This window comes from Comamonas humi (assembly GCF_054782535.1).
Genome location: NZ_BAAGSH010000024.1, coordinates 112,034 through 225,602, shown reverse-complemented (window position 1 = coordinate 225,602; position 113,569 = coordinate 112,034). Strand labels below are relative to the sequence as shown.

The following is a 113,569-nucleotide window of genomic DNA, read 5'->3' as shown; positions in this document are numbered from 1 at the left end:
CAATTGGACCAAGCCATCGCGGCGCACGCCTCGCTGTCTACTTCGACCGATGGGCTGTGGAGCGGGCACACCACCCAAGTGGACCATCTGCATGCCGCGCTTGATTTTTTGAGCGACTGGCGAAGGCATCCTCAACAGGGACCGCTGGATATGCCCCACGCTTTGGTCGAGGAAGGTGCTTGCGGCCCCACCCTGGCGCGCGATCACCAGACGCTTCGCCAGCGAGCCGAAACTGAACAAGCGCTGGCTGCCCTGGACGATTTGCGTGAATCTACTGCCGGACTGTGGAAAGGACTGGCTACCTCTCTGGATAATCTTGCACAGGCTTGCAAACTTCGGGAGGATCTGGCTGCCGTGCTGGCACGTTTGGCCACCACGCCTGAACAGATTTCAGCCTGCAAGGCCCCGCTGCATGCTCTGCTGGGCGATGCCAATGCATTGTTGGAGCCAGGCAGTCGTATCACACTGGCCGGCGCTCGATATGTGCAGACATGGGAGCAACTGCTTCCCCGGCGGGAGGCATTCGCGACAATGGGATGCTTCGCCGAGGATGCCCATGCACAATGGCAGTCCGTGTCACTCGATAGGTTGATCGAGCAAAGCCAATCCATCGTACGCGCCGAGCACAGCCTGCGCAGTTGGTGCGCCTGGCGCCAGGCACGCGGCGAGGCGCTCGCACTCGGTTTGGCCACACTGGTGCAAGGCATCGAACAAAGCCATGTCGGACCAGGCCAGGCCCGCCGGACTTTCGAAGCTAACTACGCACGCTGGTGGCTCAACGCCGTGGTGGATCATGAGCCAGTCATCCGCGGTTTCGTCAGCGTCGAGCACGAACAGCGCATCCGCGACTTCCGGGAGCTTGACGAACGCTTCACCGCACTGACCCGCGACTGGCTGCGCGCGCGCCTGTGCGCCGACCTGCCCTCTCAAGACAATGTCAGCCGAAACTCCGAATGGGGAGTGTTGCGACACGAGATTGGCAAAAAGCGCGCGCACCTGCCCTTGCGGGAGCTCATGGCGCAAATTCCTGAGGCACTGACCAAGCTCACGCCCTGCTTGCTGATGAGCCCACTATCCATCGCTCAGTATCTCCAGGCTGGAGCCAATGCCTTCGACCTGGTGATCTTTGACGAAGCCTCGCAGATCCCGGTCTGGGATGCGATTGGCGCCATCGCCCGCGGACGCCAAGTCGTCATGGTCGGGGACCCCAAGCAGCTGCCCCCCACATCGTTCTTCGACCGCGCAGAATCTGATCTTGACGACGAGGACGTCGAGGCGGACCTGGAGAGCATTCTTGACGAGTGCATCGGTGCCAACCTGCCGACACGAAATCTGAACTGGCATTACCGTAGCCGCCATGAAAGCCTGATCGCCTTTTCCAATCACGCGTACTATGACGGCGAACTGGTCACCTTTCCCTCACCCGTCACCAATGACCGGGCGGTCAGCCTGCAGTTAGTTTCGGGCACCTATCAAAAGGGAGGAGCCCGAACCAATCCCGCCGAAGCCAAGGCCCTGGTCGCCGATGTCGTGGAACGCCTGACAGCACCCGGTTTCCGCGAAGGCGGACTCACGATTGGCATCGTCACCTTCAATACTGAACAGCAAAAATTGATCGAGGACTTGCTTGACGAAGCCCGGAGGGAGGATCCTCGATTGGAGCCTCACTTCGCTGAAAGCGAGTTGGAGCCTCTGTTCGTTAAGAACCTAGAGAGCGTGCAAGGCGACGAACGCGACCTTATCTATTTCTCCACCACCTATGGACCCGACCCTGCGGGCCAGTTGTCCATGAACTTTGGTCCGCTCAACCGCCAGGGCGGCGAGCGCCGACTCAATGTAGCCATCACCCGTGCACGTCACGAACTGCGCGTGTTCGCAAGTTTCCGGGCGGAGCAGATGGACTTGGCGCGCACTCAGGCCATCGGTGTGCGCGATCTCAAGCACTTCCTGGAATTTGCTGAACGCGGCGCTAGCGCGCTAGCGGAAGCCAGCCGAGGTACCCTCGGCGGCTTCGACAGCCCCTTTGAACAGGCCGTAGCCACCGCCCTTGCCCAGCGCGGCTGGCAAGTCCAGCCGCAGATTGGAGCCTCTTCGTTCCGCATTGACCTTGGCATCGTCGATCCCGACGCACCTGGACGCTACCTGGCCGGCGTGGAATGTGACGGTGCCACTTACCATCGCAGCGCTACTGCACGCGACCGCGACAAGCTGCGCGAACAAGTCCTGCGCGGCTTGGGATGGGAAATCGTGCGGGTGTGGTCCACCGATTGGTGGATCGACCCCACTGGCACGCTCGACAGGTTGGATGCCCGGCTGCAAGTCGTGCTCACAACTCAACGCGAGCGGCGCGCTGCGCAAGCTGAGCGCGAAGCCGAGGCCGAACGTCTGGCGCAAGCAGCCATCGCGCAAGCCATGGCGTCCGCGACGAAGCCGGACGAAGAAACGGCGGCGCCCATCCAGGATGCGGACCTGATTGCACCTGAAACCGCAGCAACAGCCCCACTACAGCAAGCCGAAGAAGTCTTTGCTCGCCAAGTCTCTGTAGCGCCTGGCCATACCGATACTGCCGACAAGGCGCAACCGGAGGCTTTGCTCTATCGGGTCACCGACCCGGCCGAAGCTGTCGCTGGCGCCGATCCCGATCGCTTTTTAGACAGTGATTACAACGACATCCTGTCGGCCATGATTGCCCACGTCATCGCCCATGAGGGCCCTGTGCTCGACGCCCTGCTGGCCCGCCGCATTGCGCGAGCCCATGGTTGGCTGCGCACAGGCACACGCATCCGTGAGCGCGTGTTTCAACTTGCTCGAGCGCACTATCGGACGACGGATGAAGAAATCGGCACGTTCTACTGGCCCGAGCATCTCGATCCTGCGGCAGAGCCTCTCTTCCGCGGGCCCGCCGACGAGGACAGCGTGCGCGCGACTGACGAGATCTGCCTCGCAGAACTGGCTTCGCTGGCTCGTGCCGTCATCGCGCAAGGTATCCAAGGCGAAGGTGTGTATCAAGCAATGGCGCGAAAACTAGGGCTTCAACAGCTACGAACAGCCAGCCGGGCACGTCTTGAAAATGTTGTGCGCTCTTTGCAGGCAGAGCCATGAAGCTTTCATCTTCATTCAAGCTACATCGCATTGAGCCCGCGCCACAGCTTCGGCTTGCTGTACGACAGCGCCTTCCACTAAAGCCGGCCCTGAGGCTAGACGGTGCTCTAACCCGTGTACTGCGAGTTGCTACTGAGCTTTACCTCGGCGAGGGAAGAATCGGCTGCCAGCGCGCGTCAAATAGTCACTGCAGGCCGCGGGTCAGCTCAACCAAAGCTGGAACTGCGACTTCACGGGAGATGCACTGTGGTCGGGACGGCACTTCAGGACCTTCAACGTCATCGACGAGTGTCCTCCCGCGAAGGCCTGCGCATCGCAGTCGATACCAGCCCGCCTACCGATACGGCAGGGGCCGCTGAAGACTGCTTGATGCCTGTGTGGGCGGGCCCACATTCGGCAGCTACTGCTGCTATATGGGCTTCCAACTATAGATCGAGGCCATCCTCACCGCTTGTAGCCATCAGGCTCTTCAGGACCGGCTGCATCCGAACGTGTGGAATCCCTGCTGGTACTCCTTCGTGCCCAGTTTGGAGAAATAGCTGACCCGATAGAAGGCTGTGTTGAACGAGGCTTCGTCATCCCGCACGACCTGGTAGGTTGGTGTAGCGGGGACGTGCACATAGCCCAGCATGTCCTCGACGTGCATATGCAAGGCGGTTGCCCATGCCTCATGGATGCGCGCATACATGTTGCAGCGCTCCAGATCGAACTGACCGATGAAGGCGTAGGCCGCATGGTTCAAAAGCAGGGCCACGTGGTAGTGCACGCGGCCATTGCCACTGATCTCACGGCACCACATGTGGCGAACATCCGCGTCATGAACGCGGTGGCCAGCAGCTTTGCTTAGGTTCTGTGCATGCGCGATCTTGGCGCGCAGAGAAGCAAAGAACTTCGAGATGACGGCATTGCTGCATAGCGCAGCAGCAGATGCATGATCAGGAACATACAAATCAAACCGCATCAGGCAGATGCGACTATGGTGATCCAGAGATCTTTCCAAGCAACCATGCATCCGCTGCAAGTGGTTGCTGATCAAAGGCCCATGGTGAGCAATCACCGGAGCCCCCTGAAAGGTGGGCTCGCTATGCAGATGCTGGTTGGTGTTGAGAGGGTTGCGCTTCATGCTGTGTGTTCTGGTTGTTTCAGACACACGGTTGAAGGTGATGCTCAGGAATGCACTTTTGTGAACAAAAAGTGCTCTGGAATAGATGGCTCTCATTTCTGCATTGATGGGATCAATGCAGGAGAAATATCAGCTATGCATTTCTTGAAGCTGAGCTCATGGCTCATGCTTCATTTCCTGTTCTGCGTTCTTTCTTTTTTTCTTATTAATAAAACTAATACCTACCAAGAAGTTGGAGGAGCAGATGACTTGCACTAACGATTGCCGAGAAGGAATCCTCGGTGAGATGCCATCGTTTCTTTTGTATTCAGCTCTTCAAAACGATCAAGCAGCCTGCTGATCGCGGGCGCGAATTTTTTCCAAGATCCAGGCGTCGATGTCACTTTCGAGCCAACCGACAGCTCGCAAGCCCAGGTTGATGGGCTTGGGAAATTGTGACTGCTTGAGCAGGGCGTAGAGGGTGGTCTTACCGAGGCTGGTCTTGACCAGGACTTCCTTGAGCTTGAGAACGCGCATGATGCACTCCGATGGTTTTTGGCATCGGATTGCCTGCGTCACCGCTTCTTAGATTGAAGCCGTCAAATTAGGCCGTGGCTGAGAAGACGTTTCGTAGCGAATAAAAAAATTGCGAGAAAAGTACAAATCTTTCTAGGCCCTGAGCATTCTGCTTGCGGAGACGCTTTAACACGATCCATTGCTACCCCATGAAGGGCAAGGGGGCATCTTCAACGCCCCCTTGCCCGTTGCCCGTTGCCCGTTGCCCGTTGCCCGTTGCCCGTTGCGTACGCTCATAGGGTACCTTACAATGCAGAACACAACGCTTGATCCTATCTTGATTTTTTAAAGTACTAATATCATGATAAAAATGCATTCCGCAGATATTGAAGAAGAGATGGGCATACTCTTCTACAATGTAGATATCAATGAGAGAGCGTTACGATCAATGGTTATACATCTTGGCCTACCATATGACATTTCCAGGGCAAAGATGCGGGGACTAAAAGCTGCTGTTGCCAGCCAAGTACGTCAAATGAGAGCCAACGATCATCCTGCTGAAAATCTCATCATAAATCAACTAGAAGTGATAGCTCGTAAAGCTCAAGTTCCTGAAAATGCATTTGAACCACTTTGTAAATATGGCACCAAATTGCTTGCTCGGAAGCTGCTGGAAATAAGCCTATTTAATAACAATTATATTAGAAAAGCTTTCGCACTGCCATATCCTGTACGACACTTGTTGTGTTATGCCTGTGACGTAACAGAGGGCTTCATTACGGGACTTGAGAAAAAGTTCAATCAATTACACCTTGATCTTATCAGGTCAGATAACTGGAATGAGAAGGCCAGATGGTTTGATGGCGATGATTGGCGGGGCAAGATAAAGGCTGCCAATGATTGTTTCTTCAAAAATGGCTACCGCTCAAACATCTGGAGTCCCCTTGAGTACTTGATTAAATCTTCTGGGGGATACATAAAATCATGGGAAGACATAGAGGTTTTTCTTTATTATGATTTTCGCAACGACAAAGAGAAAAATTCCATTCTGGAGAATATCAAGTCCCTGTACCAGAACAGGCTTTCAAGAGAGAAAAGCCGAAAGGAGCAGCGAAATTTCTCCATATACCCTCAAACATATCAATATATGCTAAAGATTGCCAAAAAAAATGACTTGAGCAGATCAGGGTTACTGGATGTAATATTCAAACAGGAAAATGAAGAGTTTCTGCAAGAATTGCTGAAATTAAGGCTATAGGTAGCGTCTTTGGCGGTGCACTCCTTTTATTGCCGGCGCTGACGGATGTGCTCTGCTTTGGGATAGCCCAGTGTTGTGGATGGCGCACCGCAACTATGCAAGAGGCGGGATCAGCACTTCAGCGGTGCGGAGGGGCTCGATAAATCTAGCCCACTCCTGCATCATCTCCCTGCGCTTCTCCAGCGCATCGCCGCGCCGGTAGGCCGCCTCCACCTTGCTTTCCAAGGTGTGCGCCAGGGCCTGCTCGGCCAGTTCCCGGGGGAAGTTGGTCTTTTCTCCCGCCCAATCCCGGAAGGTGGAGCGAAAGCCATGGGGAACGGCGGTGACCTTCATGCGACGCATGACGGCCGTCATGGTCATGTCGGACAGGGGCTGTCCTTTGGTGCCCGGGAAGATCAGCTCGCTGCCGGCAATGCGGGGGGCGTTCTTGAGTAGCTTGAGGGCTTGCTCTGACAGCGGTACCCGGTGCTCGGTGCCAGCCTTCATGCGTTCGGCCGGTATGGTCCAGATGGCTTTGTCGAGATCTACTTCGGACCAGAGGGCGCCTCGCACTTCTCCGGAGCGGGTAGCGGTGAGGATCAGGAATTCCAGGGCTCTTGCCGCAATGCCTGCTCGGGTGTGCAGGTCCTGCATGAATGCGGGCATGCCGTCGATTGGTATGGCGGGGTGGTGTTCCACTTTCTGGATCTTGGCAGGGGCTGCCAGGACTTTGTCGAGGTGGCCTTTCCAGCGGGCCGGGTTCTCGCCCTTGCGGTACTTGCGCACGGTGGCCCAGTCCAGGACGGATTCAATGCGGCCCCGCAGGCGGCTGGCGGTTTCGTTCTTGCTGCTCCAGATGGGCTCGAGGCAGGCCAGGATATGGGGCAGGTCGATGAGGGAGACCGTCAGGTGCCCGAGGTGGGGCATGGCGTAGGTCTCGAGGGTGTTCTCCCACTGCTGGCGGTGCTTGGCATTCTTCCACTCGGAGGATTTGGCCTTGAGGAATTCCTCGGTGCACCAGCGGAAGGTCTTGTCGGTGGCAGCCTGGGCCAGCAGGACCTGGCGCTGCTGCTTGCGCGGGGCGACCGGGTCATGGCCTTCGCGGATGCTTTCGTGGAGCTTCCAGGCCCGCTCCCGTGCTTCAGCCAGGCTGATGGTGGGATAGGGCCCCAGGCCGATGTCCTTGCGTTTGTCGCCCACCTGGACGCGAAGGACCCAGCCGCGGTGGCCGGCAGAGATGCGAAGATGCAGTCCGGCGACACCACCCACGGCATACCGTCCCTCAGCCTTGAGGGCGGCTACGGCACGGTCTGAAAGCTGCTTCGCGATCTTGGGCATAGGGAGGTCTCCGCCATGTTTTCCTGTCCCACATTATGCCCACATAAAGCATCGGAAGTGGGCGATCTTGGGCGAACCATCCCGAACAAACGCAAGATAAATTACCATTTAAAATCAATGATATATTGAATTAAAAAGAACATCATTGAACCACTTTATGGCGGACGCCCTCTCCGCCAAATGTAAAAGGCCTGTTGATCTTCAACAGGCTTTTTCTCTTTGTGCCACGCGATAGGTGACGCAGACACCTTCGAGCCTCAAACCTGAGACCGAATAGGACCACGGCGACGCAATCTGAAGCCATGGCTGATTGCCCGCCCGGCAACGCCGCCGTGATCCGTTGCAGAGATACGCTGATCACTACTTGCCGTCCGAGTCGTGAATGCTTGCGGGCGCAGCATGCGGCAGCAATGCCAGGATGGCCAAGGCAAGCAAAGTGCCCAATATTGCAATAGCCGCATGCCCCAGCCCACATGCGACACCCAAGGCGGCCGTCATCCATATTCCCGCAGCCGTAGTGAGCCCCTGCACCTCTTCCTCCGAGCGCCGCTTGATGATCGCGCCGGCCCCTAAGAAGCCAACGCCGGTCACCACGCCCTGAACGACCCTGCTCATGTCGGCAGCTGAAACGCCGGCCCGCTCCGGCACCAGTACGAAAAGTGCCGCCCCCATGGCCACCAGCATATGGGTGCGCAGCCCAGCTGCCTTGCCCTGCTGCTCCCGCTCGTAGCCCAGTACACCGCCCAGCAACGCCGCCAGCAGCAGCCGGATCAGCAAACGGACGATCTCCGCTGCATCGGGCAGATCGGCAAACTCCGAAGACAGGACTTCCATCACTTCACGTGACATAGCATGCGCCTCCAGGTCAAGGGGAAAAGCCATCCGAGCGGGCCAGATTGCAGCGGTCGTCAACGCCAGTGATCTTCAGATTTGCCGCCAGCGTTGGTCTGCGGCATCGCATGCCACCTACGGACCCGTGCCATCAAGATCGCTGACGACGATCCCACCTTGCCTGCTTCGGCCAGGCCGCTTTCACCAGGGGACCAGGCTCACGAGCAGGAACAGGACAAGCGCCGCCATGAACACCATCAGTATGCGCCGCCACCACATAAGACTCCTCCGTATGTTTTGCCCATCCCGACTGCCGGCCCCTAACGATGCGCATGATGTGCAAATGGCTTGCGTGACCAATGGTGCTCCCATCAGAAGGCCGTTGGCGCGAGCGCCATGCCTCGCCGCGCTTCCATCAGCGCGGGCTCTTCCCCTGCAGCGGGAGATTGCATTCAGCGCTTGCTAAACATGAGGCCAAGCACAACACCAACGGCAAGCGCTCCGCCAACGACCGGCCAAGGCGATGTGTGCACGTAGTCGTCGGCGTCCTGGGCCAGCGCCCTGGATTGTTCCGCGGCCTTGGAAGAGCTTGTTCGGATCCTGTCCACGCTCTGCTCAAGCCGGTGACCCAATTGGCTCAGTGCGGGATCGACTTCTTTCACCTTGGAGGACAGCAGGGCTCGCACGTCCCCCAGCAATTGGTCCAGATCACTCAGCACGTCGGTAGTAGTCGTTTTGCGGAATCTCATCGTTGAACCCTTTGGAAATCTTGCATGGGTTCAGCGTACGCAGCCAGGGCCGTGCGTGGTGTAGGCCAACCCCAGCAGCGCAGCGCTGAGATGTGACTACAAGCTTCCACGCGGAGGCTTCCATCTGGTCGGCGGAACGTCCAGGCCTGGATAGGCCATCATTTCGCGGTGGCAGGGTATACACGACCGGCAAGCCACCAGGTGTCCAGGTATCTGGACGGCATCGGCAGCGAGGCGCAGGCAAGCCAGGTCACCAAATGACTCGCTATCTGACACAAGCAAACAGGGCACCTGGGATGGCCTACACCGCATTCTTTGGATGCACCCCAGACTGGATGGGCACCACGAAAGGAGAACCCATGCCATATCTTGCTATTCCATCGCCAGACACGAGTTCCGTACAACTGCACTACCAGGACTTTGGCAACGGCCACCCTGTTGTTCTCATCCATGGATGGCCATTGAGCGGGCGAACCTGGGAGCCGCAAGTTTCGCATCTGGTCGATGCCGGCTTTCGTGTCATCACCTATGACCGCCGGGGTTTCGGCTCATCATCCCAGCCATGGTCAGGCTATGACTACGATACGTTTGCACAGGACCTCCATGCGCTGCTCACCGAACTGGCGCTCAAGGATACCTCCCTGGTCGGCTTCTCCATGGGCGGCGGGGAGGTTGCCCGGTATATCGGGCTGCATGGCTCCGAACGGATCCGGTCGGCAGTCTTTGCTGCGGCGGTCCCACCCTACTTGTTCAAGTCCGCATCGAATCCGGAAGGCGCGGTGACCGACAAGGACATTCGGGCCAAGGAAGCTGCGGTGCTGTCCGACCGGCTGGCCTTTCTGGATGAGTTCACGCAGAAATTCTTCTCGGATGCATCAGGCAAGCTCTTGGTCAGCGAAGCGCAGCGCGGATATGCAAGGATGATTGCGGCGTTTGCGTCTGCCAAGGGCACGCACGACTGCATTGGGGCATTTTCAAGAACGGACTTCCGCGCGGATCTCGAGAAAATCGACGTCCCCACGCTCGTGCTCCATGGCGACAGCGACCAGATTGTTCCGCTGGAGGTCAGCGGCGCCAGAACGCATCAGGCCATCAAGGGCAGCAAGCTCCATGTCATCAAGAACGGCCCGCATGGCTGCAACCTGTCCCATGCCGATGAATTCAACCAGGCGCTGACGGCATTCCTGAAGACCCATTGACCAGGAGGCCAAGGCTGGCGGGCAGGAAGCGCAAGGCCAGGTATCGCATCAACACCTTCTGGTTTCGGATCAGGGAGACGCGGCAAATCCACCGGCCATCCAACTCTTGAGCACAGCCAAGGCGGCTGATCGATACTTTTCCTTTCCATGAGTGCCCGGATAATCTTCAGCGAAGGAGAAGACCATGACCACGGCATCCGAGCCGCCTGTTCTCCTCTCAGGCGACAATCCTCAGATCGCCAAGGGCGACGGCGATGCGCCGGTGCAGGCCTATATTGCGGCCATGCCGGGCTGGAAGCGTGAGGTCGGCCGCCATCTCGACACCCTGATCGAGCAAACCGTGCCCGGTGTATGCAAGGCCGTGCGCTGGAATTCCCCTTTCTATGGCGTCGAAGGCCGGGGCTGGTTCCTGAGCTACCACTGTTTTGCGAAATATGTGAAGGTCACGCTCCTGCTCGGCGCGTCCTTGCGCCCACTTCCTCCCGTCGCATCCAAGCACGCAAGCGTGCGGTACTTCCATATCCACGAGCATGAGCGGCTCGACGGGCAGCTGCTCACCGGCTGGATCAAGCAGTCGTCGGAATTGCCAGGAGAGCCCTTGTTCTGACCGCAGCGGTCAGCGAGGCCGGGCCGGGGAAGGTGGAGCGCCTGAGCCTTGCCAAGGCGCTGCGGCAAACCCCACCGTCACCCATTGCCTGAACGCCGCCATCGCCGCGGTGCTGTACTGCCCCGAGGGCCGGACCAGGTAGATGCCGCCGCCCTCTCCCAGCGTCCATTGCGAAAGCACCCGCACCAACTCCCCAGTGGCCACGAAAGGCATCAGGTGCCAGTCACTTCCGCAGACGATGCCGACACCCTTCAGCGCGGCATGGAGCAGGGCCTCGTTGTCATTGCTGATCATCGAGCCACTGACCCGCACGGACTGCCGGGCCTCCGCACTGGCTTGTCCTGCCTGCCGCACCAGCGTCCACTCAGGAAAGGAAAGCAGGCCCGTATAGCCCAGGCAATTGTGATGCGCCAGTTCTGCAGGCTCCTGCGGGCTTCCGCACCGCGCCAGATAGCTCTCGGCGGCGCAGAGAATGCGGCGCTGGTCGCAGAGCCGGCTCGCCACCAGCCTGCTGTCCGGGAGGTTGCCGATGCGGATGGCGGCATCGAAGCGCTCGCCCACCACATCCACGATGCGCTCGCTGTACTCCACCTCCAGCGAGACCTGGGGGTAAGCCAGGGCGAATTCGGCCAGCATGGGGCTGATCCAGCGCCGCCCCATCGTCGCCGGCATGGACAGGCGCAAGCGGCCGCGCACCTCGCTCGCCCCCTGACCAGCTTCTTTTTCCGCATCCCGTATCAGGCTGGTGGCCTGCCTGACCTTGTCGGCCAGCAACTGCCCCTCCTGGGTCAGGTGCAGCTGGCGGGTGGTGCGCTCGACCAGCCGGACGCCCAGCCGCCGTTCCAATGCCTGGAGCCGTTTGGACAGCACCGTGGGATGGCGCTCCATCGCCCGGGCGGCGGCGGCAAACGAACCTTTGTCGGCCAGGGCCAGCAGGGTTGCCAGTTCATCCGCATGCTGGCTGTCGAGCATCTCCATCGTGGGTTTCCAGGTTCAGGGCTTGAGGATGATGGCCCCCTGCGAACGCCCTTGCTCCAGGTCCGCATGGGCCGCTGCCACATCGGCCAGAGCATAGCTTCTCCAGATGCGGGGCGTGAGTACCCCGCTAGACACGGCATCCAGCACATCGGCCGCACGGCCCTGGTATTCCTCCGCCGTGGCCGTGTGCGCGGCCAGCGAAGGACGGGTCAGGAACAGCGAGCCCTTGGCATTGAGCGTTCCCACCTCCACCGGCGCAGGCAGCCCGGACGTGGCACCAAAGGACACCAGCAGCCCCCGGGGCCTGAGGCAGTCCAGCGACGCGGCGAAGGTGTCGCGGCCTATGGGGTCGTACACCACGTCTACCTTGAGGCCTGCCGTCGCCTCAGCCACCTGTGCGGCCAGCGTCCCGGCATCGAAGACAAACACCTCGTCGCAGCCCGCGGCCCTCGCACGCTCCACGCTGGCCTGTCTGGATACGACGCCCAGCACCTGGGCGCCCAGATGCGAGGCCCAGGCGCACATGAGCTGGCCCAGCGCGCCTGCTGCGCCATAGATCAGCACGCGCGCACCAGGCTGGATCTGCCCCGTGGTCTTGAGCAGATATTGGGCCGTGATGCCCTTGAACAAAACGGCTGCGGCATGGTCATCGCTCAACCCATCCGGCAGCTTGACCAGCCGCTCGGCAGGGAACCGCCGCGCGCTGGCATAGGCGCCCAGAGGCCCAGTGGCATAGCCGACGCAGTCCCCGACTCTCACGTTCTGCACCCCTTCGCCGACGGCTGCCACCACGCCCGCCCCCTCCAGGCCCAGGCTAGACGGCAGCGCCATGGGCACGGCACCTTTGCGCTGGTTGATGTCGAGCGGATTGACGCCTATCGCCGTCTGCTCCAGCCAGACCTCGCTTGGCCCCGGCGATTGCGCCATCGACTCCTCGATGCGCAGTACCTCGGGACCACCTGTTGCGTGAATCCGAACGGCGACGACCATGTCCAACTCCTTCAAAAAATGAAGAATGGATCGTAGACAGCCGCACCAAAGGCATCAATCAATCCACATGCAGAACATAAAAGCATGGCATGCATCAATCAACCCGTACGCACCAGGAAAGACGGAGGCCTGGCGAGATTCTTCTTACACTTGAAATGATAATGATTCTCATTTAATATTCACCCATGGACCTGCCCCCTTTCGGGTGCCCGCCCATCGCCATGACCCATGCGGCACTGCCGCGCACCAGACCTTCAAGGGGCAGACCACCGTGCCACAGACCCAGGACGATATCGACCAGTTGACGCAGGAGCACCTGGCACTGCTGCATCTCTATGGCGCGGTCCAGTCGCGCTGCAGCGAGCAGGTGCGGCAGCAGGTATTGGAGATCGAGCGCCTGCAGGCGCAGGTGATCCAGTTGCGCGCGCAGGTCATCATGCGCGACAGTGCCTGGGCCTGGGGGCGCGAAGCCCTCTGGCCCGCCCTCCTGCCCGTCGGCGCCACTGCCGATGCCACCGCCATCGCCGGCCACGAAGAGCCCCCTGCGGACCTGGAGCTGCTGGAGAGCAGCCTGCGCACCGCCGACCTCGTGATCTGCCAGACCGGCTGCATAGCCCATGGCGCCTACTGGCGCGTGGAAGACCACTGCAAGCGCACCGGCAAGCCCTGCGTCCTCGTCGAACAGCCTGAGGCCCTGCGCATCGTGCGCGTCCACCCGTCCGGCCGCGCCGAGCAGCTCGTGCCTTCCGCGCCGGGCGCGGCCCGCAGCCCCGCCCCTTGCCGCCCCGCCCTCGTCAGCCCAGGCTGGGACCACCAGGAATGAAGGAGTGCCCATGCATGAATCCCCTGCATTGACATCGACCCCGCATCCGCTGCGGCTCCAGACCCGTATCGGGTTGGGCATCTCCGCCCTCGGCGTTCTGGCCCTGTGCGCGCTGGTCTGGGACGGACTCCAAAACAACCCCGCCGCCAGGAATGCGCTGCTGGGCGGCTCGGCGGCGGCGCTCGCCACCGCGCTGGGCACCCTGCCGGTGCTGCTGGCCCAGCGCCCCTCCGAGCGGGTGCAGGACACGCTGTTCGGCTTTGGCGCCGGCGTCATGCTCGCCGCCAGCGCCTTCTCGCTGGTGATCCCGGGCCTGGCCGCGGCACGCTCGGCGAACCTGTGGGGCGGCAGCGCCTGGGCGGCGGGCGGCGTGGTCGGCTCGGCGATCCTGGTGGGCAGCCTGGCCCTGCTCGCCATGGACCGGTTGCTGCCGCACGAGCACTTCATCAAGGGGCGCGAAGGCGCCGCGGCGCAGCAGTTGCGCCGCGCGTGGCTGTTCGTCATCGCCATCACCCTGCACAACCTGCCCGAAGGCCTGGCGATCGGCGTGGGCTATGCCGGCAACGAAGGCGTGCGCGCCAGCGCGCTGGCCATCGGCATTGCCATCCAGGACGTGCCCGAAGGGTTCATCGTCGCCGCAGCGCTGCTCGCCGCCGGCTATGGGCGGGTCTTCTCGGTCGCGCTGGGCATGGCCTCGGGCCTGGTCGAGCCCCTGGGCGCGGTGATCGGCGCCTCGGTCGTGGGGCACTCGGCCGTGCTGCTGCCCTGGGGCCTGGGCTTTGCCGCCGGGGCCATGCTGTTCGTGATCAGCCACGAGATCATCCCCGAGTCGCACCGCAAGGGGCACGAAGCCTTTGCCACCGCCGGATTGATGCTCGGCTTCGTGCTGATGATGGTGCTCGACACGGCACTGGGTTGAGCATTTTCCGTGAGGGGCCGATATGCGTGCTACAATGCGCAGCTTAGCGGCTGTAGCTCAGCTGGATAGAGTACTTGGCTACGAACCAAGGGGTCGTGGGTTCGATTCCTGCCAGCCGCACCAAACGTGAAGCCTCAGAGTAGGAATACTCTGAGGCTTTTTCGTTTTCTCCGATCCTTCTGTTTTGCAGCGCCGACCAGGCAGGAGGTGATCTCCAGCCTCACGCCTGCACAAAATGCGCGGCCACTTCGCGCATGCGGGCCACCGTGGCGGGCGCATGCTGGGCCAGGAACGCCATGGCCACTCCCATCTCCGGGCCAGCGGGGAAATCCGCCACGGGGCGCAAGACCACGTGCCGGGGCGCCTGCTTGCCCACGATCGACGGCACCAGTGCCACTCCCATATTGCTTTGCACCAGACTGATGACCGTCTGCACCTGGATGGCCTTCTGCACCACCAGGGGGCTCAGACCCGCCTGCTGGAAGGCAAAGGCCACGAGCGCGTGCAGGCCGGGAACCTGGTTCGCCGCGTAGTCGATGAAAGGGTGCGCCGCCAGCTGCGCCAGGGTGACCTGACGCTTTCGGGCCAGCACATGGCCTGCCGGAATGGCCGCGACAAACCGATCCCGCTCGAACATCTCGTAGGCCAGCGTGCTCAGGTGCGTGGTGGGATAGCGCACCAAGGCCATGTCGATCTCGCGCGCATCCAGCAATTTGAGGGCCTGCAGATTCGTGGCCTCGCTCAGCGTCAGCTGGATGGCGGGGTAGCGTTTGCGGAATGCAGGCAGCAGCGTGGGGAGCGCCGAATAGGTTGCAGACCCCACAAAGGCCAATCGCAAGTGCCCGCGCTCCCCAGCCTCCACCGTGTTGACGGCGGCAAACACGTCCTGCGCGCTGAACAAACAATGCTTCGCCGCCGCGTAGGCCGCATGCCCGGCCTCGGTCAACTCGATGCCCCTGCCGCGGCGGGCGAACAGCACCGCACCCAGCTCGGCCTCCAGATTGCGGATGGCCACGGACAGCGGGGGCTGCGCCATGTGCAGGACTTCCGCCGCCCGGCGAAAGTTCAGGTGCTCGGCCACCGCCACGAACTGGCGCAGTTGTCGCAACTCCATCAATACATCCCAAGTATCAATTTCAATACCAACAGTATTAGACGTGACGGCATGGCCTCCCTAGGATCGCGGCTATTGCAACTGCCAGGGACCGAAACACATGCCAGCCACCACCTCCGACAGCGCCGTCCAGCAGCGTGTCTCCGCCGCAGAATGGCAAGTTCGTGTCGACCTGGCCGCCTGCTACCGCCTGGTAGCACGCCTGGGCATGAGCGACCTGATCTACAACCACATCACCGCCAAGGTGCCGGGGCAGGACGGGCACTTCCTCATCAACCCATTCGGCATGCTGTATTCGGAAATGACCGCGTCGTGCTTCTACACGCTGGACTACGACGGCAACGTCGTCGACAAGCCCGACACGCCGTTCGCGGTGAACCAGGCGGGCTTCGTCATCCACAGCGCGGTCCACCAGGCCCGGCCCGACCTGCACTGCGTGATGCATACGCATACCCGGGCGGGCATGGCCGTCTCCACGATGAAGGACGGCCTGCTGCCCCTCACGCAGACCGCCATGCGCTTCTATGGCGCCATCGGCTACCACGACTACGAAGTGCCCACGGCCGACATCACCGAACGCGAGCGGCTGGCCCGCGACCTGGGCACGCACAACGCCATCATCCTGCGCAACCACGGCCTGGTGGCCTGCGGCCCGAGCATCGCCGAAGCCTTCAATCTCATGTACTGGCTGGAGACGGCCTGCAAGGTGCAGGTGGACGCCCTGGCCATGGGGCGCGAACTCACGCTGCCCAGCGATGGGCTGGCCAGCCGCATGGCGCAAAGGTACGCGCCCAGCGGGCCCAACAGCCAGAAGTTTGCCGCGCTGGAGTGGCAGGCCCTGAGGCGCCTGCTCGACCGGGAAGACCCCGGCTACCAGCACTGACAGCCCACGAACAACACACCAACTTCCAGGAGACAGGCATGATTGCACGCCGCCATTTACTGACCACCCTCGCACAGGCCGCCGCGCTGTGCCTGCCCCTGGGCGCCCTTGCGGCGGGCTACCCTGCGCAGCCCATCAAGCTCATCGTGCCCTACGCGCCCGGCGGTCCCACCGACATCGTGGCGCGCGTCGTCGGCGAGAAGCTGGGGCAGTTGGAAAAGGTTGCCGTGATCGTCGAGAACCGGCCGGGGGGCGGCGCCAACATCGGGGCGGAAGCGGCGGCGCGTGCGCCCGCAGACGGCTATACCCTGCTGCTGGCCACCGCCGGCCATGCCATCAACGCCAGCCTGTTCCCCAAGCTGGGCTACGACCTGATGCGCGACTTCACGCCGGTGACGACGCTGACCAGCGGCCCCATGCTCCTGGTCACCCAGGCAGATTCGCCGATCAAAAGCCTGCGGGATCTCGTCGCTCGCGCCAAGGAAAAGCCCGGCGCGCTGTCCTTTGCTTCTTCCGGCAACGGTGCCTCCACGCACCTGGCCGGAGAGATGCTCAACCAGCGCGCGGGCATCCAGTCGGTGCATGTGCCCTACCGCGGCAGCGGCCCTGGCCTGACGGACACCATGAGCGGCCAGACCGCCTACATGTTCGACACCATGCTCTCCGCCATGCCCTTTGTGACCGGCGGCAAGCTGAAGGCGCTGGCCATCACCAGCCTGCAGCGCTCGCCCCTGCTGCCCCAGATTCCTACCGTGGCGGAACAAGGCTACCCGGGCTTCGAGGCCATCGCCTGGAACAGCATCGTGGTGCCGGCAAAGACGCCCGCCGCCATCGTGGACCAGCTGAACCATGCGCTGCAGCAGATCCTGGCCTCGCAGGAGGTGAAGGACAAGTTCGCGGCGCAAGGCTTCACCGCCGACTGGCGCTCGCCCGGCGACTCGCGCCAGTACATGCAGTCGGAAATCACCAAGTGGGGGCAGATCGTCAAGACGGCCCAGGTGCGGATCGACTGAGCGGCCACCGCACCAGGCTTTTCGCGATCCGGCGCCGGTTTTCAGGAGCAAGTTTTTTTGAGGTAGAATGCGAGCTTCGCGGCTGTAGCTCAGCTGGATAGAGTACTTGGCTACGAACCAAGGGGTCGTGGGTTCGATTCCTGCCAGCCGCACCAAACCGAAAAGCCCCGATGCATCGCATCGGGGCTTTTTCTTTGTCCGCTTGCTGGCTCTATAGCAACTGCAAGCCCGGCGGCAGGGCGTCGCCGAAGTTGCGGCGCGCGTCAGCCTCGCCCAGCACGGCCACTTCCTGCACCATCTGCAGCCAGCGCGCCGGCGCCTGGGCCTGCCGCAGCTGCTGCACCACGCGCTCGCGCACCTCGTCGGCAAGGTCACGCGCGCGGTCGCCCGTCATGCGGGCCATCTGCACGGCGGCGAACATGGCGGTCTCGTTCTTGCGCCAGTCCTGGGCCAGCGTGGCGTCCAGAAACTCCTGCGCGGCCTCGGGCGGCATGACCAGGTGTGCATTCGCGGCCAGCGGCTGGCGCGCGGCCAGGCGGCCTATCGCCCACCAGGTCTGCACGCTTTCGCCCTCGCGCTTCAGGCGCTGCAGCATCCACCGGCCCATCTCCTGCCGGTACTGCCACGGCACGGCCTCCATGGCCGCGAACAAGCGCAGCATGTCGTCGTAGCTCCCATGGCCTTTGCTGTTTTTCTGCACCGCCTTCTGCATATGGCCGGCGACGTCCTCGAGCAGTTCCATCTGCTGCTCTTCGTTGAGCCCCGCCGCCACGCGGCGCCAGAACACCCACCATTCGGTCCAGTTGCCGGCCTCTTTGCCGTGGCCCAGCCCCTGGGCGTACAGCGCCCAAACCTGCTCCATGCGCCAGGCATCGAGCTCCGCGCCCACGCCGGGGCGCAGGCACCAGCCCGCAAGATTGAGCCAGACGCGCTCGTGCTCCACCGTGCGGCGGCGACGTTTGGCGCGGGCCAGCAAGGCGTCGAACAGCACACGCAGCATGCTGACGCCCCAGGCTTCGCGCGGGCCCAGCACTTTTTCCAACGACTGGCGCAGCTGGCGCACTTCCTTCACGTCCACCGCCTGGGCCTGCTGGCCAAAGATGCGCTCTATCAAATCAATAGCTGCTTGCGCTTTACCATCCTGCATTTCAGATGGTTTTTCATCTGAAGTCTTTTCTGATTGAGCGCCAGCAGCTATCGAATCAGAAGCAGCCACGGCACCGCGCACGGCAAACGGCAGCAGCCAGGATGGAGCGGCATCCCCGGGCTTTTCGGTGGCCACGCAGCGCACTTCCAACGTGCCCACCTCGGTCATGCTGGCCTGCAGCTGCACCTCGACCTGGGCTTTGTCACGGCCTTCGGGCGCGGGCAGCACGGCGGACAGCGGCGGCAACTCCACCCAGCCTTCGCCGCCGACGTGGGCGATCTGCCCGGCCTGCGCAGGCTGGTTGCCGCGGCTGCTGGCCAGCAGGTTGAAGCGCACGGCCTGGCCCAGCTTCAGCGCAAAGCGCCGGCCCGAGAGCACGATGCGCACGCCCTCTTCCGTGCCGCGCGGCAGCAGGCAGATACCCTGCGGCCGGCCACCGGCCTTGGCAGGCAGCAGCAGCCAGTAGCTGCGCGCCGAGCCGCCGCCGATCTGCGGCAGGCCCACAGGCTTATCGGTTTTGATAGCTGTCTGCGATTTCCCCGCCTGGCCTGGAGCCGTTTTTTCCTCGGAAACCGGCTGGAAGCGCGCCAGCCCATAGGCCACCGCGCCGCGCGCCACGGCCCAGTCGGGGTGCGGGTTGTGCAGCACGCGCACGGGGCTGCCGCGCCAGGCCGAGAGCTGCTCGGTCAGCCGCTGCACCACCGCATGCGCATGGAATACGCCGCCGTTGAGCAGCACGCTGTCGGGCAGATCACCTTCCGCGTGCTGCGACAGGAACTGCGCCAGATGCCGCGAAATGGCCGCGTCGGCCGGGTACGGCAGGCCAAAACCGCGCAGCGCGCCCTGGCGCCGGGCCGGCACATCGCCGATCTGCGCGGGCGGCAGAAAGCCTTCCACCACCCATTGCCGCACCTGCTCGCGCGTCAGCGTGGCGCTGCGGGTTTGGGCCAGCAGGCGGCTGCCTCCGCCCAACAGGGTGACGGCCACGCTGTCGGGCGCATCCGCGGCCAGCAATTGCTCCTTGGCGATGCGGCAGCGCTGCACCAGTTGGGCAAACCGTGGCGCCGGCAGGCGTTGGCCCTGGCCTGCAAACTGCGCCTCTAATTGGTGCGCCAGCGCCAGGTCCATGTTGTCGCCGCCCAGCATCAGGTGCTCGCCGACGGCCGTGCGCGTGAGCACGGGCAGACCGCCATCGAGCGGGGCCTGCACGCGGATCAGCGTCAGGTCGGTGGTGCCGCCGCCCACGTCCACGACCAGCACCAGCCGGCTGTCGGCCAGCTGCTGCGCGAGCTGCTCGCCCTGCAGCACCAGCCAGTCGTGGAAGGCGGCCTTGGGCTCTTCGAGCAGATGCACGCCGGGCAGGCCGGCGAGCCTGGCGGCCTCCAGCGTCAGCGCGCGCGCGCCTTCGTCGAACGAGGCGGGCACGGTCAGCACCACGGTCTGGGCATGCAGCGGGGCCTCGGGATGGGCCCGGTCCCACGCGGCGCGGACATGGGCGAGGTACGAGCTCGACGCCGCCAGCGGCGACACCTTGGCCACGTCCTCACCAGCCCCCCAGGGCAGTATGGGCGCCGTGCGGTCCACGCCGGTGTGCGACAGCCAGCTCTTGGCGCTGGCCACCAGCCGCCCCGGCACGGCCGTGCCCAGGTCGCGCGCCCAGCGGCCTATGACGGCGGGCGCCTGCTCATCTGCATCCTGCGCCGGCCAGGGCTGGCGCCAGGCATCGCCCAGCTCGCCGGGCGCGGCCTGGTAGCGCACCGAAGGCAGCAGCGGCTGGGCCACGACTTCGCCGGCCGTGCTGCGCTGGGGAATATCGAGCAGCACAATATCCGCCGCCGCGGCCCCCAGGGGCACGCTGGCCACCACGGTGTGGCTGGTGCCTAAATCGATGCCTACGAAATACGACATCATTTCTCCGGACGCTCAGCCGATGTGATTGAAAGCGTCTTTGCTCTCACCCTCAAGCACTAAGAACGGCACAGCAATCCAGTTACCCTTGTGATCGTTCGCGGGGAGCAGTCGAACATACGCCACCACAGGAATAGCAAACCTATCCAATAGCGTGTCATACAGCTTCAGCAATGAGTCAAAGCCAGAGGAGAAGTACTCTAGCGTCGTAATGAAATCTAGATGCTGCCCGTCACCCATACGTAAAACGAAATGATCCGACGAGGCAGTCTTAGTGTGGCCGACCGTTCGATCTACATGCAGTGTAGAGAGGGATCCAGAAATCCATCCATATTTCGATAACTGATTTCGAGAGTAGCCAGCAGTCTGCAGCAGCTCTTCGCAACTCAGCTTAGGAAGAGACTTGAACAACATCTCCAAAGTTGATATGGAAAAGCTTCGTGTCTCTTGTGCACTGACCTCTGCCGAGAAATTGAAAATTCCCGCGCCAGCTTTTTTCCCTTGATTGGTAGTAATTGTTGTTGAAGGAGAAACGTCGAATGAAGCTTCATAGAAGTTAGCGATGAATCCTTTGTCCAAATAGACCAGTCGCTTCAACACATCATTCGTCTTCATGCCGCTCCTTTGTTCTAGCTTCTCATCAACCACATTCACACGGCTTCGGCCATCGTCTCGGCGCGCACGTCGAACTCCACCTTCCAGCGCTCGCTGCCGCCCACGGGCACCGCATTGAGTTCCAGCGTGCCGATGTCGGTCACGCGCGCATGCAGGGTGACGGGCACGACCTCGCCGCTGGCGCGGCCCTCGGCGGGCAGATGGGCTTCGATCTCCTGCAGCTCCACCAGCTCCTCGGGGCCCCAGAAGTCCAGCATGGTGCCCACGGCGTCGCTGCGGCGCACGCTGGAGCCGAAGAAGCGCAGGCGCACGGGTTCGCCCACGACCAGGCCGAATTCCTGTGCGTCCAGCGCCACTTCCGTGCCCTCTTCCATGCCGAAGGGCGCCAGGCACAGGGCCGAGATCGGCGGCTCCATGCCGGGAATGGCGGGCATGTTGGATTCCACGCCCACGTAATAGCTTTGCGCCGTGCCGCCGCGGATGCGCACGCCGCGGCCCTGGCGTACATGGCCGTAGTAGGCGGCGCCGCGCGCCACGGCCAGGTCGAGGTTGGCGCCATCCAGCAGGCGCGCGGCCTGCGCGCCCTCGGCGGCCAGCCAGCCGTTGACGACGTCGAGGATGCGCTGCTCGATCTGCGCGGCCTTGAGCACGCCGCCGTTGAACAAAATGGCCGTGGGGTGCAGGAAAGAGGCATCCGCGGGCTGCGTGCCCTGCAGGCCGTCAATCTGCTCGGTGGCGCCGGCCTGGCGCGACAAAAAGGCCGCCAGGTGGCGCGTGACGGCCGCGTCCTGCGCATAGGGCAGGCCCAGCTGCGTGAGCGCGCCGCGCGCGCGGGTCTGGGGCTTGTCGCTGACGGCGGCCTGGGGGAAGAAACCTTCGACCAGCATGGCCAGCACTTCGGCGCGCGTGACTTCGGTGCGGATGCTGCCGCCGATGAGCTTGCTGCCGCGGCTGGGCACCACCACGGGCACGGCCTGCAGGCTGTCGTCGGACAGCAGCTGCTCCTTGGCCGCGCGGCAGCCGTGGGCCAGCGCGCGGGTCTGCCAGGCGTCGAGCTGCCGGCCTTCCTGCGCGAGCTTGCGCGCCACGCCATAGGCCAGGGCCAGGTCCATGTTGTCGCCGCCGAGCAGGATGTGCTCGCCCACGGCCACGCGCTGCAGCTCAAGGTTGCCGTCGCGCTCAAGCACGGCGATCAGCGACAGGTCGGTGGTGCCGCCGCCCACGTCCACGACGAGGATGATGTCGCCGTTCTTGACCTGCTTGCGCCAGTCGCCGCCGCCGGCCTGGATCCAGCTGTACAGCGCGGCCTGGGGTTCCTCCAGCAGCGTGAGGTTGTGGAAGCCCGCGGCCTTGCAGGCCTCGGCCGTGAGCTCGCGCGCAGCGGGGTCGAACGAGGCGGGAATGGTGACGGTGATGTCCTGGGCGTCGAACGGCGCCTCGGGATGGGCCTGCTCCCAAGCCCAGCGCAGGTGCGAGAGGTAGCGGATGGAAGCCGTCAGCGGCGAGACACGTTGCACCTCGGGCGGGGCGTCGGCCGGCAGCAGCGGCGAGCGGCGGTCCACGCCGGGGTGGCACAGCCAGCTCTTGGCGCTGGACACCAGGCGTATCGGCGTGGCCGCGCCGCGCGTGCGCGCCATCTCGCCGACGACGAAGTCCTGCTGTCCCAATTGCTGAGAACTCCAGGGCAAAGCCATGTCGGCGGCCGTGAGTTCGCTCTCGTGTGGCAGGTACAGGAAGGACGGCAGCAGAGGTTTAGCCTCCACACTGGCCGGGCCGGTGAGCTGGGGAATGTCCAGCACGCCCTGCACCACCTTCTCGCCGTCGCTGGCGCTCCGGTCCACCCAGGACAGCGCGCAGTGCGTGGTGCCCAGGTCTATCCCTATGCTGTACTTTGCGTTGTGGTCCATGTTCACAGCTCCACCTCGGCTTGCGCGATGACCTTTGCTGCCTGGGTGTCGGTGAGCTGCGGCAGCTTCACTTCCGTCACCTGCCAGCCGCGATGGCCCAGGGTGCCGGTGAACGGCGCCTGGCCCACCACGTTGCCGGTCAGGCGCACGGCGGCGGCGTCAAAGCCGGCCTGCAGCGTGACGCGCGAGCCCTCGGCTTCGCTGCGCACGGGCTGGATGGCGAAATGCTCGCGCAGCACCTTGCGGCAGCCCTCGTGCACCACGCGGGCGGCGGCGCCGATCTCGGCATCGGTATAGGGCGCGACCTCTTCCTGGATGAAGTCGACGAAGCGCGCCTCGCGCTGCAGCAGGCCCAGCAGTTGCAGGGCGGCGGTGTCGGTGGGGACTTCAATGGTCTTCTCGACCAGTTTCTCGACCGGCACCTCGACGCGCTTTTCCACGGTCTTCTCGACGATCTTTTCCACGGGCACTTCCACGCGGACTTCGACGATCTTCTCGACGGGGACTTCGACGCGCACTTCGCGGGGCTCGACATCGGCGGCCAGGGCTTCGCCGCCGCGCAGGCGGCTCACGTCACCGGCCAGGCGGCTGTTGCCAAGGATGGCGAAGAAGCTGCCGATCGCAATGGCGATGCGGCTGAGAAAGGATGGGGGTTGGGATGGCATGGCTGGGGTATTCAGAGGCGGGCGCCGCATCCCTGGACATGGCAGGGCACGGGCGCGGAAGGGCCGGCGTGGGGCCGCCGGCTACAGGGCCGAAATTTTAACGATTTGCCGGATTCCCCAGGCTTCGTTCAGCGTCTACTGATTTGATAGCTGCTCGCGCTTATCCAGCAAGCGCTGCAGCCGTTTTTGGCATTTATCTGGCCAGCGCCACCCCGCCCGCCAGCCGCTCTGCCACCACGCGCTGCACGGTGGGCGGCGCGTCCTGCAGCAGCGCGGGCCAGTCGGCCTGGGCCTGCTGCACCAGCTTCTTCGCCATGCGCAGGTGGTTGGGGATGCGCGGCAGCCCGGCGCGGGCCAGCAGCGCCTCGAGATCGGCCCAGCCGAAGGCGCGCAGCTTCTGGTCGATGGCGCGGTTGATGCCGTAGTCGGTGGGCGGCACCTCATCGAGCAGCGCGCTCACGCACACCGGGTCGTACAGCGGGGCCAGCACGGGCTGGTGCGCGTCGGGATAGGAGAGCGCCCAGTTCTTCAGGTGCGCATCGGTATTGCCCATCAGGATGAAGGCCACCAGCCGGTGGATGAATTCGCGCACGTCGGCCACGCGCCTGGCCGACAGCGCGTTGAGCACGCGCAGCATGTTGCCGTAGTCGGCCGTCAGGTCGGTGCCGTACTTGCGGCCCGGCGGGTAGCCCAGCACCTGGATGAATTCCTCCATGTGCACGCGCAGGCCGTCCGGGCCGCGGTCGAAGCGCCGCACCGCGAGGATCTGCTCGAAGGGCACGGCCTCGGGCAGCTCGGCCTCGGCACGGCCGATGATGCGGGCCTGCGCGCAGTCGAGGCCCAGCGCCTGCGCCAGGCGGTAGCCCGTCATCTCGTTGGCCACCAGGTCGGGGTGCCGGCTGGTGGGCAGCTTGAGGATGTACGAGCCCGCCTGCCCGTGCTTCTTGACGGCGTAGCGCCGCCCGTCGTACACGGCCGAGAACTTAGTGACCACGCCGGGCAGCGAGGCGGCGTCTTCCACCGGCGACTCGACGAAGCCCGGCTCCAGCACGTCGAGCCCCATGGCCGTGTGCCAGTGGCGCACCACGTCGGGGATGCCCTCATCGCGCGGCACGGGCTCGACCTCGAGCGCGCCCATCAGGTCGTGGCCGGCCGCGGCCAGCAGCTCGAATTCGTCGTCGGGCGCGCAGTGGCGCTCGCGCGCCAGCCTATCGCGGTTGTGGCCCTCGGGCAGCAGGTTGCTGAAGTAGGCGGGCCAGTGCCCGTCGGTGCGCACCAGCCGGTGGTCGCGCGCGGCCGTCAGGATGGCGCGGGTCGCGGCATCGTCGCCGCCGCGCAGCGACAGCGACAGCGCCGGCCGTGCCGGGTCTTGCACATAACCGTCGTCGAACGAGGCGCGCAGGATGTCGCCGTACTGCGACAGGTAGCCGATCGCCCGCCGGCTGCGGTCGGGCAAGTGCAGGTACATGCGCAGGTAACGGATGGCGGTGCTCATGGCGTTATTTCAAAAAACATAGCTGCTCGCGCTTGCTGCATAAGCGCTAGAGGCCATTTTTATCATAATTCTTGCGCAGCAGCTCCTCCACCACCGACGGCGGTGCGCCGGCACCGGTGGGCTGGGCCAGCACCCGGCCGCCGGACTGCAGGAAGGCCTCGACCTCGCTGCGCACCGCGCTGGGCACCAGCATCAGCGTCAGGCCCAGCGCCTGCGCCATCTCCTGCACGGTGGACAGGCGCGGATCGACCACGCCCGACTCGGTGCGCTGCACCGTCAGCCGCGTCAGGCCCGCGGCCTGCGCCAGCGCTTCCTGGCTGAGCCCGGCGGCCTTGCGCGTCGTGGTCAGCACATCAACAATGTTCATCATGATATGCATTTTCCTTTAAATGCATAGTTTAATGATCTTTTCAAAAATGGCAAGCGGCCGATTTCAGCCCGCCATGCAGGCATCGACCAGCGCCTGCAGCGTGGCCGAGCGCTGCTTGCCCTTGCGCTGCAGCATCGAGAACTGCCGGCTGGGGCCCGGCAGGCTGGTCGGCAGGATGGCCAGCTCGCCGCGCGCCACCATGGGCTCGGCGATCACCTGCGACACGCAGGCCAGCCCAGCGCCCTGGGCCACGGCGGCGCAGATGGCCTCGGAGCTGCCCAGCACCGCCGCTATCTGCCACGAGCCCAGCTTGGCGAGCACGGCCGCCTCCACCGTCTCGCGCGTGCCCGAGCCCTCCTCGCGCAGCAGCCAGCGGCAGGCCCGCAGCTGGGCCACGGACAGCGGCCTGGCGCGCGCCTGCGCCGCCAGCGGGTCGTGGGCCGAGCTGACGATGCACAGCTCGTCGCGCCGCCATGGCAGCAGCTCCAGGTCGGGCCAGTGGCTCAGCCCCTCGATGAAGCCCAGGTCCACCCGGCCCTGGTGCATGGCCTCGGCCACCTCGCGGGTGTTGCCGATGTCGAGCGTGACATGCACATGGGCCTGGCTGCGCATGAAGGCCGCCAGGATGGGCGCCAGCACATGGTTGGCGATCGTCGTGCTGGCCGCCAGCCGCAGCGCCACCGGCGCGGCGCCGCCGCCGGGCTGGCCCAGCCGCTCCAGCGCGCCGGCCTGCTCCAGCAGCGCCTGCGCCTGCGGCAGCAGCGAGCGCCCCAGGTCGTTGAGCGCTAGGCGCTTGCCGACGCGGTCGAACACCTGCGCGCCCATGCCCTGCTCCAGCTGCTGCAGCGAGGCACTGATGGCCGACTGCGACAGCCCCACGCGCCCGGCCGCCGCCGTGGTGCTGCCCGCATCGGCGATGGCGCAGAAGACTTCCCATTGCTTCAAGGTCTGGTGCAGCATGGCTGGCTCAATCTACCCAAAAAATCGATATATATAACTATATCAATTTGTTTTACAGGTAGTTTGCGCAAGCCTACAGTCCGGGGCCATGGGCAATACATCCACTCCAAACCTGGCGGCCTCGCGGCAAGCCTCCCGCCCCCAGGGCAACGCACTGTCCGGCCTCGTTCCGGGCCTGCTGCTGGTCAGCGCCATCGCCGTGGCCGCGACCTGGCTGGCGCAGGCGCCCTGGCTCGCGCAGCACGGCCTGAGCGCGCTCACCGTCGGCATCGTGCTGGGCATGGTCGCCGGCAACCTGGTGCCCGCCATCACGCAGGGGCCCTGGGCCGGCGGCATCCAGCTGTCCAAGCAGAAGCTGCTGCGCCTGGGCATCATCCTGTACGGGCTGCGCCTGACCTTCCAGGACATCGCGCAGCTGGGCTGGAGCGGCCTGGCCGTGGACGCGGCCATGCTGGGCTCGACCTTCGTGCTGGCGCAGTGGCTGGGCCGGCGCTGGCTGGGCATCGATTCGCGCACCTGCCTGCTGATCGGCGCCGGCAGCTCCATCTGCGGCGCCGCCGCGGTGCTGGCCACGGCCCCGGTCGCCAAGGGCCGCGCCGAAGACGTTTCCATCGCCATCGCCACCGTCGTCGTGTTCGGCACGCTGGGCACCTTCCTCTACCCGGCGCTGCAGCTGGTGCTGGAACTGCCGGCGCATGCCTACGGCCTGTGGGTGGGCTCGTCGGTGCACGAGGTGGCCCAGGTCGTGGCCGCCGCGCAGATGGTGGGGCCCGAGGCGGCCAACTCGGCCGTCATCGCCAAGATGCTGCGCGTGATGATGCTGGCGCCATTCCTGGTGATGCTCTCGGTCTGGCTGGCACGCAAGGATGCGCCTGCGGACAGCCACCGTGGCGCCAGCAAGAAGCAGTCGAGCCTGGCCTCGGTGACCATTCCCTGGTTCGCACTGGGCTTTGTCGCGGTGGCCGGCATCCACTCGCTGCAGGTGATTTCCGAGCCTGCCGTGCACTGGGGCACCGCGCTGGACAACTTCGTGCTGACCATGGCCATGATCGCCCTGGGCATGACCACGCAGATGCGCGCCATCAAGGACGCGGGCCTCAAGCCGCTGCTCCTGGCCGCCCTGCTGTTCGTCTGGCTGGTGGGCGCCGGCCTGCTGCTCAACACCTGGCTGGCCTGAGCCGTCAGAAAACCAGGATCATCGCCACGCGGCGCTGCGGATTCATCCCCCGCAGCGCTTCCTGCTCCAGCAGCATCGCCAGATGGGCCGGACCTGCGCCAGCCGGCACCCGCTGGAAACCCAGCGAGGCATAGAAGCGTGCATTGAACGGCGCCAGCCGGTCCGTGGTCAGCGAAGCACCCGCCAGCCGCCGCGCCCGTCCCCGCGCCAAAAGCGCCTCCAGCAGGCGCCGGCCCAGGCCCTGGCGCTGCCAGCGGGGGTGCACATCCATCTCGCCAATATGCAGCCAGCCGTCCAGCACCGTGGCGCCGGCAAAGCCTGCCGGCTCCCTGTCTTCGGTGAACGCCGCCAGCAGCAGCCCATCCTGGTGATAACGCCGCAGATCCTCGTCACTGCTGGCCACCGCGGCGCCAGAGACGGCGCCGGCCGCGCGCAGGGTCTCGAACGAGGCCAGCTCGATGGCCTGCAGCGCCGCGAAATGGCGGGGATCGGCGGGTTGGATGGAGAAGGAAGTGGGCATGAAAAAACCGCCAGTGCCTGCCGGCACCGGCGGTTTCGATGAATGCATGTGGTAGGGCCTCGCGGAGTCGAACCGCGCACCAATGGATTATGAGTCCACTGCTCTAACCAAGCATGAGCTAAGGCCCCGGCACCATCACTTTGCAGTGAAGCTTTCTATTGTAGGGCCTATTTCGTATGGCTCAGTGCATTGCTCACGAGCCGCGAGGTGATGCCGACGATCTGGATCATCTTCTCGTAGGGCATGCGGGTCGGGCCGATCACGCCCAGGGTGCCGACGATCTTGCCGTCCACCCGGTAGGGCGCGCTGACCAGCGACAGCTCTTCGAAAGGCAGCACCTGGCTTTCGCCGCCGATGTAGATCTGCACGCCCTCGGCGCGGTTGGAGCTGTCGAGCAGGTGCAGGATCTGCGTCTTCTGCTCGAACAGGTCGAAGGCGCGGCGCAGGTTGTGCATGTCGTGCGAGAAGTCGCTCACCGCCAGCAGGTTCTTCTCGCCGGCGATGACCAGCTCGTCCTGGGCGGTGGTGGTGCCTTCGTCGTCCACATTGACGGCCTGCAGCATCAGCGCGGCGATCTCGCTGCGCAGTTTCTCCACCTCGCGCTTGAGCTGCTCGCGCACCTTGTCCATCGCCATGCCGGCGAAATGCGCATTGAGGTAGTTGGCCGTCTCGACCAGTTGGTTCTGCGCATAGTCGGACTCGGTGAAGATCACGCGGTTCTGCACGTCGCCCTCGGGCGACACCAGGATCACCAGGATGCGCTTTTCCGACAGGCGCAGGAACTCGATCTGCCGGAACACGCTGTTGCGCCGTGGCGCCAGCACCACGCCGACGAACTGCGACAGGTCGGACAGCACGCCGGCCGCGTTGGCGATCACCTTCTGCGGCTGCTCGGGCGCGATTTCGGCCGCCACGCCCTGCTCAGGCTCCACCGTCAGCATGGTGTCGACGAACAACCGGTAACCCTTGGCGGTGGGAATGCGCCCGGCGGAGGTATGGGGGCTGACGATCAGCCCCAGCTCCTCCAGATCGGCCATCACGTTGCGGATGGTGGCCGGCGACAGCGCCAGCCCCGGCGCGCGCGACAGAGTGCGGGAACCTATGGGTTGGCCGTCCGCTATATAGCGTTCGACCAGCGTTTTGAGCAACAACCGGGCGCGATCATCGAGCATTGCCACATTTTAATGATCTAATTTGTGCATGCAGCCTCACTTCCATCATGTCGCCCTGGTTGGCAAGTACCATGCACCGCCCTCCGCCGAGGTGCGCCAGCAGTCGATCACCTCGCTCACCGAGGTGGCCGCCTACCTGGAGTCGCTGGGCGCCAGCGCCTACGTGGAAAGCGAGACCGCGAACTTCACCGGGCTGGACCACTACCCGGTGCTGCATGTCGACGAGATCGGCACCCGCTGCGACCTGGCGCTGGTGCTGGGTGGCGACGGCACCATGCTGGGCGTGGCCCGGCAGCTGGCGCGCTACGGCATTCCGCTGGTGGGCGTGAACCAGGGCCGGCTGGGCTTCGTGACCGATATCCCGCTGCAGGGCTACCACGAGCCGCTGAAGGCCATCATGGCTGGCCAGTACGAGGAAGAGGCACGCTCGATGATGCAAGCGCGGGTGATGCGCGACGGCGACTGCGTGTTCCGCGCCCTGGCCTTCAACGACGTGGTGGTCAACCGCGGCGGCACCTCGGGCATGGCGGAGCTGCGCGTCGAGGTGGGCGGGCAGTTCGTCGCGCACCAGCGCGCCGACGGTCTGATCATCGCCACCCCGACCGGCTCCACCGCCTACGCCATGTCGGTGGGCGGCCCCATCGTGCACCCCACCGTGCCGTGCTGGATCCTGGCGCCGATCGCGCCGCACACCCTGTCCAACCGGCCGATCATCATCCCCGACACCGAGGAAATCTCCATCGAGGTGGTGGGCGGCCGCGACGTGGCGGCCAACTTCGACATGCAGTCGCTCGCGTCCATCCTGCGCGGCGACCGCATCCTGGTGCGCAGCGCGCCGCACAAGGCGCGCTTCCTGCACCCGCGCGGCTGGAACTACTACGCCACGCTGCGCAAGAAACTCGGCTGGAACGAAGGAGGATTCCCGTCATGAGCCTCAGGCGCATCGCGCTGCGCGAGTTCGTTATCGTTGCGCAGATGGAGGTGGAGTTCGCCGGCGGATTCACGGCGCTGACCGGGGAGACCGGCGCCGGCAAGTCGATCCTGATCGATGCGCTGCAACTGGTGCTGGGCGCCCGGGCCGACTCCGGTGTGGTGCGCCAGGGCGCCGAGCGCGCCGAGATCGTGGCCGAGTTCGACATCCCCGACAGCTTGCGCCCCTGGCTGGCCGAGGCCGGCCTCGACGAAGGCGAGACCCTGCTGCTGCGCCGCGTGCTCGACGCCCAGGGCAAAAGCCGCTTCTGGATCAACGGCGTGCCCGCCACCGCCACCCAGTTGCGGCAGGTGGCGCCCGACCTGATGGACATCCACGGCCAGCACGCCTGGCAAAGCCTGATGCAACCCGAATCGGTGCGCCGCCTGCTGGACGCCTATGCCGGCGCCAGCACGGCCGAGGTCCAGCAGGCCCACGCTGCGTGGCGCGCCGCCGACAAGGCGCTGCACCACGCCCGCGACCAGCAGGAGCACAACCACCGCGAGCGCGAGCGCCTGCTGTGGCAGATCGCCGAGCTGGACAAGCTGGCGCCGCAGCAGGACGAATGGCCCGAGCTCAATGCCCAGCACACGCGGCTGTCGCATGCGCAGGCGCTGATGGATGCGGCCCAGCAGTCGCTCGCCATCCTCAGCGACGACGACGCGGGTATCGCCACGCAGGCCGCTCGCGCGTTGCACCTGCTGCAGAACCAGACCCATGTCGAGCCCTCGTTCGCCGCCATGGCCGAGGCGCTGGAATCCAGCCTGGCGCAGCTCGACGACGTGGTGCACTCGCTGAACGGCTACCTGCGCCACGCCGAACTCGACCCCGAGCGGCTGCAGGAACTGGACCAGCGCCTGGGCCAGTGGCTGTCGCTGGCGCGGCGCTACAAGCGCCCGCCCGAGGAGCTGTGGCCGCTGCTGCAGTCGTGGCGGACCGAACTCGCGGTGCTCGACCAGGCGGCCGACCTGGACGCGCTGGCCCAGGCCGAGCAGGCCGCCCGCCAGCAGTACCAGCAGGTGGCGCGCCAACTCACGCAGGTGCGCACGCGCGGCGCCAAGCGGCTGTCCGCCGCCATCACCGCGTCCATGCAGGACCTGGGCATGGCGGGCGGCCGCTTCGAGGCGGCCGTGAGCCCCGCCCGCGAGCCACGTGCGGACGGCCTGGACGACGTGGAATTCCTCGTCGCCGGCCACCCCGGCACCGAGCCCCGGCCCATCGCCAAGGTGGCCTCGGGCGGCGAGCTGTCGCGCATCTCGCTGGCCATCGCCATCTCCACCAGCCGGCTGGGCCAGGCGCCCACGCTGATCTTCGACGAAATCGATTCGGGCATCGGCGGCGCGGTGGCCGACGCGGTGGGCCGCGTGATGCACCAGCTCGGCAGCGACCGGCAGGTGCTGGCCGTTACCCATCTGGCGCAGGTGGCCGCGCGCGCCGACCACCACCTGGTGGTGGCCAAGCAGCGCAGCAGCCGCGGCACCACCAGCCACATCGAAGGCATGGAGGGCGAACGCCGCGTGGACGAGATCGCCCGCATGCTCGGCGGCGAGAAGATATCCGCCACCTCGCGCGCCCATGCGCTGGAGATGATGCACGGAGAAGGCCATGCCCACGAAGCCCGCTGACCGCCCCGCCATGCACGTCGTGCTGATCACCGGCATGGCCGGCTCCGGCAAGTCGGTCGCGCTGCATGCGCTCGAGGATATGGGCTACTACTGCCTGGACAACCTGCCGCCCGAGCTGCTGACCTCGCTGCTGTCGCTGCAGAACTGGCAGCACGGCCAGCACATCGCCATCGCCATCGACGCGCGCAGCGCCAGCTCGCTGCACCTGGTGCCGGCGCAGCTCGCCGCCATGCGCGCCGCCGGGGCGCAGGTGCAGCTCATCTACCTCGATGCGCTGCGCGACACCCTGATCCGGCGATTCTCCGAGACGCGCCGCCGCCACCCGCTGACCAACGAGGCGCTGCAAAAAGGCCCCAAGGCCCTGGTGCAGATGATCGACGAGGAGCGTGCGCTGCTGGCCGAGCTGCGCGAGCAGGCGCACGTGATCGACACCTCGTCGATCCGCGCCTCGCAGCTGCAGGCCTACATCAAGCAGCTGATGCAGGCGCCCGCCACCAGCATGACGCTGGTGTTCCAGTCGTTCGGCTTCAAGCGCGGCATTCCCATGGACTCGGACTTCATGTTCGACGTGCGCATGCTGCCCAATCCCTACTACGAAGCCGATCTGCGCGCGCTCACCGGGCTCGACGCGCCGGTGGCGCACTTCCTGGCGCAGCAGCCCGAGGTGCAGCAGATGAAGACCGACATCGTGCAGTTCCTCGACCGCTGGCTCATAGCCATGGCGCAGAACCACCGCAGCTACGTCACGGTCTCCATAGGCTGCACCGGCGGCCAGCACCGCTCGGTCTACCTGGCCGACCAGCTGGCGCGCCACTTCAGCGCCGGCTGGACCACGGTGCAGCGGCACCGCGAAATGGATTTCTCGATCTAGCCCGGCTGCGGGTTCTTCGCCAGGTCATAGAGGATGGCCGCGCTGGTCAGGCCGCCATCCACCACCAGGTCATGCCCGGTCACGAAGCGGGCGTCGTCGCTCACCAGGAAGGCGATGGCGTCCGCTACCTCGTCGGGCCGGCCGTAGCGCGCCATCGGCGTCGCGGCCCGGATCGCTTCGCGCACCACCTGGTTGTGCAAGGTGGCGGTCTGCGGCGTCTCGATGGGGCCGGGGGAGACGGAATTTACCGTGATGCCGAACGGCGCCAGGTCGATGGCGCAGGACTTGGCCAGCGCCAGCACCCCGCCCTTCGACGAGCAGTACGCCACGCGGCCCGACCAGACCTGCTGGCCCGAGATGGACGCTAGAAACACGATGCGCCCGCTCTTGCGCTCGGCCATGCGCTGCGCCACCGCCTGGGTGCAGAGGTAGCTGCCCGTCAGGTTGATGCCAATCACCCGCTCCCACGCGCTCGCCGGGTTGTCCAGGATCGAGCCCTGGTAGCTCACGCCCGCGCTGTTGACCAGCGCATCGAGGGCGCCGAAATCGGCCCAGGCCTGGGCCACCACCTGCTCGACCAGCGCCGCATCGCGCACGTCCAGCACATAGGTTCGCACACGGCCGGCGGCATCCAGTTCGCGGCTGGCCTCCTCCAGCTGCCCGGCGTTCACATCGGCCAGAGCCACGCTGGCGCCATCGGCCAGCAGGCGCCGCGCCGTCGCCAGCCCCAGGCCGCTGGCGCCGCCGGTGATGAAGGCCGTCTTGCCGGCCATGCGTCCAGATTGCATTTGCGTCATTCCTATTCCCTTCCAAGATCAATCCATCAGCAGGCCGCCGTTCATGTCCAGGATCTCTCCCGTGATGAAGCCCGACAGCGGCGAGGCCAGGAAGCGGACCGCATGCGCGAACTCCTCGGGCTCGCACCAGCGCCCCACCGGAATCTGGCGCAGCAGCTCGGCTTGCTGCTGCGGCGACAGCTGCTGCGTCACCATCGGCGTGCGCACATAGGCGGGCGCAATGGCATTGCAGGTCACGCCATGGCCAGCCAACTCGCGCGCCAGCGAGAAGGTCAGCGCCCCCATGGCGCCTTTCGATACCGAATAGGCCGTGCCCGCCGTCAACCCGCCGGTCTTGGCAGCCAGCGAGCCGGTGTTGACGATGCGCCCCCAGCGCCGCGCCTTCATCGCCGGCACCACGGCCTGGGCCCAGAAGAACGCGCCGTCGAGGTTGACCGCCAGCACCTCGCGCCATTCCTGCACCGACGTGGCCTCGGCCTTCTGGTTCGTCAGGATGCCGGCATTGTTGACGAGGATGTCCACCTCGCCGAAGCGCTCGCGCACCGCCGCATGCGCCGCGGCCACGGCGGCAGGGTCGGAGATATCGCAGGCCAGGCCCGCCGCGCGGGGGCCGTGCACGGCCTCCAGCTCGCGCAGCGGCGCCTCGGCGCGGTCGACCATGGCCACCTGGCAGCCATCGTCCAGCAGGGCCTGCACGGTGGCTCGGCCCATGGTGCCGGCGGCGCCGGTGACCACGGCCACCTTGCCCTGCAGCGGAAGGGAAGCAGTCGATTGCATGAGAACTCCCCGCCCTATGCCTTGAGGTCCAGCTTCTTGATCAGCGCGCGGAAGGTGGCATTGTCCTGCGCCATCACGGTGCCGAACTCCGCCTGGTCCAGGTAGCCTTCGCGGAGGTTGAGCTTGTGCATGGTCTCCTTGAGCGCAGGCTCCTGCATGGCCTTGGCCACGGCCTGGCGCAGCACGGCCACCACGTCCGCCGGCGTGCCCTTGGGCGCGGCCAGGCCGCGCCAGCCGGTGACCTGAACGTCGATCCCGCGCTCCTTGAGCGTGGGCACCTGCTCCCAGCCCGAACCTATGCGCTGCGCGCCCATCACCGCCAGCGGCCGCACCTTGCCGTCGGCCACGAAGGCCGCCATGTCGGGCGGCGTCAGCGACAGCGCCTCCACATGGCCGCCGGTCAAATCCAGCAGCGCCGGGCCAGCACCGCGGTACGGCACGTGGGTGAACGGCACGCCGGTTTTGTCCGACAGAACCACGGCCGCCAGATGCCCCAGCGAACCCGGGCCGGCATTGCCCACCTTCAGCCCCTCGGAGCCGGCCTTCTTGCTGGCGGCCAACAGGTCCTCGATGCTGCGGATCGGCGAATCGTGGCGCACCGCGATGGTGGCCGGGTCGGCGTTGAGCCGGGCAATCGGCACCACGTCGTCCGAGGTGAAGCGCACGCCGCCCATGTGCGGGATGATGGTGATCTCCACCGTGATGATGCCGATCTTGTAGCCGTCCGGCCGGGCGCCCACCAGCTCGGCCCAGCCCACGCCGCCGCTGGCGCCCGCCTTGTTGACGATGACCAGGCTCTGCGGCAGGTACTTGCGCGTGGCCTCGGCCAGCGTGCGCGCCAGTGCGTCGGTGCCGCCGCCGGGCGGGAAAGGCACGATCAGCTCGATGGGCTTGTGGGGATACGGGCTCTGCGCCAGAGCCGGCAGGGCCAGCGCCGCGGCGCCTGCCAGCAGCACAGTGCGGCGCGTGGCGCCCGGATGGGATGGGTGCATGGAATGTCTCCTTGTAGATATAGGGTCAGGCGCGGCTCGCGCGCCAGCCATCGATGAGTTGCCGGAAGTTCGCCGCCACGCGGGCCTGGAACTCGGCGTCGCCGATCTGCCCGGCCAGCCAGGCACGGCTGGCCTCGGCCCAGACGCTGCGGCCGACCATGAAGCCGCGCACGATGCCGCTGGCGGCGCGCGCCTCGGCAAAGCCCGCCACCAGTTGCTCCAGCGGCTGCGACAGGCCCAGGATCACCGCGCCGCGGCAGTGCGGATCGCGCTCGGCCACCAGGGCTTCCAGCACCTGCCAGTGGCGCGCGGCCATCACGCCCACCTTCCACCATTCGGGGCGCAGGCCTTGATCGTAGAAATGGCGGATCGCGCGCAGCGTGGCCTCGCCCGGGTCGCCTTGCAGCTCGCGCGGTGGGATCACCTCCAGCAGCAGCTCGTGGCCGCTTTCGCGCGTGGCCTCCCAGACCTGCTGCAGCCATTCGTCCTGCTCGGCGCGCAGCGGCGCGGGGTCGTCCGGGTGGTAGAACACCAGGCACTTGACGACCTGCTCGCGCGGCCAGTGCACGAGCTGCGAGCCCAGCGAATGCGTGCCGTCAAAGCGCAGCGGGCGCGAGCCCGGCCGCTCGATGGGCCGGCCCAGCCACCAGCCGCGGCCGGTGGCGTCGTGCAGCGCAGCCTCGCCCAGGCGCCCGTCGATCAGCACGCCGAGCTTGCCGCGCAGGCTGGCGTCATCGGCCTCGATGCCGGCCACCACGCCATTGATGAGCCGCTTGAGCGCCGGGATGCGCGCCGCATCGGCGCCCGCCTCGCGTGCCAGGTCCTCGAACTGCGAGCGGTGGTCGTAGGCCAGCACGCACAGTTCGGGCCACTGCGGGCGCGGCACGCTCACGCGGTGCAGGTGGGCGAGTTGCGGGTCCTGGTCGGGGCGCAGCTGGCGCTCGCCGCCGAACCAGTGCGCCAGCTCGGCCTGCGTGGGCATGGCCGGCGCGCAGCCGTGGCGCGAGACCACGATAGCGCCGCAGGCGTTGGCGAGGCGCGCCGATTCCGCCCAGCCCTGGCCGGTGAGCAGGCCATACAGCAGGCCCGAGGCAAAGGCATCGCCCGCGCCCAGCACGTTCAGCACCTCGATGCGCTCGCCCAGCACGGTGAGCGCATCGTCGATGTCGTTGGGCACCTCGCCGTCGATGATGCTGCAGCCCAGCGCGCCGCGCTTGACCACGAACACCGCCTGCGTGTGCCGGCGCGCGCTGCGCAGCGCGGCCATCAGCTCGGGCTCTCCGCCGGCGATCAGCCACTCTTCCTCGGTGCCGATGATGAGCTCGAAAAACGGCAGTTGCTCCTGCAGGTGGCGGCTGACCGTGTCGCTGCCGATGTAGCGCGTCTCGCCGTCGCCCCGGCCCGTCAGGCCCCAGAGCACGGGGCGGTAGTCGATGTCGAGCACCCGTACCGCGCCATGGCGCCCTGCCAGCTCCAGCGCGCGGCGGCTGGCGGCCAGCACCGTGGGCGTGCTCAGGTGCGTGCCGGTGATGAGCAGGCTGCGGCAGCCGGCGATGAAGTCCTCGCTGATCGCGGCGGCGTCGAGCGCCATGTCGGCGCAGTTCTCGCGGGCAAACAGCAGCGGGAAGCTGTGCTGGTCCTTGATGCCCAGCAGCACCATGCCGGTCAGGCGCTGCGGGTCGATCTGCACCTGGCCCACGTCGCAGCCTTCGCGGCGCAGCGTGTTCAGCAAGAAGCGGCCGTTCTGCTCGTCGCCCACGCGCGAGACCATGGCCGAGCGCAGGCCCAGGCGCGCGGTACCGAAGGCGATGTTGGCCGACGAGCCGCCGAGGTATTTGGCAAAGCTGGTCGCGTCCTCCAGGCTGCAGCCGATCTGCTGCGCATAGAGGTCGACCGCGAGGCGGCCGAGGCAGGCCACGTCGTGCGTGCGGCCGGCGGGAAAGTTCAGCGTGGGCATGGGTCTCCTGTCGATGTCGGCGCGCGCCGGGCAAGGCGGCGGGCCAGATAATGGAACGGAGTATAGTTCGATTTAGAAATTTTTTTCTAAAAATATGAAAAACAGAAAAAACAGTTCAATCGCCGAAGTGCCACCCTCGCCCTACGCGGACGCGGATGCCTTCCTGGCCGACCTGCGCGCCCAGTACCCGCAGCTCAGCCGCCAGTTGCAGGCGATCGCCCGCCATGTGGAGCACAGCGGCGCGCACATCGCGCTGCAGGGCATCCAGGAGGTGGCGCAGGACGTGGGCGTGCAGCCCTCGGCGGTGGTGCGCTTCGCCAAGCATTTCGGCTTCCACGGCTACACGCAGCTGCAGACGCTGTTCCGCGCCGGTGCAACGCGCCAGCTGGCGCCGCAGCGCGACTACCAGGACCGCATCCGCAGCCTGATCGGCACGGCCGAGGGCGCGCCGCCGCTGGCCGGCACGCGCATCGCGCACGAGGTGGTCGAGGGCGGCATCGCCAGCCTGCAGGCGCTGCAGGCCACGCTGGCCGATGCGCAGTCCGCCGCAGCCTTCGATGCGGCGGTTCAGCTACTGGTCGATGCGCCGGCGATCTGGCTCGCGGCCGCGCGGCGCGCCTTTCCAGTGGGCGCGTACCTGGCCTACGCGCTGCAGCACACGGCCAAGCCGGTGCACTGGCTGCACGGCCTGGGCGCGATGCAGATGGGCGAGCTGCGCGCCATGGCGCCGGGCGATGTGATGGTGGCCGTGTCCTTCGAGCCCTATGCGAACGAGACGCTGGGCCTGGCCGATGCGGCGCTGGCGCGCGGCGCGCGGCTGCTCGCGCTCACCGACAGCCCGCTGTCGCCGCTGGCCACGCACGCCAGCGCCACGCTGCTGGCGCAGGACAGCGCGACCTTCGGCTTCCGCTCGCTGACCGGCACGCTGTGCCTGGCACAGTCGCTGTTCATCGCGTTGGCCTACCGCATGGAGCTGGTGTCAGAGTCGCCGCAAAAACCATAGCTGCTGGCGCTCATCCACCGCCGATTTCAATATAAAAACCATTTGAATGGCTTGATGAATGAGTGCTGGCAGCTCACTTTTTTGACAGCCCCAGCAGCAGCGAGCGGATAGGCGCCGGCAGGCCCACGTCGGCCCAATCCTGCTCGGCGCACCACAGGCCCTGGCCCGGCGGCGTGGCGCCCGCGCCGGCCTGTGCGCCCACCGGATGCAGGTACAGGTCGCGGTGCGTCAGCACATGCAGAAAGGCCGGCAGGTGCGCCTGCACCGTGGCATCCAGCGGCGGCAGCGCCGCCTGCAGCGCGGCTTCCGACTCGAACACCGGCAGGCAGTGCAGTCCGGCCCAGATGCCGGGCGCGGGGCGCTTTTCCAGCCACACGGCGCCATCGGGGCGGCGCAGCAGCAACAGCCACCATTGCTGCGCGCTGCGCTTGAGCGTGCGGGTCTTGACCGGAAAGCGCTCGGGCGTGCCCAGCTGGCGCGCCCGGCAGCCGTGCTGCACCGGGCACAGCAGGCAGCTCGGGCTGCGCGAGGTGCACACCGACGCGCCCAGGTCCATCAGCCCCTGGGTGTAGCGCGGCATGTTCTGCGCCCGCTGCTTTTGCGGCAGCAGCGACTCGGCCAGCGCCCAGAGCTTCTTCTCGGATGCGGACTTGGCCAGGTCGTCATCGAAGGCGAAGGCCCGCGTCAGCACCCGCTTGACGTTGGCGTCCAGGATCGCGGCGCGCTCGCCAAAGCAGAACGAGGAGATCGCCGCCGCCGTCGAGCGGCCAATGCCGGGCAAGGTGGCCAGCTCGGCCGCGGTGCGCGGAAACGCGCCGCCAAAGCGCTCCATCACGTCCTGCGCGCAGCGGTGCAGGTTGCGCGCGCGGCTGTAGTAGCCCAGGCCCGCCCACAGCGCCATCACGTCCTCGTCGCCGGCCTCGGCCAGATCCTTGACGGTGGGAAAGCGTTCGAGGAATCGCTGGTAGTAGCCCAGCACGGTCGTCACCTGCGTCTGCTGCAGCATGATCTCGGACAGCCACACGCGGTAGGGATCGGTGGTGTTCTGCCACGGCAGGTGGTGGCGCCCATGCTCGGACTGCCACTGCACCACTTGGTCGGAAAATTCGCTCACGCTCGCCTTGTCTGGTTCAAAAAATCACGTTGCTTACTTCTGGCACCGGGCGCAATAGTAGGTGCTGCGCTGCCCTTGCTGGATCTGCAGGATGGTGCCGCCGCAGCGCCGGCACGGCTCCCCGGCGCGGTCGTACACCTTGGCCTGGTCCTGGAAAGCGCCCGCATAGCCGTCCACATGCGAGAAATCGCGCAGCGTGCTGCCGCCCGCCGCAATCGCCTGCGCCAGCACCTCACGGATGGCCGCATGCAGGCGCTGCGCGGCCGCGCGGCCCACGCGCTGGGCCGGCTTGGTGGGCGAGATACCGGCCAGAAACAACACCTCGCTCGCATAGATGTTGCCCACGCCCACCACCAGCTTGCCGCTCAGCAGCAGTTGCTTGATGGCCACCCGCGAGCGCTGCAGGCCGCGCCAGAAATCCTCGAAGGTGAAGGCATCCTCCAGCGGCTCCACGCCCAGGTGGCCCAGCAGCTTCAGGCCCATGCCGGCGTCCTCGCGCTCCACCCACACCACGGCGCCGAACCGGCGCGGGTCGTGCAGGCGCAACACACCGCCGCTGGTCTGCAGCTCGAAATGGTCGTGCGCGCCGCGCGGCGGCAGCTCGGCCGCGAAGCGCAGGCTGCCCGACATGCCCAGGTGGATGAGCAGCAGCCCCTCGTCCAGGTCCATCAGCAGGTACTTGCCGCGCCGGCGCAGCGAGCGCACCGACTGCCCGAGCAGCCGCGCCTCGGCAATGCCCAGCGGCCAGCGCAGCGGCTTGCCCAGCTGCACCCCGCGGATGCTTACCCCTTGAATCGCATCAGCCAAACCTCTGCGCGTAACCTCGACTTCCGGCAATTCGGGCACATTCGTCCTTTAGCAAACCCTTTATGTCCTTCGATTATTATCGTCCGATGAAGCAAACTCTTCGCCTACTGGCCTACGGCCTGGCCGCCAGCCTGTGCAGCCCCCTGCTCGCAGCGCCCACGCCGCACAAGCCGGCCCCGGCCAGCGAACAGAAGGCCAGCCCGAAAAGCGCGCAGAAGCTGGCCGCCGCCGAGCGCGAGGAAAGCGCCAGCGCCCAGCTCGATGCCGAACTGTTCTACGAGTTGCTGCTGGGCGAGATGTACGCCTACCGCGGCGAAGCCGCCCCCAGCGTGGAACTGCTGCTCGACGCGGCCCGCCGCTCGGGCGACGCCAAGGTCTACCAGCGCGCGGCCCAGGTCGCGCTGCTGTCGCGCTCCGCCGAGCAGGCCACCATGGTGGCCCGCGCCTGGAAGGAAGCCCATCCCCAGTCCTCGCAGGCCAACCGCTTTCTGCTGCAGGTGCTGCTCGCCACCAACCAGGGCGAGGCCACGCGCGCCCTGCTCAAGCAAGAGATCGCCAACGCGCCCGCGGCCGAGAAGCGCGAATTCATCCAGGCCCTGCCACGCATTTACAGCCGGCTCGGCAACCGGGCGCTGGCCGCCTCCATCGTGCGCGACGCGCTCGCGCCCGAGCTGGAGAACCCCGCCACCGGCGGCGACGCCTGGGTGGCCATCGGCCGCGTGGAGCTGGCCGCCGGCGAGAAGCTGCCCGCGCTGGAATCCACGCGCCGGGCCATGGCCATCGACGCCAACAACGAGGGCGCTGCCCGGCTCGCGGCCGACCTGGTGAACGAAGGGGTGAGCGAGGCCGAGCCGCTGGTCAAGGCCTATCTCGACAAATCCTCCAGCGCCGATGCCCACCTGGCCTACGCCCGCAGCCTGATGGGTGCGCAGCGCTTCGACGAGGCCCTGCAGCAAACCCGCCGCGCCACTGAGCTCGACGCCGACTCGCCCGACGCCTGGATGCTCAAGGCCATCATCGAGGCACAGACCCGGCAGTACGCCGAGGCCGACGTCTCGCTGCTCAAGCTCGACACGCTGACACCCAAGCTGCCGTCGTCCGTGCTGCAGCGCGAGGTGCGCATCCAGAGCCTGATGCTGCGCGAGCAGATGGCCGAGGCGCAGCAGAAATGGGCCGAGGCCGAGCAATGGGCCCGCCAGATCGGCGAGGCCGGCAACCAGCCGCTGTCCACGCTGCGCCTGGCCTCGATCCGCATGCAACAGGGCCGCTTCGATGACGCCGAAGCCCTGCTCGACAAGCTGCCGCAGGACACGCAGGCCGACCAGCGCACCAAGCTCGCCGCCCAGGTGCAGTTGCAAAAGACCGCCAAGAACTACACCAAGGCGCTGGCGCTGCAGGCCAAGCTGGTGCAGCTCTCGCCCAACGACAACGACGCGCTCTACGAACAGGCCATGCTGGCCGAGCGCCTGAACGACATCGACCAGATGGAGCTCCTGCTGCGCCGGATCATCGCCCGCAAGAACGACTACTACCACGCGTACAACGCGCTGGGCTACTCGCTGGCCGACCGCGGCCTGAAGCTCGACGAGGCCAAGACCCTGATCGAGACGGCGCTGAAGATGTCGCCCGGCGACCCGATGATCACCGACAGCCTCGGCTGGGTCGAGTACAAGCTCGGCAACCACGAACGCGCGGCGCAGCTGCTCGAAGAGGCCTACACCAAGATGAACGACCCCGAGATCGGCGCCCACCTGGCGCAGGTCTGGTGGACGCAGGGCAAGAAGCAGGCGGCCGAATCGCTGCTGCGCACCGTGCTGAAGGATGCCCCGGACAACGAGGCGCTGCTCAAGACCTTCCAGCAGCTGGGCCTCAAGCCGTGAGCGCATCCCCTCGCCTGCAGCGGCGCAGCCTGCTCGCGGCAGCGGCCTCGCTGCTGCTCGCGGCCTGTGCCTCGCCGGGCCGCCAGTTGGCCGCCGCGCCCGAGTCCGACTACTGGAGCGGTCGCCTGAGCGTGCAGGTGCAGACCGATCCGCCGCAGTTCAACAGCGGCGAGTTCGAGCTGTCGGGCAACGCCCGGGCCGGCGAACTGGTGCTGCTCAACCCGTTGGGCAATATCGTGGCCCGGCTGCAATGGGCGCAGGGCCAAGCCAGCATCACGCAGGGCAGCAGCACCCGCAGCTCGGATTCGCTGTCCGCGCTGGTGCAAGAGCTGCTCGGCACGCCGCTGCCCATCGAGGCCCTGTTCGACTGGCTGCGCGGCCAGGCCACGCGCGTGCAGGGCTGGGAAGCCGACCTCGGCGCCATCGCCGACGGCAAGCTCACCGCCCACCGCTACAGCCCCCAGCCCGAAGCCAGCCTGCGCATCGTGTTCACGCCGCGCTGAAACCCCTGCCCTCTTTCGTTTTTCGTATGCGCGCGCTCTACGACGTTCCGGCCCCCGCCAAGCTCAATACCTTCCTGCACATCACCGGGCGCCGCGCCGACGGCTACCACCTGCTGCAATCCGTCTTTCTGCTGATCGACTGGCAGGACCGGCTGCACTTCGAGCTGCGCGCAGATGCCACCATCGCCCGCCATGACCTGGGCAGCGCGCTACCGCCCGACGATCTGATCCTGCGCGCCGCCCGCGCGCTGCAGGCCGCCACCGGCTGTGGCCTGGGCGCGGACATCCATATAGAGAAGTCCATTCCCGCCCAGGCCGGCATGGGCGGCGGCTCGTCGGACGCGGCCAGCACGCTGCTCGCGCTGAACCGGCTGTGGAACCTGGGCCTCAGCACCCAGCAGCTCTCGCGCATCGGCCTTACGCTCGGCGCCGACGTACCTTTCTTCCTGTGCGGCCACAACGCCTGGGTCGAAGGCATAGGCGAGCTCATCACGCCGCTGCACGATGCGGCGCTGGCCGGCCAGGACATCGTCGTCGCCAAACCGCAGGCCGGACTCGACACCAAATCCATTTTTTCGCACCCTTCTTTAAAACGCGATTCAGAGCGTGCTACAATTGCGGTCTTCGCTGATAAGCACTTTGACTTCGGTCGAAATGACTTGCAGCCGGTAGCTGAAGGCTTGTGTCCCGAGATAAAAAAAACCATCAACTGGTTTGAATCGCAAGGATTACATGCTAGAATGACGGGCTCAGGCAGTGCAGTGTTTGCAGTGAAGAGGCAAGATCAAAGCCATACAGTCGGGCAAGCGCCAGACTGGATAGTGAGAGATTGCAAAAGTCTTGCGGAACACCCTTTGCGGGGCTGGTCAGCAGACTGAAGGTTTATAAGGATTGGCAAAACTGCTGCCGGTTCTTGTAGGGGAGTCGCCAAGTTGGTAAAGGCACCGGATTTTGATTCCGGCATGCGAGGGTTCGAGTCCTTCCTCCCCTGCCACCCAACATCTACGAGCAATCATCGAGGCCCATCTGCAGTGGGACGCTCATGCAAAACCATCATCCCGATTTCATGGTTTTCACCGGCAATGCCAATCCAGGCCTGGCCGCTGAAATTGCGCAGCATCTTCGTACGCCCATGGGGACGGCCGACGTAGGCCGCTTCTCCGATGGAGAAGTCACCGTCGAGATCCGCCAGAACGTGCGTACGCGCGACGTCTTCGTGGTGCAGCCCACCTGCGCGCCCACGAACGACAACCTGATGGAACTGCTGGTGATGGTGGATGCGCTCAAGCGCGCATCGGCCGAGCGCATCTGCGCCGTCATCCCCTATTTCGGCTATGCCCGCCAGGACCGCCGCCCGCGTTCGTCGCGCGTGCCTATCTCGGCCAAGGTCGTGGCCAACATGCTGCAGGCCGTGGGCGTGTCGCGTGTGCTGACCATGGACCTGCACGCCGACCAGATCCAGGGCTTCTTCGACATTCCGGTCGACAACATCTATGCTTCGCCGGTGCTGCTGGGCGACCTGCGCCAGAAGAACTACGAAGACCTGATCGTGGTCTCGCCCGACGTGGGCGGCGTGGTGCGTGCCCGTGCGCTGGCGAAGCAGCTGAACTGCGACCTGGCCATCATCGACAAGCGCCGCCCGAAGGCGAACGTATCCGAAGTGATGCACGTGATCGGCGACATCGAAGGCCGCAACTGCGTGATCATGGACGACATGATCGACACCGCCGGCACGCTGGTGAAGGCGGCCGAAGTGCTCAAGGAGCGCGGCGCCAAGCAGGTGTATGCCTACTGCACGCACCCCATCCTGTCGGGCCCGGCCATCGACCGCATCACCAACGGTGCGGCGCTGGACGAAGTGGTGGTGACCAACACCATCCCACTGTCGGATGCCGCACTGCAGTGCAAGAAGATCCGCCAGCTGTCGGTGGCACCGCTGTTCGCGCAGACCATGCAGCGCATCGCCACCGGCGAATCGGTCATCAGTTTGTTCCAGGACGCCTGATACCCCGGTAGGGGCATCCTGACATCGCCGGCCGTTGCACCGCAACGGCCTTTGTAATCGGACCCGCTGGTCGCGGTGGGTTCTTAGTGGAGTATTGAAAATGAACTTTGTCGCTTTTGAGCGCGCCAAGCAAGGTACGGGTGCGAGCCGCCGTCTGCGCAATTCGGGCCGTACGCCCGGTATCGTCTACGGTGGCGAAGCCGCTCCCGTGGCCATCGAGCTGGACCACAACGCCCTGTGGCACGCCCTGAAGAAGGAAGCGTTCCACTCCAGCGTGCTGGAAATGGACCTGGCCGGCGCCAAGAGCCAAGTGCTGCTGCGCGACGTGCAATACCACCCGTTCAAGCAACTGGTGCTGCACGTGGACTTCCAGCGCGTGGACGCCAAGACCAAGCTGCACATGAAGGTGCCGGTGCACTACAGCGGTGCTGAAGAGTCTCCCGCCGTGAAGGTGGGCAAGTGCCTGGTGACCCCCGTGGTGACCGAAATCGAAGTGAGCTGCCTGCCCACCGACCTGCCCGAGTTCATCGCCGTGGACCTGAGCAAGCTGGAAAAGGGTGCGACCCTGCACCTGAACGACATCGCTCTGCCCAAGGGCGTGACCGCCGTGTCGCACACCAACCCCGCTCTGGTGTCGGTGGCTGCTCCTGCCGGTGGCGAAGCCGCTGCCGAAGAAGCTCCGGCTGCCTAAGAAGCTCCGCCTTCCCGTCAAAAAGGCTGCACCCCGGTGCAGCCTTTTTTGTTTCTACCGCGCCTGCAGCGCACCGATAATTCCCCGCCATGATCAAGCTGTTTGTAGGGCTCGGCAATCCCGGCCCCGAGTATGAGGACACCCGCCACAACGCCGGCTTCTGGTGGCTGGACGCCATGGCCCGCGACATGGGCGTGCACCTGCAGCCCGACCGCAGCTACTACGCGCTGATGGCCCGCACCAGCCACCTGGGCGAGCCCGTGTGGCTGCTGGAGCCGCAGACCTTCATGAACCTGTCGGGCAAGTCGGTGGGCACGCTGGCGCGCTTCTTCAAGATCAAGCCGGAAGAGATCCTCGTGGTGCACGACGAGCTCGATCTGCCGCCCGGCCAGGTCAAGCTCAAGAAGGGCGGCGGCCACGGCGGGCACAACGGCCTGCGCGATATCCATGCCCAGCTGGGCAGCCCCGACTACTGGCGGCTGCGCATAGGCATCGGCCACCCCGGCCTCAAGCACGAAGTGGCGAACTGGGTGCTGAAGAAACCCGCGCCCGACCAGCGCCGCCTGATCGAGGACAGCATCATCCACTCGCTGAAGGCCTACCCCGAGATGCTGGCCGGCCAGATGGACAAGGCCACGCTGCAGATCCACACCACCAAGCCGCCCCGGCCCAAGCCGCCGCGGCCAGAACCCGCAAATTGATAGCATCCAGCGCTTGCTGGATAAGCACCAGGGCCTAGTTTGGCTTGATTTCCTGCAGGCGCTGGTACTTCTGCCACAGCGTCTCCTGGCTTTCCTCGTACTGCGGGTTCACCGGGATGCAGGCCACCGGGCAGATCTGCACGCACTGGGGCTCGTCGAAGTGGCCGACGCATTCGGTGCATAGCGCCGGGTCGATCTCGTAGATCTGTTCGCCCATCGAGATTGCGTCGTTCGGGCACTCGGGTTCGCACACATCGCAGTTGATGCATTCGTCGGTGATCATCAGCGCCATGCCGGCCCCGCCTGAGAGTCGCAAAAAGGATGTGCCATGGGCGACATTATCGGCCCGCTGCGATCCTGCAATTGGTTGCATCCGCAATTGGCATGACGCCATGTAGGCGTTATGCTGCGGCGACTCTCTCAGTTCTACCGTCGATGGGCTTATTCCTTCTCAAGCGCCTGGCCACCCTGGTGCTCACCCTGCTGGGCACCTCGGTCGTGGTGTTCCTGGTACTGGACATCCTGCCGGGCAATGCCGCCCAGATGCTGATGGGGCCCGACGCCGCGCCCGAGGCCGTGGCCGAACTGGCGCAGCAGCTCGGCCTGAACCAGCCCGCCTGGGAGCGCTACACCCACTGGATGACCGGCCTGCTGCGCGGCGAGCTGGGCGACAGCTACAGCTACGGCTCGCCGGTGCTCGACCTGATCACCGAGCGCCTGGCGCTCACCGTGCCGCTGGCGGTGCTGGCCATGGCGCTGACCGTGCTGATCGCGCTGGCGGCCGGCATCTATGCCGCGGCCAACCACAACAAATGGGGCGACGTGGGCGTGATGGGCCTGGCGCAGCTGGGCATCGCCATTCCCAACTTCTGGTTCGCCATCCTGCTGATCCTGCTGTTCTCGGTGCGGCTGCAGTGGTTCTCGGCCGGCGGCTTTCCGGGCTGGACCGAGGCGGCCGGCGGCTCGCCGGGGGCCGCGCTCAAGGCGCTGCTGCTGCCGGCGCTGTCGCTGGCCGTGGTGCAGGCCGCCATCCTGGCGCGCATGACGCGCTCGGCCGTGCTCGAGGTGCTGCGCGAGGATTTCGTGCGCACCGCGCGCGCCAAAGGGCTGAGCCGCCGCGCCGTGCTGTTCGGCCACGTGCTGCGCAACGCGATGATCCCGGTGCTCACCGTGATGGGCCTGCAGTTCGCCAACCTGCTGGCCGGCACCATCGTGGTGGAGAACGTGTTCTACCTGCCCGGCATGGGCCGGCTCATCTTCCAGTCCATCGCCAACCGCGACCTGATGGTGGTGCGCAACTGCATCATGCTGCTGGCCGCGATGGTGGTGGTGGTCAACTTCGTGGTGGACCTGCTCTATGCGGTCATCGATCCCCGCATCAAGGCCCATGACATCTAGCATCCTGCGCGCGCTGCGCAACCGCAGCCTGGCCCTGGGCGCCGTACTGACCGCGCTGCTGCTGCTCGCGGCCGCCCTCTCGTACCTGTGGACGCCCTGGCCGCCGCTCGACATCAACCTGGACATCAAGCTGCAGCCGCCCGGCGGCGCCCACTGGCTGGGCACCGATGCCTACGGCCGCGACGTGGCCTCGCAGCTGCTGGTGGGCGCGCGCAGCTCCATCCTGGTGGGCGTGATCGCGGTGGGCATCGGCCTCACGCTGGGCACGGCGCTGGGCCTGCTGGCCGCGGCGCGGCGCGGCTGGGTCGAGGAAGCGATCATGCGGCTGGCGGACTTCAGCTTCGCCTTCCCGGCCGTGCTGTCGGCCATCATGCTGACGGCGGTGTTCGGGCCGGGCGTGGTCAACGCCATCATCGCCATCGGCATCTTCAACATACCCACGTTCGCGCGCATCACCCGCGCCTCGGCCAACGCCATCTGGGCGCGCGAGTACATCCTGGCGGCGCGCGCCTGCGGCCGCAATGCCTGGCAGATCACGGGGCAGCACGTGCTGCCCAACCTGCTGCCGGTGCTGATCGTGCAGGCCACGATCCAGTTCGCGCTGGCCATCCTGGCCGAAGCGGCGCTGTCGTACCTGGGCCTGGGCACGCAGCCGCCGCAGCCCTCGTGGGGCCGCATGCTGGCCGAGGCGCAGACCCTGATGTTCCAGGCGCCGCTGCTGGCGGTGTTTCCCGGCGTGGCGATCGCGCTGTCGGTGCTGGGGCTGAACCTGATGGGCGACGGCCTGCGCGACGTGCTGGACCCGCGCCTGGCGCGGAAACGTTGATACAAAAACAATAGCTTTTAGCGCTCTTCCCTGCTGAATTTCAAATACAAACACCTTTGAAACCCATGAATAACAAGCGCCAGCAGCTCACTTTTTTGCAGATGCCATGCCGCTGATCGACGTCCGCGACCTGAGCATCCGCCTGCAGACCCAGCGCGGCCCCGCGCTGGCCGTGCAGGGCGTGAGCTTCCAGATCGAGCGCGGCCGGGCGCTGGGGCTGATCGGCGAGTCGGGCTGCGGCAAGTCCATCACCGCGATGGCGCTGATGGGCCTGCTGCCCGAATCGGCCCAGGCCGGCGGCAGCGTGCGCTTCCAGGGCGAGGAGCTGCTCGGCCTGTCCGAGCGCCAGTGGCGCGGGCTGCGCGGCAACCGCATCGCCATGGTCTTCCAGGAGCCGATGACGGCGCTGAACCCGGTGCACACCATCGGCCGCCAGATCGCCGAGCCCATGCGCCTGCACCAGGGGCTGTCGGCCGCCGCCGCGCGCGAGGCCGCCATCGCGCTGCTGGCCCGCGTGGGCATCGCCCAGCCGGCGCAGCGCTTCGACGCCTACCCGCACCAGTTCTCGGGCGGCCAGCGCCAGCGCATCACCATTGCCATGGCGCTGGCCTGCGGGCCCGACCTGCTGATCGCCGACGAGCCCACCACCGCGCTGGACGTAACCCTGCAGCGCCAGATCCTCGACCTCATCAACGAGCTGGTGGCCGAGCGCAACATGGCGCTGCTGCTGATCTCGCACGACCTGGGCCTGATTTCGCAGAACGTGGACGACCTGCTGGTGATGTACGGCGGACGCATCGTCGAGTCCGGCGCCACGGCCGAGGTCTTCGAGCACATGGCCCATCCCTACACCCGTGGCCTGCTCGCGGCTCGCCCGAGTTTGACGCCGCGCGCGCCCGGCCAGCCGCGCCCACGTCTGTCCACCATCGCCGGCACGGTGCCCGAGCTGGCCGACCTGCCCGCGGGCTGCACCTTTGCCGGCCGCTGCCGCTTCACCCAGCCGGCCTGCCACGCGCAGGTGCCGCCGGCCGTGGCGCTGTCGGCGGCGCACCGCGTGTACTGCCTGCGCCCGGAAGCCTACGCGGAGGTGGCCACGCCATGAATGCCGCCATCACCTCTGCCCTGCTCGACGTGCGCGATGTCACCCGCACCTACACGCTGCCGCGCGAAAAGCTCTGGGCGCCCGCGCCCACGGTGCAGGCGCTGCAGGGCGTGAGCTTTGCACTGCAGGCCGGGCGCAGCCTCGGCGTGGTGGGCGAATCGGGCTCGGGCAAGTCCACGCTGGCGCGCATCGTGATGGCGCTGGACGCGCCCAGCTCGGGCCAGGTGCGCCTGCTCGGGCGCGACCTGCACGCGCTGCCGCCCGCCGAACTGCGCGCGGCGCGGCGCGACTTCCAGATGGTGTTCCAGGACCCGTACGGCTCGCTTGACCCGCGCCAGACCGTGGCCCGCATCGTGACCGAGCCGCTCGCCGCGGGCAGCCCCGCCGAGCGGCGCGAGCAGGCGCTGGAGGTGCTGCAGCAGGTGGGCCTGCGCACCAGCGACGCCGACAAGTACCCGCACGAATTCTCCGGCGGCCAGCGCCAGCGCATCGCCATCGCCCGCGCGCTCATCACGCGGCCGCGGCTGATCGTGGCTGACGAGCCCGTCAGCGCGCTCGACGTCTCGGTGCAGGCCCAGGTGCTGAACCTGCTGCAGGATCTGCAGGAGCAGTTCGGCATCACCTACCTGCTCATCAGCCACGACCTCGCCGTCGTCAACCACCTGTGCGACGATGTGGTCGTGATGCACCAGGGCCGCATCGTCGAGCAAGGCCCGCCCGGCGAGCTGCTGCAGCACGCCCAGCACCCCTACACGCGCCAATTGATGGAAGCCGTGCCCCAGGTTCGGCCGCGCCGGGCGCGCTAGAAAACACGCATAGCAATCCGCGCCGGCGCTGATATATTCAACGCCATACGCTATCTTTTTTGAGAACACGGGAGACCTCCATGCTGAACCGAAGAGCCCTGATCGCCACCGGGGCGCTCGCCACCCTGCCGCTGGGCCTGCCCGGGCTGGCCCATGCCCAGGGCAAGAAGAACACCCTGGTGCTGGGCCTCACGCTGGAGCCGCCGGGGCTGGACCCCACGGCCAGCGCCGCCTCGTCCGTCGGCGAGATCACGCTCTACAACATCTACGAGACGCTGACCAAGATCAACTCCGACGGCAGCGTGTCGCCGCTGCTGGCCGAGAGCTGGGAGGTCTCGCCCGACCTCAAGACCTACACCTTCAAGCTGCGCAAGGGCGTCAAGTTCCACAACGGCGAGCCCTTCAACGCCCAGGCCGTCAAGTTCTCGTTCGACCGCGCCGGCAGCGACAAGAGCACCAACAAGGACAAGCGATTGTTCGCCAACCTCAGCACCCAGGCGGTGGACGAGCACACCGTCGTGCTGCTGAACAAGGAGATCGATCCCGACCTGCTGTTCGAGCTGGGCCAGGCCACGGCCATCATCGTCGAGCCCAAGAGCGCCGAGAAGAACGCCACCGCCCCTGTGGGCACCGGCCCCTACAAGCTCGGCAATTGGAGCCGGGGCTCGGCCGTCACCCTCGCCGCCTGGCCCGACTACCGCCAGGTCGGCAGCATCCGCATCCAGCGGGCGACCTTCCGCTTCATCCCCGACGCCGCCGCGCAGGTGGCGGCGCTGCTGGCGGGCGACGTGGACCTGTTCCCGCGCGCCACGCCCCGCGGCATCGAGCAGTTCAAGACCAACCCGCGCTACCAGGTGCTGGTCAACGGCTCGCGCGCCAAGACCATCGTGGCCATCAACGAGCGCCGCAAGCCGCTGGACGACGTGCGCGTGCGCCGCGCCATCTCGGCCGCCATCGACCGCAAAGCCATCATCGCCGGCGCCGCCGACGGCCTGGGCGCGCCCATCGGCAGCCACTACGTGCCCGGCGCCTTCGGCTATGTGGACACCACCGGCATCAACCCCTACGACGTGGAAAAGGCCAGGAAGCTGATGGCCGAAGCCGGCGTGAAGACGCCGCTCACGCTGACCATGACGCTGCCGCCCGCGCCCTACGCGCGCCAGGGCGGCGAGATCGTCGCCGCGCAGCTCGCCAAGATCGGCATCGAGCTCAAGCTGCAGAACGTGGAATGGGCGCAGTGGCTCAGCGGCACCTACACCAACCGCAACTACGACCTGTCCATCATCTCGCACGTCGAGCCCTTCGACCTGGTGAACTACACCCGCAGCGACTACTACTGGGGCTACCAGTCCGAGAAGTTCAACGCGCTGTACAACCAGATCAAGACCGCCACCCGCCCGGCCGACCGAGCCCGCCTGCTCGGCGACGCGCAGCGCATGCTGGCCGAGGACGCGGCCAACGTCTTCCTCTACCAGGCGCAGTGGGTGACCGTGGCCAACAAGAACCTGCGCGGCCTGTGGAAGGACATGCCGGTGTTCGCCAACGACCTGTCCTCCTTCTACTGGGTGTGAGATGACTGCATTGCATGATTGGTCCGCCGGCGAGCTGCTGGCCGCCTACCGCGGGCGCAGCCTGTCGCCGGTGGAGGTGATGAAGGCGGTGATCGCCCAGGTCGAGCGCTGGGAGCCGCGCCTGTGCGCCACCTACCTGTACCGCCCCGAGCAGGCGCTGGAACAGGCCCGCGCCAGCGAGCAGCGCTGGCGCACCGGCACGCCCGCGGGACCGCTCGACGGCGTGCCCTGCACCATCAAGGAAAACATCGCCACCGCCGGCGACCCGGTGCCGCTGGGCACCGCCGCCGTGGCCCTGGTGCCCGCGGCCGCCGACGGTCCGCCAGCGGCGCGCATGCGCGAGGCCGGCGCCATCCTGTTTGCCAAGACCACCATGCCCGACTACGGCATGCTTTCGTCGGGGCTGTCGAGCTTCCACCCGCTGGCGCGCAACCCCTGGGACCTGAGCAAGGGCCCGGGCGGCTCCAGCGCCGGCGGCGGCGCGGCCGCGGCGGCGGGTTACGGCCCGCTGCATATCGGCACCGACATCGGCGGCTCGCTGCGCCTGCCGGCGAGCTGGTGCGGCATCTTCAGCCTCAAGCCCAGCCTGGGCCGCATCCCCATCGATCCGCCCTACACCGGCCGCGCCGCCGGGCCGATGACGCGCAGCGTGGCCGACTCCGCGCTGATGATGCAGGTGCTGTCCCAGCCCGACGCGCGCGACAGCATGAGCCTGCCCGCGCAGGACATCGCCTGGCACGAGGCTGCCGCCGCCACGCCGGCCTTCCTGCGCGGCCTGCGCGTGGGCCTGCTGCTCGACGCCGGCTGCGGCCTGCCGCTGGAGCCCGAGGTGCGGGCGGCCGTGGAGCAGAGCGCCCGATGGCTGGAGGCCGCCGGCGCGCAGGTCACGCCGATGCAGCCCTTCCTCACGCCCGGGATGCTGGAGGGCATGGACCACTTCTGGCGCATGCGCTCGCTGGCCGACCTGCAGGCGCTGAGCGACGAACGCCGCGCCCAGGTACTGCCCTACATCCGCACCTGGGCCGAAAGCGCCGGCGCCTTCAGTGCCCGCCAGGTGTTCGATGCCAGCCAGCAGTTCCACCTGACCCGCGTGGCCACGGTGCGGGCCTGCAGCGCCTTCGACTACGTGGTCTCGCCGGTGGCGCCGCACGCGGCCTTCGCCGCCGAATGGGCCTCGCCCACCAACGACCCGCTGCGCCCGCTGGAGCACATCGCCTACACCGTGCCGTTCAACATGTCGGAGCAGCCCGCGGCGTCGGTCAACTGCGGCTATACGGCAGCGGGCTTGCCGATCGGCCTGCAGATCGCCGGCCCGCGCTTCGACGACCTGGGCGTGCTCCGGTTCGCGCGCGCCTTCGAGCAGATCCGCGGCACGCAGAAGCCCTGGCCCCTGCCCTGAATATCAATTTGATAGCTTCTCGCGCTTGACAGACAAGGGCTAGAAGCCAAAAACACCTCAAACCTCCTCGCCGAACAGCGGCAGCGTGAACGGATCGTGCGAGGCCGGCCGGGGCGTCGCCTGCCGGGCCTCGGACTCGCGCACGCGCGCCCAGTCGGCCGCCAGCCCCTGGGCCTGCGCTTCCGCCTGCGGCAGCAGGTTGCCCACGCGCACGCCCAGCAGGCGCAGGCGCTGCGACAGCGGCGCGCGCTTGAGGCTCTGGCCCGCGGCATAGCGGATGGCCTGGGCATCATTGGTGTACAGCTGCAGGCTGTGGTCGCGCGTGGCGGTGCGGAAGTCCGCATAGCGCAGCTTGACGCCGATGGTGCGGCCCACATAGCCCTTGCGCTGCAGGTCGGCCGCCACCTGCACGCACAGCTCGGTGAAGATCGCACCCAGCTCGGCCTTGTCGCGCACCGCGTGCAGGTCGCGGTCGAAGGTGGTTTCGCGGCTCATCGACACCGGCTCGCTCTCGGTCACCACCGGCCGCTCGTCGCGGCCCCAGGCCGAGTCGTGCAGCCAGGCGCCGTAGGACTTGCCGAAGTGCTGCACCAGCCAGTCGCGCGGTTTGAGCGAGATGTCACCAATGGTGTGCAGGCCCAGCGCAGCCAGCCGGGCATCGGCCTTGGGGCCGATGCCGTTGAGCTTGCGGCAGGGCAGCGGCCAGATCAGCCGCTCCAGGTCGTCCGCCACCACGATGGACACGCCATGCGGCTTGTTGAACTCGCTGGCCAGCTTGGCCAGCTGCTTGTTCGGCGCCACGCCGATGGAGCAGGTCAGCCCCGTGGCCTCGCGGATGGCGCGCTGCAGCGCCAGCGCCAGCACGCGGCCGCCCTCCTCCTGGCCACCGGGCACCTCGGTGAAGTCGATGTAGACCTCGTCCACGCCGCGGTCTTCCATCTGCGGCGCCATCGCGGTGATGATGGCCTTGAACTGCCGCGAATACTGGCGGTAACGCGCAAAGTCCACCGGCAGCAGGATGGCCTCGGGGCACAGCCGCGCCGCCTTCATCATGCCCATGGCCGAGCCTATGCCGAACTGCCGCGCCGGGTAGGTGGCCGTGGTGATGACGCCGCGGCCCACATAGCCGGAGAGCCGCACGAAGGCCTCCACCGGAATCTGCTCCAGCCGCCCGCCATAGGCGGCCGCCAGCGCATCGTCCTCGCTGCGGCGCCCGCCGCCGATCACCACCGGCAGGCCCTGCAGCTGCGGATAGCGCAGCAACTCGACGGACGCGTAGAACGCGTCCATGTCCAGGTGGGCGATGCGGCGTGGGCGGGGCTCAGGCAAGGGCGTGGTCACGCCCGGATTGTCGCAGCGTCAATGGTCGTGGTGCAGGTAGGCGGCCTGTTTGGGCAGGCGCAGGCTGAACAGGAAGGCCACCACCATCATCGCCGACACATACCAGAAGAAGGCCGGCTCGTGCCCGGCCTTCTTCAGCGCCAAGGCCACGTATTCGGCGCTGCCGCCGAAGACCGCGTTGCCCACCGCATAGGCCAGGCCCACGCCCAGCGCGCGCACCTCGGACGGGAACATCTCGGCCTTCACGATGCCCGAGATCGAGGTGTAGAAGCTGACGATGGCCAGCGCTGCGACGATGAGCACGCCGGCCATCGCCGGCGAATGCACATGCTGCAGTGTGGTCAGGATGGGCACGGTGAACACCGCGCCCAGCGCGCCGAACAGCATCATCGAGCTGCGCCGGCCTATGCGGTCCGACAGCATGCCGAACAGCGGCTGCATGCACATGTAGAGGAACAGGCAGGCCGTCATCACGTAGCTGGTGGTCTTGACCGGCAGGCCCACGCTGTTGACCAGGTACTTCTGCATGTAGGTGGTGAAGGTGTAGAAGATCAGCGAGCCGCCGGCCGTATAGCCCACCACGGTGATGAAGGCGCCCAGGTGGTTGCGGAACAGGCTGGACATGGTGCCCGAGTCCTTGCTCGCCAGCGCCTCCTTGGACTGGGTCTCGTGCAGCGTGCGGCGCAGCAGCATGGCCACCACCGCCGACACGGCGCCGAACACGAAGGGAATGCGCCAGCCGAAGTCGCGCAGCTGCTGCTCGGTCAGCAGCGCCTCGAGGATGACGATCAGCAGCACCGCCAGCAGCTGGCCGCCGATCAGCGTCACATACTGGAACGACGAGAAGAAGCCGCGCTGGCCCTTGAGCGCCACCTCGCTCATGTAAGTGGCCGTGGTGCCGTACTCGCCGCCCACCGACAGCCCCTGGAACAGCCGGCACAGCAGCAGCAGGAACGGCGCCCAGGCGCCGATCTGCGCGTAGGTGGGCAGGCAGGCGATCACCAGCGAGCCGGCGCACATCATGGTCACCGAGATCAGCATCGACTTCTTGCGCCCGTAGCGGTCCGCGATGCGGCCGAACAGCCAGCCGCCTATGGGCCGCATCAGGAAGCCGGCGGCAAACACGCCCGCGGTGTTGAGCAACTGGGCCGTCGGATCGCCCTGCGGGAAGAACGCCGCCGCGAAGTAGATGGCGGAGAAGGCGTAGACGTAGAAGTCGAACCATTCCACGAGGTTGCCCGACGATGCCGCCATGATCGCGAAGATGCGGTGGCGCCTTTCCTCGGGCGTGTAGTGCGGAGCCCCGCCGGCGACGCCGGCGCTGGTCAGGGAAGATGTAGTCATTGCTTGTGATCCCGGTTGATGATCGGAACATCTTCCTCCCGCCATCCCGGCCCATCTGTCAGACAGCCGCCTGAGAAGGCGCGCCCCGCCGGCAGGCGGGAACCTCCCCCCATATCCATGATCCAACCAAGTGCCGCCGCACCTCGATGGCGGAAGGAGGTAGCAGCCATGAAACAGATGAAACATTGGCAGGATCCACTGAATGCCTTGCTGGGTGTCTGGTTGGCCGTGTCGCCCTGGGTCCTGGGTTACCAGGACCAGACGGCGGCCATGGTCAGCGGCGTGGTCGTCGGGCTGGCGCTGATCGCCGCAGCGCTGGGCGCGATCTTCATGCCCCGCGCCTGGGAAGAGTGGACCGAGGGCCTGCTGGGGCTGTGGATGGTGATCTCGCCCTGGATGCTGGGCTTCAGCATGCACATGGACGCCATGCGCAATGCCGTGGTCTCGGGCATCGTGGTGATGGCACTGGCCCTGTGGGTGCTCATCACCGACAAGGACTACAACAGCCTCTTCCACCGCGACGGCGCAGCGCATTGACGCAACCCTTGAAAAAACCGCCTCCGGGCGGTTTTTTCTTTGCGGCGCGCAGGGCTCACAGCTGCAGGCAGATCAGCACGATGCCCAGCACCATCAGCGCCATGCCCCAGCGCTCCTCGCGCCGCAGCTGCTCGCGCAGCAGGCGGCGCGACACCAGGTAGCTGAACACCACCTCGACCATGCCCAGCGTGCGCACCGCGGCCGCGCCCTGCAGCGCATAGGCGCTGAACCAGGCCAGCGACGCGGCACAGCCCAGGCCGCCGGCGAGCATCGACACCCGCCAGGCGCGCGCGATGCGCACCAGCACCTGCGGATCGCGCCAGGCGAACCATAGCCCCATCGACACCGATTGCATCAGCTGCGCGAAGAACACGCCCCAGGCCCCGGACAGCCAGGCGCTGGGGGCATTCAGCTCCACCGCCGCGCCGCGGTAGCCGATGGTGGCGATGGCGAAGCAAGCGCCGCAGACCAGGCCGTACATGGCCGACTTGCTGCGCCAGGCCGACAGCCCTTGGCCCTTGGGCGGCAGCGACAGCAGCACCACGCCCAGCGTGGCGATCACCATGGCCACGAGCGCGATGCGGCTGGGCAGCTCGTGCAGGAAGAGCGCGGCAAACAGCGCGATCTGCAGCACCTCGGTCTTGGACAGCGTGACGGCCACCGCAAAGTTGCGCTGCTGCATGGCCAGCAGCAGCGCGCCGGTGGCGGCGATCTGGGCGAAGGCGCCGAGCGCGATCCAGCCGAAGTACGCCGGCGTCCACGGCCCCACCTGCGGCGGATGCGCAGGCAACACGTACAGCAGCACCAGGAACAGCGCCGCCAGCGGCAGGCCGTAGAGAAAACGCACCAGCGTCGCGGCCCAGGTGCCCAGCTCGGACGTGAGCGAGCGCTGCGCCGCGTTGCGCCCCGTCTGCGCCGCCGCCGCGAACAGCACCATCACCACCCAGGCCCACTGGCTGCCACCATCCATAAGACTTGCTTCCGCTCGATTGCTTGTAACCAGCGCAAGCGTATGCGAAAACCCCGCTGCGCCGCACCCGCATTTGGCGAAGGAAGGTCGCGCCAACCAGCAGCAACACAGCAGCAAGGCACAAAAAAGGCTGCCAGCGCCCCTCGGGACCCTGGCAGCCGCTGTGGCTGGAAGTGCTGCGCTTACTGCGACCGCACGGTCACGTCCACGCGGCGGGCCGCGGCATCGGAGCCAGCACCGGCCGTGGCATCGGCCGGCTTTTCCAGCACGGTCTGCGCCTGCGCTGCGCCAGCGGATACCAGCGCGGCCTGCACGGCCTGGGCGCGCTGCTTGGACAGCTCGGCATTCTTGGCCGGATCGCCCGTGGGATCGTTGAAGCCCGACACCACCGCCTTCGCATCGCCATGCGACTGCAGGTAGGCCACCAGCGCCTTGGACTTGTCGGCGAACTCGGCTGCCACCTCGGTCTTGCCCGAGTCGAAGAACACCTGCAGCATCGGGATCTCATGCGCCACCGCGGCCACCACGGCAGCGCCCTGCGGCGCAGCCTGGCCGGCATCGGCGGCACCAGCGGCGGGTGCCGGTGCTGGCGCTGCGGCCGGAACGGGTTCAGGGGCAGGAGCCGGTGCCGCTGCGGGCGGCGACGAGGATGAGGGTCCGATCGATGCCTTGGGCGCTTCGGGCGCCGGTGCGGTCGATGCGGCGGGCGGTGTGTCGCCGCCGCTAGGCTTCTTGCCGCAATAGGCCAGGCCGCCCAGCACCACCGCGGCCACGATGGCCCAGGGCAGCCACTTGCCCAGGCCGCCGCCCGAGGCCGGCGGCGGCACCGGCACGGCCGGAGGCAACGGAACGGCGGGCGGGACCGGCACGGCAGGTGCGGCGGCAGCGGCGCCAGCACCCAGTGCGGATGCAGCACCGCCCAGCAGCGCGCCGTCGCCGATCAGCGCGGTCGCCTCTGCCGGCAGCACGGTGGGCACCGCCCCCGACGGCGTGAGCCGCGAGATCAGCTGCGGCACCACGAAGGCCAGCGCGGAGGTCACGGTTTCGCGCGACAGGTTCAGGCGCGAGACCAGCGACGGGATCAGGCCGCCGGCCGAGCCCAGCACCGATTCGAGCTGGGATGGCGTGGGCGATTCGGGTTCGACGGTGGCGCCGAGCCAGCTCTGCACCACCGAGCCCAGGCCGGCGGCGCGGAATTTTTCGAGGAACCCGGCCACGCCGCCCGAGGTGGGATCGGCCATGTAGGCCAGCACCATCTGGACCAGTTCCCTCCCCTTGCCCTGCAGGCCCAGGCGGTTCTCGACGTCTTGGATCAGCGCATCAAACATTGGCTTCCTCCGGTTCTTGGATCAGAAGAGCCAGTGTAGAAAGCGCTTGTGGCAAAAAAATGTAGGACAGATGCCCTATACCGCCGCCAAATCGCCTCGATATGACAACAATATTCAGCAAAACCGGCAAAACTTTCGCCGGCGCGTGCTCACCCCTGGTGGCAGACCGCCTCGATGTTGTAGCCGTCGGGGTCGAGCACGAAGGCCGCGTAGTAGCGGGCGTGGTAGTGCGGCCGCAGGCCGGGCGCGCCGTGGTCGGTGCCGCCGGCCTGCAGGGCCGCGCGGTGGAAGGCATCGACCTGCGCACGGTTCTTGGCGCGGAAGGCGAGGTGCACGCGCGGCTCCATCAGCGGCGCCGCCGCGATCCAGAAGGCGCCGGCCGGGTCGTCCAGCGGCGCGGGCTGCTGCGCGCTGTAGCCCACCGCGTCGTCCCGCACGCTGCGCTCGACCATGCCCAACGGCGCCAGCGCCGCGGTATAGAAGCGCCGGCTGCGGGCCAGGTCGCTCACATGGATGCCGGTGTGGTCGATCATGGCGGGCCTTCCACTATCAAAAAAGGAGCTGCTTGCGCTTTCTACACCTTGATTTCAGATATAAATTAATCTAAACCCATTGATGAGCAAGCGCTAGCCGCTATCAAAAAAAGAGAGTACATCAAGCAACAGGAGCCGTGGGATAAGTGCCCGGCCGCAGGATGGAGCGGTCCACGGTCTGGATACTGGTGTGGCCGCAGAAGGCCATGGTCACGTCCAGCTCCTTGTGGATGATCTGCAGCGCCCGCGTCACGCCGGCCTCGCCGAAGGCGCCCAGGCCATAGACCATGGAGCGGCCGATCATGGTGCCGCGCGCGCCCAGGGCCCAGGCCTTGAGCACGTCCTGCCCGCTGCGGATGCCGCCGTCCATCCACACTTCGAGCTTGTCGCCCACGGCATCGACGATGGCCGGCAGCGCCTCGATGGACGAGGGCGCGCCGTCGAGCTGGCGGCCGCCGTGGTTGCTGACCACGATGGCGTCGGCGCCGTGCTGCGCGGCCAGCACCGCGTCCTCCACCTCCATGATGCCCTTCAGGATGAGCTTGCCGCCCCACTGCTGCTTGACCCAGTCCACGTCGGCCCATGACAGGCGCGGGTCGAACTGCTCGTTGGTCCAGGCGGCGAGCGAGTTCATGTCCGACACGCCCTTCACATGGCCCACGAGGTTGCGGAAGGTGCGGCGCTGCGTGCCCGCCATGCCCAGGCACCACTGCGGCTTGGTCATCAGATTGATGATGTTCTTCAGCGTGGGCCGGGGCGGCGCGGTGAGGCCGTTCTTGATGTCCTTGTGGCGCTGGCCGATCACCTGCAGGTCGAGCGTGAGCACCAGCGCGCTGCACTTGGCGTCCTTGGCTCGCTGGATCATGCGGGCCATCGCGTCGCGGTCGCGCATCATGTAGAGCTGGAACCAGAACGGCGCCGTGGTGTGCTCGGCAATGTCCTCGATGGAGCAGATGCTCATGGTCGACAGCGTGAACGGGATGCCGAACTTCTCGGCCGCGCGCGCGGCGTGGATCTCGCCGTCCGCATGCTGCATGCCCGTGAGGCCCACCGGCGCGATGGACACCGGCATCTTCGCTTGCTGGCCCACCATGGCGGTGGCGGTGCTGCGGCCTTCCATGTTGACCGCCACGCGCTGGCGCAGCTTGATGGCCTGGAAGTCGGCCTCGTTGGCGCGGTAGGTGCCCTCGGTCCACGCGCCGGAATCGGCGTAGTCGTAGAACATGCGCGGCACGCGGCGCTCGGCGACCACGCGCAGGTCTTCGATGCAGGTCATTTTGGAAAGATCGGTCACTCGCACACCCTTGCTATGGCTGGTTGGGGGGGATGGCACAGGCCAAGCGGCCCGCGCAGCATGACATGCTACCCAGGGGCTGGCAACGCAGGTTGAATGTATTGCGCGGCCCGTTGAAAATTATTACATCCGCCCCGCAGGCCCAATGGCTTCACGCTGAAATACTATGAAAAAGTGAGCACGCAAGCGTCGGGCGCGCCACACCCTAGGGTTTTCCGCAGGCCGTTGATGAGGGCAACCTTTGCCATGATCCACCACCTTTGATTTTTTCAATCCCACAAGGAGAGGCCTATGGTTTGGCAACAGATATATGACCCGCTCGGCAACATGCTGATATCAACACTGCTGGCCGCCATCCCGGTCGTGGTGATGCTGGCGGCCCTGGGCTTCTTCCACATCAAGGCGCACATCGCCGCCGGCATGGGCCTCGTCGCCGCGCTGCTGGTAGCCGTCTTCGCCTACGGCATGCCGGCCGACATGGCGGGCCGCGCGGCCGTGCTGGGCGGGCTCACGGGCCTGCTGCCCATCGGCTGGATCGTGCTGAACATCATCTTCTTGCACCAGCTGACCGAGCAGAACGGCAGCTTCAAGGTGCTGCAGGATTCGCTGTCGGGCATCACCGAGGACCGGCGCATCCAGCTGCTGCTGATCGCCTTCTGCTTTGGCGCCTTCTTCGAAGGCGCGGCCGGCTTCGGCACGCCGGTGGCGGTGACGGCCGCCATCCTGATCGGCCTGGGCTTCTCGCCGCTGGCCGCCTCGGGCCTGTCGCTGATCGCGAACACCGCGCCGGTGGCCTTCGGCGCACTGGGCACGCCCATCATCACGCTGGCCAAGGTGCACGGCTACGACGTGATGGAAGTCACCGCCATGGTGGGCCGCCAGCTGCCCTTCTTCTCGCTGCTGGTGCCGTTCTGGCTGATCTGGGCCTTTGCCGGGCGCAAGGGCATGATGGAGATCTGGCCCGCCATCCTGGTGACCGGCCTGTCCTTCGCCATCCCGCAGTTCCTGGTGTCGAACTTCATCGGGCCGGAGCTGGTGGACATCATCGCCGCCATCGTGTCGATGGCCTGCCTGGTGGGCTTCCTGCGCGTATGGCAGCCCAAGAAGGTCTGGACCTCGCCGTCGCTGCGCGGCCATGATCCCAGCGCCCACGAAACCAAGCCGCCACAGCCCGTGGTGCGCCACAGCAGGCAGGCACTGATCGCCGCGTGGACGCCCTGGGTCATCCTGTCGGTGTTCGTGTTCATCTGGGGCCTGCCGCCGGTCAAGGCCTGGCTCAACAGCCTGTTCGCGCCGGCCTTCCCCATGGGCGGCCTGCACAACCTGATCGAGAAGATGCCGCCCGTGGTGCCCAAGCCCACCAAGGAGGGCGCGGTCTACACGCTGAACCTGCTGTCGGCCACCGGCACCGGCATCCTGCTGTCGGCCATCGTCAGCGCCTTCGTGATGAAGTACAACCCCGTCGCCATCGTGCGCACCTTCTTCAAGACGCTGTGGCTGGTCAAGTACTCGCTGCTGACCATCGTGCTGATGCTGGCGCTGGGCACCCTGACCCGCTACTCGGGCACCGACACCACGCTGGGCCTGGCCTTTGCCAACACCGGCGTGCTCTACCCCTTCTTCGGCACGCTGATGGGCTGGCTGGGCGTGGCGCTGACCGGCTCCGACACCGCGTCGAACGTGCTCTTCGGCGGCATGCAGAAGGTGGCGGCCGAGCAGCTCGGCCTGTCGGGCAACCTGATGGGCGCGGCCAACAGCTCGGGCGGCGTGATGGGCAAGATGATCGACGCCCAGTCCATCGTCGTGGCCTCCACCGCCACGCGCTGGTTCGACCATGAAGGCGACATCCTGCGCTACGTGTTCTTCCACTCCATCGCGCTGGCCTGCCTGGTGGGCCTGTACGTGACCATGCAGGCCTATGTCTGGCCGTTCACCATGATGGTCGTGCACTGAACGCCATCGCCCCATAAAAAACCCGAGGCTGCGAAGCCTCGGGTTTTTGCTTTTTTGGGCTACAGCGCTTGTCCAACAAGCGCCAGCAGCTATCTTTATGGAAGCAATCTCAGTGACCGCCGATGTAGATGAACTTGAACAGGAACACCCCGCCGATCACCCACACCATCCAGTGCACTTCCTTCACGCGGCCGGTCAGCAGCTTGATGGCAGCGTAGGTGATGAAGCCGAAGGCCAGGCCGTTGGCGATGGAGTAGGTGAAAGGCATCATCAGCGCGGTGATGACGGCGGGGATCGCCTCGGTGGTCTCGTTCCAGTCGATCTCGGTCAGCTCCCTGAGCATCAGGCAGGCCACGAACAGCAGCGCGGGTGCGGTGGCATAGGCCGGCACGACGCCTGCCAGCGGGGCGATGAACAAACAGGCCAGGAAGAGCACGGCCACGGTCAGCGCGGTCAGGCCGGTGCGGCCACCAGCCTGCACGCCTGCGGCGCTCTCGACATAGGCGGTGGTGCTGGACGTGCCCAGCAGCGAGCCGGCAAAGATGGCCGAGCTGTCGGCCAGCAGCGAGCGGTTCAGGCGCTCCATCTTGCCCGGCACCAGCAGGCCGGCGCGCTTGGCCACGCCCATCAGCGTGCCGGTGGCGTCGAACAGCTCTACCAGGAAGAACACCAGGATCACGTTCAGGATGCCGCCGGTCAGCGCGGCCTTGATGTCGAGTTGCAGGAAGGTCGGCTCGATGGACGGGGGCGCCGAGAACACGCCCTTGAACTCGTTGCCGCCCCAGATGAAGGAGCCGATGGTCACGGCCAGGATGCCGATCAGGATGGCGCCCGGCACCTTCAGGCGGTCCAGCGTCACGATCAGCAGGAAGCCCAGCGATGCCAGCACCACCGGCACCGAATGCAGGTCGCCCAGCGTCACGAAGGTGGCGTCCGACTTGGCGACGACGCCGGCGCTCTTGAGCGCGATCAGCGCCAGGAACAGGCCGATGCCGACGGTGATGGACACGCGTATCGACTGCGGTATGCCCTGGATGATGAGCTCGCGCACCCGGAAGATGGTCACCAGCATGAACAAACAGCCCGAGACGAACACCGCGCCCAGCGCCGCCTGCCAGGTGAAGCCCATGTGCAGCACCACCACGTAGGCGAAGTAGGCGTTCAGGCCCATGCCCGGCGCCAGCGCGATCGGGTAGTTGGCATACAGCGCCATGATGGTGGAGCCCAGCGCGGCCACCAGGCAGGTGGCCACGAACACCGAGCCCTTGGGCATGCCGGCGTCGCCGAGGATCGACGGGTTGACAAAGATGATGTAGGCCATCGTCAGGAAGGTGGTCAGGCCTGCAATCAGCTCCGTGCGTATGTTGGTGTTGTGCTCGCTGAGCTTGAACACCCGTTCGGTCCAGTTCATAGTAGTCTCCGTGTTGTTTTCACTGGGCGGCGCAACGGTGGAAAACGCGCCAGAAATCGGCCTCGCACCCCATGTGCGAAGCCATCAAGAAAAAAGGAAACCGGTTGGCTCAGGCGCCCTGCACGGCCTCGATGGCGTTCAGGATGGCCTCGCTGGTCGCCGGGGCACGCAGCGGCACGCTCTGGCGGTGCTCGCCCACGGCCGACACCGCGTCGCGGATCGCAAAGAACACCGAGAACGGCAGCAGCAGCGGCGGCTCGCCCACGGCCTTGCTGCGGTGGATCGAGTCCTCGGCATTGCGGCCGTCGAACAGGCGCACGTTGAACACCGGCGGGCAGTCGTTGGCCGTCGGGATCTTGTAGGTGCTGGGCGCATGCGTCATGAGCTTGCCGTTCGTGGGATGCCAGACGAGTTCCTCCATCGTCAGCCAGCCCATGCCCTGGATGAAGGCGCCCTCGACCTGGCCGATGTCCACGGCCGGGTTCAGCGACTGGCCCGCATCCTGCAGCACGTCGGCGCGCAGCAGCTTCCACTCGCCGGTCAGCGTGTCGACCACCACCTCGCTCACCGCAGCGCCGTAGGCGAAGTAGTAGAACGGATGGCCCTGCATGGTGGCGCCGTCCCAGTGCAGGCCGGGCGTGGCGTAGAAGCCGTCGGACCACAGCTGCACGCGGTCCACGTAGGCCTCGCGCACCACCTGGGCAAAGGGCAGCGCCTTGCCGTTGACCTGGATCTGGTCGTTGGCGAAGCGCACGTCGGCGGCATTGCCGCCGTGGCGCTTGGCGGCGCACTCGGCCAGGCGCTCGCGCACCTGGCGCGCGGCGTCCTGCGCGGCCTTGCCGTTCAGGTCGGCGCCGGTCGATGCCGCCGTGGCCGAGGTGTTGGCCACCTTGGTCGTGTCGGTCGCGGTGACGCGCACGCTCTCGAAGCCCACGCCCAGCTCATGCGCCACCACCTGGGCGACCTTGGTGTTCAGGCCCTGGCCCATCTCGGTGCCGCCGTGGTTCACCAGGATGGAGCCGTCGCTGTACACATGGACCAGCGCGCCGGCCTGGTTGAAGTGCGCCACGTTGAACGAGATGCCGAACTTGAGCGGCGCCAGCGCCAGGCCGCGCTTGAGCACCGGGCTGGTGGCGTTGAAGGCGGCGATCGCCGCGCGGCGGGCGCGGTAGTCGCTGGTGCGCTCCAGCTCTTCCACCAGCTCGTGGATCACGTTGTCGGTCACCTTCTGGCCATAGGGCGTGACGTTGCGCTCGGCCATGCCGTAGAAGTTGGCGCGGCGCACGTCCAGCGCGTCGCGGCCCAGGGCCTTGGCCACGGTCTCGATGATGTTCTCGACCGCGATCGCGCCCTGCGGGCCGCCGAAGCCGCGGAAGGCCGTGTTGCTCTGCGTGTTGGTCTTGCCGCAGAAGCCGTGCATGGACACGTCGGGCAGCCAGTAGGTGTTGTCGAAGTGGCACAGCGCCCGCGTCATCACCGGGCCCGACAGGTCGGCCGAGTGCCCGGCACGCGACACCATGGTGATCTCGGCGCCGAGGATGCGGCCCTCGTCGTCGTAGCCCACCTCGTACTCGTACCAGAAGCAGTGGCGCCGGCCGGTGATCATGAAGTCGTCGTCGCGGTCCAGGCGCAGCTTGACGGGGCGCTGCAGCTGGTTGGCCGCCACGGCCGCCACGCAGGCGAACAGCCCCGACTGCGACTCCTTGCCGCCGAAGCCGCCACCCATGCGGCGGCACTCGACGTGCACCGCGTGGGCGTGCAGGCCCAGCGCATGCGCCACCAGGTGCTGCATCTCGCTGGGGTGCTGGGTGGAGCAATGCACGTGCATGGCCCCGCCCTCCTTGGGGATGGCGTAGCTGATCTGGCCTTCGAGGTAGAACTGCTCCTGGCCGCCCACGTCGAGCGAGCTCTTCAAGCGATGCGGCGCGCTGTCGATGGCGGCGCGGGCGCCGCCGTTGGTGGCGCGGTTCAGGTGCATGGGCGGCAGCACGTACTGGCCGCGGGCATGGGCCTGCTGCGGCGTGAGCACCGGCTCGGCGGCCTCGATGGTCGCGGCGGCCTTGGCCTGCGCGGCGGCGCGGCGGGCTTCGGCGCGCGTCTCGGCGATCACCGCGAACATCGGCTGGCCCACGTAGCGGATCTCGCCGTCGCAGAGGATGGGGTCGTCGTGGATGATGGAGCCGCAGTCGTTCGCGCCCGGGATGTCGGCGGCGGTGAGCACTGCCACCACGCCCGGCATGGCGCGGATGGCATCGAGCGACAGCGCGGTGAGGCGGCCGGCCGCCACCGGCGACAGGCCCAGCGCGCAGTGCAGCGTGCCGTTGAGCTCGGGCAGGTCGTCCACATAGGTGGCCTCGCCGGCCACGTGCAGGTGGGCGGATTCGTGCGGGCGGCTGATGCCCACGCGGGCGCCGCCGCGGTGGGCCGCGTCCTCGGCGCCGGTGTCGATGCGCGAGGCGGTGTTCTGGGTGTAGTCGGCAAAGGCCTCGGCCGCGTCGGTCTGTTGCAGCAGCGCAGGGTTGATGGCTTGGTTCATGTTGCTTGCTCCTTACGCTGCGGCCTGTGCGGTCACGTGCGGCATCACGCTGAAAACGCTGGTGGCATCCACCGGCAGCGGGTCGTTGGCGCGGGTTTCCAGCCACAGGCGCTGCAGCAGGTTCTGCGCCACCTTCAGGCGGTAGTCGGCGCTGGCGCGCATGTCGGTCATGGGCTTGAAGTCCTGCGCCAGCGCGGCCTGCGCGGCCTTCACGGTGTCCTGCGTCCAGCGCTGGCCCACGATGGCGGCCTCGGCCTGCGCGGCGCGCTTGACGGTCGCGGCCATGCCGCCGAAGGCCAGGCGCGCGGCCTTGACCACCTCGCCGTCCAGCTCCACCGCCAGGCCGGCGCACAGCGCCGAGATGTCGCAGTCGAAGCGCTTGCTGATCTTGTAGGCGCGCACGTGCAGGCCGGGTGCGGACAGAGCCGCCAGCGGCATCGACAGGCCCTGGACGAACTCGCCCGGCTCCATCTGGTTCTTCATGTAGTCGAGGTAGAACTCGGGCAGCGGCATGCGGCGCACGCGCGCGCCCTTGCGCAGCTCGATCTGCGCATCGAGCGCCATCAGCACCGGCGGCGAGTCGCCGATGGGCGAGCCGTTGGCCACGTTGCCGCCCATGGTGCCGGCATTGCGGATGGGGCGCGAGGCAAAGCGCAGCCACACGTCGGTGAGCGCGGGCACGCGCGCCGTCAGCGCCTGCCAGGCGGCTTCGAGCGAGGCGCCGGCGCCGATGTACAGCTCGTCGCCGCGCACCTCGACCGCCTTCATGTCGGCCACGTCGCCCACGTAGATGATGTCGCCCAGGTCGCGGAACATCTTGTTCACCCACAGGCCCACGTCGGTGGAGCCCGCCACCACGCGCGCCTGAGGCTTGGCCTCGCGCAGCGCGGCCAGCTCGGCCAGCGTGCGCGGGGCATGGAAATGGTCGGTGCGCTGGCCTTGCTGCGCCGTGTAGTCGAGCGCCGGCCCGCCCTGCAGCCCCTGCAGCGCGGCCACCACCGGCGCGGTATCGAGGCGTGCGGCCGGCAGGTCGAACATGCGCTGGCCGGCGTCGAGGATGGGGCGGTAGCCGGTGCAGCGGCACAGGTTGCCCGAGAGGTCATCGGCCAGCTGCTGGCGCGTGGGCTGGGTGCCGGCGGCCTGGTGGTGCTCGTAGGTGGACCACAGCGACATCACGAAGCCCGGCGTGCAGAAGCCGCACTGCGAGCCGTGGCAGTCCACCATGGCCTGCTGCACCGGGTGCAGCGGCACGGTCTTGGGACCGTGGCCGTGATCGTGGCCCTGGCCGGCGGAGGCGCAGGCCTGGCCGCTGCCGCATTGGCGCTTGAGGTCTTCCACGGTGAACAGCGCCTTGCCGTGCAGCGTGGGCAGGAACTGGATGCAGGCGTTGACGGTCTGCAGGCGCAGACCGCCGACGGCGTCCGGCGCGCCCTCCTCGGCCAGCTCGGCTATCACCACGGTGCAGGCGCCGCAATCGCCCTCGTTGCAGCCTTCCTTGGTGCCGGTGCAGTGCGCGTCCTCGCGCAGCCAGTCGAGCACCGAGCGGGTCGGATGCACGCCGCTGACATCGACCACCTGGCCGCGGTGGAAGAAGCGGATGGGCTGGGTTGTGGAAGTCGTGTTCATACCAATGGAAACCATGATCGTGGGGAATGCTTCCGAGGTTAGTGCCTAGCCACCATAGGGGATATATACCCGCATCCATAAACCCTATGCGGGGTCGCATATACCTGCTTGATTTTCCAGGGTAAACCCGCAGAAAACCGGCGCTACCGGTACCTGGGGAATGCCCTGAGACACGGCCCGGGCGGCGCGCCGGCGCCCTCCGGCGCGCGGTCGGCAGCAGTCTATCAATTTCATAGCTGCTTGCGCTTGATCCACCTGCCTTAGAAGCCAATTTTTATCCAAACCCGCCTGCGGTATATTGCAGCCCATGCACTACCACCGCCACTACCGCTTCCTGGGCGCCGCCGCGCTGCTCGCCATGGGCGCCGCCCACGCGCAATCGTCCGATCCGCAGGAGCCGCCGCAGCTCAGCAGCGCCGCCTTCCAGTCCTGCCTGCAGGAGCTGCGCGGCACCAAGGCCTATGCCGCGATCACGCCGGCCACCTTCCAGCAGTACACCGGCACGCTGCAGCCCGATGCCACGGTGCTGCCGCTGCTCAATCGCCAGCCCGAATTCACCATGCCACCGTGGGACTACCTGGCCATGCTGGTGGACGAGCAGCGCGTGGCCGACGGCCGCGCGGGCTATGCCAAGTGGAAGGACACGCTGGACCGGATCGAGACCGCCACCGGCGTGCCGCCGGCCATCGTCGTCGGCGTGTGGGGCGTGGAGAGCAATTTCGGCCAGAACCTGGGCGGACGGCCGCTGGTGCAGTCGCTGGCCACGCTGTCGTGCTTCGGCCGGCGCCAGGCGTACTTCCGCGGCGAGTTCGCCAGCGCGCTGCGCATCCTGCAGGAAGGCCACATCGCCGAGAGCAAGCTCACCGGCTCGTGGGCCGGCGCCTTCGGGCAGACGCAGTTCATGCCGTCCACCTTCTTCCGCAGTGCGGTGGACTTCGACGGCGACGGCCGCCGCGACATCGTGGACAGCGTGCCCGACGCGCTGGCCTCCACCGCCACCTTCCTGAAGAACGCCGGCTGGCGCCCGGGCCAGCCCTGGGGCTTCGAGGTGAAGCTGCCGCCGGGCTTCGACACCTCGGACGCCGGCCGCAAGAACAAGCAGCCCATCGCGCAGTGGCGCGCCGCGGGCGTGACCCTGGTAGGCGGCCGGCCGCTGCCCGACAGCCTGCCCAGCGCCGGCCTGATGATCCCGGCCGCCGGCGGCCCGGCCTTCCTGGTGGGGCGCAATTTCGACGCGCTGTACAGCTACAACGCCTCGGAGAACTACGCGCTGGCCATCGCCCAGCTGTCGAACCTGGTGGCCGACCCGGCGCAGACCCAGGTGGGCTTCGCCACGCCCTGGCCCACCGACGACCCGGGCCTGTCGCGTGCGCAGAACAAGGAACTGCAGCAGGCGCTGATCGCCCAGGGCCACGACATCGGCGAGCCCGACGGCCTGATCGGCGCCAAGACGCGCGAGGCCATCAAGGCCGAGCAAGGCAAGCGCGGCATGAAGGCCGATGGGCGGGCAGGGCAGAAGCTGTTGAAGGCGTTGACGGCGGGGAAGGTGCAGTAAGGCTGTCTATCGCTCTTTGAGGGCAGAGGCCGGGCCTTGCCCCGGCTGGCCATTGCGTTGCTAGCCGCGCTTCTGAAAAGTGAGCTACTAGCGCTTTTTATGCGTTGATTTCAAGTGGTTTTCTATTTGAATCCATTGCATATCAAGCGCCAGCAGCTCACTTTTTTGCATATGTGCTCCCTATGCTCCCCACGCAGCGGGGCATGGCGGGCGGTGGTCGTTGGGCGACTGACTCCCGGCGTATTCGTGAAAATTATTCATCTACGTTTGATTCTGCATCTCTATTGATTACTATCAAAATACTTTTTTTGATAAAAATCCTTAAAGATGACCACGATAACCAAACTCAGGGGTGGCTGGCGGCTGGGTGCTGCGCGGCCGGGGCCAGTCGCCAGTCCTGCCTCGACGGGCAGCAGGACATCCGGCGCGCGGCGCTCCCTTCGGGCCAGGCCAGCCCTGCTGCTGGCAGCGGTCACGCTGGCAGGCGGTGCCTGGGCCAACAGCGTCGCGCCTGCCGCAACCGCCGGCACCGGTGCCTATGCGAAGAACCTGCTCTGGCTCGATATGACGGGGTACAGCGATACCACAGCGGGGAGCGCTGCGGGCCAGAACTTCAGCTTCGGCCTTCCCGACGGCTCCACGCTGAGCTTCAACCTGAAAAGAACCTATGCCTCGGGCGCGACCGGCCAGCTGGCGGCCAAGGCGCCGCCGCTGATCCCCAGTGCGGTGATCGGCAATGCCGCCGGCGGCGCCTACAGCGGCATCCCGGGGCTGCCTTTCATCCACGGCGCCAAGGGCGGCTACACCCTGGCGCTGACAGGCATCCAGGTGGTGGACTCGAAGAGCACCGCCATGCCTTTCACGCTCTTTGCCACCGACACCGAGACCACCGGCCTCTGCGTCACCTGTTCCGCCACCTCGGCCTTCACGCCCGAGACCCTGCAGTTCACCACCAATGGCGGCGCCTGGCAGCAGCTCGAACTGCTGAACGCCACCAACGGGGCGGCGCCTTCCGAAACGCTGGCCGGCATCGGCAGCCCCACGGTGAACTGGACCGGCACCGCCAACCAGAACAACGGCTCGCTGGTCATCAGCACCGCCAGCCCCAGCAGCCTGACCCTGACCGCCACCGCCGGCACGCTGACGGGCACCTCGGCCCAGGCCTTCGGCTTCGGCCTCGTGATGGCGAGCGTGAGCCTGTCGAAATCCCTCGGCGGGACGCGGGTGAACGATGCGGACCAGTTTGACCTGGGCGCCGCCTACAGCGCCGACGCGGCGCCGCTGGCTGCCGCGACCACCACGGGCACCGCCGCCACGGTTGCCAACGGCACGGTCAGCGCCACCGTGCTGCCCGGCGCCGCACTGACGCTGTCCGAGGCCATGGCGGCGGGCAGTGCCTCGCCCTTCACCAGCTACCTGCCCAGCCTGAGCTGCAGCAACGCGCGCAGCGGCAGCACCACGTCCCTGCCTTCCGGCCCGGGCTTGCCCGCGCCGAACGGCACTTCGTATAGCCTGACACCGGCCGCCGGCGACCTCATCGTTTGCGGCCTGACCAACACCGCCAACCCGCCGCCGGCGAACATCACGCTCGCCAAGTCCGGCCCGGCAACGGCCTCGGCGGGCGGCAGCCTGGCCTACACCATCGGCCTGGGCAACAGCGGCCAGACCGCCAGCGGGACGACGCTGACGGTGAAGGATGCGCTGCCCGCCGGCGTGACGGCCGACAGTGTGGTGCCCGGCGCCAATGTGGCGAGCGTGGCCTGCGGTATGCTGCCGAGCGCGGCGGGTGCGGAGCTGAACTGCACGGTGACGCTTGCCAGCCCGCTGGCGGCGGGTGCGGCGAACGGCGCGGCAGCATTCACGGTCAACGCCAAGGCCCCCGGGGCCGCGGGGTCGATCACGAACTACGCGTCCACCGATCCTGCAGGCGGCACCAACCCGCCGGCGCCGGGCGCCGCCTGCGCACCGGCCACGAGCTGCGGCAGCGCGACGACCCAGGTGGATGCACCGCCCGGCAGCGGAACCCCGCCCCAGCAGCCGGCGCCCGTGCCGGTGGATGCGCGCTGGATGCTGGTGCTGCTGGGTGCGTTGTTGGCGCTGGCTTCACGGCCAGCATGGCACAAGGTCGGTTAACAATAAGCGCGGGAGATGGCCAGTCCTAGCGCACACCCGCCCCGCGCACCTCGATCCGCACTTCGTCCTGCACCTGCCCAGCCGCATCCACCAGCTGCACGCGATGCCGGCCCGGCCAGGGCAGCCAGGCCCAGCGGCGGCCCTGGGCGAGCTCCTTGCCGTCCAGGCGCCAGCGCAGGCCGTCGCGGTCGGCCGCGAACTGCAGGCGCTGGCGGGCGGGCGGAATGTCCGGGTCCAGCGCGATGATGGTGCCGCTGGCTGGCGCCATGATCCGGCCTGCGCCCTGCCCGGTCCGGCGTTCGTCCGCGCCGTTGGCTGCAGCGTCCAGTGCGAACAGTGGCTGCTCGGTGCCACGCAGAAACCATTCGCTGCGCGCCGCCTCCAGCGGGTTGCCGGTGCCCACCTGGCCCGCCGGCGCGGGGCCGTAGCGCACGGCCGCCTGCACCAAGCCCTCCGGCGGGCGCGGCGCGCGGCTGGCACGGCCCTGGTGCAGAAAGCCCATCAGCGCCGCCCACACCGGCGCGGCGCCGCTGGTGCCGCTCACGTCGTGCATGGGCGCGCCGCTGGCGTTGCCGACCCAGACGCCGACGGTGTAGCGGTCGGACCAGCCAATGGCCCAGTTGTCGCGCATGTCCTTGCTGGTGCCGGTCTTCACCGCCGTCCACGAGCGCGTGCCGAGCACGCTGTCCATGCCGAAGGTGCGCACGCGCGCGCTGCGGTCCGACAGGATGTCGCCCACGACAAAGGCCGCGCGCGCATCCAGCACCTGGGTGAAGCTGGGCGCCGCATTGCCGGCGGTGGTGGCCACCGGGCTGTAGCGCCCGCCGTTGGCCAGCGCGCGGTAGCCGTTGGTCAATTGCAGCAGCGGAATCTCGGGACTGCCCAGCGCCAGGCTGTAGCCGAAGTAGCTGCCGCTTTCGCGCATGGGCATGCCGAATTGCTGCAGCTGGCGGAAGAAGTCGTCCACGCCCACCATCACCAGCGTGCGCACCGCCGGCACGTTGAGCGATGCGCCCAGCGCCGTGCGCACCGACACCCAGCCCTTGAAGCTGCGGTCGTAGTTCTGCGGGATGTACAGGCCGCTGGCCGTGGGAATGAGCGCCGCCGAGTCCTCGACCAGCGAGGCCGCCGTGAGCCGCCGCTGCGCGATGGCACGGCCGTACAAGAAGGGCTTGAGCGTGGAGCCGGGCTGGCGCGGCGCGAGCACGCCGTCCACTTCCTGCGCCTGGCTCAGATCGCCGGACGATCCCACCCAGGCCAGCACCTGGCCGCTGGCGTTGTCGAGCACCACCAGGGCGCCGTCCTGCACCTGGTGGCGGCGCAGCTCGCGCAGCTGCTGCTCCAGCGTCTGCACCGCAAAGCGCTGCAGCGGCGCACTCAGTGTGGTGACCACGCTGACCGCGTGTTCAGGCGTGGTGCGCACGCTGGCGGCATTGGCCGGCGCATTGCGCAGGGCCATGCGGCTGTAGTGCGGCGCCACGCCCTCGCTGGCGTCGAAGGCGCGCTGCTTCAACGCAGCCTCGGTGAAGAAGGCCACGGTGTCGCAGTCCACCGGCTGCGCGGGCTGCATGTCCTTGAGCACGCCGCAGGCGCGCCGCCCCACCTGCGCGGGCGAGGCATTGGGCGCGCGGATCAGCGCCGCAGCCACCGCGGCCTCGCGCGCGTCCAGCCCGTGCGGCGCCTTGTCGAACAGCGTGCGCGACAGCGCATCGATGCCGACCAGCTCGCCGCGGAATGGCACCAGGTTCAAATAGGCTTCCAGGATCTGTGTCTTGCTCCAGCGCCGGTCCAGCACCTGGGCCGCCACCGCCTGGCCGGCCTTCTGCACCACGCTGCGCCCGCCGGGGCCCTGGCGCCAGTCGCCGTCGAGCAGGCCCGCGAGTTGCATGGTGATGGTGCTGGCGCCGCGCGTGCGCTGGTTCCACAGGTTGCCCCAGGCCGCGGCGCCCGCTGCCGCCCAGTCCACGCCGCTGTGCTCGTAGAAGCGTTTGTCCTCGCTCAGCACCAGGGCCGTGCGCAGCGCCGCCGACACCTGCGGCAAAGCCACCCATTCGCCACGCCGCACGCTGCGGTCGGTGCGCACGCGCTGCAGCACCTCGCCCTCGCGCGACAGCACCAGGGTTTCGGACGAGCGGAAATCGGCCCTCACCTCGTCGAAGCGCGGCACGGCCTGCGCCGAGGGCGCCAGCACCAGCAGCCCCACCACCACGATCCCCGCGAAACGCCGCTGGTTCATAGCTGGGCGGCCGCCAGCGCGGCCAGCTTTTCGGCCTGCCAGGCAAACTCCGGCAGAAAGGATTCGCGCTCGGCGACGGCCCCGTAGCCGCCCTGGCCGTAGACCGCCGCGTAGGCCGCATAGTCGGCCGCGCGCAGGGCCTTGCCCGCGAGCGCGTTGGCCACGGCGTAGGTGGCCGACACCGCCGCATGGCCCACGCCGTCGATGGACTTGGAGCCCGGGTGGTGGTTGGCCAATGCGGCGGCCTGCGCCGCCAGCGTGTCGAGCTGCGCATGGTCGATGGCGCCATCGAGGTAGCGGCCCAGGCCCTGCAGGCAGTCGATGACCGCCGGTTCTTCGAGCAGGTGCTGCACGCGCAGCGCGCAGGCATGGCCGAAGGCCAGCCGCAGGTGCTCCTGCCCAGGCGCCTCCAGGTCCAGTTTCATGGCCAGTCGTTCGAGCGCTTCTTTCATGATCCACACCTCCTGGATGGCACCGGAGCAAGGGCCGCCGCAACGGCCCTCGCCTCCCGAGCCATCACTTCGCGGCCTGCACCTTGACCTTGGCGTTCGGCAGCTCGCCGAACATCTCGGGTGCATACAGCGCCTCGACGCGGCTCGGCGGCAGGCTGAACTCGCCCACGCTGTTCAGGCGCACCGTGTACTCCATCTTGACCGTGCCCTTGGGCAGGTACTCGTAGTAGCTGCGGTAGGCCTCGAAGCTGCGCTCCTCGAAAGCGGGCCAGCCCCAGCCCTCGCGCTTCTCGCCGCCGCCCCGGGCCTCGGTGGCGATGGCCGAGTCGCGGCCCAGGCCGCCGCCCAGGATGGTGGCGCCGGTGGGCACGGGATCGGTGATGGCCACCCAGGTCATGTCGGCGCTGGCGTTGACCTCCAGCGTCACGCGCAGCACGTCGCCGCGCGTGTACTGGCCCTTGCTGGCCTGCTCCACCGGCGTCACGGTCTTCTTGATCTGGTAGCCCGCGGCCACCGGCGCCGCCAGCGGCACGGCCGCCAGCGACTGCACCGTGAGCCAGGGCTTGCCGGTGCCGCTCTGCTGCACCTTGAGGCTGCCGGGGCCCGTGGGCCAAGGCAGCAGCATGGTGTTGTTCAGCCAGTTGCTGGCCGCCGTGGGCGCGCCGGTGAAGGTTCGGGTGTGGGGCTTGGGCTGGTCCGGCTGCTCGGCCTTCTTCACGACCTTGCTCCAGTCCACCTCGGCCGTCTTGCCCGCCAGGCTGGCCTGGGTGGTGCCGGTGACAGGCACGGACTCGAACACGCGCGAGAAGCGCTGCAGCGCGATCGCACCCCACAGGTTGGCCGTGGTGGTGTGCCAGGCACCGCTTTGCTGGCGGGCGATGAAGCCGTTGGCCAGGCGCGGCATGTCTTCCTTCCAGGCCGGGTCCTCCATCACCGTCAGCATCAGGCGGGCGGTGTTCACGTCGCCGCTCTGCATCAGCCACCACCAGTAGTCGTCCTTCTCGGTGCTGAATATCAGCTTGGTGCCCTGGTAGGACAGGCGGCCGCGCAGGATCTGGCTGGCCTCTTCCAGGCGCTGGGCGCGCCCCTCCACGTCCTTCATCAGTTTGAGGATGGACAGCCAGTCGATCACCGCGTGCGTCGGCCACTGGTTCGGCGCGAGGGTGATGCTCGACAGCATGGCCGGCGTGGCCTTGCCGTAGTGCGCCAGCGCGTGGATGGCGGCGATCTTGCGCACGTCGAGGTCGGGGCGCGGGCTCCAGAACTTGCGCTCGATCTTGCCCTGCACGAACTTGGCCAGGCCCGCGCTCATGCGCTCGAGCGACTCGGCCGGCACCGCGTAGGCCGGGTCGAGCTTGCGCATCTCGGCGCCGGCCGTGAGCAGGTAGGCGGTCAGCGTGTCGCTGCCGTTGCTGCGGCGGCCGCCCGATGGCGGGAAGTAGTAGGCCAGGCCGTCGTCGTCCAGATAGGTGGGCAGGCGCTCCATCAGGCCCTTCCACATCGCGCCGTCGCCGAGGCCTATGGCCTTGCTGAACTGCTGCTCCAGGCAGGCGTAGGGATAGCGGCCCCACCAGTCGCGCACGCCGGGCAGGCCCTCGGCCAGCTTGGGCATCAGCGACATGGCGATGCCACCGCGCCCGGGCTGGGCCGTGGCGGGGATCTCGACCGGCAGCTCGTAGCTGCCGTCGAGCTGCACCAGCGTGGCCTGGCGCACCGTCACCGGCACGGCCGGCACGATGCGCTGGCTGACCTTGAGCGCATCGCTGGCGCCGCTGTTCTCGTCCTTGGCGGACAGCGTCCACAACACTTCGCCGGAGCGCGCCGCGATCAGGCTCTGCGGAGCGGTGACGGGCCACGACACCAGTTGGGATTCGCCAGCGGGAATCTCCACTGTCTTGGCTCCGACCTCAACCGGACTGAACAAATTGACAGTGCTCAGTTCTGTGGGAAGTTGCGCGGAGGAAAGCGATACCTTGACACGCATGGCTTTGCTGGTTGTGTTGCGCAGCGTGAGCTGCGCCTCGAACTGATCGCCCTCCCGCACCAGCGGCGGCAGGCCGCTGATGATCTGCAGGTCCTGCGTGGTGCGGATGCTGGTGCTGCCGGTGCCGAACAGCGACAGGCCGCTGTCGGCCACGGCCACGATCTTGAAGCTGGTGAGCGCATCGTTGAGCGGCACCTCGACCTCGGCCTGGCCGTTAGCGTCGAGCTGCACATTCGGGCGCCACAGCAGCAGCGTGTCGAGCAGCTCGCGCGTCTGGCCCAGGCCCCCGCCGCCGCCCGCGGCCACGGCCTTGCGGCCGTAGTGGCGCCGGCCGATGATCTCCATCTGCGCGGTGGAGTTCTCCACGCCCCAGGCGCGCTTCTGGTACATGGCCTCGAGCAGGTTCCAGGTGGTGTTGGGGCGCAGCTCGAGCAGCGCCTGGTCCACGGCGGCCAGCGCCACCTGGGCGCCGGCGGCAGGCTTGCCGTCGGGCAGCTTGGCTTCGATGCGCACCTTGGCCTTGCCGCGCACCTGGTAGCTGTCCTGGTCAGCCTTCACACTCACGGCGAGCTGCCGCTCCTGGATGCCGACACGGATCTCGGCCACGCCCAGGCGGTAGGCGGGCTTGGACAGGTCGACCAGCGCCGTGGGCGCCACGTACTCCTTGCCGTCGTACCAGAAGGAGGTCCACCACTCGCGCGGCGACTTGTAGCCCCAGGTGAAGAAGCTGTACCACGGCACCTCGACCAGGCGGCCGCGCAGCGCGAGCACGCTCACGTACACGTTCGGGCCCCAGCCGTCCTCGATCTTCAGGCTCACCGTCGGGTCGCTGCCCTCGACGTCGACCACGCGCGCGGCGATGATGCCCTCGCGCTCCACCGTGAGCAGCGCGGTCGCATGGCGGAACGGCATGCGCACCTGGAAGCGCGCGGTCTCGCCGGCCTTGTACGACTTCTTCTCGGGCAGCAGGTCCATGCGGTCATGGTCCTGGCCGCCGAACCACAGCTCGCCCTGCTTGGTGACCCAGACCGAGGTGGCGGCTTGCGCCATGCGGCCCTTGTCGTCCTTGACCTGCGCGATGAGCTGCACCTCGCCGTCCTGCTTGAACTGCGATTCGCACAGCAGCAGGCCGCGCGCATCGGTCTTGCCGGAGCAGACCACGCCCAGGTCCTTGGTCTCCTGCTGGTTGTCGTAGCTGTAGAAGCCGCCCACCATGCGCTTGCGCACCGAGGTGGTGATGCGCGCGACGGCGCGCACCTCCAGCGGCACGCCGGCGGCGGGCTTGCCGTCGGTGGACAGCGCCAGCGCCTGGTAGCTCAGCTTCTTGCCGGCCGAGGCCCAGCTCTCGGCCTTGATGCCGGCCACCACGGCCGCGGGCCACAGCGTGCTGCGGCTCGACAGCGTCTGCACCTCGCCGTTGGGGTCGGAAAAATTCGCCTCGATCACCAGGTCCTGCGCGGCGGGCGATGCCGGCAGCTCGCCCAGCGCCACCTTGCCGCTGCCGTTGCCGTCGAGCGTCAGCGCCAGCTTGTCGGCCACGATGCGGCGGTCGTTGCCGGTGGCCACCTCGGGCGCCTCGTCCTCGGCGGAGCCGCCGCCACGCCTTTGCGGCGGCGCGAACGAGTAGTCGCTGTAGTCGGCGAACTCCAGGTACTTGGACTGCACCATGGCCGAGACCTGCACCGGCAGGTTGGCCGCGGCGCCGCCGGACACGTAGGACAGCTGCACGCTGGCCGCCAGATCCTTGGGCTGCACCAGCGGCGCCGGGCTGGCGGCGGCCACGCGGCCGGTGAACACCGGCAGGCGGAATTCCTCGACGCGGAAGTCGCTGGTCGCCTGGCGGCCACTGCGCTCGCCCAGGCCCTTGAGGACGATCTGGTAGGTGCCGAGCTTGGCCGCGGGCGGAATCTTGAACTCCGACACGCCGGAGAAGCTGCCGTTGGCCTGGCGCTGCCACTTCACCGGCAGCGAGTATTCGTCGCTGCTGCCCAGGTGCGTCACCGTCACCTCGTCGGGCAGGTCGGCATCCTTCACGTTGCCCAGGCCCTCCCGGGTCTGCGCGCGGACGAAGTGCTTCATCGACACCGTCTCGCCGGCGCGCAGCAGGCTGCGGTCCAGCACCGTGTGCGCCACGTAGTCGGGCGAGGCGCTCATGCTGTGGTCGAGGTTGAAGCGCCAGCTCTCGATGCCGCGCTGCCAGTCAGTCCACACGAAGGCCATGTCGGGTGCGCCGTTCACCGTGGCGCGGGCGCTCACGAAGTAGGCGCGGTTGTAGTTGCACCGATTGCCGCCTTCGGGCGACAGGCCGTCAAAGCGGGCCACGCCGTCCTTGTCGGTCACGGCCTGCATCAGCGTGGTGCCGTCGCAGCCCGACACGCGCACCTGCGCGCCGGCCACGGGCTTGCCCTTGTCCAGCGTGGTCACCCAGGCCATGGAATTCTCGCGGCCGAGCTTGAAGTGCACGCCCAGGTTGGTGACCAGCGCCGAGCTGCGCACGTACATGGTGCGCTTGGCGCCGTACTGCTCGTTCAGCAGCGCCTCGCCCAGCATCGGCGAAGCGATCTCCAGCACATGGAAGCCCGTGGTCAGCGGGATGCCCACCACCTCGAAGGGGCGCGGGTCCTTGCCGTCGGGCTTGGGCAGGTCCAGGGTCTTCACGCCCGGCTGGCCGCCCAGCAGCGAGAGCTGGCGCGAGGCCACCCACTCCTTGTCCGAGTCGTCCAGCACGCGCGGCAGCGGGCCCTTCACGTCCCTGGCGGCCTGTTTGCGCTCCACGCGAGTCTCGTGGTAGTCATTGACCTTGCGCCACCAGCGGATGATGTCGGCGTCGGTCTGCAGCTGCAGCGACGAGACCGAGCCGTTGTCGGCCAGCGCCAGGCCGCTGACCTGCAGCTGCGGCTCGACCTTGCGCAGCGTCACCGGCATGATCGCCGGGCCCTTCTCGCCCTCGGCAAAGCGCTCGACCACGCCGAACGGCGCGGCGGCGAACTTGGCCAGCGGCGGCATCTCGCCGGTGCCCACCTTCAGCGGGAACATGGCGGCATTCGACAGCGAGCGCCCGCTCACGTCCTTCAGGCCCGAGGGCAGCTCGATGCGGTACGAGGCCTTCTCGGGGAACGGCGGCTTGAAGGTGATCGTGCTCACCTCCTCGCTCTTGTCGTCCTCCTCGAAGAAGGGCTTGGTCGAGCCCAGCCGGATGCCCTCGGCCAGCTTGCGCGCCACTGGCGCGTTGAAGTTCAGCGTCATCGGCCGGATCGGCAGGCAGGCCGCCTGGGCGTTCTCGCGCTCGCAGTTGAACTCGGCCGTGAAGGCCGGGCGCACGTTGAATTCGACGCGCTTCTCGGTCTTGCCGGCCATGCCGCTGGGCGTGGTCACGCCCTTGCCGATGACCAGCTTCATGCGCGCGCCCGAAGGCAGCGGGCGGCTGCAGGTCAGCGCCACGTAGCGCCCCGGCTGCGCGTCCAGCTCGCGCTTTTCGAAGACGCTGAGCCTTTCCTGCTCAGTGAGCAGGCGCACCGGCATGCGCTCGCCCACGCCGTCGACCACGCACCAGCTGTTCTTCTCGACGCTGGCCGGCACCACCGCGCCGTTGAAGCGCAGGCCGAAGAACTGGTCCTCGTCGATGTCCTCGTAGCTGCCGGGGCGCACCGATGCCACGAAGGGCCCGCCGGTGTTGAAGGCATAGCTGGCCGCGCCCTGCAGCGCCTGGCCGGCCAGGTCCTTGAAGCCGGCGTCCTTGGCCACGGTGCAGTTCACGCCGGGCGGCAGGTCCTGGAAGAAGTCGAACACCCACTCACGCGAGCTGGTCCAGCGGCTGGTGCTGTGCTGCATCACGGCCTTGTCGTCGCACGACACCTTGACCGGCGCGGGCCGGCTCAGGTCGCCGAAGCGCACGGCATCGCCGTCGAACCGGACGACCACCTGCCGCACCTGGGCCACCTCGCCCTGCGGCGTGACCCGGGCGATGGAGGTGGCCTGCGCCTGCAGCGCAGCCAGGGCCACGGCCCCCGCGATGATCGTTCCTCTCCCGCTGCGCCATTGTTGGCTCATGGTGCTCTCCTGAAAAGATAGCTGTCTGCGCTTGCTGGATAAGCGCTGGAGTGTGATTTTGCTTGATTTCTTGGGGACAGAGGCCGGGATTTCGCCCCGGCGGGCGACTTCCTTTCTTGTCCGCACAAGAAAGGAAGCAAAGAAGGCGCCCCTGCTGTCTGCGACCCCAACGCTTTAGCGTTGGGGCAACCTGTGCCGTGACGTTTGCGGGGTGCGCCGCAGAACTCTCTTCGCGCCGAAGGCGCTCCGTTCGGACAACCGCGGCGAGTCAGATAACGAAGCATGCGCGCTCCGACGCGCATGCCCACCCCGCAAACGCCACGCCCCAGGCGCAGCCAGAAGGGGTGGGCCAACCCAACGGGCCATCGCGTTGCTCGGCCACGGTCAAAAAACACCCGTTCACTGCGGCTTGAACCCGCTGTCCTGAATGATCTTCACCCACACATCGGTATAGGCCTTCTCGCGCGCCGCGAGCTGCTCCGGCGTCATGTAGCCCACCGTCAGCCCCATGGCCACGAGCTGGCTGTGCACATCCGGCTGGGCCACGGCCTTGGCCACGGCCTGCGACACCTCGTGCACCATCACCGCCGGCGTGCCCGCGGGCGCGTAGACGCCGTAGTACGGCATGTCCTCGAAGCCCTTGAGCCCCAGCTCACCGAAGGTCGGCACGTCGGGCAGCGCCGCCTGGCGCTTGCCGCCCAGCGTGGCCACCACGCGCAGCTTGCCGGCGCGGTGGGTTTCGATGAAGTCCTGCACCGAGCCGACACCGGCCGGGATCTGGCCCGCCATCACGTCGGCCAGCATGGGCGCGCTGCCGCGGTAGGGCGCGGCCACCAGGTCCAGCTCGTAGCGCTTGCCCAGCAGCTGCACCAGGAACTCGGGCGTCGAGGCCGGCGCGGGAATGCCCACGGCGCTCTTGCCGCCCTGGCGGCGCACCCACTGCACGTACTCGTCGAACGACTTCGCGCCCGTGCTGGGCGACACCGCCAGCGCATTGACGAAGCTGGCGAAGCCCGCCACCGGCACGAAGTCGGTGCGCGGATCGAAGCCGGGGTTCTTCACCACATGCGGCAGGATGGAGATGGTGTGGTCGTGCGTGACGAAGAAGGTCGAGCCGTCCAGCGGCGAGGCCTTGAGCTGCTGCGCGGCGATCTGCCCACCGGCGCCGGGCCGGTTCTCCACCACCACCGGCGTGCCCAGCGTGTCCTTCATCTTCTCGGCCAGCAGGCGGGCGATGGCGTCGGTGCCGCCGCCGGGCGGAAAGCCCACCAGCAGCCGCACGGGCTTGCCCTTGTTGTAGGCCGCGGCATGGCTGGGCTGCATGCCCGCGCCGGCCAGCGCCGCTGCCAGCAGTTGGAAGGAGAAGTGTCGGCGGTGGATCGGCATCATGGTGGTGCGGCGCAAGGGTTGGAGGGGAATCAGCCGGCCAGGCGAGCCTGGTGGCGCGCCAGCTGCGCACGCACCTGGGCCGGCGCGGTGCCGCCCAGCGTGTTGCGGGCGTTGAGCGAGCCTTCCAGGCTCAGCGCGTCGAACACATCGGCTTCGATGTTCGGGTTGAAGGCCTGCAGCTCGGCCAGCGGCAGCTCGGTCAAGTCCACGCCCTTTTGCGAGGCCAGCTTCACGGCATGGGCCACGGTCTCGTGCGCGTCGCGGAAGGGCAGGCCCTTCTTGACCAGGTAGTCGGCGAGGTCGGTGGCCGTGGCGTAGCCCTTGAGCGCGGCGGCGCGCATGTTGTCGGCGTTGACGGTGATGCCGCCCTCCTTCGCGCCGGTGGCCGGGTTCACCTGGCCGCCGATCATCTCGGCGAAGATGCGCAGCGTGTCCTTGAGCGTGTCCACCGTGTCGAACAGCGGCTCCTTGTCTTCCTGGTTGTCCTTGTTGTAGGCCAGGGGCTGGCCCTTCATCAGCGTGATCAGGCCCATCAGGTGGCCGACCACGCGGCCGGTCTTGCCGCGCGCGAGTTCGGGCACGTCGGGGTTCTTCTTCTGCGGCATGATCGACGAGCCGGTGGTGAAGCGGTCGGCGATGCGGATGAAGCCGAAGTTCTGGCTCATCCAGATGATCAGTTCCTCGGACAGGCGCGAGATGTGCACCATGCACAGGCTGGCGGCCGAGGTGAACTCGATGGCGAAGTCGCGGTCGCTCACGCCGTCCAGGCTGTTCTGGCATACGCCGTCCATGCCCAGCGTGCGGGCCACGCGCTCGCGGTCCAGCGGGTAGGTGGTGCCGGCCAGCGCAGCGCTGCCCAGCGGCAGCACGTTGACCCGCTTGTTGGTGTCGCGCATGCGCTCCTGGTCGCGGCGGAACATCTCCACATAGGCCAGCAGGTGGTGGGCAAAGCTCACCGGCTGCGCCACCTGCAGGTGGGTGAAGCCGGGCAGGATCACGTCCACGTTCTTCGCGGCCACCTCGACCAGCGAGCGCTGCAGTTCGGACAGCAGGCCGTCGATCAGCCCGATCTCGCCGCGCAGCCACAGGCGCACGTCGGTGGCCACCTGGTCGTTGCGGCTGCGGCCGGTGTGCAGGCGCTTGCCGGCGTCGCCCACCAACTGCGTCAGGCGCGCCTCGATGTTCAGGTGCACGTCCTCCAGGTCCAGCTTCCACTCGAACTGGCCGGACTCGATCTCGGCCGTGATCTGCGCCATGCCCTGCTGGATGCTGGCGTGGTCCTGCGCGCCGATGATGCCCTGGGCTGCCAGCATCTCGGCGTGCGCCAGGCTGCCGGCGATGTCGGCCTGCCACAGGCGCTTGTCGAAGAACACGCTGGAGGTGTAGCGCTTGACCAGGTCGCTCATGGGCTCGGAGAACAGGGCCGACCAGGCTTCGGCCTTGGTGTCGAGCTGGTTGTGGCTGGCGGCGGGGGACGTTGGGGTGGTCATGGCTGGGAAAAATCGGGTTAAGCTGCTTGCCGCATGCCGCAAGCCGGCATATCGGCCATTCATTGTGATAAATGCGTGCCGGAATTCTATAGCCATGCCGTTACCTTCCACCACCGACACCAGTCTCCCGCCGGCCAGCAGCGCCCTGGTGTTCGACGTCTGCACCGCCAGCGTCGTGATCCGCACCGTGCTGCTGGTGGAGATCGTGGTGGCCATTGGCGCGGGCTTCGGCGCTGCCGGCGCGGGCGACTGGCTGGCCAGCGTGGCCCTGCTCACCGCCGCCAGCCTGCCCGCCACGCTGCTGTGGCTGCTGGCCGCGTGCTCGCAGAAACAGTTGCTGCAGCGCTACGGCATGGCCGCGCAGTACGCCGCCGGCGCCGCGCTGGGCGCGCTGTGCGGGCTGATGGGCGCCCTGGTGTACTACTGGGCCAACATCGGCGCCGCCCCGGTGGCCTGGCCGGCCTGCGCCGCCGCCGGCGCGCTGCTGGCGGCGATGGTGGTGACCGCACTGCAGTGGCGCGCCCAGGGGCGCACGCCGGCGGCCACCACGGCGCGGCTGGCGGAACTGCAGGCGCGCATCCGCCCGCACTTCCTGTTCAACGCCCTCAACAGCGCCATCGCGCTGGTGCAGGTCGATCCGCGCAAGGCCGAGAGCATGCTCGAGGACCTGAGCGACCTGTTCCGCCACGCCCTCACCGAGCAGGGCGACACCTCGACGCTGGGCGACGAGATCCTGCTCGCGCGCCGCTACCTGGCCATCGAGCAGGTGCGCTTCGACGACCGCATGAACGTGCAGTGGAACCTGGACTCGCGCGCCGACGCCGCGGTGGTGCCGCCGCTGCTGCTGCAGCCGCTGGTGGAAAACGCCGTCAAGCACGGCATCGAGCCCGGCCAGGGCCACGGCAAGATCATCGTCGCCACCCGCCGGCGCGCGGGCACCGTGCAGATCCAGATCATGAACACCGCGCCGCCGCCCGGCCCCGCCGAGCCGGGCCGCAGGAGCGGCACCGGCATCGCGCTGGCCAATGTGCGAAAGCGCCTGCGCCTGCTCTACGATCTGGAATGCGACTTCCACACCTCGCACAAGAATGGGCACTACTGGGTGCGCATTACCATTCCGGCTTGAAAGCCCCCATCACCGACAGACACCCTGGTTCCCCGAGCATGCGCATCCTGATCGTTGACGACGAAACCCTGGCCCGCAGCCGCCTCGCGCGCCTGCTGGGCGAGGCCGGCCTCGCCCCCGGCGACATCCACGAGGCCGCCCGCGCCGACGAGGCGCTGCAGCGCCTGGCCCAGGCCGGGCCGGCGTTCGACGTGCTGCTGCTGGACATCCACATGCCCGGCCAGAGCGGCCTGGCGCTGGCCCAGGCCCTGGCCGCCCTGCCCGCGCCGCCCGAGGTGATCTTCGTCACCGCCCATGCCGAGCATGCGCTGCAGGCCTTCGACCTGAACGCGGTGGACTACCTGACCAAGCCGGTGCGGCTGGAGCGCCTGCAGCAGGCGCTGGCCAAGCTGCGCCGCAGCGCCATGGCGCCCGAGCCCGCGGACGACGGCGAGGCGCTGCTGATCCACGACCGGGGCCGCACCGAGCGCGTGCCGCTGGCCGAGGTGCTGTACCTCAAGGCCGAGCAGAAGTACATCACCGTGCGCACCGCGCGCCGCAGCTACATCATGGATGGCTCGCTCAATGAGCTGGAGCTGCGCCATACCGGCCGCTTCCTGCGGGTGCACCGCAACGCGCTGGTGGCCCGCGGCGCGATGCGCGCGGTCGAGAAGTACGTGGACCCGGAAAGCGGCGAAGGCTGGGGCGTGCGCCTGCAGGGCCTGCCCGAGCGCCTGCCGATCTCGCGCCGCCAGCTCGCGGCCGTGCGCGAGGAGATTGCGCGCTGACACCGCGCAAACGGACGGCCGCTATCAAAATCAGGAGCGCCTCGCGCTTTCTACTCAACCCATTCAGATAAAAAACCATCTGAATGGCTTATCCATTGAGCGCCAGCAGCTATTCTTTTTGAAACCAAAGAACTTCGCCCCGGCCCTGCAGAGCTGCAGGGCCGGGGCGAAGCGTGGGGTTGCGCCGGTGAAGCCGCTTACATCTTGTTGGCCAGATCCCACATGGCGTCGACCAGCTTGTCCACGTCGTTGGCGTCATGCCACAGGTGGGTGGACACGCGCACGCCGTAGTGGTCCTTGGGCGCGCCGATCACCGCGAAGTTGGCGTTGCGGACGATGAAGTGCTGCGGGTAGTCGCTGAGCATGCGCGCCACGAAGGCGCTGGACTTGGCGGCGTCCATGATGTCGTCCTTGTTCTTCTTGAAGAAGGGGTTGAACGAGGTCAGCGCCGACAGCAGCTTGGGGTCGTCCTTCGGCGAGTACAGCGAGTCCACGCCCCAGCGCTCGGCGATCTTCTCCTTCAGGTACGAGGCCAGCGTCAGGTCGTAGGTCTCGATCTTCTTGCGGCCGATCTGGTCCCACTGCTGGCAGGCCTGCACCAGGGCCAGGAACATGGGCGTGTGCACGCTGCCGCACGAGGTGACGGAAGCCGCCACGTCGTAGGCCGTGGCGTTGCGGTCGGCCATGTTGTAGCTGCTGGTGTGCACCGGGAACCACTTGGGCAGGGGCAGCGGGTTGGAGGGGCGCACCTTGTTGCGGATGATGAGGATGCCGGTGGAGCCCGGGCCGCACTGCCACTTGTGGCCGGCGCCGGACATGAAGTCCATGCCCAGCTCGGCGTAGTTGTAGGCCATCATGCCCGGCAGGTGGGCGCCGTCCACGATGCTGATCAGGCCGTGCTTCTTGACCACGCCCATCAGGTCGGCGATGGGCAGCATGGTGCCGGTCTTGTAGGTGGGCGAGGACCACATCATGGCGCGCACGTTCTTGCCCGCGGCCTTGAGTTCGGTGATGCGCTTGTCGAACAGCTCCACGTAGGTCGCGGCCGTCTGGTTGTTGCCCACCGGCATGGCAATGCGCGAGATCTCGATGCCGTAGCGGTCGCGGGCAATGTTCAGCGGGGTGTCGCCGCCGCCGTGCTCATGGTTGGTGGTGACGACCACGTCGCCGGCCTTCCAGTCCAGGCCCAGGATGGCGTGGCACATGCCCGACGAGGTGTTGGCCGAGAAGGCCAGCTCTTCGGGATCGACGCCGAAGCCGGGCGCCACGAGCTTGCGCTGGTCCAGCAGGTTGCTGTAGCCGTTGCCCGATTCGGCGGCCTTCTTGCGGTTCTCGGTGTCGAACACGTCCAGCACCAGCTTGGGCATGGAGCCGGCGGTGCCGATGTTCATGAAGGTCTTGTCCGGGTTCAGCGTGAACATGTTTTGCACGCTGGTCCAGAAGGCCTCGTCCTGCATCAGTTGGGCACGCATGGCCTCGGCCGCCGTCTGCGCGTTGCCGCTGCCGCAGGCCGCCACCAGCGGGCCCAGGGCCGTGGCGCCGGCGCCCCAGCCCAGGATGCGCAGGAAGTCGCGCCGCTTGGCTGTCCACTTGGTCGTATCACCCAGGCCCATTGTTGTATCGCAAGCCGACTGCTCGGCCGTCATCATGGAAGTTTCTTGGTTCATTGGTGACTCCATTCAGAAATTCGTTGGGAAATGCCCGGATCAGCGGCGGCCGACGACGGCTGCGATCTCGATCTTCACGTCGCGCGGCAGGCGTGCGACCTCCACGGTGGCCCGCGCCGGAGCCGCCGACTTGAAATACTCGCCATAGACCTTGTTCATGGCCGCGAACTCGTTCAGGTCCTTCATGTAGACCGAGGTGGCCAGCACATCCTCGTAGCCCAGCCCCTGCGAGCGCAGCTTGGCGCCGATGAAGTCGAGCACGGCACGGGTCTGCTCCTCGATGGTCTTGCCGTTCACCGCGTTGCCTTCGGCATTCAGCGGCAACACGCCCGAGAAGTAGATGGTGTTGCCATGCGACACCATCTGCGAATACGGCCCGATGGCCGGATAGATCTGCGAGGTCGACAGCACCTCGCGCTTGTTCGGCGCAGCGCAGCCAGCCAGTCCCACTGCCAGCACGCCCGCGCCGCACACCACGGCCAACCGACGCATATTCACTCGAATACCCATGGATTACTCCCCCATGACATGAAAACCGCGCATTCACCCGACATAACCATGCCGGATATTTTCAGGACCCTATGCGCGCCCGTTGCAGATATTGGATTCACGCGGATTCCAGCACCCGATAATCGGTCCATGGGTAAAAATTGTAGGCAGTGCCATGGGCTTCGGATAATCGTTTTTTTCCCTTACGCAGCACTACGCAGGCGGGGTATCTACGTAGCAATACGCAAGGCTTTCTCCCAGGAGGCGGCTTTTTAATTGCGATAAATTGCAACAAATATCATGCATGGCATGGAATTTGCGCTATCGTCCTGCCGCGGGAAAGCTGCGGGCTTTTTCTGCGGTGCTTTGCTGGTGCGCAGCGTGGTCATAAGCGCAGTTATGCACCGAAATCAATCATGCAATGCCCTCTATTGGAAATTGGGTTTTTCAGTTTGAATCATATTAAAAATCATTGCAGAACCTGCGCGGGCCGCCGGCATTCTCGGCCGCGCGCGGGGCTGCTCCTGTCGCCGTCCGGACTGCCTGGATGCAGCGCCATGCGCTAAAAATCCAGGCCTTCCCTTTTCACCATCGCCTATGCAACTCCGCCTCAAACTGATGTTCCTGTGCGTCATCCCGGTGCTGCTCGCACTGGGGCTGGTGGCGGTCACCGTGCAGAAGCAGACGCTGGCGCTGGCGCGGCAGGAGCGCACGCTGGTCGAGTCGGCCTACCTGAGCAGCAAGGAGACCGAGCTGCGCCACTACGTGCAGCTGGCCAACAGCGCGCTGACGCGCATCATGGGCAACGGCGAGGACGCGGCCCAGCAGCAGCGCCAGGCGCTGGCCATGCTGTCGCGCATGCAGTTCGGCAAGGACGGCTATTTCTTCGTCTACGACAAGGACGGCAACGTGCTGCTCGACGCCCAGCAGATGGGCCTGTCGGGCGTGGACCTGTGCGACCCCAACAGCCCCACGGGCGCGGTGCCGGCCAAGCTCATCCTCGACACGGCCAAGGGCGGCGGCGGCCTGGTGCGCTACGCGTGGCAGAAGCCCTCGTCGCAGCAGATGGCGCCCAAGCTGGGCTACGTCACGCCGGTGCCGCAGTGGGGCTGGGCCCTGGGCACGGGCCTGTACCTCGACGACGTGGAGACGGCGCTGCGCAAGATCGACGAGCAGGCCCAGCAGAACATCGCCGCCACGCGCTGGCGCATCTATGCGATCGCGGCGCTGTGCATGGTGCTGATCGGCGCCGCGGGCATGGCGCTGAACCTCAGCGACCACCGCGTCTCGAGCACCAAGCTGCGCCGCCTGGCGCAGCGCGTGGTCTATTCGCAGGAAGAAGAGCGGGTGCGCGTGGCGCGCGAGCTGCACGACGGCGTGGTGCAGGTGCTGGTGTCGTCCAAGTTCCTGCTCGAAACCGCCCAGTCGCAATGGCAGCGGCAGGCGCCGCAGAACGCCGCCGGTCAGCCCCTGCCGCGCCAGGCGCTCGACCAGGGGCTGGAGCGGCTGAACCATGCGCTGCTCGAGATCCGCCGCGTCTCGCACGCGCTGCGCCCCGCGCTGCTCGACGACCTGGGCCTGACCCCGGCACTGGCGCTGATGAGCGAGCAGGTCTGCGCCCAGGGCGGCATCGCCATGTACTTCGCCACGCACGGCCAGGTGCAGCAGCTGCCCACCAGCCACGGCACGGCGCTGTTCCGCGTGGTGCAGGAGGCCGTGACCAACGCCCAGAGCCACGCCCGCGCCTCGCGCGTGGACGTGGCGCTGCACTTCTACCGCCGCCACGTCATGCTCGAGGTGCGCGACGACGGCCAGGGGTTCGATCTGCGCCGCGTGCAGCGCGACTGCCAGGGCGGCATCGGCCTGCGCAACATGCGCGAACGCATCGAGGGCCTGGGCGGGCGCTTCCTGCTCAGCTCGAACCACCGCGGCACGCGCATCGCGGCGGTGCTCGATTTCCCCGGCCCGTCTTCCGCAGCGGAAGCCGCCCCCACGCCACTCCAACCCGCCCCCTTCGCGCCATGACCGCTACGATCCGCATCCTTCTGGTGGACGACCATCCCTTCGTGCGCGACGGCGTGCGCATGCGGCTGGAGGCGACCGAGAACATCCGCGTGGCCGGCGAGGCCGGCAGCGTGGCCGAGGCCCTGCCGATGGCGCAGTTGCTGGAGCCCGACATCGTCATCACCGACATCCGCATGCCCAACGCCAGCGGCATCCACCTCGCGGCGCAGTTCCGCGAGCAGTTTCCGCAGGTGCGCGTGCTGGTGCTGTCGATGCACGAAGACCCCGAGTACGTGCGCCGCGCCGTGTCGCTGGGCGCACAGGGCTATGTGCTCAAGGATGCACCCGCGCAGTGCCTGATCGAGGCCATCGAGACCGTGTACCGCGGCGAGCGCTATTTCAGCCCCGGCATCGAGCACCTGCTGGGCGACGAGCTGCCCGAGCCGCACTCCGGCAGGCGCCTCACCCCGCGCGAGGCCGGCGTGCTGCAGTGGGTGTCGCAGGGCCGCTCGAACAAGGAGATCGCGGCGCTGATGGGCATGTCGGTGCGCACCGTCGAAACGCACCGCCTGCACCTGCGCCGCAAGCTGGGCATCGAGGGCCAGGCCGCGCTGGTGAAGTACGCCGTGGCCCACGCCGATCTGGTGCACGACCCGCGCGCCGGCTGAACGGCCATCGAGCCACTCTCAAAAAAATAGCTTGCAGCGCAAGCTATTTTTCGTTTTCAGGCATTTTCACATCTGAAAACCAATGGTGACGAGCGCGGGCAGCTACGATTTTTGCAGACCACCCGCCGCCTCAGTGCGCGTGGCCGTGGTGCACCATGCCGCTCACCAGCATCACCACCGCCATGCCCAGCAGCAGCGACAGCACCTGCTGCACGGTCTGGCGCATGGTCAGGCGGCGCTGCAGCTGCGGGATCAGGTCGGCCAGCGCCACGTAGATGAAGCTGCTGGAAGCGACCACCAAAAAGTACGGCAGCACGCCCTCCAGCGACTGCACCAGGAAGTAACCCAGCACGCCGCCCAGCGCCGTCACGGTGCCCGCCAGCGACAGCTTGAGCAGGGCCGTGCCGCGCCCCTGGCCCAGCACCACCAGGTCGCCCATGTGGTGCGGCACCTCGTGCGCCAGCACCGACAGCGCCGCCACCGCGCCCAGCCAGGGATCGGCCAGGAAGGCCGACGCGATCAGGATGCCGTCGCCAAAGCAGTGCACGCTGTCGCCTGCCAGCACCGACCAGCCGCCCGAGCCGCCATGGCCGTGGGCATGGTGGTGGCCGTGGTCGTGACCATGCGGATGGTGCGCGTGTGCGCCATGGGCCGGCTCGTGGTGGCCGTGCTCGTGGCCATGGTGCCACAGCTCGGCCTTGTCGAGCAGGAAGAAGAAAACCACGCCGATCAGCAAGGTGGCGAACAGCTTGTGCGGCTCCTCGCCGCCCTCGAAGGCCTCGGGCAGCAGGTGCATGAAGGCGGTGGCCAGCAGCGCGCCGGCCGCCAGGCTCAGCAGGCGCTGGGGCATCGCGTCCGAACGGTGGCGGCCGCCCAGCCGCATCAACAACGCGGCCACCCAGACGCTGCCGAGACCGGCAGCCAGGGTGGCCAGAATGATTGCTCCCAATACCATAGCTATTTACGCTTTATTCATATGCCTTCGCAGGTGGACCCTGCGGTAGGCGAACCCGCGAATTCTCGCAGAAACCCGGGCCCGCCGCAGCAGGCCATTCATCCAGGCTACAGCAGCTGTCAAGCCCCCCGGCAAACCCCGGCCGGGTCCGGCCACGGCCCGCCGCTCAGGGCTGCTCCATGCGCGGCGGAATGCAGGCCACCAGCGCATCGATGGCGCAGCGCGTCTTTGCCGGCAGGTGGCGGCTGCGCAGCCACACGGCATGCACGGGCTGCGGCCGCGCGCGGTAGCCGTCCAGCACCGGCGCCAGCTGCCCGCTCTCCACATAGCGCGCACGCAGCCAGGTCGGCAGCCAGGCCAGGCCCAGGCCGGCGATGGCGGCATCGGCCATGGCCTGCACATCGTCGAGGCTGATGCTGGCCGGCAGCCGCACCGGCCGGGGCGCGCCGTCCGGCCCCTGCACTTCCCAGCCCCATTCGGCCCCCGCGCCGCTGTAGCCGATGCGCCGGTGCCGCGCCAGGTCGTCGATGCCGGCCGGCGTGCCGTGCCGCTCCAGGTAGGCGGGCGCGGCGGCCAGGCCGACCGCCTGCATGCCGAGCCGGCGGGCCACTAACTGGTCGCTGTCGGGCAGCCCGCCGATGCGCACGGCAAGGTCGAACCCCTCCTGCGCCAGGTCGACGACGCGGTCGCCGAAACGGATGTCGATCTGCAGCTGCGCAAAGCGCTGCGCCAGGCCCAGCAAGGCCGGCGCCGCGTAGTGGTGGCCGAAGGCCAGCGGCACGCTCACGCGCAGCGTGCCGCGCGGCTCGCGCTGGCCGCTTTGCAGACCGGCCTCCGCGGCATCCAGCTCGGCCTGGGCGCGCAGGCAGTGCTCGTAATACGCCTGGCCGTCCTCGGTCAGGCGCTGGCTGCGCGTGGTGCGATGCAGCAGGCGCACGCCCAGGCGGGCCTCCAGCCGCGCCAGCGCCTTGCCCACCGCCGATCGGGTGAGGTTCAGGCGCTCGGCCGCCAGCGTCAGGCTGCCGCTGTCCACGATATGCAGGAAGGTGGCAACGCCATCGAATCGGTCATCCATAAGGTGGCTCCTGATTGGCTCTTTTGAAGCCCCAATTATCGAAAAATAAATCGCCAATACGGAAATTAATTCCCCATACAGTGGTTCGCATGCCGGGCCTCGCTGTGGTGGCCCGCCCCAAGCACCTATGGAGATGCCCCATGTCCCCCACCTCGCCGCCGGCGGCCCCTCCCGAAGGCCGCGGCAACCTGACCGCCCTCATCGCCCTGTGCCTCGTGGCCCTGATGTTCGGCCTGGAGAACTCCAGCGTGCCCGTCATCCTGAACACGCTGGAGGACGTGCTGCACGCGGACTTCCGCGACGCGCAATGGATCATGAATGCCTACACCATCGCCTGCACCACGGTGCTGATGGGCGCGGGCACGCTGGCCGACCGCTATGGCCGCCGGCGCATGCTGCTTTTGAGCCTGTCGCTGTTCGGCCTCAGCTCGCTGGCCTGCGGCCTGGCCACCAGCGCGCCGCTGCTGATCGCCGCGCGCTTTGCGCAGGGCGTGGGCGGCGGCGCCATGCTGATCTGCCAGTTCGCCATCCTTTCGCACCAGTTCCGGCAGGGCCGCGAGCGGGCGCGGGCGTTTGCGGTGTGGGGCATCGTCGCGGGCATAGGCCTGGGCTTCGGGCCCATCGTCGGCGGGCTGATCGTGGCGCTGTCGGACTGGCGCTGGGTCTTCCTGGTGCATGCGCCGCTGTCGGCCCTGACCCTGGTGCTGATCGGCACCAGCGTGCGCGAGTCGCGCGACCCGCAGCCCGGCCGGCTGGACCTGCCCGGCATCGCCACGCTGTCGCTGGCCGTGTTCGGGCTGAGCTACTTCATCACCCAGGGCCCGGCGCTGGGCTTCGCCAGCGCCGCCGGCCTCGGCATCCTGGCGGCATCGGCCCTGTGCTTCGCGGCTTTCTTGTGGGTGGAAAAGCGCAGCCCACACCCGATGTTCGACTTCGGCGTCTTTCGCATCCGCGATTTCTCGGGCGCCCTCATGGGCTCCATCGGCATGAACTTCAGCTTCTGGCCCTTCGTGATCTATCTGCCGCTCTACTTCCAGAGCGCGCTGGGCTATGGCGTGGTGCCCGCCGGGCTGTCGCTGCTGGCCTATACGCTGCCCACCTTGCTGGTGCCGCCGCTGGCCGAGCGGCTGGCGCTGCGCTACCACGCCAGCCGGGTCATCCCGCTCGGGCTGTTCACCATCGGCCTGGGATTCCTGCTGATGCGGCAGGGCAGCCAGGCGGCGCAGGCGAGCTGGCTCACGTTGCTGCCCGGCAGCGTGCTGGCCGGCATCGGCCTGGGTCTGACCAACACCCCCGTGACCAATACCACCACCGGCGCGGTGCCGAGCGCGCGCGCCGGCATGGCCTCGGGCATAGACATGAGCGCCCGGCTGATCACGCTGGCACTGAACATCGCGATGATGGGCTTCCTGCTGCTGCAGGGCATTGCCGCACACCTGCGGCGCGCGCTGCCGCCCGCCGCCGAGGCGCTGCCGCTGAACACCTTGGCCGAGCGCATCGCCGCCGGCGGCGAAGTCCATGCCCTGGCCGCCTACGACCCCACGGGCACCGCGGTGCAGGCGGCCATGGCACATGGCTTTGGCCAGGTCATGCTGTACGGCGGGCTGGGCGTGTGGGCCCTGGCCGCGGCCAGTTTCCTGCTCTTTGAACGCCGTCCGCTCGGGCCCCGCAATGCAGACACAAACCCCGGGCCTCATTCCCGCACCAGGCGTACTCCCAGGCGCATCGGCCGCGCCTCGCAATAGATGTCGCCACCGCCGCCCAGCGCCCAGCCGCTGACTGACGCCCTGGCGGTCTTCGTTGCGGGGCTGCCGCCGCAGATGGTGGCCGACCAGTAGCCCGCGCGCAGCGGCTGCTGCTCCGGGCCGGGCCCGGGGAAGTCCGTGGCAGGGATGTCCAGCTGCTTGAACCAGCGCTCGGGCAGGCTGTTCACCTCCTTGATCGTCGGCAGGCGCCAGCCCTTCTGCAGGCTGGCGTACTGCAAGGCATGCACCAGGTTGTAGCGCCTGGCCTCGCCGGTGCAACTGCGGCCGTTCCAGCGCTGCGGCTCCTCGCAACGCCGCCAGGCCAGGCCGGTGTAGCGGTCTTCCACGATGCCGCCGGGCACGCCGCGTTCGTCGGGCGCCTCGCGCCAGCGGCCGGTCTCGGGCGCCTCCGGGCCCCGCACCAGGCGCACGAACAGCGGCGGCGGCCTGCGCTCCATCCGGCGGTTGCAGGTGAAGACATAGGCCATCACGAAGTCCACGCACCACATGCGGGTCTGGTCGCTGGGCTCGGCAGCCAGGTAGTGCCCCGGCACGGTGTGGGGAAACCAGCGCGCGTCGATGCTCAACTGGTAGCCGGGTTGTGCCGCAGGGTCGGACACCCCGTCGAACGCAGTGATGCCGAACAGCTCGAACACGGTGGGCAGGCGCCAGTCGCCAAAGCCGCACAGCCGCATCGCGTTCACCTGTGCCACATAGGCCATGGCGTCGCCCGGCCGGCCATCGCCATGGTAGGAATAGGCATCGGTGTTGGCCCGGCTGCCCGGCGCGGGCTCGTGCTGCGGACCGTAGGTGTCGATCAGCTTGCCGGTGCCCTGCGGCCCAGCCGTCCTGCGCATCCACTCCAGCTTGCCGCTGTCGGTCTTGCCCTCCCAGACCAGGCCGGAAATGCGGTCGCGCACGCACGAGGTCAGGGGGAAATCGGCCACCGCCTCGTAGGCCGGCAAGCCCGCGCCCCGCATGCCGTCCTGCTTGGGGATCAGCGCGCCCGGCCCGGCGTCGGTGCATGGCTGGGGCGTGGGCCAGCCGTCCAGTTGGGGGCCCAGGGCCAGGCAGGTTTGCGCGCCGGTGGGCGGCACCTTGGCCGGTACGGGCGGCTCGGCGGCCAGCGCCGGGGCCATGGCCAGCAGCGCCAGCGCTGCCGCAATGGCCCGGGCCATGCTCAGTGCGCCTTTTCCCAGTTCGGGCCCACGCCCACCTCGGCCAGCAGCGGCACCTCGAGCGTGGCAATCTCGGCCATCAGCCGCGGGATGGTGTCGCGCACCCAGGCCTCCTGCGAGGCGGGCAGCTCGAACACCAGTTCGTCATGTACCTGCATGATCATCAGCACATCGGGCCGCTCCGCGTCCAGCACCTGCTGCACGCGCACCATGGCCTTCTTGATCAGGTCGGCCGCCGTGCCCTGCATCGGCGCGTTGATGGCCGCGCGCTCGGCGGCGCTGCGGCGCGGGCCGTTGGGCGAGTTGATCTCGGGCAGGTACAGGCGCCGGCCGAACACGGTCTCGACATAGCCGCGCTCCTTGGCCTGGGCCTTGGTCTCGTCCATGTAGGCCTTCACGCCCGGATAGCGCTGGAAGTACTTGTCGATGTAGGCGGCGGCGGCCTTGTTCTCGATGCCCAGGTTGCGCGCAAGGCCGAAGCTGCTCATGCCGTAGATCAGGCCGAAGTTGATGACCTTGGCATAGCGGCGCTGCTCGCTGCTGACCTCGTCCGGCGCCACGCCGAACACCTCGGCCGCCGTGGCGCGGTGCACGTCCACGCCGTCGCGGAAGGCCTTGAGCAGGTTCTCGTCGCCGCTGATGTGGGCCATGATGCGCAGCTCGATCTGCGAGTAGTCGGCGCTGGCGATGACCCGGCCCTCGGGCGCGACGAAGGCCTCGCGGACGCGCCGGCCCTCGGCGGTGCGCACGGGGATGTTTTGCAGGTTGGGATCGTTGCTCGACAGCCGGCCCGTCACCGCCACCGCCTGCGCGTAGTGCGTGTGCACGCGGCCGGTGCGCGGCGACACCATCAGCGCCAGCTTGTCGGTGTAGGTGCCCTTGAGCTTGGAGAGGCTGCGGTGCTCGAGGATCTTGGCCGGCAGCGGGTAGTCCAGCGCCAGCTTCTCCAGCACCTCCTCGTCGGTGCTGCGACCGCCGGTCGCGGTCTTCTTGATGACGGGCAGGCCCAGCTTGTCGAAGAAGATCTCGCCCAGTTGCTTGGGGCTGGCCAGGTTGAAGGGCTGGCCGGCGATCTCGTAGGCCTGCTGCTCCAGCGCCACGATGCGCTGGCCCAGCGCATGGCTTTGCGCCGCCAGCTCCTGGGCGTCGATCAGCACGCCATTGCGCTCCACGCGGAACAGCGACTCGCTGGTCGCCATCTCCAGCTCGTAGATGCCGCGCAGCGGCGCATCGGCCTCGAGCTGCGGCCACAGCACCTCGTGCACGTTCAGCGTCATGTCCGAGTCTTCGCACGAGTACTGCGCGGCCCGGTCCACCGGCACCTGGCTGAACGGGATCTGGTGCACGCCCTTGCCGCACAGGTCTTCGTAGTTCAGCCCCACGCGGCCGGTGTGGCGCTCGGCCAGGCTGGCCAGGCCGTGGGGCTTGTGCACTTCGAGCACATAGCTCTGCAGCATGGTGTCGTGCGCATAGCCCTGCACGTCGATGCCGTGGTTGGCGAACACATGGCGGTCGTACTTGACGTGCTGGCCCAGCTTCTTGCGTTCAGGGTTCTCCAGCCAGGGCCTGAGACGCGCCAGCACCTCGTCGAAAGGCAGCTGCACCGGTACGTCCACGCCCTCGTGGCGCAGCGGGATGTAGGCCGCCTCGCCCACCGCCGTGCTCAGGCTGATGCCGACGATCTCGGCCTGCATCTCGTCGAGCGAGGTGGTTTCGGTATCGATGGCCGTCAGCGGAGCCGCCTCGATCTTCTGCAGCCAGCGTTCGAAGCTCTCCCAGTCGAGCACCACGTCGTAGCGGGTGGCCGGTGCGGCCGCGGCGGGCTCGGCCTCGCCAACGGCAAACAGGTCGCCGGTGCTGCCCGCGGCAGCCACCGCAGGCTCCTTCACTTCCTTGGCCTCCTTGGTCGAGCGCGCCAGCGTGCGAAAGCCGTAGCGCTCGTAGAACGCCAGCAGGTCGGCCTCGGCAGGCTTTTGCAGCGCCAGCGCATCCAGCGCGGGCAGATCCTCGCAGTCGGTCTTGATCGTGACCAGCTGGCGTCCCGTGGGCAGCCAGGCCAGCGTGTCGCGCAGGTTCTGCCCCGCCACGCCCTTGATCTCGCCGGCCCGCGCCATCAGCTGGTCGAGCGAGCCGTATTCCTGCAGCCACTTGGCCGCCGTCTTGGGGCCGACCTTGGGCACGCCGGGCACGTTGTCCACGGTGTCGCCGACCAGGGCCTGGAAGTCGATCATCAGCGCCGGAGGCACGCCGAACTCGGCCGTCACGCCCGCCACGTCGCGCTTCTTGCCGTTCATGGTGTCGATGATGGTGATGCGCTCGTCCACCAGCTGCGACAGGTCCTTGTCGCCGCTGGAGATGACGACGTTCATGCCCTGGGCGGCCGCCGCGCGCGCCAGCGTGCCAATCACGTCGTCCGCCTCCACGCCCTTCACGGCGAGCACCGGCCAGCCCAGCAGGCGCACCACCTCGTGGATGGGATCGATCTGGCTGCGCAGGTCGTCGGGCATGGGCGGGCGGTGCGACTTGTACTCCGGGTAGAGATCGTCGCGGAAGGTCGGGCCGCTGGCATCGAACACGCAGGCGGCGTAGTCGGCATGCACCTCCTTGGACAGTGCCTGCATCATGTTGATCATGCCCCGGATCGCCCCCGTGGCGGCGCTCGACGGGTCGCCGGGCACGGCGCGCAGATCGGGCATGGCATGGAAGGCGCGGTACAGATAGCTGGAGCCATCCACCAGCACAAAATTGGGGCTATTACTCATGCTGACATTGTGCCTGTGTATGCAGACAGCGGCATGCAAACTACAATCGAGGCATGCGCGCAACTGTTCACCTTCTTCTGGCCGGCCTGCTGGCGGCCGGCACCGCCCAGGCCCAGACGGCCGGCAGCTCCGCTGCGGCCGAACCCGCGGCCCAGGCGGCCCCCGCCCCGACGGAATCGTCCGCCGACGAGCCGAACAGCAAGCGCAACCAGAAGGCCGAGCACCTGCGCATCGAGGACGCCGGCAGCCGCGTCGACGAGGTTCGCATCGGCGGCCAGACGCAGAGCATCACCGTGCAGCCCAAGAAGGGCAACATGCCCGCCTACGAGGTCACGCCGTCCGACGGCGTGCGCAACCGGCCCCAGGGCTTCAACGACAACGCCAACAAGAACCCCCGCGTCTGGAAGTTCGGCAGTTTCTGACCCGCACGCATAGGCGATAATCCGTCCTTTCATGTACCCGGCCAGCCGTCTTCGGCTGGCTTTGTTTTGCGGATCGTCGTCCCATGGCCGTTTTCACCGAAGTTTCCGAAAAAGCCGCCAAGGCTTTGCTGCGCCGCGTGCCGCTGGGCCAGTTGCAATCGCTGCGCGGAATCGAAGGCGGCATCGAGAACACCAACTACTTCCTGACCACCGACCAGGGTGAGTACGTGCTCACGCTGTTCGAGCGCCTCACGGCCGAGCAGTTGCCCTTCTACCTGTACCTGATGAAGCACCTGGCGCTGGCGGGCGTTCCCGTGCCCGAGCCGCAGGCCGACGCCAAGACCGGCGACATCCTGCTCGAAGTGCAGGGCAAGCCCGCCGCCATCGTCAACAAGCTGGCCGGCAAGAGCCAGCTGGCCCCGCAGGTGCCGCACTGCCGCTCGCTGGGCGAGATGCTGGCCCGCATGCACCTGGCCGGGCGCGACTACCCGCGCCAGCAGCCCAACCTGCGCGGCCTGCCGTGGTGGAACGAGACCGTGCCCGTGGTGCTGCCCTACCTGGAGCCGGCCGCCGCCGAGCTGCTGCGCTCGGAGCTCGCCTACCAGAACCACATCGCCGCCTCGGCCGCCTACCAGGCGCTGCCGCGCGGGCCGGTGCATGCCGACCTGTTCCGCGACAACGCCATGTTCGAGGGCGAGCAGCTCACCGGCATCTTCGACTTCTACTTCGCCGGCGTCGATACCTTCCTGTTCGACATCGCCGTGTGCCTGAACGACTGGTGCATCGACCTCGCCACCGGCGAGATGGACGAAGCTCGCGCCCAGGCGCTGCTGGCCAGCTACCAGGCGGTGCGGCCGCTGACCGCGCCCGAGCGCGAGCTGCTGGGCGCCATGCTGCGCGCCGGGGCGCTGCGCTTCTGGATCTCGCGGCTGTGGGACTACTACCTGCCGCGCGAGGCCAGCATGCTCACACCGCACGACCCCACGCACTTCGAGCGCGTGCTGCGCCAGCGCGTGGCGGTGCCCCTGGCCTGGTAAACCCCGGCCCCTACCACCCATTGCCCGCTGCGCTACAGTGCAACCAGCATGAAACTCCGCATCGCAACCGCGCGCCAGGGCACCGCCTGGGTGCAGGCAGGCATCAAGACCTTCTTCGCCCAGCCGCTGGCCCTCACTTCCCTGTTCTTCTTCAGCATGATGCTGATGTCGCTGATCGGCTCCATCCCGGTGGTGGGCGCTGCCGTGGCGCTTGGCCTGCTGCCGCTGTCCACGCTGATGATGATGGTGGCGGCCGCCGTCACGCAGCAAGGCGAACGGCCCACGCTGGGCACCATCATCCAGGCGCTGCGCATGGACCCGCAGCGCCGCAACGCCTTCGTGGTGCTGGGCGGCCTGTATGCGCTGGGCTTCGTGGTGGTGCTGGGCATCTCCGCCATCGCTGACGGCGGCCAGTTCGCCAAGCTCAACCTGATGGGCGGCGCGATCAGCCGCGAGGTGGTGGAGCAGCCCGAGTTCCAGCTCGCCATGCTGCTCACGCTGGTGCTGTACGTGCCGCTGTCCATGCTGTTCTGGCATGCGCCAGGGCTGATCTACTGGCACCGCGTGCCGGCCGTGAAGGCCGTGTTCTTCAGCCTTGTGGCCTGCATGCGCAACATGTCGGCCTTCCTGATGTTCGGTCTGGCCTGGATGGGCGTGAGCCTGGGCATCGGCATGGCGCTGGCCCTGCTGGCCACGCTGCTGGGCGCCCTGCTCGGCACCTGGGCGGCCGTGGGCCTGATGGTGCTGGGCTCGCTGATGCTGGCGGCCATGTTCATGGCCTCCATCGTCTTCAGTTTCCGCGACTGCTTCGACGCACCGGACGGCTCGCCGGTGCTCGAAGACTAATCCACCAGCGTCAGTTTGGCCACGGCCAGCGCCAGCCACTTGGTGCCGTGACGCGGGAAGTTCACCTGCGCGCGTGCATCGTCGCCCTGGCCTTCCACGGCCAACACCTTGCCTTCGCCGAACTTGTTGTGGAACACCTGCCGCCCCACCTTGATGCCGTGCGCGGGCTCGGCCTTCTGCGGTGGCACCGGCGGGCTGGCAAAGCGTTCCAGGCTCGCAGATTTGGAGCCAAATCCACCTCCAGCGCCCGTCCGATAAGCGCCACCCGCTCCTGAATTGAAAGCAAGACTGCCCATGCCGCTGCCAAAGCCCGAGTGCTTGGGCGTGATCCACTTGAGCGCGTGCTCGGGCAGTTCGTCCAGAAAGCGGCTGCGGATGTTGTAGCGCGTGGAGCCGTGCAGCATGCGGGTCTGCGTGGTGCTCAGGTACAGGCGCTGGCGCGCGCGGGTGATGGCCACGTACATCAGCCGGCGCTCTTCCTCCAGGCCCTGCTGGTCGCTCATCGCGTTCTCGTGCGGGAACAGGCCCTCCTCCAGGCCCGAGATGAAGACCACGTCGAACTCCAGCCCCTTGCTGGCATGCACGGTCATCAGCTGCACCGCGTCCTGCCCGGCCTGGGCCTGGTTGTCGCCGGCCTCGAGCGAGGCATGCGCCAGGAAGGCCACCAGCGGCGACAGGGTCTCGCCGGTATCGGGGTTGACCAGGTGCGCGGGCGCCGGCGTGGCCGCCAGCGGCTCGTCCAGCACCGGCTGGTTCGGGTTCAGGCCCTGGCTGACCGGGCTTTGCCCCGCGGCGGGAATGCCCGCGGCCGCGTCGGCCAGCTCATCGGTGGGCAGCGCCACCGCATCGCGGCCAAAGCCCTCCTGCGTGACGAAGCTCTCGGCCGCCGTCACCAGTTCGCCCAGGTTGTCGATGCGGTCCGCGCCTTCCTTTTCGGTGCGGTAGTGCTCGACCAGGCCGCTGGCCTCGAGCATGCGCTCTATGGTCTGGCGCAGCGTGGCACCCTGCGTCTCCTCGCGCAGCACATCCACCAGCGCGACGAAGGCCTGCAGCTTGGCGCCGGCCTTGCCCGCCACCAGCGTGACCGCGTCATGCAGCGAGCAGCCCGCGCCGCGCGCGGCCTCCTGCAGCTGCTCGATGCTGCGGGCGCCGATGCCGCGCGGCGGAAAGTTCACCACCCGCATGAAGCTGGTGTCGTCGTGCGGCTGCTCCAGCAAGCGCAGGTAGGCCAGCGCATGCTTGATTTCGGCGCGCTCGAAGAAGCGCAGCCCGCCGTACACGCGGTACGGGATGCCGGCATTGAATAGCGAGGTTTCGAGGATGCGGCTCTGTGCGTTGCTGCGGTAGAGCACGGCGATCTCCTGCCGCGCCACGCCGTCGCTTTTGACCAGCGCCTTGATCTCCTCGACGATCCACTGCGACTCGGCCATGTCGGTCACGGCCTCGTGCACCCGCACCGGCTCGCCCGGGCCTTGCGTGGTGCGCAGGTTCTTACCCAGGCGGCCGCGGTTGTTGGCGATCAGTGCGTTGGCCGAGTCAAGGATGTTGCTGTAGCTGCGGTAGTTCTGCTCCAGCTTGATCTGCTGGCGCACGTCGAACTCGCGCACGAAGTCCTGCATGTTGCCCACGCGCGCGCCGCGGAAGGCGTAGATGCTCTGGTCGTCGTCGCCCACCGCGATCACGCTGCCGGTAGCAACGAAGCGCCCGCCCGCCTCGTGGCCCGCCAGCTGCTTGAGCCACAGGTACTGCAGGCGGTTGGTGTCCTGGAACTCGTCGACCAGGATGTGGCGGAAGCGCCGCTGGTAATGCTCGCGGATCGGTGCGTTGTCGCGCAGCAGCTCGTAGCTGCGCAGCATCAGCTCGCCGAAGTCAACCACGCCCTCGCGCTGGCACTGCTCCTCGTAGAGCTGGTACAGCTCGACCTTGCGGCGGTCGCTCTGATCGCGCGCAGGCACGTCGCCGGGGCGCATGCCCTCTTCCTTGCAGCCGGAGATGAAGTACTGCAGCTGCTTGGGCGGAAAGGCCTCCTCGTCCACGTTGAACTGCTTGCACAGCCGCTTGATGGCCGAGAGCTGGTCCTGCGTGTCGAGAATCTGGAAGCCCTGCGGCAGCTGCGCCGACTGGTAGTGCGCGCGCAGCAGGCGGTTGCACAGGCCGTGGAAGGTGCCGATCCACATGCCGCGCACGTTCACCGGCAGCATCGCGGACAGGCGGGTCAGCATCTCCTTGGCGGCCTTGTTGGTGAAAGTCACGGCCAGGATGCCGCCCGGCGAGGCGCGGCCGGTCTGCAGCAGCCAGGCGATGCGCGTGGTGAGCACCCGCGTCTTACCCGAGCCCGCGCCGGCAAGGATCAGCGCATGCCCTTCGGGCAGGGTCACGGCGGCGAGTTGTTCGGGGTTGAGGTTGTGCAGCAGCGGCAGCGGCGCATCCGGGCCGTCTGGGCCCGGCGCGGCATCGAACAGGTCATTCGGAAACATGGGTGTATTGTGCGGCAGGTGCGGAGCCTCCGATCCAATGCTGCTAGAATCAATCACCGGGCCCAAGTTTTCTTGGCCCGGTTTTTTGTGCCCGGACTCCGCTGCCGGCGCCACAAGCACCGGTTGCCAGACCAAGCGCCCATCCCACTTGTATTTATTGCATGGAGCTTGGATCTCATGGAAATCTTCGACTACGACAACATCCTCTTGCTGCCCCGCAAGTGCCGCGTGGAAAGCCGCGCCGAATGCGACACCAGCGTGGAGCTGGGCAACCGCAGCTTCAAGCTGCCGGTGGTGCCCGCCAACATGAAGACGGTGGTGGACGAGAAGATCTGCACCTTCCTGGCGCAGAACGGCTTCTTCTACGTGATGCACCGCTTCGACATCGACAACGTGGCCTTCACCAAGGACATGCAGTCCAAGGGCCTGTTCGCGTCGATCTCGCTGGGCGTGAAGCAGCCTGACTACGACACCGTCGACCGCTTCGTGGCCGAAGGCGTCTGCCCCGAGTACATCACCATCGACATCGCCCACGGCCATGCCGACAGCGTGAAGAACATGATCCAGTACCTGAAGGCCAAGATCCCCGCGGCCTTCGTGATCGCCGGCAACGTGGGCACGCCCGAGGCCGTGATCGACCTGGAAAACTGGGGCGCCGACGCGACCAAGGTCGGCATCGGCCCGGGCAAGGTCTGCATCACCAAGCTCAAGACCGGCTTCGGCACGGGCGGCTGGCAGCTGTCGGCCCTCAAGTGGTGCGCACGCGTGGCCACCAAACCCATCATTGCCGACGGCGGCATCCGCAGCCACGGCGACATCGCCAAGAGCATCCGCTTCGGCGCCACCATGATCATGATCGGCTCGCTGTTCGCCGGCCACGAGGAGTCGCCCGGCCAGACCGTCGAGGAAAACGGCCAGCGCTTCAAGGAATACTACGGCTCGGCCTCGGACTTCAACAAGGGCGAGTACAAGCACGTGGAAGGCAAGCGCATCCTCGAGCCCGTCAAGGGACTTTTGGCCGACACGCTGACCGAGATGCAGCAGGACGTGCAGTCCTCCATCAGCTACTCGGGCGGCAAGAAGCTCATGGACATCCGCAAGGTCAACTACGTGATCCTGGGCGGCGACAACCAGGGCGAGCACTTGCTGATGTGATGCACCGGGGAACGATCTGCGGGAAAATCAGGATTTTTTCCGCAGACTTCCTCAGAATTGGTGCATAATCGCTGTCTTCGCACTTTTTGATGCGAATCGGGCTCTTAGCTCAGTTGGTAGAGCAGCGGACTCTTAATCCGTTGGTCGAGTGTTCGAGTCACTCAGGGCCCACCAGCTTTTCCGGCACCTGCCATGCGGCAGGCGCTGCATGACCAAACCCTAGCGGTTTTCTTTTTTCGGGCTCTTAGCTCAGTTGGTAGAGCAGCGGACTCTTAATCCGTTGGTCGAGTGTTCGAGTCACTCAGGGCCCACCAACTCCCCACAGCCCAGGCATTGCCTGGGCTGTTTTCATTGGGGCTGCGATACCAGAGCGCCACACCGGCTTTCTGGAGCCCCTTCACCGCGACATGCGGGATTCGGTTAATCTCGCAACGATTTGCAGCAACCGCTGCGGCAGCAACCGCTGCGGCAGCAACCGCTGCGGCAGTATCCACTGCGGCAGCGCTCGCTGCACCCCTGCCCGACCGGCGACCGGCTCCGTCCATGGCCGCCAGCCCCTCGCAGGAGCCCCACTCCCCGAAATTTCACCGCACCAGCGCCACGATGGCGCCGGTGCGGCCTTGCTTGAGCCTATGAATACACCATCCGCCCCGTCATCCACGCCGTCACCGCAGTGGGCGCTCGCCATCGTCCTGGCGCTGCTGGGCATGCTGGGGCCGTTCTCCATCGACACCTACCTGCCGGCCTTCGCCGGCATCGCGCAGTCGCTGTCGGCCAGCCCGCTGCAGATGCAGCAGACGCTGTCGGCCTACCTGTTCGCGTTTGCGTTCATGAACCTGTTCCACGGCGCGTTGTCGGACAGCCTGGGCCGCCGCCCGGTGGTGCTGTGGGGCCTGGCGGCGTTCACCATCGCCTCGGTAGGCTGTGCGCTGGCGCAGGACATCGGCCAGCTGATCTTCTTCCGCGCGCTGCAGGGGGCGAGCACGGGCGCGGGCATCGTGGTCTCGCGCGCGGTGATCCGCGACCTGTTCCCGCCCGCACAGGCGCAGCGGGTGATGAGCCAGGTGACCATCTTCTTCGGCGTGGCGCCGGCCGTGGCGCCCATCATCGGCGGGCTGCTGGTCACCTCCATGCACTGGACGGCGATCTTCTGGTTCCTGACCGGCGTGGGCACCTTCCTGTGGCTGTACAGCTACCGGAAACTGCCCGAGAGCCTGCCGCCGGCCCAGCGCCAGGCCTTCGATCTGAAGAACCTGATGCATGGCTACTGGGAGCTGTGCAGCAGCCCGCGCTTCTTGCTGCTGGCCGTGGCCAGCGGCATCCCGTTCAACGGCATGTTCGTCTACATCCTGTCGGCGCCCACCTTCCTGGGCACGCACATGGGCATGCAGCCCACGCAGTTCTTCTGGTTCTTCTGCTGCACGATCGGCGGCATCATGGTCGGCGCCTGGGTCAGCGGCCGGCTGGCCGGCCGGATTCCGCCAAAGCGCCAGGTGCGCCACGGCTTCCTGATCATGTTCGTGGTGTCCATCGTCTACCTGGCGCTGAACATCGTCTTCAAGCCGCACCCGTCCTGGGCGCTGTTCCCGCTGGGCATCTACTCGTTCGGCTGGGCGCTGATGACGCCGGTGGTCACGCTGATGGTGCTGGACCTGCACCCCGAGCGCCGCGGCCTGGCCTCGTCACTGCAGGCGGTGGTGTCGTCGGCGGCCAACGGCCTGGTGGCCGGCGTGGTCGCGCCGATGGTGATGGACTCGACCGTGCTGCTCGCCATCAGCTCGGTGGCGATGATGCTGACCGGCCTGCTGAGCTGGGTGTATTTTCACCACCGCTGGCCGGACATCGGCCGGCACGCAACCAGCTAAGCATCCTTGAGCGGCGCTTCGCCGCCCTCTCTAGCATCGATTACCCATAAAAAAGCTGCCAGCGCTTATGTATCAAGCGCTGGCAGCTATTTTTTTAGGAGTTATCGCTTAGCGATTCTCGCCGCGGCCCCGGCCACCCGCGGGCACGTAGGGCCGGCTGCCGCCAGCGGGAGCTGCACGGCGCGGCGCGCCCGGCCCAGCGCGATTGCCGCCGCGATCACCGCCACGGCTGTCGCCCTGGAAGCCGCCGCGCGAGTCGCCACGGCGGTCGCCGCCAAAGCGGTCATTGCGCTCGAAGCTGCGCTCGCCGCCACCGCCACCGAAACGGCGCTCGGCCGGCTGGTCGCGGCGCTCGAAGCGGGCATCGCCACCTGCGGGGCGGCGGTCTTCGAAGCGGCCTTCGGGCCGGCCCTCGAAGCGGCCGTCACGGCGGCCTGCACCCGCATCGCCGAAGCCCGGCTTGCGGCCGTAGCCATCCTGGTCGCGGCGCGGGCCAAAGCCACGATCGCCACCACGCTCATTGCGTCCGCCGCGGTCGCCGCCGAAGCCGCCACGGTCACCGCCGAAACCGCCGCGCCCTGCCGGACGGCCACGGTCACCACGGCCACCGCCACGCGGGCCTTCATTGCGGCCGCTGGGGAAACGCTGCGTGGGCTCCAGGCCCGGCACCACATCCGCCGTGAACTGCTGGCGCGTGTAGGCCTCGATGTCGAAGATGCGGCGGCGATCGCGGAACTCGGCAAAGGTGACTGCCAGGCCGGCGCGGCCCGCACGGCCGGTACGGCCGATGCGGTGGGTGTAGTCCTCGGCCTTCATCGGCAGGCCGTAGTTGAAGACGTGGGTGATGGTGGGCACGTCGATGCCGCGTGCCGCCACGTCGGTGGCCACCAGGATCTGCACCTGGCCGTTGCGCAGCGCCATCAGGCGGCGGTTGCGCAGGCCCTGGCTCAGCGCGCCGTGCAGTGCCACGGCAGAGAAGCCCGCCTGCTGCAGGTCGCCTGCCAGGCCGTCGCACTCGATCTGGGTGCTGGCGAAGACGATGGCCTGGTTGATCGTGGTGTCGCGCAGCCAGTGGTCGAGCAGGCGGCGCTTGTGGTCCGAGTTGTCGGCCCAGAAGAGCTTCTGCTCGATGTTGGCGTGCTTTTCCTGCGGCGTGGCGATCTGGATCTTCTTCACGCTGGCGCCGTTGTCGTGCATCACGCGCATGGCCAGCTGCTGGATGCGCGGCGCGAACGTGGCGCTGAACATCATGGTCTGGCGGCGGGCGATGGTGAGCTGGTTGACCTCGGCCAGGTCGTCGGAGAAGCCCAGGTCGAGCATGCGGTCGGCCTCGTCGACCACCAGGAACTGCACCTGGTCGAGCTTGATCTGCAGCGAGCGCTGCAGGTCCAGCAGGCGGCCGGGCGTGGCCACGACCAGGTTGGCGTTCTGCAGCTTGGCGATCTGCAGCTGGTAGGGAATGCCGCCGACCACGTTGGCGATGCGCAGGCCCTTGCAGTGGCGCACCAGCTCGATCGCGTCGTGCGCCACCTGCTGGGCCAGCTCGCGCGTGGGGCACAGCACCAGCGCGCCCGGCTGCGCGGCCTTGAAGCTGCGCGGGCTCATGGGGTTCTTGCGCTTGGGGCGCTTGGGAGCCGGCTCGCCGTTGGCGGCGGCTTCGGCGCACAGGCGCTCGTATTCGGCGCGCTCGGCCGCCTGGGCCTCGGCCTGCTGCTGGAGCAGCGTGTGCAGCACGGGCAGCAGGAAGGCCGCGGTCTTGCCGCTGCCGGTCTGGCTGGAGACCATCAGGTCGATGTGGCTGCCGGCATCGCCCTGCAGCGCAAACGGGATGGTCTGCTCTTGCACGGCGGTAGGCTGGGTGTAGCCGAGTTCCTGCACGGCCTGCAGCAGCTCGGGCGCGAGACCCAGCTCCACAAAGCCGTTCGGCACTTCGACCACATCGGCCGCATCGGCCTCTGCGGCGACAACGGCTTCGGCGCCGTCGTCAGCCAGGGCGGCCTGGGCCACTACACGGTCCAGCGCGCTGGTGTTGTCGGAATCCACGGAAATGGAACGTTCTGCAGGCGCGGCATCGCCCTGCACGGAAAAATCATGCGTCATCATTGAGCTCGAAAAGCAAAGGGACAGCGCACGCGCAGGCGCAAGGCCTGAACATGGCACCGATCCGGATGGTTTCAAATACATCAACCATCAAACGGAACCGGCTTGTCAAAGAAGCAGGTGGGCTGTTCTGTCTAGCCGAGGCTTGCGCCTTGCTGGGAGCCCGATGAATGAAGGGAGATGTGCGTGTTACCCGCCACAGAATCCATAGGCATTGGCGGGTAGCCCGCAATTATCGCACAAACCCGGGTTTTCCCCAAATGGGTTCGGTTTATGCCGCTTGGCCGGCCTCGGCCCCGACCCGCAAAAACCCACCCCGGTAGTAAGCCAGCTCATCGATGGATTCATGCACATCGGCCAGCGCGGTGTGCTTCTGGGCCTTCTTGAAGGCGGTCACCAGCTCGGGGCGCCAGCGGCGGGCCAGTTCCTTCAGCGTGCTGACGTCGATGTTGCGGTAGTGGAAGAAGGCTTCGAGCTGCGGCATGTACTTGACGAGAAAGCGCCGGTCCTGGCCGATGCTGTTGCCGCACATGGGTACCTTGCCCTTGGGCGCATAGTGCCGCAGGAACTGCAGCACCGCCTTCTGCGCCGCGGCTTCGTCGATGGTGGAGGCGCGCACGCGCTCGGTGAGGCCGCTTCGGCCATGCGTGCCGCGGTTCCAGGCATCCATCTTGGCCAGCTCCTCCTCACTCTGGTGGATGGCGATGACCGGCCCTTCCACGCGCACGGCCAGGTCGGGGCTAGTGACGACGACGGCGATCTCGATGATGCGGTGCGCCTCGGGATCGAGCCCGGTCATCTCGCAGTCGAGCCAGATCAGGTTCAGGTCGGACTTGGCCAGCGCGGGAGCCTCGGCCGGTGCGGCCGCTTCAGGGATGTTCGGAATAACCATGGCCGGTATTGTCACTGATCCCCTACACTTGCCTGCTTTGCAACCCACGCTGCATCCGCTCTTGACCGCCTCCCTCCTGTTCACCCTGGCATTTGCCGTGGCACTGTGCGCCGGCACCCTGCTCAAGCTCTGGCTGGCCAGCCGCCAGATCCGCCATGTGGCGCGGCACCGCGACGCCGTGCCCGCCGGCTTTGCCGAGCGCATCAGCCTGGCCGCGCACCAGAAAGCCGCGGCCTATACCGTGGCCAAGGCGCGCTTCGGCATGCTGGAGCTGGCCCTGGGCGTGGCCGTGCTGCTGGGCTGGACGCTGCTGGGCGGGCTGGATGCGCTGAACGCCGCGCTGCTGTCGTGGCTGGGCGGTGGCCTGTGGCAGCAGCTGGCGCTGGTCGCCGCCTTCGTGCTGATCGGCGGCCTGATCGACCTGCCCGCCGGCTGGTGGCAGACCTTCGTGATCGAGCAGCGCTTCGGCTTCAACAAGATGACGCCCGGCCTGTGGCTGGCCGACCTGCTCAAGGGCACGCTGATGGGCGCGGTGATCGGCCTGCCGATCCTGGCGCTGATCCTGTGGCTGATGGGCGCCGCGGGCCGCTGGTGGTGGCTGTGGGCCTGGGCGGTGTGGATGGGCTTCAACCTGCTGCTGATGGTGGTCTACCCGACCTTCATCGCGCCACTGTTCAACAAGTTCGAGCCGCTGGCCGACGAGGCGCTCAAGGGCCGCGTGCAGGCGCTGATGCAGCGCTGCGGCTTCTCGGCCAAGGGCCTGTTCGTGATGGACGGCAGCCGCCGCAGCGCGCATGCGAACGCCTACTTCACCGGCTTCGGCGCCGCCAAGCGCGTGGTGTTCTTCGACACCCTGCTGCAAAAGCTCGATGCCGACGAGGTCGATGCCGTGCTGGCGCACGAGCTGGGGCATTTCAAGCACAAGCACATCGCCAAGCGCATGGCCGGCATGTTCGTGCTGACGCTGGCCGGCTTTGCGCTGCTGGGCTGGCTGTCGCGCCAGGGCTGGTTCTACACCGGCCTGGGAGTCACGCCCAACTTCAACATCGCGGGCGTGCCGGGTTCGGCGCCCAACGATGCGCTGGCGCTGCTGCTGTTCATGCTGGCGGTGCCGGTGTTCAGCGGATTCGTGTCGCCGCTGGTGTCGGGCTGGTCGCGCCGCCACGAGTTCGAGGCCGATGCCTACGCCGCGCGCCAGACCGATGCGCGGCACCTGCATACGGCGCTACTCAAGCTGTACGAGGACAACGCCTCGACGCTGACGCCCGATCCGCTGTACGTGCGCTACTACTACTCGCACCCGCCGGCCGTCGAGCGCATGGCCCACCTGCAACATTTGCAAGCGCAGGCGGCCGCATGAAGCGCTCTTCCCGCACATCCGCCGCCAGCGCCGCCACGGCGCTCACCGGCCTGGTCGTCGCCAGCCACGGCCGCCACTGCGTGGTCGAGACGCCCGACGGCGTGCGCCGCATCTGCCATCCGCGCGGCAAGAAGAGCCAGGCCGTGGTCGGCGACCAGGTGCTGTGGCAGCCGCCACCGCCCGGCCAGGGCGACGAGGGCACCATCGAGAAGGTGCAGGAGCGCCGCAGCCTGTTCTACCGCCAGGACGACATCCGCACCAAGACCTTCGCCGCCAACCTCGATCAATTGCTGATCCTGATCGCCGCCGAGCCGGTGTTCAGCGAGATGCAGCTGGCGCGCGCCTTGATCGCTGCCGAGGCCGCGCACATCAGGCCCATCATCGCGCTCAACAAGATGGATCTGCGCGAGCCCTTTCTGCGCGCCTGGGAGCGGCTGGAACCGTATCGCACCATGCGCGATGCCGAGGACGACCCACCGCACTACACGGTGCTGCCGTTTGCGCTGGAGGGTGCGGATGAAGAAGACCGCGACGCCATCTACGGCCTGCTCGAAGGCAAGACCACCCTGGTGCTCGGCCCGTCCGGCGTGGGCAAAAGCACCTTGATCAACCTGCTGATCCCCGGCGCCAACGTGGCCACCAACGAGATCTCGCAGGCGCTGAACACCGGCAAGCACACGACCACCAGCACCACCTTGTACTGGGTGGATGAGGCGCGCACCACGGCCCTCATCGATTCGCCCGGCTTTCAGGAATTCGGCCTCTACCATATTGAACCCACGCAGCTGGCCGCCTGCATGCCGGACATTGGCGCCCATGCCAAGGACTGCAAGTTCTACAACTGCACCCACCTGCACGAGCCGGGCTGCGGCGTGATCGATACGATCAAAAACGGCCACGACGCCCTACCCATCAGCGCGAACCGCTACTCTATCTATAGCGATCTGTTTGCCGAACTCAGCCAGCAGCGCTACTGAACTCCGGCGGCGACACCTCGGCGTGGCGCAGGTCGACCTCGGCTTTCAGGAAGTCCAGCACGGCCCGCGTGCGCGCCGGAAGGCGTTCGGGCTTGCCGAGGTAGATGGCATGGATGGGCTCGAGCACGCCGGTGTTGAAGTCCTCCAGCACCACCGCCAGCCGGCCCGCGGCCAGGTCGGGCCAGGCGTGGTAGAGCGATAGCCGCGCCAGCCCCGCGCCCTGCATGGCCAGGTTGCGCATCACGTCGCCGTCGTTCACGCGGACCAGATCGCCTATGTCCACATCGACCTTGCGCCCGTCCACGCAGAAGGGCCAGTTCGGCACCGCGCGCTGGTAGTTCCAGCCGATGCGCACATGGTGGCGCAGCTCGTCCGGGTGCTGGGGGCAGCCGCGCCGGTGCAGGTAGTCGGGCGAGCCCACGATCACCTGGCGCGTGCGGCCCAGCAGGTGGGCCACCATGTCCGACGGCGGCAGCTCGCCCCATCGGATCGCAATGTCCGCCCGCGCCTCGATCAGGTCCACCACCTGGTCGGTGAAGCTCAGGTCCAGCCGCAGCCCGGGGTGCGCCTCCATCAACCGGGACACCAGCGGCACCAGCAGCAGCTGGCCGGTGGACGAGCTGGCGTTGATGCGCACCACGCCGCGCGGCTGGCTGCGCGCGGCCGCGGCCGCCTCCGCGTCGTTCAGCTCGGCCAGCGCCCGCTTGCCGCTGTCCAGAAACTGGCTGCCCTCGGGCGTGAGCTGCAGGCGCCGCGTGCTGCGCAGCAGCAGCTGCACATTCAGCCGCGCCTCCAGCCGCGCGACGATCTTGCTCACCGCCGACGGCGATACGCCCAGCACCCGCGCCGCCGCCGAGAAGCTGCCGCGCTCGGCCACCAGCACGAATACCTCCAGCTCGCCGGAACGGTTGACTTCGACGGGAGACGGGGCCGCCGCGGCGGCGCGTGGGTGGGAGTTCATGGCAGGCCTGGGCAACACGCTGGAAGGGTAGATTGTCTGCGTTTATTTGTTCCTTGTGGGCACAAATATCTTTCCACTGTTCCATCTACACAGGTAAATACCTGCGTTCCACAATCCATGCCTCATCCACAAGAAAGGATTTCCCCCATGCCTGCGTCCCTCTGGGCCCTGGCTGCCGGCGCCTTCGGCATCGGCACCACCGAATTCATCATCATGGGCCTGCTGACCCAGGTCAGCCAAAGCCTGGACATTTCCATCCCCACGGCCGGCACCCTGATCTCGGGCTACGCGATCGGCGTGGCCGTGGGCGCGCCGGTGCTCACGCTGGCCACCCGCCGCTGGCCGCGCAAGCTGCTGCTGATGGGTCTGATGCTGATCTTCATCGCCGGCAATGCCGCCGCCGCGCTGGCCCCGGACTATGGCTGGCTGCTGGCGGCGCGGGTGCTCACTTCCCTCACCCACGGCACCTTCTTCGGCGTGGGCGCCGTGGTGGCGACCAGCCTGGTGGCGCCCGACAAGAAGGCGTCGGCCATCGCGCTGATGTTCTCGGGCCTCACGCTGGCCACCCTGCTCGGCGTGCCGGCCGGTGCCTGGGTGGGCCAGCAATGGGGTTGGCGCATGGCCTTTGCGGCGGTGGCCGTGGTGGGCGTGCTCGCGCTGGCCGTGCTGGCCGTCTTCGTGCCGCGCCATCTGCCCCAGCCAGCAGCCGCGCCGCTGGGCGAGGAGCTGGCCGTGCTGCGCCGGCCGCAGCTGTGGCTGGGCCTGGCCATCACCGTGTTCGGCTTTGCCGGCGTGTTTGCGCTCTACACCTATATCGAGCCCCTGCTCAGCCAGGTGACCCGCATGGACAGCGGCCTGATCGCCATCACCCTGCTGCTGTTCGGCGCCGGGCTCGCCGCCGGCAACCTGCTGGGCGGCAAGCTGGCCGACCGCCGCGGCGTGGCGCGTGCGCTGGTCGCCTCGCTGGCGGCGCTGGCGGTCACGCTGGCCCTGGGCCGCTGGGCCTTCGGCCAGGCGGTGCCGGCCATGGCCTATGTCGTCGTCCTCGGCGTGGTGGCGTTCGCCACCGTGGCCCCCATGCAGATGCGCGTGCTGGACGACGCCGGCCCGCAGGGAGCGAGCCTGGCCTCCAGCCTGAACATCGCCGCCTTCAACCTGGGCAATGCCCTCGGCGCCTGGGTGGGCGGCGCGATCATCGCCGGCGGGCTCGGCCTGCTCTGGCTGGGCTGGGGCGCGGCCGCCCTGTCGGCACTGGGGCTGGCGCTGGCCCTGCTTGGCCAGCGCGGTGGCACTGCGCTGGCGTCGGGCCGCGGCATCGCCCCTGCCATCCAACCATCAACCCATTGAAAGAAAACACCATGGAATACCGCTATCTGGGAAGCTCCGGCCTGAAGGTGCCGGCCCTGGGATTCGGCACCGGCACGTTCGGCGGCCAGGGCCCCTTGTTCAGCGCCTGGGGGCAAAGCGGCGTGCCGCACGCCCGGCGCATGATCGACATCTGCCTCGATGCCGGCGTCAACCTGTTCGACAGCGCCGATGTCTATTCCGACGGCGCCTCCGAAGCCGTCCTGGGCGAAGCGCTGGCCGGCCGCCGCCACCAGGCCCTGATCTCCACCAAGATCGGGCTGCGCACCGGCCCGGGGCCAAACGATCTGGGCAGTTCCCGCCAGCACCTGGTCGCGGGTGTGGAGGCGGCGCTGAAGCGCCTGAAGACCGACTACCTCGACCTGCTGCAGCTGCATGCCTT

At 67.3% G+C, this 113,569-nt stretch carries 91 protein-coding genes and 6 tRNA genes (2 of these 97 cut by a window edge); 48 read left to right on the top strand and 49 right to left on the bottom strand.

Features of this window, described 5'->3' with window-relative positions; all coding sequences use genetic code 11:
• Positions 1-3,102: the 3' end of a DUF3320 domain-containing protein gene (locus tag ACYVKR_RS23795; RefSeq protein WP_460483460.1), read on the top strand. 3,540 nt of this gene lie to the left of the window's left edge; the window shows 3,102 of its 6,642 coding nt (coding positions 3,541-6,642); the start codon falls outside the window, past its left edge; the stop codon is at positions 3,100-3,102.
• Between the two features lie 469 nt (positions 3,103-3,571).
• Here ACYVKR_RS23795 and ACYVKR_RS23790 read toward each other — a convergent pair whose 3' ends face one another.
• Both ACYVKR_RS23790 and ACYVKR_RS23785 read right to left on the bottom strand, forming a co-directional pair.
• Positions 3,572-4,225 (bottom strand): inovirus Gp2 family protein, encoded by a 654-nt coding sequence (locus tag ACYVKR_RS23790; protein WP_460483459.1) that lies wholly within the window; start codon positions 4,223-4,225, stop codon positions 3,572-3,574.
• A gap of 324 nt (positions 4,226-4,549) precedes the next feature.
• A complete protein-coding gene (locus ACYVKR_RS23785; protein WP_460483458.1) occupies positions 4,550-4,741 on the bottom strand; it encodes a helix-turn-helix transcriptional regulator in 192 nt (63 codons plus the stop codon).
• Between the two features lie 349 nt (positions 4,742-5,090).
• Between ACYVKR_RS23785 and ACYVKR_RS23780 the strand changes: the two genes are divergently transcribed.
• Positions 5,091-5,978 carry a hypothetical protein gene (locus tag ACYVKR_RS23780; RefSeq protein ID WP_460483457.1) on the top strand — a complete coding sequence of 296 codons (888 nt, stop codon included), beginning with the start codon at positions 5,091-5,093 and terminating at the stop codon, positions 5,976-5,978.
• 93 nt (positions 5,979-6,071) lie between these two features.
• On the opposite strand, the gene ACYVKR_RS23775 is transcribed toward ACYVKR_RS23780, so the two are convergent.
• The 3 genes from ACYVKR_RS23775 to ACYVKR_RS23765 form a co-directional block, all read right to left on the bottom strand.
• Positions 6,072-7,295 carry a tyrosine-type recombinase/integrase gene (locus ACYVKR_RS23775; RefSeq protein WP_460483456.1) on the bottom strand — a complete coding sequence of 408 codons (1,224 nt, stop codon included), beginning with the start codon at positions 7,293-7,295 and terminating at the stop codon, positions 6,072-6,074.
• Positions 7,296-7,655: 360 nt separating this feature from the next.
• Positions 7,656-8,144, bottom strand: a complete 489-nt coding sequence (locus ACYVKR_RS23770) for an MgtC/SapB family protein (RefSeq protein ID WP_460483455.1) — start codon at positions 8,142-8,144, stop codon at positions 7,656-7,658.
• A 434-nt stretch (positions 8,145-8,578) separates the two neighbouring features.
• The gene (locus ACYVKR_RS23765) at positions 8,579-8,875 is read right to left on the bottom strand and encodes an ElaB/YgaM/YqjD family protein (protein ID WP_460483454.1); all 297 of its coding nucleotides are present in this window, start codon (positions 8,873-8,875) and stop codon (positions 8,579-8,581) included.
• Between the two features lie 359 nt (positions 8,876-9,234).
• On the opposite strand from ACYVKR_RS23765, the gene ACYVKR_RS23760 reads away from it, so the two are divergent.
• Positions 9,235-10,074 (top strand): alpha/beta fold hydrolase, encoded by an 840-nt coding sequence (locus ACYVKR_RS23760; protein WP_460483453.1) that lies wholly within the window; start codon positions 9,235-9,237, stop codon positions 10,072-10,074.
• Between the two features lie 184 nt (positions 10,075-10,258).
• Entirely contained in the window at positions 10,259-10,681 is a 423-nt protein-coding gene (locus tag ACYVKR_RS23755; protein WP_460483452.1) for a DUF1801 domain-containing protein, read from the top strand.
• A 9-nt stretch (positions 10,682-10,690) separates the two neighbouring features.
• On the opposite strand, the gene ACYVKR_RS23750 is transcribed toward ACYVKR_RS23755, so the two are convergent.
• Together ACYVKR_RS23750 and ACYVKR_RS23745 are read right to left on the bottom strand one after the other, a co-directional pair.
• Positions 10,691-11,659, bottom strand: a complete 969-nt coding sequence (locus ACYVKR_RS23750) for a LysR family transcriptional regulator (RefSeq protein WP_460483451.1) — start codon at positions 11,657-11,659, stop codon at positions 10,691-10,693.
• Between the two features lie 15 nt (positions 11,660-11,674).
• Entirely contained in the window at positions 11,675-12,649 is a 975-nt protein-coding gene (locus ACYVKR_RS23745) for a quinone oxidoreductase family protein (protein ID WP_460483450.1), read from the bottom strand.
• Positions 12,650-12,920: 271 nt separating this feature from the next.
• Here ACYVKR_RS23745 and ACYVKR_RS23740 point away from each other — a divergent pair, with 271 nt between their 5' ends.
• The 3 genes from ACYVKR_RS23740 to ACYVKR_RS23730 all read left to right on the top strand — a co-directional run bounded on the left by ACYVKR_RS23740 (position 12,921) and on the right by ACYVKR_RS23730 (position 14,514).
• A complete protein-coding gene (locus ACYVKR_RS23740; RefSeq protein ID WP_460483449.1) occupies positions 12,921-13,472 on the top strand; it encodes a DUF2325 domain-containing protein in 552 nt (183 codons plus the stop codon).
• Positions 13,473-13,482: 10 nt separating this feature from the next.
• On the top strand, positions 13,483-14,391 hold the full coding sequence (locus ACYVKR_RS23735; protein ID WP_460483448.1) for a ZIP family metal transporter: 909 nt from the start codon (positions 13,483-13,485) through the stop codon (positions 14,389-14,391).
• Positions 14,392-14,437: 46 nt separating this feature from the next.
• Positions 14,438-14,514 (top strand) — tRNA-Arg (locus ACYVKR_RS23730).
• A gap of 97 nt (positions 14,515-14,611) precedes the next feature.
• On the opposite strand, the gene ACYVKR_RS23725 is transcribed toward ACYVKR_RS23730, so the two are convergent.
• Complete coding sequence (locus ACYVKR_RS23725) at positions 14,612-15,505, bottom strand: LysR family transcriptional regulator (RefSeq protein ID WP_460483447.1); 894 nt, start codon at positions 15,503-15,505, stop codon at positions 14,612-14,614.
• A gap of 100 nt (positions 15,506-15,605) precedes the next feature.
• Here ACYVKR_RS23725 and ACYVKR_RS23720 point away from each other — a divergent pair, with 100 nt between their 5' ends.
• From ACYVKR_RS23720 to ACYVKR_RS23710, 3 genes are all read left to right on the top strand, one after another.
• Positions 15,606-16,388 (top strand): class II aldolase/adducin family protein, encoded by a 783-nt coding sequence (locus tag ACYVKR_RS23720; protein ID WP_460483446.1) that lies wholly within the window; start codon positions 15,606-15,608, stop codon positions 16,386-16,388.
• A gap of 38 nt (positions 16,389-16,426) precedes the next feature.
• Positions 16,427-17,401, top strand: a complete 975-nt coding sequence (locus ACYVKR_RS23715) for a tripartite tricarboxylate transporter substrate binding protein (protein WP_460483445.1) — start codon at positions 16,427-16,429, stop codon at positions 17,399-17,401.
• Positions 17,402-17,479: 78 nt separating this feature from the next.
• Positions 17,480-17,556: transfer RNA gene (locus tag ACYVKR_RS23710), tRNA-Arg, on the top strand.
• A 56-nt stretch (positions 17,557-17,612) separates the two neighbouring features.
• Here ACYVKR_RS23710 and ACYVKR_RS23705 read toward each other — a convergent pair.
• The 7 genes from ACYVKR_RS23705 to ACYVKR_RS23675 all read right to left on the bottom strand — a co-directional run bounded on the left by ACYVKR_RS23705 (position 17,613) and on the right by ACYVKR_RS23675 (position 26,468).
• The gene (locus tag ACYVKR_RS23705) at positions 17,613-20,459 is read right to left on the bottom strand and encodes an Hsp70 family protein (RefSeq protein ID WP_460483444.1); all 2,847 of its coding nucleotides are present in this window, start codon (positions 20,457-20,459) and stop codon (positions 17,613-17,615) included.
• 12 nt (positions 20,460-20,471) lie between these two features.
• Entirely contained in the window at positions 20,472-21,071 is a 600-nt protein-coding gene (locus ACYVKR_RS23700) for a hypothetical protein (RefSeq protein WP_460483443.1), read from the bottom strand.
• Positions 21,072-21,106: 35 nt separating this feature from the next.
• A complete protein-coding gene (locus tag ACYVKR_RS23695; protein WP_460483442.1) occupies positions 21,107-22,978 on the bottom strand; it encodes an Hsp70 family protein in 1,872 nt (623 codons plus the stop codon).
• A gap of 2 nt (positions 22,979-22,980) precedes the next feature.
• Positions 22,981-23,643, bottom strand: coding sequence for a DUF2760 domain-containing protein (locus ACYVKR_RS23690; RefSeq protein ID WP_460483441.1), 663 nt, complete (start codon positions 23,641-23,643; stop codon positions 22,981-22,983).
• A gap of 193 nt (positions 23,644-23,836) precedes the next feature.
• Positions 23,837-25,138 carry a type II toxin-antitoxin system HipA family toxin gene (locus ACYVKR_RS23685; protein ID WP_460483440.1) on the bottom strand — a complete coding sequence of 434 codons (1,302 nt, stop codon included), beginning with the start codon at positions 25,136-25,138 and terminating at the stop codon, positions 23,837-23,839.
• A gap of 46 nt (positions 25,139-25,184) precedes the next feature.
• The gene (locus ACYVKR_RS23680) at positions 25,185-25,508 is read right to left on the bottom strand and encodes a helix-turn-helix transcriptional regulator (protein ID WP_460483439.1); all 324 of its coding nucleotides are present in this window, start codon (positions 25,506-25,508) and stop codon (positions 25,185-25,187) included.
• 63 nt (positions 25,509-25,571) lie between these two features.
• Entirely contained in the window at positions 25,572-26,468 is an 897-nt protein-coding gene (locus ACYVKR_RS23675) for a LysR substrate-binding domain-containing protein (RefSeq protein ID WP_460483438.1), read from the bottom strand.
• Between the two features lie 88 nt (positions 26,469-26,556).
• Between ACYVKR_RS23675 and ACYVKR_RS23670 the strand changes: the two genes are divergently transcribed.
• Positions 26,557-27,645 carry a YeiH family protein gene (locus tag ACYVKR_RS23670; protein WP_460483437.1) on the top strand — a complete coding sequence of 363 codons (1,089 nt, stop codon included), beginning with the start codon at positions 26,557-26,559 and terminating at the stop codon, positions 27,643-27,645.
• Between the two features lie 4 nt (positions 27,646-27,649).
• Here the strand turns inward: ACYVKR_RS23670 and ACYVKR_RS23665 are convergent, their stop codons facing one another.
• The 3 genes from ACYVKR_RS23665 to hrcA all read right to left on the bottom strand — a co-directional run bounded on the left by ACYVKR_RS23665 (position 27,650) and on the right by hrcA (position 29,337).
• Positions 27,650-28,165, bottom strand: a complete 516-nt coding sequence (locus tag ACYVKR_RS23665; RefSeq protein ID WP_460483436.1) for a GNAT family N-acetyltransferase — start codon at positions 28,163-28,165, stop codon at positions 27,650-27,652.
• Positions 28,166-28,214: 49 nt separating this feature from the next.
• A tRNA-Ile gene (locus ACYVKR_RS23660) sits at positions 28,215-28,293 on the bottom strand.
• 39 nt (positions 28,294-28,332) lie between these two features.
• Positions 28,333-29,337: an HrcA family transcriptional regulator gene (gene hrcA / locus ACYVKR_RS23655; protein WP_460483435.1), complete on the bottom strand. Its 1,005-nt coding sequence runs from the start codon at positions 29,335-29,337 to the stop codon at positions 28,333-28,335.
• Positions 29,338-29,365: 28 nt separating this feature from the next.
• Here hrcA and ACYVKR_RS23650 point away from each other — a divergent pair, with 28 nt between their 5' ends.
• The 3 genes from ACYVKR_RS23650 to rapZ are packed head-to-tail and all read left to right on the top strand — an operon-like array spanning position 29,366 to position 32,803.
• On the top strand, positions 29,366-30,268 hold the full coding sequence (locus ACYVKR_RS23650) for an NAD kinase (protein ID WP_460483434.1): 903 nt from the start codon (positions 29,366-29,368) through the stop codon (positions 30,266-30,268).
• Positions 30,265-31,932 (top strand): DNA repair protein RecN, encoded by a 1,668-nt coding sequence (gene recN, locus ACYVKR_RS23645; protein ID WP_460483433.1) that lies wholly within the window; start codon positions 30,265-30,267, stop codon positions 31,930-31,932. The genes ACYVKR_RS23650 and recN overlap by 4 nt, the downstream gene beginning before the upstream one ends.
• Complete coding sequence (gene rapZ, locus ACYVKR_RS23640; RefSeq protein ID WP_460483432.1) at positions 31,913-32,803, top strand: RapZ family nucleotide-binding protein; 891 nt, start codon at positions 31,913-31,915, stop codon at positions 32,801-32,803. Before recN ends, rapZ begins: the two co-directional genes overlap by 20 nt.
• On the opposite strand, the gene ACYVKR_RS23635 is transcribed toward rapZ, so the two are convergent.
• From ACYVKR_RS23635 to ACYVKR_RS23620, 4 genes are read right to left on the bottom strand one after another with little or no spacing between them, the layout of a single operon-like run.
• Entirely contained in the window at positions 32,800-33,591 is a 792-nt protein-coding gene (locus ACYVKR_RS23635; protein WP_460483431.1) for an SDR family NAD(P)-dependent oxidoreductase, read from the bottom strand. The two genes, rapZ and ACYVKR_RS23635, sit on opposite strands and share 4 nt — an antisense overlap.
• Positions 33,592-33,618: 27 nt before the next feature.
• Positions 33,619-34,377, bottom strand: a complete 759-nt coding sequence (locus ACYVKR_RS23630; RefSeq protein ID WP_460483430.1) for an SDR family NAD(P)-dependent oxidoreductase — start codon at positions 34,375-34,377, stop codon at positions 33,619-33,621.
• A gap of 14 nt (positions 34,378-34,391) precedes the next feature.
• Positions 34,392-35,369 (bottom strand): tripartite tricarboxylate transporter substrate binding protein, encoded by a 978-nt coding sequence (locus ACYVKR_RS23625; RefSeq protein ID WP_460483429.1) that lies wholly within the window; start codon positions 35,367-35,369, stop codon positions 34,392-34,394.
• Between the two features lie 25 nt (positions 35,370-35,394).
• Positions 35,395-37,326 (bottom strand): 5-dehydro-2-deoxygluconokinase, encoded by a 1,932-nt coding sequence (locus ACYVKR_RS23620; protein ID WP_460483428.1) that lies wholly within the window; start codon positions 37,324-37,326, stop codon positions 35,395-35,397.
• Between the two features lie 94 nt (positions 37,327-37,420).
• Between ACYVKR_RS23620 and ACYVKR_RS23615 the strand changes: the two genes are divergently transcribed.
• On the top strand, positions 37,421-38,329 hold the full coding sequence (locus ACYVKR_RS23615) for a MurR/RpiR family transcriptional regulator (RefSeq protein WP_460483427.1): 909 nt from the start codon (positions 37,421-37,423) through the stop codon (positions 38,327-38,329).
• A 73-nt stretch (positions 38,330-38,402) separates the two neighbouring features.
• On the opposite strand, the gene mutY is transcribed toward ACYVKR_RS23615, so the two are convergent.
• Together mutY and mutM are read right to left on the bottom strand one after the other, a co-directional pair.
• A complete protein-coding gene (gene mutY / locus ACYVKR_RS23610; RefSeq protein WP_460483426.1) occupies positions 38,403-39,443 on the bottom strand; it encodes an A/G-specific adenine glycosylase in 1,041 nt (346 codons plus the stop codon).
• A 33-nt stretch (positions 39,444-39,476) separates the two neighbouring features.
• The gene (gene mutM / locus ACYVKR_RS23605) at positions 39,477-40,289 is read right to left on the bottom strand and encodes an Fpg/Nei family DNA glycosylase (protein WP_460483425.1); all 813 of its coding nucleotides are present in this window, start codon (positions 40,287-40,289) and stop codon (positions 39,477-39,479) included.
• A gap of 47 nt (positions 40,290-40,336) precedes the next feature.
• On the opposite strand from mutM, the gene ACYVKR_RS23600 reads away from it, so the two are divergent.
• The 7 genes from ACYVKR_RS23600 to pth all read left to right on the top strand — a co-directional run bounded on the left by ACYVKR_RS23600 (position 40,337) and on the right by pth (position 46,030).
• Positions 40,337-42,130: a tetratricopeptide repeat protein gene (locus ACYVKR_RS23600; RefSeq protein WP_460483424.1), complete on the top strand. Its 1,794-nt coding sequence runs from the start codon at positions 40,337-40,339 to the stop codon at positions 42,128-42,130.
• Positions 42,127-42,633: a LolA-like protein gene (locus ACYVKR_RS23595; RefSeq protein ID WP_460483423.1), complete on the top strand. Its 507-nt coding sequence runs from the start codon at positions 42,127-42,129 to the stop codon at positions 42,631-42,633. The genes ACYVKR_RS23600 and ACYVKR_RS23595 overlap by 4 nt, the downstream gene beginning before the upstream one ends.
• Positions 42,634-42,659: 26 nt before the next feature.
• Positions 42,660-43,511: a 4-(cytidine 5'-diphospho)-2-C-methyl-D-erythritol kinase gene (gene ispE / locus ACYVKR_RS23590; protein ID WP_460483422.1), complete on the top strand. Its 852-nt coding sequence runs from the start codon at positions 42,660-42,662 to the stop codon at positions 43,509-43,511.
• Positions 43,512-43,550: 39 nt separating this feature from the next.
• A tRNA-Gln gene (locus ACYVKR_RS23585) sits at positions 43,551-43,627 on the top strand.
• Between the two features lie 48 nt (positions 43,628-43,675).
• Positions 43,676-44,638 carry a ribose-phosphate pyrophosphokinase gene (locus ACYVKR_RS23580; protein ID WP_460483421.1) on the top strand — a complete coding sequence of 321 codons (963 nt, stop codon included), beginning with the start codon at positions 43,676-43,678 and terminating at the stop codon, positions 44,636-44,638.
• Positions 44,639-44,738: 100 nt separating this feature from the next.
• Positions 44,739-45,329, top strand: a complete 591-nt coding sequence (locus ACYVKR_RS23575; RefSeq protein ID WP_460483420.1) for a 50S ribosomal protein L25/general stress protein Ctc — start codon at positions 44,739-44,741, stop codon at positions 45,327-45,329.
• 89 nt (positions 45,330-45,418) lie between these two features.
• On the top strand, positions 45,419-46,030 hold the full coding sequence (pth, locus tag ACYVKR_RS23570) for an aminoacyl-tRNA hydrolase (protein WP_460483419.1): 612 nt from the start codon (positions 45,419-45,421) through the stop codon (positions 46,028-46,030).
• Between the two features lie 34 nt (positions 46,031-46,064).
• On the opposite strand, the gene ACYVKR_RS23565 is transcribed toward pth, so the two are convergent.
• On the bottom strand, positions 46,065-46,322 hold the full coding sequence (locus ACYVKR_RS23565) for a 4Fe-4S dicluster domain-containing protein (protein WP_460483418.1): 258 nt from the start codon (positions 46,320-46,322) through the stop codon (positions 46,065-46,067).
• 143 nt (positions 46,323-46,465) lie between these two features.
• Here ACYVKR_RS23565 and ACYVKR_RS23560 point away from each other — a divergent pair, with 143 nt between their 5' ends.
• The 6 genes from ACYVKR_RS23560 to ACYVKR_RS23535 all read left to right on the top strand — a co-directional run bounded on the left by ACYVKR_RS23560 (position 46,466) and on the right by ACYVKR_RS23535 (position 53,132).
• On the top strand, positions 46,466-47,428 hold the full coding sequence (locus ACYVKR_RS23560) for an ABC transporter permease (RefSeq protein ID WP_460483417.1): 963 nt from the start codon (positions 46,466-46,468) through the stop codon (positions 47,426-47,428).
• Entirely contained in the window at positions 47,388-48,254 is an 867-nt protein-coding gene (locus ACYVKR_RS23555) for an ABC transporter permease (RefSeq protein ID WP_460483416.1), read from the top strand. Before ACYVKR_RS23560 ends, ACYVKR_RS23555 begins: the two co-directional genes overlap by 41 nt.
• Positions 48,255-48,360: 106 nt before the next feature.
• Positions 48,361-49,356 carry an ABC transporter ATP-binding protein gene (locus tag ACYVKR_RS23550; protein ID WP_460483415.1) on the top strand — a complete coding sequence of 332 codons (996 nt, stop codon included), beginning with the start codon at positions 48,361-48,363 and terminating at the stop codon, positions 49,354-49,356.
• Entirely contained in the window at positions 49,353-50,162 is an 810-nt protein-coding gene (locus ACYVKR_RS23545; RefSeq protein WP_460483414.1) for an ABC transporter ATP-binding protein, read from the top strand. Before ACYVKR_RS23550 ends, ACYVKR_RS23545 begins: the two co-directional genes overlap by 4 nt.
• A gap of 80 nt (positions 50,163-50,242) precedes the next feature.
• Positions 50,243-51,733, top strand: a complete 1,491-nt coding sequence (locus ACYVKR_RS23540; RefSeq protein WP_460483413.1) for an ABC transporter substrate-binding protein — start codon at positions 50,243-50,245, stop codon at positions 51,731-51,733.
• Between the two features lies 1 nt (position 51,734).
• Complete coding sequence (locus ACYVKR_RS23535; protein ID WP_460483412.1) at positions 51,735-53,132, top strand: amidase; 1,398 nt, start codon at positions 51,735-51,737, stop codon at positions 53,130-53,132.
• Positions 53,133-53,189: 57 nt separating this feature from the next.
• On the opposite strand, the gene dinB is transcribed toward ACYVKR_RS23535, so the two are convergent.
• Positions 53,190-54,422, bottom strand: a complete 1,233-nt coding sequence (gene dinB / locus ACYVKR_RS23530) for a Y-family DNA polymerase (protein ID WP_460483580.1) — start codon at positions 54,420-54,422, stop codon at positions 53,190-53,192.
• Between the two features lie 69 nt (positions 54,423-54,491).
• On the bottom strand, positions 54,492-55,817 hold the full coding sequence (locus ACYVKR_RS23525; protein ID WP_460483411.1) for an MFS family transporter: 1,326 nt from the start codon (positions 55,815-55,817) through the stop codon (positions 54,492-54,494).
• 168 nt (positions 55,818-55,985) lie between these two features.
• Between ACYVKR_RS23525 and ACYVKR_RS23520 the strand changes: the two genes are divergently transcribed.
• On the top strand, positions 55,986-56,354 hold the full coding sequence (locus tag ACYVKR_RS23520; protein WP_460483410.1) for an SPW repeat protein: 369 nt from the start codon (positions 55,986-55,988) through the stop codon (positions 56,352-56,354).
• A gap of 55 nt (positions 56,355-56,409) precedes the next feature.
• On the opposite strand, the gene ACYVKR_RS23515 is transcribed toward ACYVKR_RS23520, so the two are convergent.
• The 4 genes from ACYVKR_RS23515 to ACYVKR_RS23500 form a co-directional block, all read right to left on the bottom strand.
• Positions 56,410-57,324: a DMT family transporter gene (locus ACYVKR_RS23515; RefSeq protein ID WP_460483409.1), complete on the bottom strand. Its 915-nt coding sequence runs from the start codon at positions 57,322-57,324 to the stop codon at positions 56,410-56,412.
• Positions 57,325-57,506: 182 nt separating this feature from the next.
• Positions 57,507-58,652, bottom strand: coding sequence for a YidB family protein (locus ACYVKR_RS23510; protein ID WP_460483408.1), 1,146 nt, complete (start codon positions 58,650-58,652; stop codon positions 57,507-57,509).
• A 149-nt stretch (positions 58,653-58,801) separates the two neighbouring features.
• A complete protein-coding gene (locus tag ACYVKR_RS23505) occupies positions 58,802-59,185 on the bottom strand; it encodes a VOC family protein (RefSeq protein ID WP_460483407.1) in 384 nt (127 codons plus the stop codon).
• Between the two features lie 121 nt (positions 59,186-59,306).
• Entirely contained in the window at positions 59,307-60,479 is a 1,173-nt protein-coding gene (locus ACYVKR_RS23500) for an alpha-hydroxy acid oxidase (protein WP_460483406.1), read from the bottom strand.
• Between the two features lie 291 nt (positions 60,480-60,770).
• Here ACYVKR_RS23500 and ACYVKR_RS23495 point away from each other — a divergent pair, with 291 nt between their 5' ends.
• Positions 60,771-62,432 (top strand): L-lactate permease, encoded by a 1,662-nt coding sequence (locus tag ACYVKR_RS23495; RefSeq protein WP_460483405.1) that lies wholly within the window; start codon positions 60,771-60,773, stop codon positions 62,430-62,432.
• Positions 62,433-62,541: 109 nt separating this feature from the next.
• Here ACYVKR_RS23495 and ACYVKR_RS23490 read toward each other — a convergent pair whose 3' ends face one another.
• The 3 genes from ACYVKR_RS23490 to xdhA all read right to left on the bottom strand — a co-directional run bounded on the left by ACYVKR_RS23490 (position 62,542) and on the right by xdhA (position 68,005).
• The gene (locus ACYVKR_RS23490; RefSeq protein WP_460483404.1) at positions 62,542-63,843 is read right to left on the bottom strand and encodes an NCS2 family permease; all 1,302 of its coding nucleotides are present in this window, start codon (positions 63,841-63,843) and stop codon (positions 62,542-62,544) included.
• A gap of 109 nt (positions 63,844-63,952) precedes the next feature.
• Positions 63,953-66,379 (bottom strand): xanthine dehydrogenase molybdopterin binding subunit, encoded by a 2,427-nt coding sequence (gene xdhB, locus ACYVKR_RS23485; protein WP_460483403.1) that lies wholly within the window; start codon positions 66,377-66,379, stop codon positions 63,953-63,955.
• 12 nt (positions 66,380-66,391) lie between these two features.
• A complete protein-coding gene (gene xdhA / locus ACYVKR_RS23480; protein ID WP_460483402.1) occupies positions 66,392-68,005 on the bottom strand; it encodes a xanthine dehydrogenase small subunit in 1,614 nt (537 codons plus the stop codon).
• Between the two features lie 307 nt (positions 68,006-68,312).
• Here xdhA and ACYVKR_RS23475 point away from each other — a divergent pair, with 307 nt between their 5' ends.
• Positions 68,313-69,560 carry a lytic murein transglycosylase gene (locus tag ACYVKR_RS23475; RefSeq protein ID WP_460483401.1) on the top strand — a complete coding sequence of 416 codons (1,248 nt, stop codon included), beginning with the start codon at positions 68,313-68,315 and terminating at the stop codon, positions 69,558-69,560.
• A gap of 327 nt (positions 69,561-69,887) precedes the next feature.
• Positions 69,888-71,693 (top strand): CshA/CshB family fibrillar adhesin-related protein, encoded by a 1,806-nt coding sequence (locus ACYVKR_RS23470; protein WP_460483400.1) that lies wholly within the window; start codon positions 69,888-69,890, stop codon positions 71,691-71,693.
• Between the two features lie 25 nt (positions 71,694-71,718).
• Here the strand turns inward: ACYVKR_RS23470 and pbpC are convergent, their stop codons facing one another.
• The 5 genes from pbpC to argH all read right to left on the bottom strand — a co-directional run bounded on the left by pbpC (position 71,719) and on the right by argH (position 83,294).
• Positions 71,719-73,929, bottom strand: a complete 2,211-nt coding sequence (gene pbpC / locus ACYVKR_RS23465) for a penicillin-binding protein 1C (RefSeq protein ID WP_460483399.1) — start codon at positions 73,927-73,929, stop codon at positions 71,719-71,721.
• Positions 73,926-74,381 (bottom strand): hypothetical protein, encoded by a 456-nt coding sequence (locus ACYVKR_RS23460; RefSeq protein ID WP_460483398.1) that lies wholly within the window; start codon positions 74,379-74,381, stop codon positions 73,926-73,928. Before ACYVKR_RS23460 ends, pbpC begins: the two co-directional genes overlap by 4 nt.
• Before the next feature lie 64 nt (positions 74,382-74,445).
• Positions 74,446-80,415 carry an alpha-2-macroglobulin family protein gene (locus ACYVKR_RS23455; RefSeq protein WP_460483397.1) on the bottom strand — a complete coding sequence of 1,990 codons (5,970 nt, stop codon included), beginning with the start codon at positions 80,413-80,415 and terminating at the stop codon, positions 74,446-74,448.
• A 399-nt stretch (positions 80,416-80,814) separates the two neighbouring features.
• Positions 80,815-81,801 carry a Bug family tripartite tricarboxylate transporter substrate binding protein gene (locus ACYVKR_RS23450; protein WP_460483579.1) on the bottom strand — a complete coding sequence of 329 codons (987 nt, stop codon included), beginning with the start codon at positions 81,799-81,801 and terminating at the stop codon, positions 80,815-80,817.
• A gap of 32 nt (positions 81,802-81,833) precedes the next feature.
• Complete coding sequence (gene argH, locus ACYVKR_RS23445; RefSeq protein WP_460483396.1) at positions 81,834-83,294, bottom strand: argininosuccinate lyase; 1,461 nt, start codon at positions 83,292-83,294, stop codon at positions 81,834-81,836.
• A 94-nt stretch (positions 83,295-83,388) separates the two neighbouring features.
• Between argH and ACYVKR_RS23440 the strand changes: the two genes are divergently transcribed.
• Positions 83,389-84,420, top strand: a complete 1,032-nt coding sequence (locus tag ACYVKR_RS23440) for a sensor histidine kinase (RefSeq protein ID WP_460483395.1) — start codon at positions 83,389-83,391, stop codon at positions 84,418-84,420.
• Positions 84,421-84,458: 38 nt separating this feature from the next.
• Positions 84,459-85,187, top strand: coding sequence for a LytR/AlgR family response regulator transcription factor (locus ACYVKR_RS23435; protein ID WP_460483394.1), 729 nt, complete (start codon positions 84,459-84,461; stop codon positions 85,185-85,187).
• Between the two features lie 197 nt (positions 85,188-85,384).
• On the opposite strand, the gene ACYVKR_RS23430 is transcribed toward ACYVKR_RS23435, so the two are convergent.
• Positions 85,385-86,854 carry an aminotransferase class V-fold PLP-dependent enzyme gene (locus ACYVKR_RS23430; RefSeq protein ID WP_460483393.1) on the bottom strand — a complete coding sequence of 490 codons (1,470 nt, stop codon included), beginning with the start codon at positions 86,852-86,854 and terminating at the stop codon, positions 85,385-85,387.
• Between the two features lie 39 nt (positions 86,855-86,893).
• Positions 86,894-87,364 carry a Rid family detoxifying hydrolase gene (locus ACYVKR_RS23425; protein WP_460483392.1) on the bottom strand — a complete coding sequence of 157 codons (471 nt, stop codon included), beginning with the start codon at positions 87,362-87,364 and terminating at the stop codon, positions 86,894-86,896.
• A 576-nt stretch (positions 87,365-87,940) separates the two neighbouring features.
• On the opposite strand from ACYVKR_RS23425, the gene ACYVKR_RS23420 reads away from it, so the two are divergent.
• Both ACYVKR_RS23420 and ACYVKR_RS23415 read left to right on the top strand, forming a co-directional pair.
• The gene (locus ACYVKR_RS23420; RefSeq protein ID WP_460483391.1) at positions 87,941-89,368 is read left to right on the top strand and encodes a cache domain-containing protein; all 1,428 of its coding nucleotides are present in this window, start codon (positions 87,941-87,943) and stop codon (positions 89,366-89,368) included.
• The gene (locus ACYVKR_RS23415) at positions 89,365-90,015 is read left to right on the top strand and encodes a response regulator transcription factor (RefSeq protein ID WP_460483390.1); all 651 of its coding nucleotides are present in this window, start codon (positions 89,365-89,367) and stop codon (positions 90,013-90,015) included. The genes ACYVKR_RS23420 and ACYVKR_RS23415 overlap by 4 nt, the downstream gene beginning before the upstream one ends.
• A gap of 130 nt (positions 90,016-90,145) precedes the next feature.
• Here the strand turns inward: ACYVKR_RS23415 and ACYVKR_RS23410 are convergent, their stop codons facing one another.
• Positions 90,146-90,970: a ZIP family metal transporter gene (locus ACYVKR_RS23410; protein WP_460483389.1), complete on the bottom strand. Its 825-nt coding sequence runs from the start codon at positions 90,968-90,970 to the stop codon at positions 90,146-90,148.
• A gap of 166 nt (positions 90,971-91,136) precedes the next feature.
• Positions 91,137-92,045, bottom strand: coding sequence for a LysR family transcriptional regulator (locus tag ACYVKR_RS23405; RefSeq protein WP_460483388.1), 909 nt, complete (start codon positions 92,043-92,045; stop codon positions 91,137-91,139).
• Positions 92,046-92,185: 140 nt separating this feature from the next.
• Between ACYVKR_RS23405 and ACYVKR_RS23400 the strand changes: the two genes are divergently transcribed.
• Entirely contained in the window at positions 92,186-93,790 is a 1,605-nt protein-coding gene (locus tag ACYVKR_RS23400; RefSeq protein ID WP_460483387.1) for an MFS transporter, read from the top strand.
• On the opposite strand, the gene ACYVKR_RS23395 is transcribed toward ACYVKR_RS23400, so the two are convergent.
• Both ACYVKR_RS23395 and polA read right to left on the bottom strand, forming a co-directional pair.
• Positions 93,739-94,968 carry an Lcl C-terminal domain-containing protein gene (locus ACYVKR_RS23395; protein WP_460483386.1) on the bottom strand — a complete coding sequence of 410 codons (1,230 nt, stop codon included), beginning with the start codon at positions 94,966-94,968 and terminating at the stop codon, positions 93,739-93,741. The two genes, ACYVKR_RS23400 and ACYVKR_RS23395, sit on opposite strands and share 52 nt — an antisense overlap.
• Positions 94,969-94,970: 2 nt before the next feature.
• Positions 94,971-97,730, bottom strand: a complete 2,760-nt coding sequence (gene polA, locus ACYVKR_RS23390; RefSeq protein ID WP_460483385.1) for a DNA polymerase I — start codon at positions 97,728-97,730, stop codon at positions 94,971-94,973.
• A gap of 53 nt (positions 97,731-97,783) precedes the next feature.
• Here polA and ACYVKR_RS23385 point away from each other — a divergent pair, with 53 nt between their 5' ends.
• The 3 genes from ACYVKR_RS23385 to ACYVKR_RS23375 all read left to right on the top strand — a co-directional run bounded on the left by ACYVKR_RS23385 (position 97,784) and on the right by ACYVKR_RS23375 (position 100,035).
• Positions 97,784-98,152, top strand: coding sequence for a hypothetical protein (locus ACYVKR_RS23385; RefSeq protein ID WP_460483384.1), 369 nt, complete (start codon positions 97,784-97,786; stop codon positions 98,150-98,152).
• A gap of 83 nt (positions 98,153-98,235) precedes the next feature.
• The gene (locus ACYVKR_RS23380) at positions 98,236-99,189 is read left to right on the top strand and encodes a homoserine kinase (protein ID WP_460483383.1); all 954 of its coding nucleotides are present in this window, start codon (positions 98,236-98,238) and stop codon (positions 99,187-99,189) included.
• Positions 99,190-99,237: 48 nt separating this feature from the next.
• Positions 99,238-100,035, top strand: a complete 798-nt coding sequence (locus tag ACYVKR_RS23375; protein ID WP_460483382.1) for a BPSS1780 family membrane protein — start codon at positions 99,238-99,240, stop codon at positions 100,033-100,035.
• Here ACYVKR_RS23375 and ACYVKR_RS23370 read toward each other — a convergent pair.
• The gene (locus tag ACYVKR_RS23370; RefSeq protein WP_460483381.1) at positions 100,032-102,512 is read right to left on the bottom strand and encodes a UvrD-helicase domain-containing protein; all 2,481 of its coding nucleotides are present in this window, start codon (positions 102,510-102,512) and stop codon (positions 100,032-100,034) included. The genes ACYVKR_RS23375 and ACYVKR_RS23370 overlap by 4 nt on opposite strands.
• 177 nt (positions 102,513-102,689) lie before the next feature.
• Here ACYVKR_RS23370 and ACYVKR_RS23365 point away from each other — a divergent pair, with 177 nt between their 5' ends.
• From ACYVKR_RS23365 to ACYVKR_RS23350, 4 genes are all read left to right on the top strand, one after another.
• Positions 102,690-103,667, top strand: a complete 978-nt coding sequence (locus tag ACYVKR_RS23365) for a guanosine monophosphate reductase (protein WP_460483380.1) — start codon at positions 102,690-102,692, stop codon at positions 103,665-103,667.
• Positions 103,668-103,765: 98 nt separating this feature from the next.
• Positions 103,766-103,841: transfer RNA gene (locus tag ACYVKR_RS23360), tRNA-Lys, on the top strand.
• A gap of 64 nt (positions 103,842-103,905) precedes the next feature.
• A tRNA-Lys gene (locus ACYVKR_RS23355) sits at positions 103,906-103,981 on the top strand.
• Positions 103,982-104,299: 318 nt separating this feature from the next.
• Positions 104,300-105,532 carry a multidrug effflux MFS transporter gene (locus ACYVKR_RS23350; RefSeq protein WP_460483379.1) on the top strand — a complete coding sequence of 411 codons (1,233 nt, stop codon included), beginning with the start codon at positions 104,300-104,302 and terminating at the stop codon, positions 105,530-105,532.
• Between the two features lie 108 nt (positions 105,533-105,640).
• Here ACYVKR_RS23350 and ACYVKR_RS23345 read toward each other — a convergent pair whose 3' ends face one another.
• Together ACYVKR_RS23345 and orn are read right to left on the bottom strand one after the other, a co-directional pair.
• The gene (locus ACYVKR_RS23345; RefSeq protein ID WP_460483378.1) at positions 105,641-107,632 is read right to left on the bottom strand and encodes a DEAD/DEAH box helicase; all 1,992 of its coding nucleotides are present in this window, start codon (positions 107,630-107,632) and stop codon (positions 105,641-105,643) included.
• A 271-nt stretch (positions 107,633-107,903) separates the two neighbouring features.
• Positions 107,904-108,509: an oligoribonuclease gene (gene orn, locus ACYVKR_RS23340; RefSeq protein ID WP_460483578.1), complete on the bottom strand. Its 606-nt coding sequence runs from the start codon at positions 108,507-108,509 to the stop codon at positions 107,904-107,906.
• Between the two features lie 13 nt (positions 108,510-108,522).
• Here orn and ACYVKR_RS23335 point away from each other — a divergent pair, with 13 nt between their 5' ends.
• Positions 108,523-109,884, top strand: coding sequence for a M48 family metallopeptidase (locus ACYVKR_RS23335; RefSeq protein WP_460483377.1), 1,362 nt, complete (start codon positions 108,523-108,525; stop codon positions 109,882-109,884).
• On the top strand, positions 109,881-110,861 hold the full coding sequence (gene rsgA, locus ACYVKR_RS23330) for a ribosome small subunit-dependent GTPase A (RefSeq protein WP_460483376.1): 981 nt from the start codon (positions 109,881-109,883) through the stop codon (positions 110,859-110,861). The genes ACYVKR_RS23335 and rsgA overlap by 4 nt, the downstream gene beginning before the upstream one ends.
• On the opposite strand, the gene ACYVKR_RS23325 is transcribed toward rsgA, so the two are convergent.
• Positions 110,842-111,822: a LysR family transcriptional regulator gene (locus ACYVKR_RS23325; protein WP_460483375.1), complete on the bottom strand. Its 981-nt coding sequence runs from the start codon at positions 111,820-111,822 to the stop codon at positions 110,842-110,844. The two genes, rsgA and ACYVKR_RS23325, sit on opposite strands and share 20 nt — an antisense overlap.
• Before the next feature lie 147 nt (positions 111,823-111,969).
• On the opposite strand from ACYVKR_RS23325, the gene ACYVKR_RS23320 reads away from it, so the two are divergent.
• The gene (locus ACYVKR_RS23320) at positions 111,970-113,169 is read left to right on the top strand and encodes an MFS transporter (protein ID WP_460483374.1); all 1,200 of its coding nucleotides are present in this window, start codon (positions 111,970-111,972) and stop codon (positions 113,167-113,169) included.
• An 11-nt stretch (positions 113,170-113,180) separates the two neighbouring features.
• Positions 113,181-113,569: the 5' portion of an aldo/keto reductase gene (locus ACYVKR_RS23315; RefSeq protein ID WP_460483373.1), read on the top strand. 664 nt of this gene lie beyond the right edge of the window; only the first 389 of its 1,053 coding nucleotides appear in the window; it begins with the start codon at positions 113,181-113,183; its stop codon lies off the right edge, out of view.

Excerpts from the sequence above, each read along its gene's own strand:
- ACYVKR_RS23790 (WP_460483459.1), bottom strand. The coding sequence starts at position 4,225 with ATGAAGCGCAACCCTCTCAACACCAACCAGCATCTGCATAGCGAGCCC.
- ACYVKR_RS23785 (WP_460483458.1), bottom strand. The coding sequence starts at position 4,741 with ATGCGCGTTCTCAAGCTCAAGGAAGTCCTGGTCAAGACCAGCCTCGGT.
- ACYVKR_RS23780 (WP_460483457.1), top strand. The coding sequence starts at position 5,091 with ATGCATTCCGCAGATATTGAAGAAGAGATGGGCATACTCTTCTACAAT.
- ACYVKR_RS23775 (WP_460483456.1), bottom strand. The coding sequence starts at position 7,295 with ATGCCCAAGATCGCGAAGCAGCTTTCAGACCGTGCCGTAGCCGCCCTC.
- ACYVKR_RS23770 (WP_460483455.1), bottom strand. The coding sequence starts at position 8,144 with ATGTCACGTGAAGTGATGGAAGTCCTGTCTTCGGAGTTTGCCGATCTG.
- ACYVKR_RS23765 (WP_460483454.1), bottom strand. The coding sequence starts at position 8,875 with ATGAGATTCCGCAAAACGACTACTACCGACGTGCTGAGTGATCTGGAC.
- ACYVKR_RS23760 (WP_460483453.1), top strand. The coding sequence starts at position 9,235 with ATGCCATATCTTGCTATTCCATCGCCAGACACGAGTTCCGTACAACTG.
- ACYVKR_RS23755 (WP_460483452.1), top strand. The coding sequence starts at position 10,259 with ATGACCACGGCATCCGAGCCGCCTGTTCTCCTCTCAGGCGACAATCCT.
- ACYVKR_RS23750 (WP_460483451.1), bottom strand. The coding sequence starts at position 11,659 with ATGGAGATGCTCGACAGCCAGCATGCGGATGAACTGGCAACCCTGCTG.
- ACYVKR_RS23745 (WP_460483450.1), bottom strand. The coding sequence starts at position 12,649 with ATGGTCGTCGCCGTTCGGATTCACGCAACAGGTGGTCCCGAGGTACTG.
- ACYVKR_RS23735 (WP_460483448.1), top strand. The coding sequence starts at position 13,483 with ATGCATGAATCCCCTGCATTGACATCGACCCCGCATCCGCTGCGGCTC.
- ACYVKR_RS23725 (WP_460483447.1), bottom strand. The coding sequence starts at position 15,505 with ATGGAGTTGCGACAACTGCGCCAGTTCGTGGCGGTGGCCGAGCACCTG.
- ACYVKR_RS23720 (WP_460483446.1), top strand. The coding sequence starts at position 15,606 with ATGCCAGCCACCACCTCCGACAGCGCCGTCCAGCAGCGTGTCTCCGCC.
- ACYVKR_RS23715 (WP_460483445.1), top strand. The coding sequence starts at position 16,427 with ATGATTGCACGCCGCCATTTACTGACCACCCTCGCACAGGCCGCCGCG.
- ACYVKR_RS23705 (WP_460483444.1), bottom strand. The coding sequence starts at position 20,459 with ATGATGTCGTATTTCGTAGGCATCGATTTAGGCACCAGCCACACCGTG.
- ACYVKR_RS23700 (WP_460483443.1), bottom strand. The coding sequence starts at position 21,071 with ATGAAGACGAATGATGTGTTGAAGCGACTGGTCTATTTGGACAAAGGA.
- ACYVKR_RS23695 (WP_460483442.1), bottom strand. The coding sequence starts at position 22,978 with ATGGACCACAACGCAAAGTACAGCATAGGGATAGACCTGGGCACCACG.
- ACYVKR_RS23690 (WP_460483441.1), bottom strand. The coding sequence starts at position 23,643 with ATGCCATCCCAACCCCCATCCTTTCTCAGCCGCATCGCCATTGCGATC.
- ACYVKR_RS23685 (WP_460483440.1), bottom strand. The coding sequence starts at position 25,138 with ATGAGCACCGCCATCCGTTACCTGCGCATGTACCTGCACTTGCCCGAC.
- ACYVKR_RS23680 (WP_460483439.1), bottom strand. The coding sequence starts at position 25,508 with ATGATGAACATTGTTGATGTGCTGACCACGACGCGCAAGGCCGCCGGG.
- ACYVKR_RS23675 (WP_460483438.1), bottom strand. The coding sequence starts at position 26,468 with ATGCTGCACCAGACCTTGAAGCAATGGGAAGTCTTCTGCGCCATCGCC.
- ACYVKR_RS23670 (WP_460483437.1), top strand. The coding sequence starts at position 26,557 with ATGGGCAATACATCCACTCCAAACCTGGCGGCCTCGCGGCAAGCCTCC.
- ACYVKR_RS23665 (WP_460483436.1), bottom strand. The coding sequence starts at position 28,165 with ATGCCCACTTCCTTCTCCATCCAACCCGCCGATCCCCGCCATTTCGCG.
- hrcA (WP_460483435.1), bottom strand. The coding sequence starts at position 29,337 with ATGCTCGATGATCGCGCCCGGTTGTTGCTCAAAACGCTGGTCGAACGC.
- ACYVKR_RS23650 (WP_460483434.1), top strand. The coding sequence starts at position 29,366 with ATGCAGCCTCACTTCCATCATGTCGCCCTGGTTGGCAAGTACCATGCA.
- recN (WP_460483433.1), top strand. The coding sequence starts at position 30,265 with ATGAGCCTCAGGCGCATCGCGCTGCGCGAGTTCGTTATCGTTGCGCAG.
- rapZ (WP_460483432.1), top strand. The coding sequence starts at position 31,913 with ATGCCCACGAAGCCCGCTGACCGCCCCGCCATGCACGTCGTGCTGATC.
- ACYVKR_RS23635 (WP_460483431.1), bottom strand. The coding sequence starts at position 33,591 with ATGCAATCTGGACGCATGGCCGGCAAGACGGCCTTCATCACCGGCGGC.
- ACYVKR_RS23630 (WP_460483430.1), bottom strand. The coding sequence starts at position 34,377 with ATGCAATCGACTGCTTCCCTTCCGCTGCAGGGCAAGGTGGCCGTGGTC.
- ACYVKR_RS23625 (WP_460483429.1), bottom strand. The coding sequence starts at position 35,369 with ATGCACCCATCCCATCCGGGCGCCACGCGCCGCACTGTGCTGCTGGCA.
- ACYVKR_RS23620 (WP_460483428.1), bottom strand. The coding sequence starts at position 37,326 with ATGCCCACGCTGAACTTTCCCGCCGGCCGCACGCACGACGTGGCCTGC.
- ACYVKR_RS23615 (WP_460483427.1), top strand. The coding sequence starts at position 37,421 with ATGAAAAACAGAAAAAACAGTTCAATCGCCGAAGTGCCACCCTCGCCC.
- ACYVKR_RS23600 (WP_460483424.1), top strand. The coding sequence starts at position 40,337 with ATGAAGCAAACTCTTCGCCTACTGGCCTACGGCCTGGCCGCCAGCCTG.
- ispE (WP_460483422.1), top strand. The coding sequence starts at position 42,660 with ATGCGCGCGCTCTACGACGTTCCGGCCCCCGCCAAGCTCAATACCTTC.
- ACYVKR_RS23580 (WP_460483421.1), top strand. The coding sequence starts at position 43,676 with ATGCAAAACCATCATCCCGATTTCATGGTTTTCACCGGCAATGCCAAT.
- ACYVKR_RS23575 (WP_460483420.1), top strand. The coding sequence starts at position 44,739 with ATGAACTTTGTCGCTTTTGAGCGCGCCAAGCAAGGTACGGGTGCGAGC.
- pth (WP_460483419.1), top strand. The coding sequence starts at position 45,419 with ATGATCAAGCTGTTTGTAGGGCTCGGCAATCCCGGCCCCGAGTATGAG.
- ACYVKR_RS23565 (WP_460483418.1), bottom strand. The coding sequence starts at position 46,322 with ATGGCGCTGATGATCACCGACGAATGCATCAACTGCGATGTGTGCGAA.
- ACYVKR_RS23560 (WP_460483417.1), top strand. The coding sequence starts at position 46,466 with ATGGGCTTATTCCTTCTCAAGCGCCTGGCCACCCTGGTGCTCACCCTG.
- ACYVKR_RS23555 (WP_460483416.1), top strand. The coding sequence starts at position 47,388 with ATGCGGTCATCGATCCCCGCATCAAGGCCCATGACATCTAGCATCCTG.
- ACYVKR_RS23550 (WP_460483415.1), top strand. The coding sequence starts at position 48,361 with ATGCCGCTGATCGACGTCCGCGACCTGAGCATCCGCCTGCAGACCCAG.
- ACYVKR_RS23545 (WP_460483414.1), top strand. The coding sequence starts at position 49,353 with ATGAATGCCGCCATCACCTCTGCCCTGCTCGACGTGCGCGATGTCACC.
- ACYVKR_RS23540 (WP_460483413.1), top strand. The coding sequence starts at position 50,243 with ATGCTGAACCGAAGAGCCCTGATCGCCACCGGGGCGCTCGCCACCCTG.
- ACYVKR_RS23535 (WP_460483412.1), top strand. The coding sequence starts at position 51,735 with ATGACTGCATTGCATGATTGGTCCGCCGGCGAGCTGCTGGCCGCCTAC.
- dinB (WP_460483580.1), bottom strand. The coding sequence starts at position 54,422 with ATGGACGCGTTCTACGCGTCCGTCGAGTTGCTGCGCTATCCGCAGCTG.
- ACYVKR_RS23525 (WP_460483411.1), bottom strand. The coding sequence starts at position 55,817 with ATGACTACATCTTCCCTGACCAGCGCCGGCGTCGCCGGCGGGGCTCCG.
- ACYVKR_RS23520 (WP_460483410.1), top strand. The coding sequence starts at position 55,986 with ATGAAACAGATGAAACATTGGCAGGATCCACTGAATGCCTTGCTGGGT.
- ACYVKR_RS23515 (WP_460483409.1), bottom strand. The coding sequence starts at position 57,324 with ATGGATGGTGGCAGCCAGTGGGCCTGGGTGGTGATGGTGCTGTTCGCG.
- ACYVKR_RS23510 (WP_460483408.1), bottom strand. The coding sequence starts at position 58,652 with ATGTTTGATGCGCTGATCCAAGACGTCGAGAACCGCCTGGGCCTGCAG.
- ACYVKR_RS23505 (WP_460483407.1), bottom strand. The coding sequence starts at position 59,185 with ATGATCGACCACACCGGCATCCATGTGAGCGACCTGGCCCGCAGCCGG.
- ACYVKR_RS23495 (WP_460483405.1), top strand. The coding sequence starts at position 60,771 with ATGGTTTGGCAACAGATATATGACCCGCTCGGCAACATGCTGATATCA.
- ACYVKR_RS23490 (WP_460483404.1), bottom strand. The coding sequence starts at position 63,843 with ATGAACTGGACCGAACGGGTGTTCAAGCTCAGCGAGCACAACACCAAC.
- xdhB (WP_460483403.1), bottom strand. The coding sequence starts at position 66,379 with ATGAACCAAGCCATCAACCCTGCGCTGCTGCAACAGACCGACGCGGCC.
- xdhA (WP_460483402.1), bottom strand. The coding sequence starts at position 68,005 with ATGAACACGACTTCCACAACCCAGCCCATCCGCTTCTTCCACCGCGGC.
- ACYVKR_RS23475 (WP_460483401.1), top strand. The coding sequence starts at position 68,313 with ATGCACTACCACCGCCACTACCGCTTCCTGGGCGCCGCCGCGCTGCTC.
- ACYVKR_RS23470 (WP_460483400.1), top strand. The coding sequence starts at position 69,888 with ATGACCACGATAACCAAACTCAGGGGTGGCTGGCGGCTGGGTGCTGCG.
- pbpC (WP_460483399.1), bottom strand. The coding sequence starts at position 73,929 with ATGAACCAGCGGCGTTTCGCGGGGATCGTGGTGGTGGGGCTGCTGGTG.
- ACYVKR_RS23460 (WP_460483398.1), bottom strand. The coding sequence starts at position 74,381 with ATGAAAGAAGCGCTCGAACGACTGGCCATGAAACTGGACCTGGAGGCG.
- ACYVKR_RS23455 (WP_460483397.1), bottom strand. The coding sequence starts at position 80,415 with ATGAGCCAACAATGGCGCAGCGGGAGAGGAACGATCATCGCGGGGGCC.
- ACYVKR_RS23450 (WP_460483579.1), bottom strand. The coding sequence starts at position 81,801 with ATGCCGATCCACCGCCGACACTTCTCCTTCCAACTGCTGGCAGCGGCG.
- argH (WP_460483396.1), bottom strand. The coding sequence starts at position 83,294 with ATGACCACCCCAACGTCCCCCGCCGCCAGCCACAACCAGCTCGACACC.
- ACYVKR_RS23440 (WP_460483395.1), top strand. The coding sequence starts at position 83,389 with ATGCCGTTACCTTCCACCACCGACACCAGTCTCCCGCCGGCCAGCAGC.
- ACYVKR_RS23435 (WP_460483394.1), top strand. The coding sequence starts at position 84,459 with ATGCGCATCCTGATCGTTGACGACGAAACCCTGGCCCGCAGCCGCCTC.
- ACYVKR_RS23430 (WP_460483393.1), bottom strand. The coding sequence starts at position 86,854 with ATGAACCAAGAAACTTCCATGATGACGGCCGAGCAGTCGGCTTGCGAT.
- ACYVKR_RS23425 (WP_460483392.1), bottom strand. The coding sequence starts at position 87,364 with ATGGGTATTCGAGTGAATATGCGTCGGTTGGCCGTGGTGTGCGGCGCG.
- ACYVKR_RS23420 (WP_460483391.1), top strand. The coding sequence starts at position 87,941 with ATGCAACTCCGCCTCAAACTGATGTTCCTGTGCGTCATCCCGGTGCTG.
- ACYVKR_RS23415 (WP_460483390.1), top strand. The coding sequence starts at position 89,365 with ATGACCGCTACGATCCGCATCCTTCTGGTGGACGACCATCCCTTCGTG.
- ACYVKR_RS23410 (WP_460483389.1), bottom strand. The coding sequence starts at position 90,970 with ATGGTATTGGGAGCAATCATTCTGGCCACCCTGGCTGCCGGTCTCGGC.
- ACYVKR_RS23405 (WP_460483388.1), bottom strand. The coding sequence starts at position 92,045 with ATGGATGACCGATTCGATGGCGTTGCCACCTTCCTGCATATCGTGGAC.
- ACYVKR_RS23400 (WP_460483387.1), top strand. The coding sequence starts at position 92,186 with ATGTCCCCCACCTCGCCGCCGGCGGCCCCTCCCGAAGGCCGCGGCAAC.
- ACYVKR_RS23395 (WP_460483386.1), bottom strand. The coding sequence starts at position 94,968 with ATGGCCCGGGCCATTGCGGCAGCGCTGGCGCTGCTGGCCATGGCCCCG.
- polA (WP_460483385.1), bottom strand. The coding sequence starts at position 97,730 with ATGAGTAATAGCCCCAATTTTGTGCTGGTGGATGGCTCCAGCTATCTG.
- ACYVKR_RS23385 (WP_460483384.1), top strand. The coding sequence starts at position 97,784 with ATGCGCGCAACTGTTCACCTTCTTCTGGCCGGCCTGCTGGCGGCCGGC.
- ACYVKR_RS23380 (WP_460483383.1), top strand. The coding sequence starts at position 98,236 with ATGGCCGTTTTCACCGAAGTTTCCGAAAAAGCCGCCAAGGCTTTGCTG.
- ACYVKR_RS23375 (WP_460483382.1), top strand. The coding sequence starts at position 99,238 with ATGAAACTCCGCATCGCAACCGCGCGCCAGGGCACCGCCTGGGTGCAG.
- ACYVKR_RS23370 (WP_460483381.1), bottom strand. The coding sequence starts at position 102,512 with ATGTTTCCGAATGACCTGTTCGATGCCGCGCCGGGCCCAGACGGCCCG.
- ACYVKR_RS23365 (WP_460483380.1), top strand. The coding sequence starts at position 102,690 with ATGGAAATCTTCGACTACGACAACATCCTCTTGCTGCCCCGCAAGTGC.
- ACYVKR_RS23350 (WP_460483379.1), top strand. The coding sequence starts at position 104,300 with ATGAATACACCATCCGCCCCGTCATCCACGCCGTCACCGCAGTGGGCG.
- ACYVKR_RS23345 (WP_460483378.1), bottom strand. The coding sequence starts at position 107,632 with ATGACGCATGATTTTTCCGTGCAGGGCGATGCCGCGCCTGCAGAACGT.
- ACYVKR_RS23335 (WP_460483377.1), top strand. The coding sequence starts at position 108,523 with ATGGCCGGTATTGTCACTGATCCCCTACACTTGCCTGCTTTGCAACCC.
- rsgA (WP_460483376.1), top strand. The coding sequence starts at position 109,881 with ATGAAGCGCTCTTCCCGCACATCCGCCGCCAGCGCCGCCACGGCGCTC.
- ACYVKR_RS23325 (WP_460483375.1), bottom strand. The coding sequence starts at position 111,822 with ATGAACTCCCACCCACGCGCCGCCGCGGCGGCCCCGTCTCCCGTCGAA.
- ACYVKR_RS23320 (WP_460483374.1), top strand. The coding sequence starts at position 111,970 with ATGCCTGCGTCCCTCTGGGCCCTGGCTGCCGGCGCCTTCGGCATCGGC.